The organism is Uruburuella testudinis, from assembly GCF_022870865.1.
GTDB lineage: Bacteria > Pseudomonadota > Gammaproteobacteria > Burkholderiales > Neisseriaceae > Neisseria > Neisseria testudinis.
Genome location: NZ_CP091508.1, coordinates 978,808 through 1,087,228 on the forward strand (window position 1 = coordinate 978,808; position 108,421 = coordinate 1,087,228).

Genomic DNA, 108,421 nt, shown 5'->3' on the forward strand with positions numbered 1-108,421 from the left:
GGCTTTGTGTATGCCGCTCATACGGGCGCGGCCGCCTGCTTTTTCATTGGTGCGGACGGTGTATTCCAGCTCGTCTTTGTTTTCCAGATAGCGGTCGATGCGCAACACCGTGGGCGAAACCCGCTCGTTTTCTTTGCCTGCTTCATGGTTGTTGAACAGGGTTTCTTTGCTTCCTGCCGCCACTTTCAGAAACGAGCCTTCAGCCGGTGCGGGAGCATCGGCTTTGGCAATTGAAGCGGCTTTGCTGGCGCCATCGGGCAGGGCAGGGTTTTCCAAGCCATTGGTAGGCTCGGGCTTGGGTTGTTCGGGCTCGGGCTTGGGTTGTTCGGGCTCGGGTTTGGGCTGCTCGGGTTCGGGCTTGGGTTGTTCGGGATCAGGCTTGGGCTGCTCGGGTTCGGGCTTGGGTTGTTCGGGTTCGGGCTTGGGTTGTTCGGGCTCGGGCTTGGGTTGTTCGGGTTCGGGCTTGGGTTGTTCGGGCTCGGGCTTGGGTTGTTCGGGTTTGGGTTGTTCGGGTTCGGGTGGCGGCACTAACATGGTGTTGTCGGGTGCGTTGACATTGGGTTTGCTGCCGCTGCTGCATGCGCTCAGGCAGAATGCGCCGATGATCAGCGCGGCGAGCAGGCTTTTTTTGCCGTTAAAGATTGAATGTGTTGTTTGCATCGGGTGTTTCCTTTGTTGATACGGGTTTGGTTTTCAGACGGCCTGTGTATCGTGGCGGGTTGTGGCCGGCCGTGAGCAGGTTTGCATATGCCAACGGCCGGGAGGCGCTTAAAACTTGATTTCCAAAGTGGCGGCAAAATTGCGCCCCGGGGCGGTCAGCCGTTGGATGCCGTTGCCGCCGATGGTGGTGTTGCCGGAGGTGGAAATACCGTTTACGCCGAGCTGGCGCAGTGATTCCCATTGGGTGTATTTGCGGTTGAACACGTTATACACGCCGCCGCGCAAGGTGGTGTGCTTGCCCCAGCGGTACCAGCCGCTCACATCGAGCGTGGTCCATTTTTTGCTTAATGCGGGAATGGGCGCGGTGGTCACGGTTTCTCCTTTGGCGGGGTGCCATTGGAGCCGCTTGTTTTCTTCGGCTTTTTTGGGCATTGAATGTATGACGCGGCTGCCCAAGCCCCAGTTGCCTGCGGGGGCGTCGTAGTCCAAGCCCCACACCAGGCGGGCAGGTTGCAGGGTGTCCATCATGTAATTGGTGTTGATGAAATTATCTTGATTACCATCGAGCTGCGTGTTTGTTTTGCGCGGTTTGCTGATGCTGTAGGCCAGTGTGGTGCTCAAGCCCTCGGGCAGCCAAGGGTGCAGCTCGTGCAGGTCGCCCTGAATGCGGATATCCCAGCCCCATGTGTGGGCATCTTGAATGTTGCCGTATACGGTGGCGGTGGATGTGTCGGCTTTTTTCTGCCCCAGCAGATTGCGGTAATCAGCCCGGAAGGCGCTGATGCGGGCGTTGCCCAAGCGGCCTTTGAGGGTCAGCCCCAGCTCTTGGTTGAGGGCTTGTTCGGGCTTCATGGGCTCGTCGACTTTTTTGATGTGTTTGTTTCTGTCGCCGGGGTAAATCATGGCGGAGCTGTAAAGCTCGAGTGCTGAGGGCACGCGGAAACCGCTGCCGGCCAGGTAGGCCAGCTCGATGTGCCGGTTGGGGGCGAAGGCTAAGCCGGCATTCCAAGAGGTGTTGCGGTATTTGCTGTTGCCGACGAAGCGGTTGTCGGATTGGTAGCGGTAGTAGTCGTGGCGCACACCCAGCGGCAGGGAGAAGTATTGCCCCAAGCTGATGTTGTCGCTGAGCGCCAGAAAGTAGTGTTTGCTGTCGATCGGCTCAAGCTGGTTGCTTTCGGCGATAACGGTTTGGGTGGTGCGTTTGCAACCTTGATCTTGCCAAGAACCGCCGTTTGCAACGCAGGGGTAATCGGTTTCGATACCGCGGCGCAGGTAGTTGGTTTTTGCACGGAACGTGCCTTTGCTGATGCCGGCGGCCAGTTGCAGCCGGTGGCTGCTGAAGCCCCAATCGATGTTTTTATCGATATCGATGCGCAGGCGTTTGTTGTTTTCGCGGGTGCCGGTCAGGGTGTCGGCCGACCATTGCCCATCTGCTTCCGGCACGCAGTCGCGGCTCAGGTTTTGGGCGCAGCGGCGGCGGCTGAGGGTGTTTTCCATATCCACGCTCTGGCTGTCGGCCGATACTTTGATGTTGTCGGGCGACCATTTGCCCGGCTCTGCGGCGCTGTAGCGGTATTCGATACCGAAACGGCGCTTGTGGTGGTGGTTGTCTTGAAACAGGGTGCTGAAGTTGCGGAGGCGGTCGCCTTCGGTCGATGACCTGCTGGATTGGGTGGTCGGAAACACCGGGTGGGTCATGTCTTGGGTGTTGAATTTTTGGGTGGTGTCTTCAAAAATCAGGCCGGCGTAATGTTCGTTGTTGAAATGATAGCCGCCGCGCAACAGCCATGAAGCCGAGCGGTAGTCCATCGGGTTGGGCACTTCGCGGGTGGGCCCCCACACATCTTCGGCGGCATAGGTGCTTTGGTATTGGCAAGGGCCGCCGGCGCGGGTGCAGTCTTGGGGTTTGTAGAAATAAGTGAGCGTTTGCGGCGCAGTGTCGGCGTGCGACTTGATTTCATGACCGCTGCGGTGGGTAAATTGCGCCAGGCCTTCAAAGCCGCCGGCGCGGCCGGCCACGGCCAGGCTGTTGACGCGGCGGCCGTCTTTGCTGCTGAAGCTGTTTTTATAATCCATGCCCCAGTTTTGGCCGGGCTTGATCACATCGTCGGCTTCTTTGGTGGTAAACATCACTGCGCCGCCCATGGCGCCGCTGCCGCCGGCAACCGAGTTGGCGCCTTTTTCAATCGACACTTCTTTGATGTTTTCGTATTCGATTTCATTGATGGCACCGCCGTATTCGCCTTGCTGCTGCCAGGTGCCGCCGGGGCTGAATACTTGGCCTTGCGCCATGCCGTCGACCAAAATGGCCACGCGGTTGCGGTCGACGCCGCGTATCGAGTAGCCCGATGAGGCGCCTTGGCCTTGCTCGTTGACGGCGATGCCGGGGTCGTAGCGGGTGAGGTCGCGGATGTTGTTGACTTGCTCTTTGCGGATGGTGTCGGCTGTTTTGGTGATGGTGGTAAGGTTTTCCTGCTTTTTGGCGCGCTTGCCGGTAACCTGCACTTCTTCGAGCTGGCTGCTGGCTTCGGCATTAGCGGGGGCGTCGGCCGCATAAGCTGCGGTGGCGGCCATGCTGCTCAAAGCCAATAAAATGCAGCGTGACAAATAACGCCGCTGCGTGGTAATGGTTTTCATCTACTGCTTTCCTTTGTTAAATAAACGAGTAAGAACTTTAAATTGCGTAAGAAACAATTATTATATTTAAAAACGTTTGTTTAGTAAATTGAAATTATTCTTGTTTGTATAACATGTGTATATTAATAAGCAAATCAAGTAAATAAGTTGAAACGGCACATCAGCAAGCATGCGGGTTTCAGACGGCCTGGGGTGTTTTGATCATTCGATTTACGGGTGTTTTTTTCCCTGAAAACGCATCCGCTGCGTTAAGAAGCCTCGCAAGATACCCAATCTTGCTGCGTTTTTTGCTCTTGAAAATGCATCTGCACATCGAATGTTTTGACAACCTTAAGATTAGCGGCGGTGGCGGGGCAAATTTGTATGGCGGCGGATGGGGCAGCGGTGTTTGAGCAGATGTTGGTTTAGATAAGATTTTGATATATAAGAATTTACATGAAAAGGCCGTCTGAAAGATTGCGCACTCTGCCGGCGTTTCAGACGGCCTAGGGTATTCTGACAATTCAGAATTATTCAGATTTTTTGCCTGGCATCTGCATTTCCAGGAATAAAAATCCCCTCATAAACGACACATCAGGACACCCTAGAAGACTCATGGCTGTGCCGGCCGCCTATCTGCCGGCGCTGTTGAAGCTTAATCGGCTGAAATCGTTTAAAATGGCCGTCTGAAACCACGACTGCCATTTTCTCAATGACCCCCGAATATCAGAAGCTGTTGAAAATTACCGACGTTACAGCCAAAAAACTGGCCAAGCTGCATCTCAATACGCCTTGGGAAGTGGCTCTGCATCTGCCTTTGCGCTATGAAGACGAAACCCACATCACGCCGATTGCCGATGCGCCGGTGGGTGTGCCGTGCCAGGTGGAAGGCGTGGTGCTGCATCAAGAAGTGCAATTCAAGCCGCGCAAGCAGCTGATTGTGCAAATTCAGGATGGCTCGGGCAGCGTGTTGTTTTTGCGGTTTATCCATTTTTACGCCAGCCATCAAAAGCAGATGGCAGTGGGCAAGCGCATCCGTGCGGTGGGCGAAATCAAACACGGTTTTTTCGGCGATGAAATGATTCACCCGAAAATCCGCGATGCCGAAAACAGCGGGCTGGCCGAAAGCCTCACGCCGGTTTACCCCACCGTCAACGGCCTCAACCAGCCCACGTTGCGGCGTGTGGTTCAGACGGCCTTAGAGAGTATTCCCCTGCACGACACCTTGCCCGATGAATTGTTAGGCCGTCTGAAGCTGCCGCATCTGGCCGAAAGCCTGCGCCTGCTGCACGCGCCGCCGCCCGAATACACCATCCGCCAGCTTTCAGACGGCACCCTGCCTGCATGGCAGCGTTTGAAATTCGATGAATTGCTGGCACAACAGCTATCTATGCGGCTGGCGCGGCAAAAGCGTATCGGCGGCCACGCCAAATCGTTGCACGGCACGGGCGCGTTGGCAGATAAGCTGCTGAATGCTTTGCCGTTTGCGCTCACCCGCGCACAAGGGCGCGTGTTGGCGGAAATCCGTGCCGATATGGCGCAAACGTTTCCGATGCACCGCTTGCTGCAAGGCGATGTCGGCAGCGGCAAAACCATTGTTGCCGCGCTCTCGGCACTCACCGCCATCGAAGCCGGCTATCAGGTGGCGGTGATGGCGCCCACCGAAATTCTGGCCGAACAACACTACCTCAAATTCCAGCAATGGCTGGAGCCGCTGGGCTTAAACGTGGCCTGGCTGTCGGGCAGTTTGCGCAAAAAAGCCAAAGATGCCGCCAAGGCTGCGCTTTCAGACGGCCTCACCCCCATTGCAGTGGGCACGCACGCGCTGTTTCAGGATGACGTGCAATTTCAAAATCTCGGCCTTGTGATTGTTGACGAGCAACACCGCTTCGGCGTGGCGCAACGGTTGGCCTTGAAAAACAAAGGCGAAGATGTGCACCAGCTGATGATGTCGGCCACGCCGATTCCGCGCACGCTGGCGATGAGTTTTTTTGCCGATTTGGATGTGTCGGTCATCGACGAGTTGCCGCCCAACCGCACACCGGTCAAAACGCGTTTGGTCAACAGCCTGCGCCGTGCCGAAGTGGAAGGTTTTGTGCTCAACACCTGTCGCAAAGGGCAGCAGGTTTATTGGGTGTGCCCCTTGATTGAAGAGAGCGAAACGCTGCAACTGCAAACCGCTACCGAAACGCTGGCGCAGCTTCAGACGGCCTTACCCGAGCTGGAAATCGGCCTCGTGCACGGGCGCATGAAAGCGGCCGAAAAAGCCGAAGTGATGGCCGAATTCAGCGCAGGCCGTCTGAACGTATTGGTGGCGACCACCGTGATTGAAGTGGGCGTAGACGTGCCCAATGCCAGCCTGATGGTAATCGAACATGCCGAGCGTATGGGCTTGGCGCAGCTGCACCAATTGCGCGGCCGGGTCGGTCGGGGCGCCGCCGCCAGCGCCTGTGTGTTGCTGTTTGCCGAACCCTTGAGCGAACTGGCTAAAGCACGTTTGAAAGTAATTTACGAGCACACCGACGGCTTTGAAATCGCCCGCCAGGATTTGAATATCCGCGGCCCGGGCGAATTTCTCGGCGCCCGCCAAAGCGGTGTGCCGATGCTGCGTTTTGCCAATCTGGAAGAAGACCTGCACCTGCTCGAAGCCGCCCGCGACATTGCGCCGCGCTTAATCGACGAGCGGCCGGATATTGTCGAAGCCCACCTTGGCCGCTGGCTGGCCAGCCGCGAGCAGTATCTGGGCGCGTAAGCTGCAGAGTCGGAAGCCGCCGAATCATACCCGCCCCAACCGTATTCAGACGGCCTCATCACATTCAGGCTGTCTGAAACAGCTTGAAACACAAAAGGAACCGCCGTGAAGCCCAAACGCCTGACACAACAACAGCTGAAAATCCAGCAGCAGCTCGACCGCATCTCCGCAGCGTTCAAACAAAACATGGCGGCCGGGCGGTTTGCCGAGGCCATGCACGATGCCCTCAGGGCGCACAAGCTGATTCCGCAGGCCGTTGCGCCTTTGAGCGATGCGGCAACGGCGGCGGTGAAGGGCGGCTTGTGGCAGGAGGGCGCGCAGTACGCCAAAAAGGCTTTGCAACGCAACCCCGAGCACCTCAATTCATTCGATGCGCTGGCACACGCTTACGGCGGCCTGCAAGATTGGCAAAACTGCCGCCGCTACGGCCTGCAAGCCTTGCAGTTGCGCGACCGGCAGGTGATGGCGGCGCATCCGCAACTGCCGGAGCTGCCGCCGCTTGCGCCCGCGCGTGAAGGCAAAAAGATTATTGCATTTTCACTGTTTGGCGCACAATCGGCCTATATCGAGCCAGCGGTGATGAATACCGAATTGGCGGCTGCTGTGTATCCCGGCTGGGTGTGCCGTTTTTATGTTGACGGCAGCGTGCCTGAAAATGCATTGCAGCGGCTGCGCGACAACGGGGCCGAAGTGGTGCGGGTGGCGCAAGCGTGGGAGCATTGGCCGGGCACTATGTGGCGTTTTTTGGCGATGGACGATGCCGAAGCTGAACGGGTGCTGTTTCGCGATGCCGATTCGGTAATTTCACCGCGCGAAGCCCGTGCCGTGGCCGAATGGGTGCAAAGCGGCAAACACTTTCACACCCTGCGCGACGGCGGCACCCACACCGAGCTGATATTGGCCGGGCTGTGGGGTGCGGTGGCCGGCGCCGTGCCTGATATGTGCGGCAAAATAGAGGCTTATGTGGCCGCCGGCGTATCGTCGCGCCATTTTGCCGACCAATGGTTTTTGCGTGAAAAAATATGGCCTTATGTGCGCCAAAGTTTGCAAGGCCATGACCGTATTTTTGGCTTTATGGATGCGGCGCCGTTCCCTGATACCGATCCGTTTGACTACAATCATTTTCACGTGGGCTGCGATGAAGGCAACGCCGTGTTCCGCGCTGTCGTGAATATTGCCGACGGCACCCCCGTGCGCTGGACGCTGTTCAGCAAAATCCAGCCACTGCCCAATCGGGATTACAGCTTTAATGTGCAGGCCGAACGCCGGATATGCAGCTATCACGGCGTGGTGGCGGGCGGGCAGGTGAGCGGGCAGATTCCGCGCCGTTATTCCAAAGGCTTTGCCGACGGCAACAGCCGCCTGACGGTGGATATTGTGAAGTAATGCCGGTTTGTAAAACATCGGCCGGCTGTTATCAAGGCCGTCTGCAACTGATTTCAGACGGCCTGCCTATACAGCTACAGCATGCTCAGGCGGTGACCGGGCATGATGCAGCCGCACGGCAACCGCCGCAAATAAACCCCGCCGCAGCCGATGCCTTGCAGTATAATAAACGCCAATCCAAACACCCTCTACAACATGGCCGCACCTTCCCACCGCATCAACCACGAACCCGCCTTTCTGCTCACCGCCACCCCTTGGCGCGAGAGCAGTTTGTGGTTAGAGATTTTCAGCCGCCGTTACGGGCGCGTGGCCGTGCTGGCCCGCAGCGCACGCAAACGGCAGAGCGAATTGCGCGGCGTGTTGGTGCCGTTTGTGCCGATAAGCGCATCGTGGTACGGCACGCAGGAATTGAAAACGCTGCACCGCGCCGAATGGCTGGGCGGCTGGCGGCAGCCGCAGGAGCGGGCGCTGTTCAGCGGTTTGTATGTGAACGAGCTGGTGTATAAATTAACCGCGCGCGAAGACCCGCACCCGCAGCTGTATGATGCGATGGTTGAAGTGATGCAGGCCATTGCCGTCGAGCCGAATCATGTGGCGGCCTTGCGCCGTTTCGAATGGGCGCTGCTGAGCGAATTGGGGCTGGCGCCCGATTTGCAGCAAGACGAACACGGCGTGCCGGTTGATGCAGCCGCCATGTATTGGATGCGCCCGCAAGCACAGGCATTGCGGTTTGACCAAGCTTCGGGCTTGGCGGCAACCGAAGCCGGCGGCGTTGCCGTGAGCGGCGCATGTTTGCATGAATTGCACAGCGGCGTATTCAGCAGCGGCGGCAATATGCAGCAGGCTTTGCAGCTGACGCGCATGTTGCTGGATTTTTATTTGCCAGAAGGCATCAAATCACGGCAGGTGTTGCAGCAGCTGCAAAATTTTCAGACGGCCTGAGCATATTGCCGGCATCGCGCACAGGCTGATTGGCAGCGGCAACGGCATGCAGCGCCCTCGATGGCCGTCTGAAATAACAGCCGCTGCGCTTGCCGGTTATGCTGTTTGCACCGAATACGGGCGGTGGCAGCGATGGTTGGCTGATGCCGTCTGAAAAAAGAAAGAAAGGAATTATCATGTTGTTAGGCGTGAATATCGATCATGTGGCCACTTTGCGCAATGCGCGCGGCACCACTTACCCCAGCCCGCTTGAGGCGGCGCTGGTTGCGGAAACCCACGGCGCAGATTTGATTACCCTGCACCTGCGCGAAGACCGCCGCCATATCAAAGATGCCGATGTGTTTGCGATTAAAAACGCCATCCGCACGCGCATGAATCTGGAAATGGCGCTCACGGAAGAAATGCTGGAAAACGCGCTCAAGGTGATGCCGCAAGATGTCTGCATCGTGCCGGAAAAGCGCGAAGAAGTAACGACCGAAGGCGGCTTAGACGTGTTGGCGCAGCAAGATAAAATCGCTGCTTTTACCGACACGCTCACCCAAGCCGGTATCCGCGTGTCGCTGTTTATCGATGCCGAAGAGGCGCAGATTCAGGCGGCCAAAGATGTGGGGGCGCCCGTTATCGAGCTGCACACCGGTGCCTATGCCGATGCTATAACGCCGGCGGCGCGTGCCGAACAGTTGGCGCGGATTGAAAACGGCGCTCATTTCGGCAGCGAGCTGGGTTTGGTTGTCAACGCGGGGCACGGCCTCACCATCCATAACGTAACCCCTGTTGCGCAGATCTTGGCGATTCACGAATTAAACATCGGCCATTCGCTGATCGCACAAGCCATCTTCCTCGGCCTGCCCGAAGCCGTCCGCCAGATGAAAGAAGTGATGTTTAAAGCACGCTCGCTGCCGTATTGAAATTTGTGCAGCATTAAGCATCAGACGGCCTCAATGCGATAAAAAGGCCGTCTGAAACACAACAACAGAGGAGAAATCATGATTTACGGAATCGGCACCGACATCGTTGATGTGAAGCGGATTGAAAAACTGTATAAAAAATACGGCCAAACCTTTGCCGAACGCATTCTCAGCCCGCTGGAAATGCACGACTGGCCCGGAATCGGCCGCCCGGTGAAAGTGTTGGCCAAGCGCTTTGCCGCCAAAGAAGCGTTTGCCAAGGCGCTCGGCACCGGCATCCGCGCGCCGGTGACTTTTCACGCCGTCAGCATCGGCCACAACGAATTGGGCAAGCCCGAAATCATCTGTGCGCCCGAGCTGCAAAAATGGCTCGACAAGCAAGGCATCAAACAGGTGCATCTGAGCATGAGCGATGAAGAAGATACGGTGGTGGCGTTTGTGGTGGCCGAAAAATGATGCCGTCTGAAAAACCAAACAGGGTGAGAAAACCATGAATCAAGATGCCCGCCCCTTAATTCGCGTGGTTGCCGGCGTGGTGCTCAACCACGATGGCGATTATTTGTTAAGCTCGCGCCCCGAAGGCAAGCCGTATGCCGGTTATTGGGAATTTGCCGGCGGCAAGGTCGAGCCGTTGGAAAACGAAATGGATGCGCTCAAACGCGAATTTGCCGAAGAGCTGGGCATCACCATTCACCGTGCCGTGCCGTGGCTGACCAAGATTCATGCTTACGAACATGCGCATGTGCATTTGCGCTTTTTCCGTGTGGCCGCCGATGATTGGTCGGGCCGGTTGCAGGCGAAAGAAGGGCAGCAATGGTCGTGGCAGCGGGCGGGCGATTTTACCGTGTCGCCGATGTTGCCCGCCAATGATGCCTTATTGAAAGCGCTGGCGGTGCCGACCGAGCTGTTTGGCCGTCTGAACACGGGTTTGCGCGGCGAAAACCGCATGGGTGAATACCGTGTCGTGCCGTTTGCACAAGCGGAGCCGCATCATGAAAATGTGTGGATTGATGAGAACGAATTGGCGCGGCGCGGCAAACTGCCCGAGGCGAAAAGTGTATGGGCAGTGATTGACGAGGCTGCGCAATGGCCGCGCGTGCAGGATGCCGATGTGGTGTTGTGGCGGGTGGCAGACAATACGGCAGCCGAAGCAGTGTGTGCGCTCCTGACCGAGGGCGTGTCGCTGCCGTTGGCGGTGTATGCGGATGCGGCCTTGATGCGCCGTTTTGCCGAACGTTGGCGCGCGGCAGGTGTGCATGCGCTGGTGTTGAACGATGAAACGGCGCCGGTGTGAAGGCCGTCTGAAAGATGAATATGTCACGAAACAAAAAGCTGTTGATTGCGGTATTGCTGCTGGCTTTTGCCGCGGTAAAAGTGGTGTCGCTGCTGTGGTGGCAAAATAGTCAGCCCGCACGCACGGTGTTGGACCAGGCGCAATGCAATGTGCACCAAGGCTGTGTGCTGCCCGGCGGTATGCAGTTGAAATTCAGCGATCAAGTGTATGCCAAAGCGCCGTTTGATATTGAATTGCGCGGCGTTGATGCGGCGGTGCAAGAAGTGTTTGTCAGCTTTACCATGAAAGATATGGACATGGGCTTCAACCGCTATAAATTGGTGCGCCAACCCGACGGCAGTTGGCGTGCCGCACAAATCCGCCTGCCTGTGTGCGTGCAAAACCGGCACGATTATCTGGCCGACATCCATATCGGCAAAAAAGTTTATCAGGTCGGATTTGCCGCCCGATAGCCGTTAAATTTAATGATCATACCAAAGCGGCCGATTGGCGAAATAATCATCAAGTTAAACGGCGATATCATCCAATCAGGCCGTCTGAAAGCAGAGGTTGCGGCGATATTGTTTTCAGACGGCCTGAATCGCTATACAATGCCAAAACCAAACCCATAAGGAGTATCAAACCATGATCGGTAAAAAAATCTTTGAAGAAGTGTCGGCCAAACTGAGCGAAACCATTGCCAACAGCCCGGCCAAAGATGTGGAAAAAAATGTCAAAGCCATGCTCGGCAGCGCATTTAACCGCATGGATTTGGTGACCCGCGAAGAATTCGATATCCAGCAGCAGGTGTTGATCAAAACCCGCACCAAACTGGCGGAGCTGGAAGCCCGTTTGGCCAAACTCGAAGGCCCCGAGCTTGAGGTTGTGCCGACAGATCCCGACGAAGTGGCCGAAGTGCCTGAGCAAAAAGACTAACAGGCCGTTTGCACGCGCATGTCTTTAGCCGTTATCTACAGCCGCGCCCTAAGCGGCATGCAGGCGCCGTTGGTGGAAGTGGAAGCCCACTTGGCCAACGGCCTGCCTGCGTTCAATATTGTCGGGCTGCCCGATACCGAAGTGAAGGAAAGCCGCGACCGAGTGCGGGCGGCGATTATTCAGAGCGGCTTTGATTTTCCGGCCAAAAAAATCACGGTTAACCTTGCTCCTGCCGATTTGCCGAAAGAATCGGGGCGCTTCGATTTGCCGATTGCACTGGGTGTGTTGGCGGCTTCCGGCCAGATTGCGCCCGACCAACTGGCTTTATATGAGTTTGCCGGCGAGTTGGCCTTGTCGGGCGCATTGCGCCCCGTGCGCGGTTCGTTGGCGATGGCCTGGCAGGGCATGCAGGCGGGCAGGGCGTTTGTGCTGCCTGCCGATAATGCCGAACAGGCAGCGGTGATGCAGGGGATTGCTGTGTTTGGCGCCGAAAGCCTGGGGCAGGTCGCGGCGCATCTCAACGGCATAGAGCCGTTGGCGCAAACACAGGCGGATATTGATGACAGGCCGTCTGAAAACGGAACATTGCCCGATTTGCAAGATGTTAAAGGGCAGCACACCGCCCGGCTGGCGCTGGAAATCGCCGCTGCCGGCGGCCACAGCCTCTTAATGATGGGGCCGCCGGGCACAGGGAAATCGATGCTGGCGCAACGGCTGCCTGGTATTTTACCGCCGCTGACGGAAGACGAATTGATTTCCGTGTGGGCGCTGCGCTCGCTGCTGCCGCAATACCAACAGGATTTGAGCCGCAGCCGCCCGTTCCGCTCGCCGCATCACAGCGCCAGCTCGGCGGCAATGGTGGGCGGCGGTTCTGATCCGCGCCCGGGTGAAATTTCGTTGGCACATCACGGCGTATTGTTTTTAGACGAATTGCCCGAATTCGACCGCAAAGTGCTGGAAGTGCTGCGCGAACCGCTCGAAAACGGCGAAATCCATATTTCCCGCGCCGCCCGTCAGGCCGTGTATCCGGCCAAGTTTCAATTGGTGGCGGCAATGAACCCCTGCCCGTGCGGCTATCTCGGTCATCCCGCCAAGCCTTGCCGCTGCACCCCCGAAAGCATTGCCCGTTACCGCAGTAAAATTTCCGGCCCCTTGCTCGACCGTATCGATCTGACCATTGAAGTGCCGGCCTTGTCGGCAGCAGAGCTGATACAGCAGCAGGCGGGCGAATGCAGTGCTGATGTGCTGGCACGGGTGCAGACGGCGCGAGAGGCTCAATATACACGCCAGGGCAAAGTCAATGCGGCCTTGAGTGTGACGGAACTGGATGATGTTGCCATGGTCAGTAAGGAGGCCAAACAGGCGCTGGGCGAGTTGCTGGAAAAGCTGTCGCTTTCTGCACGCAGTTTTCACCGCATTATGCGGGTGGCGCGCACTTTGGCCGATTTGGCCGGAGATGAAGCGGTCGGGCGCACGCATGTGTTACGCGCGGTAAGTTTCCGTCGCGCTTTGTAAGGGCTTTTGCCCAAAGTATGAGATGTTGCTAGAATGCACCGTTAAGATATCGGCCGTAAGGGTTAGGGTATCCTGACAATTCGATTTGCGGGTGTATTTTGCCCCTGAAAACGCATCTGCTGCGTTAAAAAGCCTCGCAAGATGTCCAATCTTGCTGCGTTTTTTGCCTGGCGTCTGCATTTCCAGGAACAAAAATCCCCTTATAAATCGAATTGTCAGGGCACTCTAGAACAGGCGGTTAACGGCATCGGCTGCGGCTTGAATAATATAGAAATAAGGTGTTTTATGAACGCAAAAAAACAATATGGTAAAGGCCTTTCGGGCTTTGTGCTGGGCTTGCTGCTGGCCACGCTGGTGATTGCCGGCGTGCTGTTTTTCCTCAACCAAAGCAATAAAAAAGCATTTAAAGAAGAAGTGCAGAAAGAATTGCCGCCGCCGCCGGAAGTTTTGGTGCCGAAAGACAGCTTGCCTGCATCTGTGCCGCAAGTGCCGGCCAGTGCCGAAGATTTTTCAGCCTCTGATGTGTTGGGCGATTTTATTTTGGAACAGCAAACCGACGAAGCTGCCAGTGCCGTAACCCCGGCCGCGCCGCCTGTGCGCCGTGAGCAACCGCGCGTAGAGCCGAAGCCTCAAGCCGCCAAGCCGGCAGCCAAGCCTGCCGAGAAAAAAGCCGAGCCGAAACCGGCTGCTAAGCCCACACCCGAGCAAATTCTGAACAGTGGCAGTATCGAAAAAGCACGTAAAGACGCGCAGGCCGAAAAAGCGCAAAGCAAACCGCAGGCATCGGTCGGCGCTGCAACTTCAGGCCGTTTGGTGGTGCAGATGGGCTCGTTCGGCGACCGTCAAAGTGCTGAAGCACACCGTGCCAAGCTGGCCATGATGGGTGTGTCTTCAAACGTCAGCGAAGCCACGGTAAACGGCAAGCCGGTTTATCGCGTGCAAAGCGGCCGCTTGAGCAAAGCCGATGCCGACCGCACCCGGAAAACTTTGCAGCAAAACGGTATCGACAGTTTTGCCCGTTCGGTGAAATAAAATATTGAGGGCGGCGCGTGATGGCATTTGAAATTCTAGGCATTGACCATGTGGTGCTGCGCATCCGCAACCGCCAACGTATGCTGGATTTTTACTGCAAGGTGTTGGGCTGTACATTGGAGCGTGAGTTAACCGATTTGGGTTTGATCCAGCTGCGGGCAGGGCGTTCGATTATTGATTTTGCCCCCATCGACAAACCGTTGGGGCAGGCCAGAAGCGGCGAGCCTCTGCCCGAACATGCCAATCTCGAGCATTTCTGCCTGCGCATCGAGCCGTTTGACGAAGCTTTGCTGACCGCCCATCTTCAGGCGCACGGCATCCGAATGGAGGAGCCTGCCGTGCGTTATGGCGGCGACGGCTTCGGGCCTTCGATTTTTATTACCGACCCGGAAGGGAACATTGTAGAATTAAAAGGCGCACCCGAGCGGCCACCGCTTGAGGCCGTCTGAAAATATGGCTTTGAAAACCAGACAAACCGCATCAATTAATGTTGTTAAAGGATAAAAATATGAAATTGAAACCTCTGCTGTTGGCCGCTGCCGTTACTTTCGGCTTGGCCGCTCAAGCTTACGCCGCGCCGGTCGAGGGGCAGGATTACACCGTATTGGCCAAACCTATTCCGCAAACACAGGCAGACAAAATCGAAGTGTTGGAATTTTTCGGTTATTTTTGCGTGCATTGCTACCATCTCGACCCGGTATTGCTGAAGCATGCCCGCAGCTTCCCGGCCGACACTTATTTGCGCACCGAACATGTGGTGTGGCAGCCGGACATGCTGGGTTTGGCTCGTGTGGCGGCAGCGGTTAACCAGTCGGGTTTGAAATACCAGGCAAATCCGGCGGTGTTTGAAGCGGTTTATGCCCAAAAAATCAATTTGGCCGATTCGGCAACATTCAAACAGTGGGCTGAAAGTCAAAAAAGCTTTGACGGTAAAAAGCTGATTGCCGCTTATGATTCGTTCAGCAATCAGGCTCAAGCCAAAAAAATGGAAGAACTGACCAACACCTATCAAATCAGCGGCACGCCCACTGTGATTGTGGGCGGCAAATATCAGGTGAAATTCACCGGCGACTGGCAGGCCGGCATGAAAACCATTGATGAGCTGGTGGCAAAAGTGCGCAGCGAACGCGGCATGAAAGCGCCGGCAGCCAAGGCGGCTTCTGCTTTGAAAAGCAAAGGCGCTTCGTTTGCCAAAACCGCCAACCAATAAACGTGTGTCAATGATTCGTATCTATTCGGAAACTAAGCCGGCAAGGTTGCAGGTTGATGCAGCCGGCTCAGTTTGATGAATGGGTGTCAGGCAGCCTGGGATATCCTTGCAGGCTGCCTGAAGCTTTTTGGCCGATGATAATGGTGGCCGTCTGAAAAATAGGATGACCGCTTAATCGCCCTTTAAGAAGATGCGGTAAAACGGCGCTATCATACGCTGCGGTCTGATGCGGTGCTGTTGCACCGACAGTTGGAGTGGATTTCAAAGCAGTAGGAAGAATAGGTGTTTATGGATATTGTGTTGTTGTTTAAAGCCCTGATTTTGGGCATTATCGAAGGGTTGACCGAATTTCTGCCGGTGTCGAGCACCGGGCATTTGATTGTATTCGGCGACTTATTGAATTTCCACAGTAAGGGCAAAGTGTTTGAAATCGCCATCCAGCTTGGTGCGGTATTGGCGGTGATTTTTGAATACCGCAGCCGTTTCACGCATGTGCTGACCCATATCGGCAAAGATCCGGCGGTTAACCGCTTTGTGGTAAACCTGATTGTGGCTTTTATTCCGGCAGCTGTGGTGGGGCTGATTTTCAGCAAGCAGATTAAAGAAGTGTTGTTTAACCCGCTGACCGTAGCCACGGCTTTGGTGTTGGGCGGATTTTTTATTTTGTGGGTGGAGCGGCGCCAAAGCACACGGCCGCCGAAAGTGATGCATGTAGACGACATGAAAATGCGAGATGCGCTGGTGGTGGGTTTGGCGCAGATTTGCGCATTGGTGCCGGGCACTTCGCGTTCGGGCAGTACCATCATGGGCGGCATGCTGTGGGGCTTGGAGCGTAAAGTTGCCACCGAGTTTTCATTTTTTCTGGCCGTGCCGGTGATGATTGCCGCCACCACTTATGATGTGCTTAAGCATTACAGCCTGTTTACCGCCGAAGATATCGGCTTGATTGCGGTGGGCTTCGTGGCTGCTTTTTTTGCCGGTTTGCTGGCGGTTAAAGCATTATTGAAATTTGTATCCAGCAAAAATTATGTGCCTTTTGCCTATTACCGCATCATTTTCGGCGGCCTGGTGCTGCTGACATGGGCTATGGGCTGGGTAGACTGGAACGCATAACCATCTTCGTTTAATACTCATTCACAACAATAATCCAATGGCGTTGATTTGCCTGTGCTTGAAGAGGACTGGTTTTGCTAGGGTGTCCTGATGTGGCCGTCTGAATATTCAGACGGCCTGTTTGGTTGTAATAACCATATTTTTGCCCAACTGATAAAACCAGTGCCAACAAGTGTTGCTGTTGCGCTGCTGATTGGCATAATGCGCTTTTTATCGGCTTGTTGCTAATATTTCCTACGCCGTAATCGGGTGGTGCATCGGAGTTTACAAGCCTTTACGAAGTGCATTTTCCGATTTTTTAGCCTAATATTCCGAAGATTGAAAAATGTGCAAAAGGATAGGCATTATGAAGTTTCACATCCCTGCCAAACCGGCATTGGGCATGCTGGCCGTGTTGTTGGCCGCCTGTTCGCCGGCAGAGCAAAAAAGCGGCACGGCTGCGGCACCGGCATCGGGCGAGGTTAAAAAAGTAGCGATTACGGCCATTGTGGAGCATCCGGCGCTGGATAATGTGCGCAAGGGGGTGCTGGAAGAATTAAAAGCACAAGGCTTTGAAGAAGGCAAAAATTTGCAGGTCGACTTTCAAACCGCACAAGGCAGCACGGCAACGGCAGGGCAGATTGCCAAAAAATTTGTCGGCGACAAGCCGGACGTGATTGTGGCGATTGCCACACCCAGCGCGCAATCGATGGTGGCCGCCACCAAGTCGATTCCGATTGTGTATGCGGCGGTTACCGACCCGGTAGCGGCCAAGCTGGTGCCGGGCTGGGAGGCTTCAAACACCAATGTAACCGGTGTATCTGACGAATTGCCGCTGGCACCGCAAATCGACTTGATGAAGAAAATTATTCCTAATCTGAAATCGATAGGCTATGTTTACAGCCCGGGCGAAGTGAATTCTGCGATTGTGTTCGATCAGCTCAAAGCGGCGTTGGCAGGTGAAAATATCCGGGTAGATGCCGCACCGGCACAACGGAGCGTGGATGTGCCGACTGCAGCGCGCAGCTTGAAAGGCAAAGCCGATGTGATTTATACCTCGTTGGATAACAATGTGGTGTCGTCATTTGAGTCGCTGTATAAAGTGGCTGTGGAAAACAAACTGCCGCTGGTGGCTTCCGATACCGGCTCGGTTGCACGCGGTGCTGTTGCGGCTTTGGGCGTGAATTATTTCGACTTGGGCCGGAAAACCGGCGACACGGTGGCGCGTATTCTGAAAGGCACACCGGCAGGCGAGATTCCCTCTGCCCGCATGGACAAGCTGGATTTGATTGTGAGCAAGAAACATGCGGCCGAGCAAGGCATCACCCTTTCCGACGAGGTGTTGCAGGAAGCTGCCGAAGTGCAGGAATAGCCGTACGCGAATCATAGCATGAGGCCGTCTGAAACCTGTGGCAACAGGGTAAGGTTTGTTTTCAGACGGCCTTTCTATTTTATTTGTTTAACCATATAGCAGAAAAGCCCGCCCATGCTGCAAGGCAGTATGATATCCATTCACCAACACAACCTGACAGCGTTGGCTCGCCGCCTTGCCGGCTATTTTTGCGAATGGGTATAAACTGGAGTTTTCTGTTATAACAAAGAAATTTTATTATGTCTGTTGAAGCTTTATTCGGTGCATTTGAAAGCGGCCTGATTTATGCCCTAGTGGCGATGGGCGTGCTGATTTCATTCCGCATTCTTGATTTTCCCGATCTGACTGCCGACGGCAGCTTTCCGCTTGGCGGTGCTGTAGCGGCAGTGTGTATTGTCGGCGGTATGAATCCGTGGCTGGCATGTGCCGCCGGTATGGCTGCGGGGGCAGCGGCCGGTGTGGTCACCGCCTGGCTGCATGTGTCGTTAGGTATTTTGCAGCTGTTGGCCAGTATTTTGGTGATGGTGGCACTTTATTCGGTCAACCTGCGCATTATGGGCGCGCCCAATCTGCCGCTGATTGGCGAGCAAACCGTGTTCAGCCCCTTTGTAGCGGCTGATTTCAGTAATCAATATTGGGTGCAGCCGCTGATTGTGTTGGGTTTTGTGTTGGCGGCAAAATTATTGTTAGACTGGTTTTTTGCGACCGAAGCCGGTTTGAGCATGCGCGCCACCGGTGCCAACAGCCGTATGGCACGGGCGCAGGGCGTGGGCACTTCCAAAATGATTATTATCGGCATGGCCATTTCCAATGCGCTGATTGCGCTGGGCGGCGCGCTGTTTGTGCAAACCCAGGGCGGGGCGGATATTTCTATCGGTGTGGGCACTATTGTTATCGGCTTGGCAGCGGTGATTATCGGTGAAACGCTGCTGCCGAGTAAGCGCATCGCGGTGGTGGTGTTGTCGGTGATTGTAGGGGCGGTGCTTTACCGCTGGTTTATCGCACTGGCCTTGGGCAGCGATACTTTGCGCGATATCGGTTTCGGCCCGCAAGATTTAAACCTGCTGACTGCCGTTCTGGTAGTGATTGCCCTGCGCATGCCCCATATCAAACGTTGGTTGAAAAGGAAACAAATATCATGATGCGCGCCGACAATCTTAAAATTACCTTCAATGCCGGCACACCGATTGAAAATCGCGCTTTGCGCGGCATGAGCCTGCAAATTGCCGATGGCGAGTTTGTTACCGTTATCGGCAGCAACGGCGCGGGTAAATCGACGTTTTTGAATGCTGTCAGCGGCGCCTTGCCGGTGGATTCGGGCAGCATCGTCATCAACGGCACCGACGTTACCCGGCTGCCGGCCCACAAGCGCGCGCACTTGGTGGCGCGTGTGTTTCAAGACCCGATGGCGGGCACCTGCGAAGCGCTCAGTATTGAAGAAAATATGGCGTTGGCTTATAAGCGCGGCCGTAAACGCCATTTGGGTTTGGCCTTAAATAAAGAAAACCGCGAGCTTTTCCGCCACAAGCTGGCCATGCTCAATTTGGGTTTGGAAAACCGCCTGACCGACCGCATGGGCTTGCTTTCAGGCGGCCAGCGCCAGGCCGTGAGCCTGCTGATGGCCAGTTTGCAGCCCAGCAAAATTTTGCTGTTGGACGAGCATACCGCCGCGCTTGATCCGAAAACCGCTGCATTTGTGATGAACCTCACCGATCAAATCGTGCATGAAAACGGCTTGACCGCCATGATGGTTACCCATTCAATGCGCCAGGCGCTCGACCACGGCAGCCGCACAGTGATGCTGCATCAGGGGCAGGTGGTGCTGGACGTGAGCGGCGACAAGCGCACCGGCATGGATGTGCCCGATTTGCTGCATATGTTTGAGCAGACGCGTGGTGAAAAAGTGGCGGATGATGCTTTGCTGCTTGACTAGGGTGTCCTGACCATTCAGAATTATTCAGATTTTTTGTGATAAAAGTGCAGATGCCAGGCAAAAAACGCAGCAAGATTGGACATCTTGCGAAGCTTTTTAACGCAGCAGATGTGCTTTTAGCACAAAAAAGATGATGATATATGAATTGTCAGGATACCCTAGGAGCCTGGCAATTCAGAATTATCAAGACACCCTGGGGCGGTTTAGCTTTCGTGCGCAAACCGCTGCGGGTCAGGTTGTTTTAACACATTGATACTTTTGCACGTTCACAGGCATTTTGCAAAAGTTTAAAATGGCTCAAAGGCCGTCTGAAACGTTCAGACGGCCTTTGATATGTTGTTTATCCATGGTTGCTTAAGCGCGCCTGCGGGCGGCCATAATTTTACCGATTTCAGCCAGTTTCTGCGGCGGTATTTTTTGTTTGCCCAAGTCAAACAGCGGCTCTTCAATGGCCAAATGCGCATCATAGCCGGCGGTGAAGCGTTTCAATATGGCGGTATCGGGCCGATAATCGGGGTGGTTGCGCAGTTTGTCGAATTCTGTTTCCACCGCCGTCCAATTTGCATGCAGGCTTTCGTGTTGGCGTAAAAGCTCGTTGATGTCTGGCTGCGCTTCGGGCGCGTATTGCAGCAGCAGCGGAAAATAATCCTGCTCTTCATCTTCATGGTGCAGCGGCGCGGCTACGTTGAAATATTGGCTGATCTGTCGGATGGTTTGCAACACAATATCGTTGCGGCCGTGTTTATTGATATAGTCGGGCAGCAGCTTCACTTGTTCGCAAAAGCGGCGCACTTTGCCGTGGCAGGCATAGAGCATATCAATCGGCTCGGCAAAGGTTACACTGCGGGTATCAAAAAGATTCATATCAAACTCCTTTTAAGCCATATGATAACGCTTTTGCGCACCGCAGGCTATCTCGGGATAGCATATTCAATTCAAAATGCCTGCCGATACCGTTTCAGACGGCTTGAGGCAAGGAGGGGCGTTTTTATACTGGTTCCGCAAATAAGCCGGCGGGGCGGGTAATATAGTGGAATGATTAAGTTGCTGTATCGATTAATAAAATCGTTTTATGGCTTCAGCTGCCGGGGTTTTCGGAATTTTCAGACGGCCATAAAAACGCCCTGCATTAAAGCAGGGCGGTGGTGTTTGTTAGAGACTCAGAAGCGGTAGCTTTGACCGTCGGCGGGCACTAAGACACGGTTTTGCAAGCCTTTTTCTTTTACATAATCGCGCAGTTGGGCACGGGAAAGGGCTGCGTGGTTAACCGCATCCATATGGGTGGTGATGATTACGGCATCGGGGGCGGCGCGGTAAGCGCGGGCCACATCGTCTTTGCCCATAATAATGGAATCATTGTCAAAGCCGTCAACCTTGGCATAACCGGTATTCAGAATAATCACATCGGGCTTGAATGTTGCCAGCGCAGCATCAACTTCAGGGCGCCAAATGGTGTCGCCAACCAAATAAACGGTTTTGTGCCCCGGGGCTTGGAACACAATGCCGGAAGCTTCGCCGAGCAAATCGGCCAGCGGCTTAACCTGATACATGGCATCGGTGCCGTGTTGGCCGCCGGTGCGGCTGATGCGCACGCCGCCGAATTCGGTATTGTCGCCATATACCCGCACATTGGTGAAACCTTGGCTGCGGATCAGTTGGGCATCGGCTTCATGTTGCGCAAAAATCGGCATGTTTTTCGGCAGCAGGCTTTGCGCGGCATCGTCCCAATGGTCGAGATGGGTGTGGGTTACAATCACGGCATCGGCTTTCATGACCTCTTCTGCCGGCATCGGCAATTCAATCAGCGGATTACGCAACTCGCTGCGGTAGGTGCCGGGAAAGCCGGGATAGGCGCCTTTTTTCGCCAGCATCGGGTCGATCAGGAAGGTTTTGCCGTTGTAATCGATTTTCAGCGTGGCGTTGCGAATCTGCTGGATTTCTACGCCTTGGGCGGCAGTGGGCGTGGAAGCGGCGGGGGTGTTGCAGGCAGCAAGGCCGGCGGCCAGCAGCAGGGCGGTGGCACTGCGGAATACAAAGTTTTTCATGGATGATTTCCGGTTGTGTGGTTGATGCTGTGTATTATGCGCTATTCACGGCTGATATAAAATCGGCCTGAAGGTCAATTATAGAAACTATCGGGCCATTGGGTTAAACTACGGTTTTGAATCTTACATACCCATTCAGAAAAGTAACCTAACGGTGTTGGCTTGTTTGAGCTCGAAGAGGGTCGGCTTTGCTAAAGCGCTGAAGCGGTCAAAACTGCATTGTTTTCGGCCCCCCGCATTATCTGCTTACTTTTGTGAAGGGCTATTATATTTGGAGTGTCGAACCATGGCTCTGCCGCTGGTTGCCCTGATTGCTTATCCCGATTTCAGCCTGTTTCATTTTTCGGTGCCGCAGATTATTTTCGGTCATGATATTTTGCCCGAGCAGCATTTGTTTGATTTGAAAACCGTGTCGCCCAACCCCGATGGCGATTTGCATTGCCGCGGCCACGGTATGCAGATTCTTGCCGATGGCACTCTGGCGTTGTTGGCGGCGGCGGATATCGTGATTGTGCCGGGCTGGCCGGATGTGGATGAAGCGCCTTCCCCCGAGCTGCTGGCGGCTTTGCAGGCTGCATACCGGCGCGGGGCATATATGGTGGGTTTGTGTTTGGGTACTTATGTATTGGCACATGCCGGTTTGCTCGACGGCCGCCGCGCCGCAACACATTGGGAGGCCGAAGCCGATTTCAGTGCGCGCTTTCCAAATGTGGCGCTGGACAATAATGCGCTGTATATCCACGACGGCCGCGTGATTACTTCGGCGGGCACGGCGGCATCGCTGGATTGCTGCCTGTATATCGTGCGCGAATTTTACGGTGTGCAAACCGCCAATAAAATCGCCCGCCGCATGGTGGTGCCGCCGCATCGTGAGGGCGGGCAGGCGCAATTTATCGAACAACCGTTGCCGCAATCCACTCAAAACGCACACATCAACCGTTTGCTGGATTTTTTGCGCACACATCTGCATCAGCCGCATTCGCTGGATGACTTGGCCGGGCGGGCAGCGATGAGCCGCCGCACCTTTACCCGCCACTTTCAGAAAGCCACCGGCCTGTCGGTGGGTGAATGGCTGTTGCAGGAGCGGCTGCGGCGCAGTTGCGAATTGCTGGAAGCCACTTCGCTGCCGGTAGAAAAAATTGCCGAAATGGCAGGCTTCAGCCATGCGGTATCGTTGCGCAAACATTTTCGCGAACGCTTTAAAGTGACGCCGAGTGCCTGGCGCCGGCAGTTTGGCGCATCATGAGCAAAGGCCGTCTGAAAGCTTATTGACAAAAGTAAGCCAACCCAGTTAGGTTACTTTTGCGAATGAGTTTTCAGACGGCCTCAAGCCGATTATCAGGTTGTTGTTATGCGCGGATATGATTGGCAGATGAAATGCAAACAGCCTACTTTTGCTTCGGGCGAAAGGCTTTGCACACCGCTTCATCGGTTTCAATAAATGCACCGCCGATTAAATCGACACAATAAGGAATGGCGCTGAACAGGCCGTGTACCTTGATTTCACCGTTGCCGTCGTACACGCCGCCCAATGTTTCGGCGATGGCTTTCGGGCGGCCGGGCAGATTGACGATAAGGCATCGGCCGCGAATGCCGGCGGTTTGGCGCGATAAAATGGCGGTGGGCACGTAATACAGGCTGATTTGGCGCATTTGTTCGCCGAAGCCGGGCATTTCTTTGTCGACCACCGCCAAGGTGGCTTCGGGGGTGACATCGCGCAGAGCGGGGCCGGTGCCGCCGGTGGTAAAAATGAGGTCGCAACCATCAGTGTCGGCCATGCGGCAGAGCGCCGCTTCAATTTGCGCTTGCTCGTCGGGAATCAGCGCTTCAGCAAAATTAATGGGATTATTCACGGCGGCCTGTAACCAGTGTTTCAGCGCCGGAATGCCTTCATCCTGATAAACGCCGCTGCTGGCGCGGTCGCTGGTAGAAATCAGGCCGATGGTAACGGTGGCAAGTGGGTTCATGAGGGCTCCTTGGGTTTCAGACGGCCTTACAAATCCACCAGCAGGCGGCGGATTTTTTCAATCGATATTTCTGCCTGACGGCTGCGGAATTCAGGCGACTGCATATGGTGGCCGTTATCGTTGCAGGCCGCCGTGCCGATAACCGCGCACAAATGCACATAGGCCATATCAAGCTCACGGGCCAGCACCGCTTCGGGCATACCGGTCATGCCGACAATGTCGACACCATCGTTGCGGTAGCGGCGCACTTCGGCCACCGTGGGCATACGCGGGCCTTGCAGGCAGCCGTATACGGCGCGGCGGTTGAGTTGAGTGCCGTGGGCGGCGGCGTGTTGCAACAGGCGCAGGCGCAGCTCGCGGTTGTAGGGCGGCGAGAAATCGGTGTAAACAACCGGTTGCGGCCGCCCTTCAAAAAAGGTGCAGTCGCGCCCCCAGGTGTAGTCGATTAAGTCGTGCGGCACCACCAGCGAGCCGAGCTCAAAATCTTCATTGACACTGGTTACCGAAGAAATCGACACGATGTTTTTTACCCCCACCGATTGCAGTGCCCAAATATTGGCACGATAGTTGATTTCATGCGGCGAGAGTGTGTGGTTGAGGCCGTGGCGGGCAAGGAACGCAATCTCATGGCTGCCCATGCAGCCCATCAGCAGCGGGCTGCTGGTCAGGCCGTAGGGCGTGCGCACGATTTGGCGGTGGACGATTTTAAGTTCGGGCAGACGGGTCAGACCGCTGCCGCCGATAACGGCAATCATGGGCTGCTTTCGTAGAGATGCGGAAAACTTATTGTAAAGGATTTGGTCGCGGCTGGGTATGCCGCACGTCAACAGGCCGTCTGAACAGACATTATTTCATTGTTGTTTGAAATAAACGGGCTGAAAATAGAAAACGTGCGTTCGGGATAAGATAGTCCGTGAGGTATGGTAAAGCTCAAATCAATGTATCATAAAGAGATATAAACGCAAGAGGGTGTGTAAGTACAGCCTATCAGCTTGATAATGGGATACTTTTAATATGAGCAAGGGGCACCGCAATCAGGTTATTTTTATATCGGGCATCAAAATCCCTTTGCTGCGTTGCCCCCAGCCTAACCCTCTCTCGTTGGGGCGGGAACGGCATGCCGCAATACCAACCGAATGCGGCCACACCAACTCAATGCTGCCGGACAAAACTTAATGTCCGACAACCCGCCAGCCCGGTGATTATCTGGTCCGTATCAAAGTGCTGCGCTGTGATGCCTGCCTGGGCGCATAAATTAACTTTGATCGGTTTTCTGCTGCCAATTGATTTGAATTGAATGAAGTCTTCTTATGGTTTTTATTTATATTAAAACAGCAGCTTGCTATCAATCGGCTACTCGTTGTTTAGAATTTTCTTATTTCGAATTCACATTAAAAAAGGCCGTCTGAACGGAAATCTGCGTTCAGACGGCCTTGCTTTAATCAAGCCTTATTTCACATGCGGGGCAATGATTTGCAGCATTTGCGCCAGCACTTTCGGGTTGGCGGCCACGATATCGCCGCTTTCCAGCCAGTTTTCATTGCCGTGCATATCGGTCACGATGCCGCCGGCTTCCTGCACCAGCAACGCACCTGCCGCAATATCCCACGGCTTGAGGTTGAATTCGAAAAAGCCGTCGAGGCGGCCGCAGGCAAGGGCACACAAATCCAGCGCAGCGGCGCCTTCGCGGCGGCCGCCGGCAGTTTTGGCAAGAAAGTCTTTCAGAATCGCCAGGTAAGTATCCATCATGCTTTGATCGACTACCGGAAAGCCGGTGCCGATCAGGCAGCGGTTGAGCTCGATGCGGTTGGATACGCGGATGCGCCGGTCGTTGAGCAGGGCGCCTTTGCCGCGCGAAGCCATATAGAGATCGTTGCGTTCGGGGGCGTAAACCAGCGCTTCCTGCAATTTGCCTTTGTGTAAAAGTGCCATCGAAACTGCATATTGCGGGTGGCCGTGCAGATAGTTGGTGGTGCCGTCGAGCGGGTCGATTACCCATTCGTATTCGGGCACGGCGGGCACATCTTGGGCGGATATTTGATGAACAGTAATGCCTTCGCGGGTTTTGTCGGCGCGGAAATAGCCGCCTTCTTCGCTGCGGACAAGGTGGTCGGGATAGCTGTAAAAGAGGGTGTCGAGAATGATGGCTTCCGATTGGCGGTCGACATCGGATACGAAATCGTTAAACGCTTTGCTGTCGATTTTGACAGTGTCGAGGCTGGCGGAGGCGCGAATCATCATATCGCCGGCTTTGCGGGCGGCTTTGAAGGCGGTGTTTAAAATCGGATTCATGGCAGGCTTTCTAATCGGGTACAATATCGGTTGCCGCTCGGCAAGCAAAACGTCAAACGGCAGAAACCGCGCATCAAAGCGCCGCGAAGTGCGGGCAGGGCGGTTTCTCATGTTAAAGAGCATTTCAGACGGCCTGTTCTTCACATTAATTGCTCAAGATGCCGTCTGAAAACATAGGCCGCATTATACGCGCATTCCGAAAATAAAACATGATGAATCATATTCCCGCCATACCCGCTTATCTCGACAATATCCATATCGTTCTGGCCCGCACCAGCCATCCGGCCAATATCGGTTCGGCCGCGCGCGCTATGAAAACCATGGGGCTTACCCGCCTGACACTGGTGGCGCCGCAATTGATTACCACACCGATGACGCCCGAGCCGCCCGCGTTTGACAGCGCCAATCCGCAAGCATTTGAATTGCCGCAAGAGAGTTTTGTGTTGGCCTCGGGCGCCGCCGATGTGCTGGAAAACGCCCGCATCACCGCCACGCTGGATGAAGCGCTGGCCGACACCACCCTCAATTGCGCACTCACCAGCCGCAAGCGCGAGCTGACTTCGCCGCTGCAAACCCCGCGCGAGCTGGTGCCCGAGCTGCTGCAAGCCGCGCAGGCCGGGCAGCAGGTGGCGCTGGTGTTCGGCAATGAAACTTTCGGCCTGAGCATCGAAGAAGTGCAAAACTGCAACCGCCTGATGACCATCAACGGTAATCCCGATTATTTTTCGCTGAACCTCTCGCAGGCGGTGCAAGTGGTGTGTTACGAATTGTTCAGCCAGATCGGCATGCCGATGACGCACCTGACACAGGAAAGCAACCCCGCCACCCACGCCCAAATCAGCGGCCTGGTCGGCCATCTCGAAAGCGTGATGGACGACATCGGCTTTTTCAACCGCCGCAACAGCGAGCGGTTGATGCGGCGCATGCAAGGCTTGTTTTCCCGCGCCAACACACAAACAGAAGATATTGATATCTTGCGCGGCTTTTTAAATACTGTGAAACGCAACCTCAAATAGATAAGGCCGTCTGAAATGAATTATGCACTTGATGCACTGTGGTGGCGGCTGACCGACCCGAATGTGCGCGATCTGGCCTCGATTTTGACCGCACCGCCGTTGTGGCACAGCGGCTGCGAATTGGGGGTGCGCGAATTGCTCGGCGAAGCAGGCTTCCGCTGCCTGCTGGCACTCGACAGCAATCCTGAACCGCTGCAACAGCATCTGGCGCAAGAAGCCCCGTTCGGCCACCGTTTGGGGCTGTATGCCGAAAGCCTGTTGGCCTTTTGGCTGAACACTGCCCCGCATGCGCAGCTGTATGCCCGCAATCTGAGCGTGCGCGACGATAACGGCCAAACCTTGGGCGCACTCGATTTCGTGGCCGGATTAAATGGGCGGCTGTATCACATTGAATTAACTTGCAAATATTACGGCGATGCTGAAGCGAGGCCGTCTGAAATGGTGGGTTTGAACCGCAGCGACCGTTTGACCGATAAAGCCGCCAAACTGCAACAGCAATTGGCGTGGTCTGCCGCACCGCAAGGGCAGACCGCTTTACAGGCCGCCGACATCAAACCCGAAAATATCACGCGCGTTTCAGTGGTGCGTGGCATCGGGTTTGCCGCAGCCGCAGCAACATGGCAGGCACAGCCGCTCAACCGCTACGGCTGGCACGGCCTGTATATCAACCACACACAACCGTGGCCGCGTTCAGACGGCCTTGATGCACGCTATTACCCGCTGCCGCCGTTGCACTTGCTCGCCCCCGCCCGCGTGCCGCCTGTTTACGCGCTGACATCAGATGCGCTGGATGAGGTGGCTTACGGCCAAGTGGCGCGGCTGGAATTGCGCCCCGACGGCTGTTGGCATGAAACCGCACGCATAATGAGGGCAAAGGCCGTCTGAAGCCGATTTAAAAAAGCCGGCCAATAAGGCGGCAGGATGAAGGCAGGAGCGGGTTGTTTTTATCAATGAGTATGAATGTTGAAAAATATATTTTATCGGCGTGTTGTGATACACTTGCGGTTTAATTTTTTATCCCCATTTTTCGGGAAATGAATGCAAAAGCGGGCATGCCGCCCGTTTTGGATTGTTAACACCAATAGAATTAAGGGCTTATAATGAGCGTAACTGTAGAAACTTTGGAAAATCTGGAACGCAAAATTGTGTTGGCGCTGCCGTGGGCGGCCATCAATGCGGAAACCGACAAGCGTTTGCAACAAACCCAACGCCGCGTAAAAATCGACGGCTTCCGCCCCGGCAAAGCGCCGCTGAAGATGGTTGAGTCTATGTATGGCGCGGGTGTGCAAAACGATGTGATGAACGAGCAGGTTCAAAAAGCCTTCTACGATGTCGCTGTCAGCGAAGATTTGAAAGTGGCCGGTATGCCGCGTTTCGAAGGCGTGGAAGAGCAAGATGATAAAGATGCTTTTAAAGTGGCCGCGATTTTCGAAGTATTCCCCGAAGTGGCTGTAGGCGATTTGGCCGCTCAGGAAATTGAAAAAGTAACCGCCGAAGTGGGCGATGCCGAAATCGACAAAACCATCGATATCCTGCGCCAACAGCGTACCCGTTTCAACCACGTTGAGCGCGAAGCGCAAAACGGCGACCGTGTGATTATCGACTTTGAAGGCAAAATCGATGATGTGCCTTTTGAAGGCGGCTCTTCTAAAAATTACCCCTTCGTATTGGGCAACGGCCAAATGCTGCCTGAATTCGAAGCCGGTGTGTTGGGCTTGAAAGAAGGTGAAAGCAAAGATGTGGAAGTGAATTTCCCGGAAGATTACCACGGTAAAGACGTGGCCGGTAAAACCGCTGTGTTCACCATCACATTAAACAACGTATCCGAAGCCGTATTGCCGGAAGTAGACGAGCAATTTGCCAAAGCTTTGGGCATTGAAGACGGCGATGTGGCCAAAATGCGCGAAGAAGTGAAGAAAAATGTGGCGCGTGAAGTATCCCGCCGCACGCAGGAGCAAACCAAAGAAGCGGTGATGGAAGCTTTGCTGAAATCTACCGAAATCCAGCTGCCCAAAGCTCTGGTGGCCGATGAAGCCGCCCGCCTGGCTGCCGAAATGAAGCAAAATTTCGTTAACCAAGGTATGGCTGATGCCGCCAATCTGGATCTGCCGGCCGATATGTTTAACGAACAGGCCGAACGCCGCGTGGCTTTGGGCTTGATTCTGGCCAAACTGGTGGAAGAAAACAAACTGGAGCCGACTGAAGAGCAAATCAAAGCGGTGGTTAGCGAATTTGCCGAAAGCTATGAAGATCCGCAAGAAGTGATCGAGTGGTATTTTGCCGACCAACAACGTTTGCAAGGCCCGACTTCTTTGGCAATTGAGGCCAATGTGGTAGATTTTGTGCTGGGCAAAGCCAAAGTCAGCGAAAAAGCTTTGTCGTTTGATGAAGTGATGGGCGCACAGGCTTAATGGCGGTTGAGGCCGTCTGAAAACAAAAGCACCTTAAGCTGCGCTTGGGTGCTTTTTTACCATTATTATGATAGGAGCGCATATGTTTCCCGAAATCGAAAACAACTATTTAGTGCCGACCGTGGTTGAACAAAGCGGCCGTGGCGAGCGCGCGTTTGATATTTATTCGCGCCTGCTGAAAGAGCGCATCATTTTCTTGGTGGGGCCGGTCAACGATCAAACAGCCAATTTGGTGGTGGCGCAATTATTGTTTTTGGAAAGTGAAAATCCCGATAAGGATATTTTCCTCTATATCAACTCACCGGGTGGCTCGGTAACGGCCGGCATGTCGATTTACGACACCATGAATTTTGTGAAGCCTGATGTGTCAACCTTGTGCCTCGGCCAGGCGGCCAGTATGGGCGCGTTTTTGCTTTCGGCGGGCACCAAAGGCAAACGTTTCGCACTGCCCAACAGCCGCATCATGATCCACCAGCCGCTCATCAGCGGCGGCTTGGGCGGCCAGGCCTCGGATATCGAAATCCATGCGCGTGAATTGTTGAAAATCAAAGAAAAGCTCAATCGTTTGCTGGCCAAACATTGCGACCGCGATTTGGCCGATTTGCAACGTGATACCGATCGCGATAATTTTATGTCTGCCGAAGAGGCGCAAGCCTACGGTTTGATTGATCAGGTATTGGAAAGCCGCGACAGCATCAAGGCATAATGGTTGCAGCATATACCCATTCATGAAAATAACCTGATTGCGCCGATTTTCTCGCCTTACGCCCTATGGTGTGCATGGTCGTTTGCTTGCCGCTTCTCCGGCTTGCTTTCCGGCCTGCTTTGATGAATGGGTATGAAATCATGGATGAAGGCCGTCTGAAACTTTTGGTTTTCAGACGGCCTTTTGGTTTCAGACGGCCTTTTGATGAGATGATAGGCTGGAAGCCTGATGCTGATTCAAAAAATCAACCGGCAAGGGCAGGGCGATGCCATCAGATAGATTTTTCGAATGAACTATAGGATATCCTGACAATTCGTTTACGGGTGCTTTCCGCTTCTGAAAACGCATCTGCTGCGTTAAAAAGCCTCGCAAAATATCCGAGCTTACTGCATTTTTTTGCAGGGTATCTGCAATTTCAGGAGCAAAAATCCCTTTATAAACGACGCATCAGGAATCTTAGTGGTGGTGACCGTGCGGGCCGTGGGCGTGACCGTGGGTAATTTCATCAGCGCTGGCTTCACGCACGCTGTCAACTGTGGCTTTAAAGCGGATTTTCATGCCGGCTAACGGGTGGTTGCCGTCTACTACGGCTTTGCCGTCGGCCACATCGGTTACGCGGTACACCAATACATCGCCGGTTTCGGGGTCGTCGGCTTCAAACATCATGCCGGCTTCAACTTCTACCGGGAACACGTTAACATCTTCGATGCGCACCAATTCAGGATCTTGCTCGCCGAAAGCATCATCGGGCGCCAGCACCACATCCACCGTTTCGCCCACTTCTTTGCCGTGCAAAGCTTCTTCTACCAGCGGGAAAATACCGTCATAACCGCCGTGCAGATAAGCAATCGGTTGTTCGGTTTTGTCGATCAGCTGATCGTTGGCATCAAACATTTCATAGTGAAGGGTAACGACAGAATTTTTTGCAATGGCCATGTAATAGGTCCTTTATTTGTGGAAATGGTGGTTTATTGTAGCATAGGCCGGCATGGCAATGCGGCTAAACTTATGGTGCGGCGGCGGCAGATTGGTAAAGAAATAATATGAATTTTTTAAGACAACGGTAGTAAATGTTGTTTTTTTGCAACTTTTGGGTTGGCAGGCTGAATGGCAGGCCGTTGAGGCGGGTAAATGTTTTTATTGTGATTTTATTTCTTAAATTTTTGAAATATTAGAATAAAATAAAAAATTCAAACAGCTTTTCAATCCGTTTCAGCAATTGAGCGTGAACTTATTATTCAAATCACATGCCTAAGCGTTATATTCTTGCTGAACTGTATACAGGTTTCGTTGCATTGGTTTAGGGCGTGCGGCATAATTGCTGACAGATTCAGTTATGAATTTCTGTGGTATATGACCGGGCTGTTTGGTGCGGTCAAATTAATTATTCTTAGTTTTGATCAAATAAGAGAAGGTATTGAAAATGAAAAAATCACTGTTTGCTGCTGCTTTGATGTCTCTGTTCCTGGCCGCTTGCGGTAACAACGCCGAGAAAGCCCAAGATGCTGCTTCTGCCGCTTCTGAAGCTGTTGTTGAAGCTGCTTCTGATGCTCAAGCTGCTGCTTCTGATGCCGTTGAAGCTGCTTCTGAAGCCAAAGCTGATGCTCAAGAAGCTGTAGCCGAAGGTTCTAAAGATGCTTCTGCTGCTGTTGCTGAAGCCGCTTCTGCTGCTACTGCTGCTGCTTCTGCCGTTGAAACTGCTACTGAAGCTGCTTCTGCTGCAAAATAATCATATTCTGCTGAATATGTGACAAAAGCAGGATACGTTAACGTATCCTGCTTTTGCTTTATACTGAGCCTCGCGCTTGAAATTTATTTGCGGCCCATTCATTCGACAAAATAACCTAACCGCATCGGCTCATTCGGGCTCCGAGGAGACCGGCTTTGCTCAAGCATGATGCGCCAAGCCGACCGGCCCCATATGTGTGCGCCGCCTTATTGGCTGACGTTTATGAATGGGTTTAGGTATCCTGACCATTCGATTGACGAATGTATTTTGCTCCTGAAAACGCATCTGCTGTGTAAAAAGCCTCACAAGATGTTCAATCTTGCTGCGTTTTTTGCCTTGCATTTGCATTTTCAGGAACAAAAATCCTCTCATAAACAACACATCAGGACACCCTAGAAGGCTTAATAACTGGAGCATACGGAAAATATGACAGGGCAGGATTTGAAGCAGGCGCTTGCGGCATTTTTGTCGGAAAGCGAAATTGTGGCAGACGGGCAGCCGTTTTTAATCGATCAGCGCCGCCGTTATACCGGTAAGGCCGATGCGGTGGTACAGCCCGACAGTGTAGAAAAAGTGCAGGCGCTGATGCGGTTTTGTTTTGAGCACGGCATCGCGGTTACGCCGCAGGGCGGCAATACCGGTTTGTGCGGTGCAGCTGTGCCTGACGGCGGGGTGTTGTTGAATCTAAGCCGGCTGAACCGTATCCGCAGCGTTGATTTGGCGGACAATGCGATAACCGTCGATGCCGGCGCAGTGCTGCAAAATGTGCAGCAGGCAGCCGCAGCCGCGGGACGTTTGTTTCCCTTGAGCCTGGCCAGTGAAGGTTCATGCCAGATCGGCGGTAATATTGCGTGTAATGCGGGCGGGTTGAATGTGTTGCGCTACGGCACGATGCGTGATTTGGTATTGGGTTTGGAAGTGGTGCTGCCCGATGGCGGGTTGATGTCGCATTTGCAGCCGTTGCATAAAAATACCACCGGTTATGATTTGCGCCATTTGTTTATCGGCAGCGAGGGCACGCTCGGCATTATTACCGGGGCAACACTGAAGCTGTTTGCGCAGCCGCAAACCACTGAAACCGCTTGGGTGGGGGTGGAAACCATCGAGCAGGCGGTTAGGTTGCTGACCTTAATGCAGGGGCGGTTTGCCGAGCGCTTGTGCAGCTTTGAGCTGGTGAGCCGTTTTGCTTTAACGCTGTCATCAGCATTCAGCCGTTTGAGCGTGCCTGTTGAGGCAGAATGGCATGTGCTGCTTGATTTGACCGATTCGGTTGCCCGCGATGATTTGGGTGAATTGCTGGCCGAGTTTTTGTTTGAGTGCGGTTTTGAAAATGCCGTGTTGGCGCAATCGGAAACGGAAAGGCTGAATTTGTGGACGTTGCGTGAAAATATTTCGGCTTCACAACGTCAGCTGGGCGCCAGTATCAAGCATGATATTGCGGTGCCGATTGCCCGGGTGGCTGAGTTTGTCGACCGCTGTGCGCCGGCATTGCAGGCGGCGTTTGCAGATATACAAATTGTGGTGTTCGGCCATTTGGGCGACGGCAGTTTACATTACAACACTTTTCTGCCGGAGGTGCTTGGTAATGAGGTGTATCAGTATGAAGATGCGGTTAATGCACTGGTGTATGAGCATGTGCTGGCTTGCGGCGGCACGATTGCTGCCGAGCACGGCATCGGGCAGGTTAAAAACCAATGGCTGCCGCGTGTGCGCAGCGAAGCGGAAATCGCCCTGATGCGGGCGGTAAAAGCCCAGCTTGATCCGCATAATATATTGAATGCAAATAAGTTGTTGCCATAAAGTGGCATAAGGGCATAAGATAAGGCCGTCTGAAAGCCATTGTGGTTTCAGACGGCCTTGGCTTTATTAAAAGCGTATATTCAGTTCCATTTTACTCCGTTGAAATAAATTTTCCAGCAGATTTTCAGACTACATTTTATTTCATGACTTAAGTCAAAATAGTAATTTTATTTCTCTAAAATGCTTACTTATCCTAAAAAATAAGTGCTATCCTACCCATACAAATTTCTTCTTCTATATTTTTTAGCTTAACCAAAACAGGAGTTTATTATGGCTACCACCGCACAAGAGCGTTCCACTGCATGGTCCGGCTTTCAGCCGGGCGATTGGGAGAACGGTGTAAACGTACGCGATTTTATTCAAAAAAATTACACCCCTTATGAAGGTAACGGCGATTTTCTGGCGCCCGCCACCGAAGCGACCACCACGTTGTGGAATAATGTGATGGAAGGCATCAAGGTTGAAAACCGTACCCATGCGCCTTATAAAATCGATTCGCAAATCGTATCCGGCATTAACAGCCACGCCGCCGGCTATATCGATAAAGATTTGGAAACCATTGTCGGCCTGCAAACCGATGAGCCGCTCAAACGTGCGATTATGCCTTACGGCGGCCTGAAAATGGTGATGGATTCCTGCAAAATCTACGAAAGCCCCTTGAATCAGGAAGTGGTTAAAGCGTTTACCGAATACCGTAAAACCCATAACCAAGGCGTGTTTGACGTTTACACCCCCGATATCCGCCGCTGCCGAAAATCCGGTGTGCTGACCGGCTTGCCCGATGCTTATGGCCGCGGTCGTATTATCGGCGACTACCGCCGCGTGGCGCTTTACGGTATCGACTTTTTGATGGCCGATAAAGTGGCGCAGTTCAATTCTTTGCAAGCCGATTTGGAAGCCGGCAAAAACTTGGAAGAAACTATTCGCCGCCGTGAAGAAATCAACGACCAACACAAAGCGCTCGGCCAAATGAAAGAAATGGCCGCCCGCTACGGTTTTGATATTTCACGCCCGGCCGCCAATGCCCGCGAAGCTGTGCAATGGACTTATTTCGGCTATCTGGCAGCAGTAAAATCGCAAAACGGCGCAGCCATGTCGTTCGGCCGTGTGGCTACTTTCCTCGATATTTATATCGAACGTGACCTGAAAGCCGGTACACTTACTGAAAGCGAAGCGCAAGAGCTGATCGACCATTTGGTGATGAAGCTGCGTATGGTGCGCTTTTTGCGTACGCCCGAATATGACGAACTGTTTTCAGGCGACCCGATTTGGGCCACCGAATCTATCGGCGGTATGGGCTTGGACGGCCGCACGCTGGTTACCAAAAACAGCTTCCGCTTCCTGCACACGCTTTACAACATGGGCCCGTCTCCCGAGCCGAACATTACTGTGTTGTGGTCTGAGCAACTGCCGGAAGGTTTCAAACACTTCTGTGCCAAAGTATCCATCGATACATCGTCTATCCAATATGAAAACGATGATTTGATGCGCCCCGATTTTGAAAGCGACGATTACGCCATTGCCTGCTGCGTGAGCCCGATGGTTGTCGGCAAACAAATGCAGTTTTTCGGCGCCCGTGCCAATCTGGCCAAAACCATGCTCTACGCTATCAACGGCGGTATTGATGAAAAATCCAAAGAGCAGGTCGGCCCGAAAACCGAGCCGATTTTAGATGAAGTGTTGGATTACGACACTGTGTTGAACCGCATGGACAATTTCATGGATTGGCTGGCAACCCAATACGTAACCGCGTTGAATATTATCCACTATATGCATGATAAATATTCATACGAAGCCGCGCTGATGGCTTTGCACGACCGTGATGTGAAACGCACCATGGCTTGCGGTATTGCCGGTTTGTCGGTGGCTGCCGACTCGCTGTCTGCCATCAAATATGCCAAAGTGCGCCCGGTGCGTGATGAAAACAACATTGCGGTAGACTTTGAAATCGAAGGCGAATATCCGCAATTCGGTAACAACGATGATCGCGTAGATGATATTGCCTGCGATTTGGTTGAGCGCTTTATGAAAAAAGTGGCCACGCATCCGATGTACCGCAATGCCATCCCCACCCAATCTGTGCTGACCATCACTTCCAACGTGGTTTACGGCAAAAAAACCGGCAATACCCCTGACGGCCGCCGTGCAGGCGCACCGTTCGGCCCGGGTGCCAACCCGATGCACGGCCGCGATGTCAACGGTGCCGTGGCTTCGTTGAGCTCTGTAGCCAAACTGCCGTTTGAGTTTGCCAAAGACGGTATTTCCTACACCTTCTCGATTGTGCCGGGCGCGCTGGGTAAAGACGAAACTTCACGCGAGAAAAATCTGGCCGGCTTGATGGACGGTTATTTCCACCACGAAGGTGGCGTAGAAGGCGGCCAGCACTTGAATGTTAACGTGCTCAACCGTGAAATGCTGATTGAAGCGATGAACGACCCCGAGCTGTATCCGCAGCTGACCATCCGCGTTTCAGGCTATGCGGTGCGGTTTAACTCCCTCACCAAAGAGCAGCAGCAAGACGTGATTACCCGCACCTTTACCGCCAGCATGTAATCCGCCGGTAACGCTGCATCACAAAATGCCGGGTAGGTTTACCCGGCATTTCTTTTCACAAAATTTTTCAGACGGCCTATGCTGTATAATAGTTCTTCTGAAAACAACACAATACGCACACAAACTATGCAAACTCATACCATTCACCCGGCCGAATCTGCCGACGGTCACCGGCATTATCACGGCAAAGGCATTGTGCATTCTATCGAAAGCTGCGGCACGGTCGACGGGCCCGGCTTACGTTTCGTGCTGTTTATGCAAGGTTGCTTGATGCGCTGCCTGTATTGCCACAACCGCGATACATGGGATATGCGCACCGAGCAAGCGCAAGTGCTTACGGTAGAGCAGGTGATGAAGCAAGTGATTTCCTACCGCCATTACCTGCGGGCAACTGGCGGAGGCGTAACCGCAACAGGGGGCGAGCCGTTACTGCAATACGAGTTTATCCGCGACTGGTTTGCCGCCTGCCATGAAAACGGCATTCATACCTGCCTCGATACCAACGGCTATGCCCTGCATTACGATGCCATTCTCGACAGCTTGATTGATCACACCGATTTGGTGATGCTCGATTTAAAACAAATCGACCCCGAAATCCATAAAGTGCTGGTCGGCATTCCCAACACCAAAACCCTGCGTTTCGCCCGTTATCTGGCCGAACGGCAACAGCCTACGCGCGTGCGCTTTGTGATTGTGCCGGGCTATACCGATGATGACCGCTCCGCACACCTGTTGGGCGAATTTATCGGCGACATGGAAAACATCGAAACCGTCGAGCTGCTGCCGTATCATGAATTAGGCGCGCACAAATGGGAATTGTGCGGCGATGAATACAAACTCAAAGGCGTACATCCGCCTCCGAAAGATACCGTGCTGCATATTAAAGAAATTTTGGAAGGCTACGGCAAAAACATCATTTATTGAGCCGGCTTGATTTTTCAGCAAGGCAACAAAATAAGGATAAGGCCGTCTGAATAATATTTTTCAGACGGCCTTATCCTTATTTCAAACAGCCAACCGGCAACGCCGCCGGATTATTTTTTGAATAGGTTATGCTATCATGCGCCCCTATTGTTAAAGGAAGCCGATATCATGGAACCCACTGTTTACCTTTATACCGACGGCGCATGCAAAGGCAACCCCGGTGCGGGCGGGTGGGGCGTGTTGATGCGTTACGGCAGCCACGAAAAAGAGCTGTATGGCGGTGAGGCCGACACCACCAATAACCGCATGGAGCTGATGGCGGTCATCGAAGGCCTGAAAGCCTTGAAACGCCGTTGCCGTGTGCAAATCTGCACCGATTCGCAATATGTGAAAAACGGTATGGAAAGCTGGATACACGGCTGGAAGAAAAACGGCTGGAAAACCGCTGCCAAAAAACCGGTTAAAAACGAAGATTTGTGGAAAGCGCTGGATGCGTTGGTGAGCGCCCATGATGTGCACTGGACATGGGTAAAAGGCCACGCCGGCCATGCAGAAAATGAAAAGGCTGATGCGCTGGCCAATAAAGGCGCGGCCCGCTTTATTTGAAATAGCCGTTTATTCGGCCGCTTCGTGCGGCTGTTCTGTTTCCGGTTGCCGCTATTTAAGAATCACGGGAAACTCTGCCGGCGGCTGATACCTTTTACAAAAGTAAGCTGACCAAGCAGCGGGCTGAAGGCTGTACAGGGCTGGGGTGTCCTGATGTATCATGTATCATCATCTTTTTTACGCTAAAAGCACATCTGCTGTATTAAAAAGCTTCGCAAGATGTCTAACTTTGCTGCGTTTTTTGCCTTACATCTGCCCTTTTATCACAAGAAATCTGAATCATTCTGAATGGTTAGAGCACCCCAGCGAAACCATTTCTGTTCAAACACCGGCGAGCCAACGCGGTTAGCTTGTTTTTATGAATGGGTATGAAATGTGAGCAGAGCTTTAATTTAAAATTAAGTTAAAAGGCCGTCTGAAAGCGTTTTCAGACGGCCTGATACATTAAAATAAGCCCTTATTGTATTTCTTTGAAAAGGTTTTTTCATGAATGATTGCCCGATTTGTCAGGCGCAAAACGAAGAAATATTGTGGCAAAATGACCGCTTGCGCGTGATTGCCGTGCATAACGAAGCCCAAGCGCCCGCATTTTGCCGGGTTATCTGGCAGGCGCATGTTGCAGAAATGACTGATTTGGCGGCAGCCGAACGTGATGAAATTATGCAGGCGGTATACCGTGTGGAAGCTGCTATGCGGCAAGTGTTCCATCCGGCCAAAATCAATTTGGCCAGCCTGGGCAATGTGGTGCCGCATCTGCATTGGCATGTGATTGCCCGCTTTGACGATGATGCTCATTTTCCCGCACCGATTTGGGCGCCTGCACAGCGGCAGGCGGCGATGATGCTGCCTGAAAACTGGCCGCAGCAAATCAAGCAGATTCTGGAAACAGAGGCCGTCTGAACAGCTGCCGAAGCCAGCTCTGGTAAGGTAAATCGAATGTGTTTTCAAGCATTTGCCGACATGGCAGGTTTGACAGAGCAACTCCATCCGCTTCATATCCGAATGGTTGGTAAACTTGCCAACCGAAATCATAAGGAAACCTATGACTTGGCAACCCTCCCGCCGCGCATTTCTGCGTACATCCGCCGCTGTTGCCGGTGCAGGCTTGTTACAGGCCTGCGGCAGCACACAGCAACCGCCTCTAACCCCCACCAAGACCCAGCCCGTGCCGCCTAAAAGAACCCAACCCGCCCGTCAGGGCGATAATGTTTTACGCGTTGTCGCCCCATCCGGCTTTGCCGATAACAGCAGCCGTGTTGAAGCCGGCCTGACCCGTTTGTATCACGCCGGTTTCACGGTAACCAATCAGCAGGCAGGTTACCGCCGCTATCAGCGTTTTGCCGGCAGCGATGCCGAACGTTTGGCTGATTTCCAAGATGTGGCCAGCGGCCGAGTGGTCACGCCGAAAGTGTTGATGGGGCTGCGCGGCGGTTATGGTGCGGTACGCCTGTTGTCGCAGATTGATTTCGCCGGCCTGGGCGCACGCATGCGCGAGCGAGGTACATTGTTTTTCGGCTTCAGCGATGTCTGCGCCATCCAACTGGCCTTGCTGGCAAAAGGCAATATGAGCAGCTTTGCCGGGCCGATGGTGTATAGCGAATTCGGCAAACCCCAGCCCAGCACTTATACCATGGATTCATTTATCAGCGGCAGCACCAATCCGCAGCATACCTTGATGGTTGCTGAGATTCAGCGGCGTGAGGTCAATGTAGAGGGCACATTGTGGGGCGGCAATCTGAGCGTGCTGGCATCGCTGGCCGGCAGCCCGTATCTGCCCGATGTGCCGGGCGGTATTTTGTTTCTCGAAGATGTGGGCGAGCAGCCTTACCGCATCGAGCGCATGTTGCAAACGCTGTATTTGGCGGGCGTGTTATCAAAGCAGCAGGCGATTATCTTCGGTGATTTCCGTATGGGCACCATCCGTGATGTGTATGACAGCAGCTATAATTTCAGCGCAGTAGTCAACACCATTCAGCGGGTGGCAAGAGTGCCGGTGCTTACCGGTTTTCCGTTCGGCCATATTACCAACAAGGCAACGTTTCCATTAGGTGCGCAAGCGCAAATCCGCAGCAGCAGCAATGGCGGGTATTCGGTCAGCTTTAGCGGCTATCCCACTTTGAATGCCGCTTCACTTTCATTAGATACTTTATTGCCGCCGCCGGTAACGTTTGATTCGTTCGGCAGCGGCTTTGGCGGCGTGGTGGAAGATACCGTGATCGAATAGAGCTGCCGTGTTTTCGAATCTTGCTGTATCGGATAGGTTCGGCAATGCTTTAATAAAACGATTAAACTGCGCATTGATTCTTTTTCAGGCCGTCTGAATGATGGATCGGTATCGGTAAATCTTTCAGACGGCCTGAAGCTTTGGCAAAACATGTTTTCAGCCTGAAAGCAGGCCGATCCTGCTTATTTCTGCCTTGCCGAAATGGCACCCCATTCACAAAAATAAGGCCTATTGGACATTTAGGATAATAGGCCTACATTCATCATTCCCCGCATTTGTCCTGCCAAATAAGGGTCATTTATTACTGCATAATTGTAGGCAGCATTCCAATCTTTGATATCCACCACAATAGCTTTTGCTGTTGCACTGCCTTGTTGAGTGGGATTGTACAGATACAAAGGCGTAATGCCGTATGAATCAACCTGCAGTTGGCCATTGTCTTTGATACTGTTCCAAGTAGATGCAGGAAGATTTTTGACACCGTCAATAATATCTTGCACACCTTGCCCGGCTCCGATGGCTTCGCCAGTTTGTTGACCTGCCAAATATTGATTGGCTTTTTCAGGGCTGTTTGGATACAGCTGTTGTGCATTTCTGAATTGCGCACGATCTCCGGCAAAGCGCCCCGAGAAGTCACCGCTATCATTATTCTCCACCGCATTCTGCCCAATCACTCCCGAAATCTGCGCATTCAACGCCGCTCCGTTATCTCCCGTTGCACCCACCAAAGCCGCAATCACGCCCGTGGTGGATTTGATTTCGTCTTTCACGCTTTCGGGTAATAGGTTGGGATTGAACTCACCCGTTTGCGGGTCGATGGCGGTTTGACCGTCGTTATACTGCTGCGACAGGTATTGTGCGGCTTTTTCAGCGGCTACGGCTGCGCTGCCGCCACTGAGTGCATTCCCGCCGTTGATGTAGGCCAGGGTTGCGCCTAAGGCGAAATGGCTGACTGCTTGGGCGATTTCGTTTTTGTCGGCGCCGTGGCCGAATTGTCGGCCGATGGCGGCGGAGGCGTAGGGGGCGAGGGTGTTGGCGGCAACCTGTATATCGGTTTGGCCGCCGAGCGCGCCGGTAATCAGGGCGGAGGCGGCATTTAATGCGCAGCTGTTGCTGTTGATTTGACTGGATTGTTAAAGAATGAGGCCGTCTGAAAAGAAGAGTTTCAGACGGCCTGAGAATTGTGCATGTGATATAGGGCATAAACCCTAGGCACGCAGTTACGTTTGCTTGTTTTAGTTATTGAGATAATAATTTATTGATGATGAAATCATTAAGATTGGATGCAATTTTAATTTTAGTTTCATGCCCTATTGCCCATATTTCCATATAGGGATGCTTATTTGTGTTCATAAAATAATTCATATCCATGCCATCACTAGAAATAGGAATAAATTTACTATCTTCCGTTCCAACTTGGTGATATTCACGTAGCCGCTTTGTTACCGTCACAACGTTTTGCCATAAAGGGGGAGTATCATTCGTGTGAATAGGCAACCCATATATTTCAATACCATTTCCAATCAAAGCCCCGAAGTTATATAGAAATTGCTTATATTCTTCAGGAAAAGAAACACCCAATTCATTTTCTGCGCTCATAACAGTATCTTCTGAAACAGCTCCAAATTTTTCACTTTGGGAATAGAATACTTGCAATAAGTTCTCAAAATCTATCATTCATATATTCCTTGTTAATTTTGAATTTTACCAGTATTCAACAATTCTTGATAACGTTGTTTCCAGTAAGTATTTGTATAGTTACTTTGACGTACAGGGTTTCCTGGACCTGGAATATGAAGAGGCCCTCCTGTTACGGTATCATATCTATTTTGTGAACGGGAAATTTCAATCATTTGTCCAGTCGTTCGTCCTACATGGTGTAAAACAACAGGCTCCCAATCACCTGAACTCCCTCTTACGAATGGGGCATTACCATTTTTCATTCGGGTAATGTTTTCTCTTGTTAGAGGAATATCAGTTCTTTGAATTACCAATTCACCTCTATGACGAGTTATCGCAGTCCATATCTGGCTATTTTTAAATGTAGTTCGTGCGCTATTAATAAATGCAAACTCATTCTCATTTAAACTACGGAAATCATGAAGAGAACTAGTATGGTTGGTTTGTTGTGAGGAATTGCTATTAATAGAATATGATTGATTAAAACGAGCAACATATTCAGCCTGACTCCTTCCTCTCGGCTGTGTTCTTAAAAATTCAGCAAATGCTCTCATTTGAGCAACTTCAGCAGAGGTAACAATTCCCCTGCCTTCGGAGTCTACATTTCTAGCTGTTGGAAATCCGTTGAAATTAGGAATAAATGAGCGGACTTGAGCAAATTGAAGATTGTACGCAGCAATGTTGAGGTCATTGCGTATTAATTGTGGCGTTCTAAACCCGCGCCCAGCCTGGTTGTTTTCAGCAGCATTCTGCCCAATCACTCCCGAAATCTGCGTATTCAACGCCGCACCGTTATCTCCCGTTGCACCCACCAAAGCCGCAATCACGCCCGTGGTGGATTTGATTTCGTCTTTCACGCTTTCGGGTAAGAGATTCGGATTGAATTCGCCCGTAACCGGGTCGATGGCAGTTTGACCGTCGTCGTATTGCCGGCTCAGATATGTTGCGGCTTTTTCGGCTGCAACCGCTGCCGATCCGCCGCTTAACGGGTCGCCGCTGTTAATATAGCTTAAGGTTGCGCCCAAGAGGAAGTGGCCGACCATTTGTGCGGCTTCGTTTTGGTTTTCTCCGTGGCCGAAGGTGTTGCCGATGGCGGCGGAGGCATAGGGAGACAGGGTGTTGGCGGCGGTTTGCAGGTTGGTTTGGCCGCCGAGTATGCCGGTGAGCAGGATGGTGCCTGCGTTCACTGCGCGGGATTTGCTGCCGCCTATGCCCCAGTTTTTGGCTTCGGTATCGGCATTGCGGTAGGCTTCGGATTCGCTGCTTAAAATGGTTTGGCGTTCGATGTCGCTCAGTTGGCTGAAAGCTTCGTAACTGCCGTCATTTTGGGCTTTCAGACGGCCTTCGTATTCCGCTTCGGCTTTAGCCCGCTCTTCGGCTGCTGCCTGTTGGCGGTTGCCGCTGAAGGTACGCGCTGCGGATACGATGTCTGCCGTTGCTTTCGCTACAATCTGCTGCTTCTCGGTAATCGCGGCCAAATCGGGCAGGGCGTTGACTGCTCTGTGGGCGCTGCTGCTGTCGCTGTTGATGCCCAATGCTTGGGTGGTGGTTTCTTGACCGCCGATATTCAGACGGCCTGCGCTGAGGGTGGCACGGGTAATGCTGCTGTCGCTGCCGCTTTCATATTGGGGCAGGGTCGGGCTGTAGCCGGGGCCTTGGCTTATGCTTTGGCCGGCTACGGCGGATGCTTGGCCGAGGGGGCTTTGTTGGAAGGCTTCGCTGCTGCTGAGCCCGCCGCCGTAGCCGCCGCTCAACCCCACATTCGTTGCTTTGTAGCTGCTGTGGTTTTGAATATCTTCAAAGGTCAGCGCGTTGGCGGTCAGCCCGTTATTCTCTTTCGCCGCGGTTGAGGCAATGGCGCCGCCTTTAAGGTGCACGCTGTCGGCGTTGATGTGGTAGCCGCCGTCGCCGGCAAACAGGCCGGATTGGGTGTGGACGGTATTGCTGCTGCCCGAGGCTTTGCTTTGGTTGAAATTGCCGGAAGCTTCCCAGGCGCTGCCGAGGGCGATTTGTATTCTGGCACCGGCGCCGCTTTGTTTGCTGGTTTGCGACAGCGTATCTTGCACGCTTTCGATATTCAGACGGCCTTTAACATCGGCATCGATGCGGTTGGCGGTCGCGGTGGCGCCTTTGAGGGCGGTATCGCCCCGGCTGTTGAGGCGGATATGGCCGGCGTTCAGCTCGGTGGGGTTGTGGCTGCCGGCATCGAGGCGCTGGCGGCCTTTGGTGGCGCCGGCTTCGGCGTAAACATAGACACCGGTTTGCGCGCCCACTGAAACACCGACACCGACCGATGCGCCGAAGCTGCTGTTTTTGCCGTCGCGGTGGCGGCTGCTGTGGCCGGATTCGAGGCTGATGTCTTTTGCCGAATCGAGGCTGAGGGTGCCGCCCGCGGTGGCGGCGGTGTGTTGCAGACGGATATTGCCCTCAGTCGATTGTAGTCTCAGATTGCCGCCGGCGCTGAGGGTGTTGCGCCGGCTGTCGGCATAGCTTTGGTTTTGGCTGGCATTGGCGGTTTTAAAGCCGACGCCGGCTTCGGCTTTGGCCAATACCGCACCCTGCTGCAAATCATCAGGGTTGGCGGCCACGCCGTTTTTAAGGGCATCGGCGGCAACTTTGGTATTGCGGGCGGCGGCATCGGTGACTTTGCCGACCGCATCGTAAAGCTGATAGCCCTGTGCGGCGGCGGCCATGCCCTGAAGGGCGCGGGTGCGGTCGCCGGCGTTGCTGTCGGCGGCATCTTCAACGGCATAGGCCAGCTCGATCAGCGGCGAAGACACTTTGGCAAAGGTGCCGATTTTAACGTCGCGCTCGGATTGGTGGCTGCTGCGGTTATAGGCCAGCACCACACAATGCTGCGGGCAGGGGGGGTCGAGGTCTTGTGCGGCGGTTCTTGGATTGTTAAGGAACGGGAGGCCGTCTGAAAGAGGTTTCAGGCGGCCTGAGAACGTGTGTGCTTCTTGCGGAATACACTCTACGCTTGGAGAAAATCAAGGGATTAAAATACTGCTGTTTTTCTCAGCACGTTCTTTCCATATCGGCCGCCATTCTTTTACTCGTTCGCGGTAAGGTTCATAAATGGGGCGGTCCGTAGGGAAATCGTCACGGATAAAGCGCTCTACATAATCAAAATCCAGCAATACGGCACGGGCGATACAGTTGCCCAGCCCTTCGTAGCCTTCAGTTGTGCGGTGGTTAGGAAACTCGCCGACAATTGGGTAGCTGCTTAAAAAGGTTGTTTCATCCGAGCTGGAGAAATAGCGGTTAACCAAATCGACACCACGTGCAAAAAAGTCAGCAACATAGGCTTTCGCATCGGGTAGGGTGTGTACCAGCTGTTGATAAATCATTACGTTATTATGGGCTTCGGGTGACAGAATCAGCATTCGGCAGGTCCATTTTGCTGGTTTGAATCCCTTAAAACTTTCTTTTCGAACTTTGTTAACCGATGTGTTATAAACCATAACGCTTGGTTCTGCAGATAAATGGAGTACCCAAGAAGGATCTATCCAAATTTCGGAATGATTTAATTCCTTATATTTGAATTTTTGCGCATGGTAATACCATCCTGGATATTGAGTAGCAATATCTTGGCAAATTTCAACAACATGAAGCCGCGCGAGATAAACCGCTTACTTCTGTGAGATATTTACCCTTAAAATCTGTTACACACAGCGCAACAAAGTTACAAATCCTGTCAAATTTCGGCAGGATTTTTTTCATTCACCCAAACATAGCACTACCATTGCTAGGTAAATCCGTGAAAGTACGGCATCATGTGTTCATTGAAAACGACACGCAGGGATTTGAAAATGGGCGCAACCAAGAGCCACAACCGCACTGCACCGGTAAGTCTGCTTGCAACCATCGCGGCCGAAGAACTTTTTATTGAAAACTTGCAAACACAAAACAGCGGCGCAGATTTCCACGAGGTATCCGTAGGGTGTGTCGCATCCGCATTAAAGGCGGCTTATGAAGCAGGCTACAAAGCTGCTCAATCGAAAAATAAATAATAAAAGGGACGCCAACGTCCCTTTTATTATGCCTACCAATTACAGATAACCAGCTCGCCGCTGGTTTTTTGCGTTTTATCGCGCCCCACACTATAGGCCAGCTCCAGCCGTTGAATCCGAAAATCTTTAAACAGCCCGCGGATGTCGGAATGGTCATTGATAGACAGCATGACCTTACCTTGTGCGGTGGCCATTACTTCGGCCAGTTGCTGATACTGCGACCAATCGAAAGCGCGGTCATAGCCTGCGGTTTGCCAATACGGCGGGTCGGCGTAGAAAAAGGTATGTGGGCGGTCGTATCGTTTGAAGCAACGTTGCCACGGCTCGTTTTCGATGTAGACACCGTTGAGCCGACGCTGGGCGGCTTTCAGACGGTCTGCAATATCTACAGCGGTGAAACCACGACCGGTTGTGGAGGTGCCGAAATGTTGGTCGGTCACTTTGCCGCCGAACGCGGTGTGCTGTAGGTAAAAGAATCTTGCTGCCCGTTGAATATCAGTCATGCTTTCGGGTGGTGTAGATTGCAGACGGGTGAATACTTCACGGCTGGTCAGCGCCCACTCGAATTGGCGCACAAACTCGTCAAAATGGTGCTGTACAATGCGGTAGAGGTTAATCAAGCCGCCGTTGAGATCGTTGAGCACCTCGGTCTTGGCCTTTTCGGGGCGCAGAAAAAACAGCGCTGCGCCACCTGCAAAAAGCTCTACGTAGCAGCAATGCTCGGGAAACATCGGAATCAGATGCTTGGCCAGGCGGCGTTTGCCGCCCATCCACGGCACCAACGGCTGCGGTTTTTGAGGTTGAGGTTTTAGTGTCATTTGCACTCCTATATATAGAGAGAAAACGGCACTCGAGGCGCTCTGGTTGGTTTTAAAACGTGGTTATCAGCTTTGCGGCAATCCGAGCCTTATAAGCGTTGGCTGCATCCACTGCGTCCTTTCGGGCTGGGATGCTCGGCATTCGTTGTTAAAGAGCTGAAACGGTTGATGGCTTTGCATCGTGGGCATTTGATTTCAAAGTTGCCCAAGCCGACAGCCAACAGTTTGGCGCAGCTTCGACACCGACACCGATTTTTGTAACTTTGTTGCATTTTTTTGTATGACTCCTGCGGTTAGTGATAAAATCCGCATCCCTCGCGAGGGAACGGTTAAAAAGGCTAACGCAGGCTGTGACTGCTGAAGCTGGCGCGGATGGGTGCTCGTAACACCGCCGCGCAGCCGTTTTATCTTGCTGCCCGCCGTTTCATACGGCGGGCTTTGCTATTGGCCGTGCGTTATCGGTGCGAGTGCCGATTGCAGTTTGGCTAAGCTGTTCGGGCTGTAGTGATGCGGGGCGGTATGGCCAAGTGCATAGGCACACCATTCACTGCAAAACCATTTATTGCGGCGGTGGCGGGTGCCGACAATCACACCCACGGCGCCGAGCCAGTCGTAACCGCGGCCGCGGGTACAACTGAAGACAAACTGTAAGCGTGTGTGGGCGGCAATGTCGCTCGGCAATGGGATTAAATCCCATTTTTCAGACGGCAGCGGCATGGTTTTACAGCGCACACCGCCGTCGCGGATAGAGCTGGAATAGCAATCCAAGAGGCCGTCTGAACGCTGTATTGAGATTTCGCAATGGCTGTACGGCCCCGCCGTCAGTAGGCGGGTGAGCCAGTCTGAAAAGCGGGCGATCAGGTCATAGGGGCGTTTGATGCTTTTGCGGCCTTTGTATAGTGCGAGATAGATTGTCGGGCGGGTCATGCTGCGGCCTCGTATGTGGCCGTCCAACCGCTGCTGTAGTCGTAATCGAGCGGCTCGGCAGCGGCAAGCATGGCGGCACGGTGGCGCTCGGCGTTGGTAAAGTCGGCCTGCTCATCGGTAAGCAACTTAATGGACAGCTCATCCAATAAAGTTTTGGTCATTTCGATAAAGCTGTTGTCCATCGTTTTCCACTGCATGCCGGGCGGCAACTCGGGCAGTGTGCGCATAAAGGTGTATTGCTGGCGGGTGGCATCATCGGTTTGAAACCACTTGCTTACGCTATCAAGATAGACACCGCCGCGCAGATTGGCATGGCGCTTGTTTTTGATGGCCTCCCAAACCGCTGCCTGCTCGGCTTCACGCTTTATATTTGCGTTGCCGGTGCTGATTTGCCAGCGGCCGTCTGCAAATGTGTGGTAATGGCTGGGGCGCGGCTCGGTTGTGTAGCCTTCGGGGTAGTTGCCGGGCTGCTCAATCAGCAGTGATTCACCCCCGGCGGTGCTGTATACCGTTTCGCCGCGGTGGTCGGGCAGGTATTGCCATGTTTCAGTGCCTACATCCCAAAATGCCAGTTTGCCGGGGCGCTCTTCAGGCGGTGTGGTGTCGATGCACATTGCCGGCAGCAGATAAACGCCGGCATCTGCTTCCATCGGGCTTAAATCGGCTTCTGCCCGGCCGGCATAGTAGCCATTTGCATCAAGTTGGCACACGGGTTTGGTGGCGGGGTATAGTGTTTCACCTGCGTTGGCGATGTCGTTTTCATTCACGGTGTTTTCCTTTGCTTACGGTTTCAGTTTTTCAGACGACCTTAAATTTTAATAACGGCCATTAATGCGATATTGCGCGGGCGGGTTTCGGCGCCGCCGTATGCTTTGATTTCGGCGGCATCCCCTGTACCTACTGCTTGCTCGGAGCCCGAGCCGCCGGCATCGCCACCGGTTAGGGAACCACTGTATGGTGGCCGCAGCATTTGATTGAAAATGCCGTTGGCGTGATTGTGACTTCGGACTTCATCAGCTTGTCGGCTTCCTAAAACGCGACTTTTATCGACACCCCTCCCATCGTCCCAGCCGCGCACAAATTCGCCGCGCAGGTCAGGCAGATTGAATGTGGTTGAGCCGTCGCCTGCGCCGTAGCGGGTGCCGATGGCGGCATATAAAGCGGCATAGGTGGTGCGCGATACTGCTGCGCCGTTGGCTTTGAGCCAGCCGGCAGGTGTGGTTGTGCCGGCGACAAAGGCAACAGTCCCGACCGGCGCAGCTCGAGCCGCTGCGTCGTAAGCAGCTTTGACGGCTTTGCTGGTTGCAAACTTGTTTGTATCGTTAAGATTGACTGCGTCGCTGCGGTCACGCCAAAGCACCACGCGTTGACCGTCATAGTGCAGCTCCCCCGCATCTTTAAGCGCCAAATATTTATTGCTGATCGGATTGTGCAAATAAATATCTGCGCTGCCCATTCCGATCACTGCCCATTCGTTTTTTGCAGAGCCTTTAAAGCGCAACCCTCCAGCAAAATCCCACCGCTGAAGTGCTGTTTTAATGCCATCAACAGTTTGATTGCCGGTAAGCTTGACCACTTGATTGTCATTGGCTTTGGCGCGATTCAGCGCAGCCACACTGATACCGGCAAAAGTGCCGTCCCCGGCCACGGATAAGGTTTGGTCGGTAAATTTATAAGTAAAACCGGCGCGGTTAGCGGGCACATCTAAAAATACCAATTGGTTGTTTATGCGATGCAGGCCGATACCGATGTTGTCGTTAAGCATTAGTGCACCATGATCGCCGAGCATGTTGATATGGCTGCGCCAGTTGTATAAAGATAAATTAGCCGCTCCGCTGATTTTGAGCTGGTTTGCAAAGGTTTTAATACCGGCGACAGTTTGATTGCCGCTGGTTTTAACGGTTTTGCCAAGCTCGGCGGTAACGGTATCCGCGTAACCGGCGTTATTACTGATTGCTGCGGCAAGCTCTTTCAATGTGTTGAGCGCAGCAGGAGCGTCATCAATCAATCCGTTGATGGCACCCGTCAGCTCGGCTTTAGTTGCCGCGTCAGTGATGCCGTAGCCCGATAATGTCGTAGCTTTATTTGCCTTTGGCGCAACGGCATCAGCAACATACGATTGATAGGCCACCGTCTCATTTTTATTAAGCGGCGGAAACCGGATATACAGGCTGCCGCCGCCGGAGGGCTTCGCAAACAAAAAATTCATACGCGGGTCACCGGCACCGGCCGGATTGACTTCAACCACCCACTTGCCGCCGTCATTTGTGGGCATCGCCAAACGCCCCCAATTATTATTGTTGATAGTGAGATAGCCGTTTAAGTCTTGGCTGCCGCTGTTGCCCAGCACATCAGTTTTATCGGCTTTTTCCTGTGCCAGTTTTTTACCCATCGCGGCGCTTAGTGCGGCCGTGAAGCTGTCGGATGTGAGCGTATTGGTCACTTCCCCTATAATGCGCCACGCTGAATAAACGCCCGCGCCGTCTGAATGGCGGATATACAACAGCTGCCAGTCATATGGGATATACAATTGAATGCCTTGATAAGCCGCCGGCATCACCAGCAGCGTGCCCGCTTTTTTGGCCGGATAGTTTAGCGCATCAGTCGCCCCGGCATTGCCGCCTTGATGCCAAACGCCGTAGCCTGCGGTGCCTTTAACATCATTGAGATTACGGCTACCGAGCGAGCCGCGCAGCTTAAACGCCTCGTCGCCGAGGCCGGCGATTAAATCGGCCAGCACTTTGCCTTGAGCCGCGGTGAGCGCTTTTGATTTGTCGGTGCTGGTGAGCGCATCGACAAGCATCACGATACCGGCCACGGTAGTGCTGGCTTTGTCGATGCTGTGGCTGTGGGTGCCGCTGATGGCCGCGTCGGTTGAGGTGGCGGTGATTTTACTGGGCTTGCCCATGCTCAACACACGGTTGGCCGACAAGTTGCCGCCACCGGTGAGACCTGCGCCAGCGGTGATGGCGGTGGCTTTGAGGGCAAATGCCTGTTCGGCAGCGGTTTTATTGCTGCCGATGCTGGCCACGGCTTTGGCCAGCTCGGTTTTAAGCCAGAGGGTGCGGCTGGCCAACTGGCGGGTTGGCTTATTGTCGATACCGTTTTCACCACCCATTACCGGGTCGGAGGTTTCCCATTGATAGATACCGGCTTCCCATGTCGCCGTTTCGCGTAAATTTGCCATTTTTATGCAGTTCCTCGATTAAATTGTCCGTTTCGTGTGGCGCGGCCGTTGTGCTGCAACGGCACGGCCAGATAGTCCAATGCAGCCAGCACACAACGCGCCGGAGCAAAAGCAGCAAGTGTCCGCCGCAATAGATAGGCTTGGTCGTTTGTAATCGGCGTTGCCAAGATGATTCGGTAATGCGCCCACCTGTCGCTGTGGCCATGCGCGTATGTGCCGTCGCGCATAATTTCGCCATCGTGGCGCTTGTTGCCCATACCCTCGATAATCTGCACTTCGCCAAACCCAAGGCGGCGGACGATTTCACGGATAGCCCACCGCGTGCCTTTATATCGGTGCAACTCGTATGCGCCTTTAATTAAGCGGCGGCGCGCGCTGTCAGACTCCGCCAGCCAGTAACCGTCTTCGCCGAGGATTGAGCGGCTTTCGGCCAGTATGGGCAGGTGCTCGGGCGCGACTAACTCGGTCAGTCTCAATATCAGTTTGTGTTTGTCTGCCAGCTGCAAGCCCAAACCGAGTTCTGCCAGCATTTTGTAGCGCCGATCACGCTCAATAACCGCTGCATAAGTCAGTTTTGCCATCAGCCGTCCTCTTGTTCAACACGGGTTGTGATGCGCACAGATGTGCATTTCGCCCATTCATACGGCTTTAACACCCGCGATGCGGGGCTGGTCAGCTTGACGTCATACACACCGGCTACTTTCAGCGCCGTCTGAATATCCAGTTGTACAATATCGCTGCCAAGCTGCTCTTGTTTGGCCGCTTCATAAGCCGCCCAAGCTTGTTCTGCGGCGGTTTTAGCGTCCAGCGCATTTGTGCCTGTGAGTAAAACCAGCTCGGCGACGAGCGTGTATTTGACTTCAGTCGGCGCTCGCACGACCACCGTATCGCAAAGCGGCCGTTTCCGCTCTGCCGACAATGCGGTTTTCACTTGCGCCAGCAACTCTTCAGACGGCATGCCGGTTTTGGTTAAAACGGTTACAGCAACCGTGCCGCCGATTTCCTCATTTTTTTCGTCTAACGCATGCCCGACATGCACAGCACAGATTGCCGGTGATACAGCGCGCGCCCAATATTCATATGCACCCACCGGGCCGGCTACGCTGTAGCTTTCCGGTGCCAACATGATACGGGCGCGATATGCGGCATCGCTTTCCGTTCCCGCGCCGCCGGACGGTACGGTAATATTTACCGCGCTGACATCGGCAGCAAATACGCCCTGCAGTGTATTGATTTGACCCACCGACCAGCCGTTGCCTGCCGGTCCGCTGGTCAGGCATACTGCTTGCAAATCCACACGCGGCCGCGCGGCCGTCAGACGGCCCGGCTCAATGGTGGCAAAGACAATTTCGCCGACGGCTACTTGTGTGCCGGTCGGAATATCGACCTCGCTACGCAGGGCTTGGCCGGTAAAACGCAACGTGCAGCGCGCGGCCGATGCCTCAAGGCGCGGAGTGTTAACATCATCTCCGCATAAGTCCAACATCAAGCCGGTCGCAAATCTAACGTGCTGCTGGCGGTAAGCCTCATTCACCTGCTGCCGGGTCAACGCCTCGCGGTAAGCATAAGTATTGATAATCAAGCGTTCGATATGTGCCGGTTGCAGCGTTTTGCCGCTGTCACTTTCATATTTGGCAATCGTCTGCGCCAAAATCACGGCCAAATCGTCATCAACAACTTTCACGTCTTCGGGCTTTAAATTGCTCAAATCCATGCCGCATTCTCCAAATTCAACGTCGTGCCGTAGATCTCGCCGGATACGTCATCAGCCACGCGCCAGCGCGCGGTCATGGTGATATGCGGTGCATGGCCGCTAAACGTCACTTCTTCAACTACCGCACGGGTTTCCCACGTCTGAATGGCCAACACGACTTCACGCACGATATTCGGCACAAACACGTCTTCCGGCGTGTCGATGTAATCAAAATGATTGCTGCCGAAATCGGGGCGGGTTACGTCCGAACCTTTGCGTGTGGACAAAATGTTATGGATACACAGATCGATGTCGTCCACGCCCTGAGCCAAGCCGTCGCCTTGCGCGAGCTGCCAATGCTTGGAAATCGGTATGGCGTATTGCATAAAAAAATCCCTGTATCACTATAGATACAGGGATTGTAGATAAGGCCGTCTGAAACTGCTTTTAATGCGGATTAAAACTACATTTTTGCTTTAGATGTTTGACCGCCGCTATCGCCGGTGTGCGTGTGATCGGGCAGGCTGATGCCTTTGGACTTGATATCGCCGCTCGCTTCAATTGCACCGTCGATTTTAGCCGCCGCCCCATTGCCGCCTTGACCGCTCAAGCCTTCGGTGTAGGTCAACAGACCGTTTACAGTCAGCGTTTTCTCAACCACCGTATCGGCATCAATCGTTACCACGCCATCGGTCTTAACCAACACATTGCCGCTTGAGCGGTCATGTTCAATTACCGTGCCATTTTTAAAGCGGCGCACCCATTTGTCTTTGCTGCTGGCCGGCGGCTTATCGGCCGTGCTGTAAATCGCGCCAATCACGCAGCCGTTTTCACCGCGAGCGTCCAGCAGGCAAATCACTTGCTCGCCTTCGTCGGGCAGGCTGTAAAACTGATTGCCACCGGCGGCAGGCGTAATCATCGGCAGCCAGTCTGTTTCCATATCCTCAAGCGCGGGGATTCTCACGCGCAGATTGTGACCGGCTTCATCCACCGCCGACACCATACCGAATTGCAGGGTTGCGGTGAAATCATGAGTTTGCGGCATCGGTTTTCTCCTCATCATCGATATACTCAATCATCTTAATCTCCAGCTCGGTGGTGTAGCCGCTGCTGCGGCGATATTCATGCCGCGCCTGTTTTACCAGATACTTTCCGGAAAACTTACCCATGTTTTTCAGGCGCACGGTTTGCCCGGCCACCAGCAGCGCATTGCCAAACAAAGTGATGTTTCCGGCGCATTGGTCGTCTTGCGCTTCGGCCAATGTGGCATCCGCACGGGCATTAAGCTGGGCTTGACTCTCTCCTTTGTTGGGGACGATTTTCAACGTGTCGCCGGTGTGGCCGCGTTTGGATTTCGGGCGCAAAGGCTTGGTTTTACGCATAGCCGACACCGTTTTTTTGGTTTTCGGGTCGTAACCGCGCATTTCCACTTGTGTCGGCACGCCTTTAATCAGGTCGCGCAGACGGATTCGCACCATGTCTTCCGGGCTTAATACCACCACGGCTTCACGCTCTTTCAGCGCGGCGTTATCGGTAAATACCAGCTTATTCCCGACAAGCTTGAAGGTGTGGCCATACTCTTTGGCCAAACGGCTCAAAAATTCGATATCGCGCTCCTGATACTGGGTCACACGCTTGATTTTGATGTCTTTCACTTGGCCGTCGGGCTGTAATTTCAGACGGCCTGCCACTTGGCGCACAATCTCGGCCAGCGTGGTATTTTCATACGGTCTGCCTTTTAAAGTGCGGCTGGCTTTGGTAATACCCGCCGACAATGCCTTCAGACTCACCGTTGACGGCGGGTGGTTGTACTCAATCTCGGCAATCTCAAAGCTGCCCAAAGCAACCAAGCCGGTGAATCGGTCGCCCAAACTTAATGCCAGCGCATCGCCTTGCTCGGGATACCAGCCACGCAGCCAGCGCCCGTCGGTGTCTTCAAGCTCCACTTGCAACTCATCAGATTGCCCCTCAAGATAATCGGTGTACACAAACGAAATCAAATAAGGGGCAATATCCCCGGTGATATCCTTGTTTTCATAGCTCAGCGTGAAATCCGGCTTAGTCACCGGATGAGTGCCACCTGCACCGCCTTGAGCGGCCAAGCCGGACAATAAACCCTTAATATCCATCTCAACCTTCCTAGCGCATCCACGGCGGTAAAACGGCCTGACTGTTTTTCGGTTTGCTTTCCAGCACCGGCACAAACACTGTCAAGCCGCTGGTAAACTCCTCGGCCAACGGCAAATGCGGGTTGGCCGCAATCAAGCCGTCAATCAGCAGCGCATTGCCGTAGTGCTTGTGGGCAATCAAATCCCAGCGGTCACCGTCTTTGGTGGTGTAGCGGATAACTGCACTCATAAATCCCTCCGCGTGGCCAAAAAGGCCGTCAAGGTCTGCGCGGCGGCCGCACCGTTGTGCAGGCTGTCGAGTGCCGAAGTTAGGCCGTCGGCAGCGGTATCCAGCCATGTACCTTCTGAGCCGCTTTCAATACCTTGCCGCAACACCGCAACACCGCTGCTCAACTGCTGTGCAGCCTGCGCTGATTGCGCGGTAAATTGTGCCGCACCGTCTAAATTACCCAATAAAGCCGTAACTTCAGGCAAGCCGTTCAGACGCCCTAATACGCCGCTGCCGATATTCAGCGCGTCTCCTGCCATATTCAATAAAGCGGCAGGGTCGTTGCGGATGTCTCTAGCTGCCTGAATCAGCGACTGCATTTCATCTATGCCGCTTTCCGCCGCGCGATAGACTTTCACACCGGCTTCAACCGCCTGCATCACATCTGCCGCTTGCGCCTGCACCGACTCGGGCAACAGCGACAACAACGGATTTTGTTTGCCGCTCATAATGGCAGGCGTGGGCAGCGGGTTGTTTGGGTCGCCGACAAATTCCGTCAGCTCGACATCCAATTCACGCGCAGCGGTGCGGCCTTTGCTGTCTTGAATCAACGTGCGCTCGGTCAGGCTTTCAATCACAAACCAGCCGACAAAGCGGCCGGAGCCATAAACCAGTGACACCGCCTGCTGTGCTTCCAAAGCCGTCAGCAAACCCTTATAAGCCGTATCGGGATTGCCCAGCATCCAATGCAGTTTTAAGCCAAAGCGCAGCGTGGTCAGGTCGTTTTCCAGCGCCTGTAAGCGCGGACGGCCTTTCAAGACTTCATGCTTGGCAAACTTGGCCGAATGCTGCGCCTCCAGGCTGGCAAAGCTTTGCAAGGTTTCAAATCTCACATCACCCAACATTGCATACATCAGTAAGCCCTCCGTTCACGGTCGGCCATCATGCGGTGAAACAGCGTTTCAAATTCGCGCAAGCCCATTTGCAAGGCCGTCTGAATTTGAGCAGGGTCGCCGCCCGGTGCATGGATGGTCGGATTGAAATGGATGATCACCGCCTGCTGCCGCGCTGCCTGCTGCTGTCCGGCCTCTGCCTGCCTCGCGGCGGCAAAGTCCGCGCTCGCATCCTGCATTCGCTTGGCCAGCGTATCGCGCAAAGCCGCCGCATAACCACCTAAACGTTCCCACAGGTCGAGTTTCGGTGCAGGTAGAAGCGCCGGCGGGGTAAATGAGGGTGTGGCCAAAGGCGGCACATCAGGCGCGGGCAATACTGATGATTGCGTGAAACGTCGCTGCACCGATTGAGCCACCCTGCTAATAGCCGCTAACGGCCTAGCCGTACCAGCATCAAGCCCGATTTGCAGACCTTCCATCATAAAGCCGCCGAAGCGCCTGAACAGACGGCTTGGCGAGTGGATATCGTTGGCTTTCTGAAATGCGCCGCCAAACCAGCCCGCCACACCCGAAAACCAGCCCTTGACCTCCTCAAACTTAGCTTTTAAGCCGTTCCACAAACCTTGAATAATCATACTGCCGAAGCCGGTGAAGGTGGCCGGCAGCGTGATGCCGAACCAGCTCAAGACTGCGGCAAAGGCCTGATAAAACAAACCCAGCGGCGACCAATTAACAATCGTAGCGGAAATATTTCCGATACCGCTGCTGAAAAATGCTTTGATATTTTCCCATGCGGTACTGAAAAAATTGCTCACTGTATTGGCAATACCGCCGACAAAGCTGCCCAAATCCTGCCATAGCAGTTTTGCCCCACCGACCACACCGTCCCAGTTGCGGTAGAGCATATAGGCAGCAGCGGCCAGCAAGCCCAACGCGATAAAAATCGGATTGGCCATCAGAAACAGACCGAGCTTGGCAAACGCACCGCCGATAATCGGAATCATGCGGGTAATACCCATACCCAAACCGCGCATAGCCAGCCAAGCCAGTTTACCCAAACCTACAAAACCCCGTACAAAGCCTTGGCCGAATGCCTTAATCAACGGCAATGCGGCACGCAAACCGCCTAAGGCAGATTTGACCAAGCCCACACTTTTAAAAATCAAACCGGTGCCGGAGCGGAACTTCAATACAGACAGCAGCCACGTTGCCGAAATTTTGTGCATCATAGCCGGAAAAAAAGAAAGAGCCGTGCGTGCAATATTCAGTGAAAACACACCTGCCAGCAAGCTGACTTTGAATAATGCCAGCCCGGCAACAAAACCCAATATGCTGCGGGTTGCAGCAGGGTTTGCACGTGCCCAGTCGGTCAGACCGGCAATCATGGGTTTGATGAAATCCAGCAAACTGTTCACAGCGGGCAACAAGGTAGAGCCGACTGTAATTGCCAGCTCGGCCATATGGTTTTTCAGGGTTTGCCAACTGGCCGCTGTAGTTTCGGCACGCGCCTGAAACTCTTTATCCATACTGCCCAAAAATTTTAGCGAGCCATCGGCATTGGTATCTTTCAAACGTTTGATAGCCGCTTCATAGGTATCCAGGCCCCCCACCAGAGCCGCCACATCATCGGCATATTCCACACCAAATAAATCTACCAAAGCACCCATCTGTTGGTCTTTGGGCAGTTTTTCCACCTGCTTCAAGAAATCCACCAAGGCTTGCTCGCCATTTTCGGCAACCGATTTTTTCAGTGTTTTGGCATCTGTGCCCATGCCTTTCAGCACTTTTTGAAATTTTGCCCCTTGCTTATCGGCAGTCATCAGCTTGGTCAGCATCCCGTTAATGGCGGTACCGGCTACCTCCGGCGTTCTGCCCAATGCAATAAAGGCATTGCCCAATGAAGCCGCCTGAAATTCAGTTAAGCCGAATTGTTTGGCCACACCGCCCACGCGCCCGAGCACATTGACAATATTCTCCGCCTTGGCCGGGCTGCTGTTAGACAGTTCATTGATGGCATCGCCAAGCTTGCCGATCTCGGCAATCGGAATCTTGTAAACATTGGCCAGTTTTGCCATCGAATCGCCGGCCTGATCGGCCGACATATCGAATGCCACACTCATTTTGGCAATCTGCTCGGTAAAACCGATAATGTCCTGTCGTGCCACCCCCAATTGGCCGCCGCTAGCGGCAATCTGCCCCAAACTGTCGGCAGACATCGGAATGGTGCGGGTGAGCTTTAAAATATCGTCCCCCATCTGCTTGACCTGTTCCGGCGTATCGAAATCCACCACTTTTTTAACATCAGCCATCGTAGATTCAAAATCTACGGCCAACTTCACCGGCACAATCGCCGTGGTGGCCAGAGATGCCGTGGCTGCAACTTGCCCCAAGAGTTCGCCGCGCTGCTGTTTCAGATGGTCGCGCTGAAGCTGCACTTTACCCAAAGCCGCCTGCTTGTTACGCAGTTTGTCGATGGTAACGCCCAATTGCACATATTCATGTTTCAGCTCGCCAACCCGCTGTTTCGACATTCTCAGCGGATTCTCCAACACACCGCCCAACAACCGCTGCCGGGCAGAGAGTTTCTGTACTTCGCTGCCCAGCGTATGCATGCTGCGGCGCAACGAAGTCAGCCCGCCAATGGCTGCACCTGCGCCAAAACCGACCTTGATGCCGATTGCCAAATCTGCCGACATGATTTACTATCCTTATAACGCTGTAAGGGGATGAAAATGAATAAATATTGGGAAATGGCTTTTAACTTTGATGCTCAAGTTTGGGCTGTGTGGTTTGCCTTGGCCGGGTTTGTTATCGGATGGCTTCATCAAGGTTGGGCAGCCGGTATCGTTTACGGCATGATTGCCCCGTTTATGCTCATCCCTATTGCATTTGTTTTTGTGCTGATGGGCGCAGTTTATGAGCTCATCCCTAAAAAGCACTCCTAAAGCCCCTTCCGATAACCCGCCTTCATCTGGCGGGTTGCTTCTTTCAGCCAGTCGTCAAACTCTTCCAACGGCAAGTCATACACATCTTGCACGCTCCAACCAAACCACCACGCCACATCCGCGCAGGCCGCCAACAGACGGCGGGGTGATTCGGCGGGGCTTACCGTTTCAGACGGCCTATTGCTCTTGCGTGGTGCGAAAGGTTTCTTGCAGCACCTTGTAATCGGCAATATCCAGCATATCCAGGTCTTCCGGCACCAAACCGGTCAGCCGTGCAAAAATCGCCAACTCCTGCTCCGAATCACCGGAGAGGTGCGATACCGCGCGAATGTCGCCGACACGGGCGCGGCGCAGCGTGACTTCGGTCAACATCTGGCCGGTAGGCAGGCGCACCGGATATTTCAAAATAACGGTCTTATTCACACCTAAGTCTTCCTGCATCTGTTTTGCATCGCTCATTTCAAATCCTTTTTTTCAAAATGCCGTGTGGGGCGGCCAAAAGAAAAACCCACCTTGATATGTTCCAGGTGAGTTTAGGGCCGGGCCGTCTGAAAGGCTTTTAAAAGGCTTTAAAGCTTAAGCGCCGATGTTTTTCCGCATCTGCGACAACACATCCTGACCGGCGACGCGCAAGGTATTGGTAAAAGCGTTGTAATAAAACAGCTCACGGCCATCGGCCACTTGGCGCACTTCATTGACTTGGAAGGTGCTAGAAAACTCTGCCTTTTCCTTCGGCTTGAAGCCGCCCAATGCGTCCTTGCCGAAGGTGCCGGTCATGGTGGTGACCATCGGCACTTCTTTTTCCAAACCGGCCGCATCGAAAGTTTGCAGATTCGAGCGAATCATTAACTGGGCAGATTTAAACGGATTACGGCTACGCGCGGCGACTTCCGGGTAAAAGCTGTTCCAGGTGACTTCCGCCTCCAAGGCCTCCATGCCGCTGGGCAGCTTGATAGTGCCGAAGAGCCCCAGGCCGGTGACTTCATCCATGGTGAACTCAATTTCAGGCGCAGTGATTTCGGCCGCTTTGCCCAGCAGGTTGTTACCGTCGATATAGACGTTTGCGTTGTAGATTGCATTTAATTTAGGCATTTACGGCTCCTTAGTTACCGCTGACCAAATTGGCCAAATATTTACGGGTCATCACCGACTTATTGCTGATGCGTTCGGCAGGCAGCTTCGGCGTGTATTCATACACAATCGGCACTTGGCCTTTACTGAATGCGTCTGCCAAATCGTAGTCGTAATCCAAATCCAGCGAGAAGCCGACAATGCTTGGCAGCGTAGACAAATAGGTGCGGACAGTTTCCAGCAGGCTGTCGAGCAAGGCATCATCAATCGGGCGGTCGATGTACTGCAGCTCGGCGCGACGGATGGATTCGTCAATCAAATCGCCGGTGCGTTGTGCTACTTCAAAATTCTTGATGTGCGAAACGGTCGGGAAACACGCCAAGCGGTTGCCCCACAGCCGATAGCCCGTGCCGTATGAATTAAATACAGTGGTAATGCCTTTTTCGTTCAGGCGGTTGGTTTCACTTTGCGGGTCGTCGGCGCGGGCAGTCAGGCCGATATCAAGGCCGGTCACGTCCCGCAATTCGCGGTTTGACTTGCTGAACCAATAACCTTGTTCCACATCGGTTTTCATGCGCAAGCCGGCGGCGTGGGTGGCCAACGATTCCACACCGAGCGTACCGATAACGTGCGGAAAAAACAGCTCGACACGGTCGCTTGATGTCTGAAAATTAATCGTACCCAATGCGCCACGGCCTTCCAACGCCTTACTCAACGTTGTTGCTTTCGGCGCGTTGATGTACGCAATGGCTTTCAGCTTATCGGCCAAGGTAATCGCAGCGGCCGCCACTTTAGCCGTTTTATCGTATTCCGGCACAATCACGATCTTGGCATCCGCACCGTAGCGGTTGTAGCCTTCGGTCAGCAATTCCAAGCCGGTACGTTTGCCGGTGGCCGCCACATAGCCGCCGATGATGTCTTCTTCGGTGACTTTGGTCGGGTCGGTGTAGGTGTAGCTGATTTTCGGTTCGGTTGGTTTGGCTTTAAACGTGATTTCGCCGCTCACCGTGTCGATGGTATAGTTTTCGCCTTCCGCCAGCGGTGAATCGCCGTCTGAAACGGTGTAGCCTGCCTGCAATGCAGGATGTTTGGTCTTAGCCGACAAGGTATCGGCATCAACCGTCAATACCTCATCGCTGACTTGCGATTTGTGTTTGGCCGGGTCGCAGACGTTGACCACATACGCTACACCGGAAGCATAGCGTGTCCAAATATTGGCGGCATCCGGCAGAGTAAACCCGGCATTCGTCAACGCGCCAAATTGGGAAAAATCTTTAATCGTCGAGCAAACGGTTAATTCATTGACCGCACCGATAGGCGCGGTGCCGACCATCGCAGTAATTGCGCCGTCAACGGTATAGACGGCATTGCTGCCGCCGTCGACACGCTGGGTTTCCGTGCCGTGGTGAAATGCTGCTGCCATTATGGGGTCTCCTTCAGTTTTAAATCGGTTGCGTGCGGTTCGGCACTTTCGCGCGGCCGCGTTCGGGTAAATAATGGGTTGGTTTTAGGCTGATAAACTTGCACTTGCTGCGTTTCAGTCTGCACCGTCAATTCGTACTGCCATGCGCCTGCGTCTTCGTTTAAAAAGCGCTCAGCCAACAAATGGCAGGGCAGGCAGTTGGGCGGCCGGAAGCCGACAATCGCCAGGCGCGTTTCGTCCAAAATCGCCAGCGTGCCTTCATCGCCGTGCAGATTGCTGCCGACAATGGTCAGCACCAACGTTATGTCACGCTGCTGGGCAATGCTGCCCAAATGCTCCAATGCCGTGAATTTGCTGCCGCCGTAGCCGACCAAAATCGCACCGACAGGGTGGATAAACTGGTATTCAGACGGCCGCTCAGGAAATGCCTCCACAACCACCCACGGGATAGCAGCCTGTAAATGCTCGACTACCGCATCAATGACCGGACGTGTCGCACTCATATCAATATCCCGTCATATCAATGCGCGAGCCGCCGCGCGTGTGATACGCCCCCTGTTCCGGCTGCGCCTGTTTGTCCAAAGTATCAACGCCGATATGGATTTTGCCGTCGCGGATGGATTCCAAGGTCTTCAAAGTCGCGTTGTAGGTCGTTTCCAGCGGCTTCGGAAAATCTGCCCGATTAATGCGGCGCGCGTGCAGGAAATGACGGGCGATGTTGATGCACAACGGCGGCAACACCGTCGGCACAGCCTTCAGCGGCAGCGGGTAGCGGCCGCGCAAGTAGCCGTCGACCAAGTCGCAGGCATAGCGGATGGCTTCGTCAACCACCGCCATATCCGGCTCGGTCGCACGCGGCTCATCGTTGGTCAATTGCACCAATTCCGGCTTACTCATGGCCTTGAGCATATTCTCGGCGTTGATGTACATTACGCGTCCGCCTTGGTTTTGCGTTGCGTTTTGGTTTTGGTTTCAGGCTCGGTTTCAGACGGCGTTTTCTCGTCTTCCTGCTGCGCGTCCAATTCTTCACCGGTGGTCAATGTCGGGGTTACATGTGCGGCCACCAGCTCGTATTGCGCCTGCTCCAGCTCAACTGCTTCGCCGATTTTGACACGAAAATCTTTGCCTGCACCGTCTTGCAAAATCAACGGCGTGTTTGCGATATAAACCTTAGCCATGATTAACCTTTCAACAATACCCGGATGGTTTCGCCCGCACCGGCCGCTGCCGTCAGGGCAGTACCGGCAATCTTGGCCGCACCGGTAACCGCGCAGCCTTGTGCATCAGCACCGACTTCCACACCGGCCGCAATTTCACCACCGGCTTCCACCACCGCAATACCGACCACGTCAACCGCTGCCGTATCGCCGTTGGCTACGTCATAGGGCGCCACGCCCAACACAGCTTCACCGGCCTTGGCCTGTGCGCCTGCAAAATTGACAAAGCGGTCTTTCACAATCTCGCCTGTCGCTGTAATGGTGGTGACCAGCACCACTTGTTTGGTTTGAGCCATATTTTTTCTCCTAGGCCGTCTGAACGTTTCAGACGGCCTTCAATCGTTAACCCACTGCGTTTTCAAACAAGAAACCGCACGCGCTGCCTACCACCGCTGCTTTGCGGATGTCGGTGTAGCGGGCATATTCCACTTTGCCGCCCACCTCTTCATAGCGGTCGACCAGCGGCATACCGCGACGGCGGAAGGTGTAGCCGAATGCCGGTTCGCCCTCGTCGTTGCCGTCTGAAACTAAATGCGGACGCACGATCAGGCTGGCAAACTTGCCCCATACGTCTTTGGTGGCTTTAGTCGGCGCCGGAGTCGATACCGCTTGGCCGACGATGATGTCGTCCAATTCGAGCAGGTTTTTCAACTGCTCAACGGTCAACAGGGTTTTGCGCTCGTTCGCCCCCAATGCGCTAATCAGCTCAGGATGGCGTTTCAGCGCCGACAATACGCCGGCACCGACCACCAACACGCTCGGGCGCACGCCGCAGGCTGCACGCACGGTTTCGCGGGCGGTTTCGATGTCCGTCAACGGATTGGAGTCGTCCGCCGACCATTGCTTGGTTGCGGTCAAATCCTTAGAGTGGCCGGATTGATAAGCCGATTTCGCTTGCAGCAAGGCGGCCGTTTCGATTTCTTGGCGTAATTGCACGCCTTTGGTTGCGCGGCGGGTTGCCTTGGCTTGTTCGTCAAACTGAGATTCCGCTTTTTCCCGGTAATCCACACCGGCAGCCAAGTCGTGTTCTTCCAACACCACCGGCAAATAATTCGGTGCATCTAAAGTAATCACATTAGAAGCAGCACCGACGGCGCGTTTGGTGTCGTATTCGACAAACGAGCCCTTACCGAATACCGGCACTTGCACGCCTTCGGTTTCGGTAAATACCTGCGGGAAAATCTTTTCAGCGATAAATTCGGCGTTTTTGTAACCCACCGCCAGATTGGTTAACACGGGGTCGATTTGACCGCGCAATTTACGCAAATGAGCGCTCATGGTTCTTCCTTTTTAAATGCGACGCCAGCGTCGCTTTTGGATTTAGGCGGCGGTGCGGCGCGCCGCTTCTTCATAGGTGATGCCTGCTTTCGCTGCCAAGGCCACCGCACGTTCGTGATGGCTCAGCGCATCAGGATTGGCCGCTTCGGCAAAATCGGCAGACAGGCCGCCGGTGGCCGCCGGTGCAGCACCTTTGGCATGGTGGCCGCTTGCCAATACTTCTGGTAAGCCGCGCAAAAATTGGCGCAACGCTTCGCCGATGGTGGTTTTATTGCTGCCTTCGCCAAAATCCACGCTGGTTTGCTCGGGGTAATCGGCAAAATCCAACACCTGAATCATCAGCGCTTTGTCAGCCGGTTTCAGACGGCCATTTTTCACCAGGCCTTCGGCAAAATCAGCGTTGGCGTTGTGCGCCGCATCGCGCAGGTCTTGCTCCTGCTCGTCTTGCAGCTTTTTCAGCTCCGCTTCCGCAGCGGCTGCTTTCTTCTCAGCAGCTTCGCGGGCGGCTTTTTCGGCTGCCAGTTGTTCTTCGGGCGACATAGGGGTCTCCTTGTTTTCATGGGTTTGAGGTTCGGTTGGGGTTGCAGGGTCGGCAAAAGCCGGGGTGTGTGATGTATCGGCAGATTTCACTGCCCATTCCAAATTTTCAATCTGCCAGCTCGGTACAGCTTTATCCGCTTCATCAATGCCGAATTTTTCAATCAAAAATTCACGCAGGCGGACAAATAAACTGGCGGTATAACCGTGCGCGGCTTCTGAAAATTCCACATACACATCGTCTTCCGCGAAATTGATGGCAGACAAGCCTTTCACCGCAGGCGGTTGTGCGCCGAGAAAACCGACATGGCGCAGATACCAAGAGCCGGGCTTCGGGTTGCTCGGGCTGTCGGGCGGGTAGAAGCTGGCCGACACTTTTTTATAGCGACCAGCCTTCACCAAATCGACAAAATCATCATCCATTTGCGAGAAATCGGCCGACAACACACCATTGTCAGCACGGAGTGAGCGCACCCAGCCAAAAGCAGGGGCATTGTCGGTAGGGTGGCCAATCACAATCGGCGCTTCATGCGAGGCAGTGTTATAAGCAGCAGCCGCTTGCGCCACATCATCCGCGGTGATGGAAACCAAACGGCCATGATGGTCGCGGCGCGTGCCTGCTTTGAAAATCTGAAACGGCATAAAAAAAGCCTCATCAATCGTTGATGAAGCCAGTTTGCCTTGAGGCCGTCTGAAAGTCTTTTAAAACACTTTAATAAATTTGCCCTAAAATCGCGTTTTAAGCTGCTTTGAGTGTTGGGGTAGGCAAACCCCCGACCGCGCCGCAAAACGCCGTAAAAAAGCGGTCAGGACAAAACCTGACCGCATTCCCAAACCTGCCGCTCAACCGGCAAACAAATCCTGCTGGTTTTTCGCCCGCGCAATCGCCATGGCCTCGCGCACAATCGTATAAATCTGCTGCATACTCAAATCATATTCCTGCGCCAGCGCCGCATGGTTGCGGCCGTCAAACTTTTGCCAAATTTCCGCATCGCGCGCCGAGAGTATACCCGCCTGATTCTTGGGGATATACAAAAGCTGGCCGCCCCAATGCTTGCTGATATGCTGCGACACCTGCTTGGCCGCCACCTTGGCGGTTTGCCGGTCAACAGTTGATACCGACACCAAACACGCCACCAGCTGCTCTTCCAAATCCACGATTAATTCCGCCGCCCGATTGTCTGCCATGATATTGCTCCTTCAAACTAAGCCGTTGTTTACCCTAAAGGCGCACCCGATTGCGCCATTTTTTCAAGTGTTCAATAATTTTCGATGCATTGTCAATCCCCAGCCAGCCCTGATAAGCAATTCCCGTGTGCCGCTGCACAAATTTCGCCAGTGCGCGCTCACTCGGGTCGCGTACCGCCCCCAGCCGGTGCAACTCCAGCCACAGGCTGCGTATCATTGCCACCTGCGCATTGTTGTCATGCACCGGAATATCCGCTTGACCACCCGCCGCCTGCGCCTTGGTGGTAACCACAAAGCCGCGCGCTTTGAGCCGGCGCAGCACTGTTTCCAACTCATCCACGCTTAATTTGGTGCTGCTGGTCTTGCCGCATGAAGCATTGGCCAGCAGGGCGCGGTAGTCACCGTCGGCCAACATCAATTGGCCTTTGGCCACATGGATTAATTTAATCAAACGGCGTTTCTTTGCTGCCCGTGTTTCTTTCATTTTGTGCTCCGAGTAAAAAGGCCGTCTGAATCAGACGGCCTCTGTGGGTGATTAGCCGTTGACGGCGGTTTTCAGGTTGGCGCCGGGCTTGAATTTCGGCGCTTTGTGCGCCGCAATCGTCAGTGGCTCGCCGGTCTGCGGGTTGCGGCCTTGCCGCTCCGGTTTGTCGGCCACTGAAAAGGTGCCGAAGCCCTGCAACACCACATCACCGCCTGCGGCCAGCGCATCGGTTACCGCCGCTTCAAAGCCTTTCAGCACACGCTCGACGGTGGATTTGCTCTCACCGCTTTGTGTGGCGACAGACTGGATTAATTCTGCTTTATTCATGGTCTTACTCCTGATTTCAAAGCGGCAAACCGTGCCGCGCGGGTTAATTTTGCACACCAAATAATTATTGCTACACCTTCGCGATATCCAAACTGACCAGCTGATAGTCGCCGGCATCATCGCGCTTATAAACCCGTACAAACTGCTTGCTGGTATGCACCTGCAGGCTGTCGCTCAGGGCTTCCATGGCGCGTTGCCATTTCTCGTCTTTGATTGCCAAGCGGCGCAGGCCGAGTACGCGGGCGGTGGAAATATTGCCTTCTTTGTCGACCTGAAACGCGGCGTTAATCAGCGTTTTCAGCTCAGTGCGGCTGCCTTCCGTCCATTCATTGATACACTCGTCAATCAGGGCTTTGGCGGCCAGCAAACCTTCGTCAAATACCAGCGTGTCTTGCATAGACAGGTTAACGCGGTATTGGCCGTCGAAGCTGTGCAGGGTCACGTTGCCTTTCTTGCCGCCCACTGCCACATCGTAGCGGTCGGCGGAGAGCTGCACGAAAGCGGCAATATCGGCCATCGAATCCGCTTTAAACGCCGTCATCTGTTGCTGCACCGTATGCGCCTTGCCGACGATTTCCATCACCAGCTCGTCGCGCATCAGGTCGATTTCCTTGATGTTGGCCAAAGGCACAAGGTTGCCCTTGGCGTCTTGGCGGTATTGGGTTAAATCAGTCATTTTCACTTTCCTTTTTCTGTTGTTTCATTGCATAAATCTGTTTGCATTCATCCACTGTTCGGTGGGGTTGGCCGTGTATCCAATCTCGGTTCATACACGGCGCGGTTTTCAATTCGGCCAGCTTCTGCTTTAAGGTGGTCAGCTGCTGGCGGCCATGCTCGGTGGGGCGGTGTTTTTTCTCCAGTTTCGGCACCATCTTGACAGGCGCGGCCGGCAGCGCGTCGGTTAAATCTTTAGGATTCGGCCACTCGCCCGCTGTAGCAGCGATGGTTTCAAAGGCCGTCTGAATCCGCGCTACATCGCGCTCGGGCTGCCAGTCGTGCCGTTTCAAAATGTTGAACCACAGTACCGCCACCGCTTTTAAATCCGCTGCAGCCGGACGGCCTTTCAAATTGAGCGCAGCCAACATTACAAATCCTTGTGCGATGGCCTGTTTCAGCCAATTAAGGTTCCGTTCCATCTGCCCACTCCATCAAACCCCTTGCACCGCTGCGCAGTTTGGTCTGCACCGCTTGAACCGGCTGCTGCGGCAACGTGGCCGAAACCGGGCTGCTACTTTTATCGGGTGACCAAAATGTCAGCGTTTCCAATAAAAAGCCGTGGGTGGTCAGCGGCAGCCGGTTCAGCTTGCCCGCATCCCGCGCCGCCAATACCTGCTCAAACGCCCACAACCAAGCCTCACGCGGGGCGGGGTAGCTCTGCCGGTTGCGGCTGATTTGCCCTGCCTGCATCAGCGGCCGCAGCCCGCCCAGCAGCTTGGCCACACGCGCAAAAGTCAAATCCTTTTCAGACGGCCTGAACAGCCCCAAATACTTCAAACAGCCTCGCACCAGCTCATCCGAGATGCCGCTCAACTCCACCAACACCGCCCGGGCTTCATCGTGGCCGATTAAGGCATCCAAGCTCATAGATGCGCCGCAGGCCGGGCATTTAACTTTCATCGTCTTCCTCCAGCGCCACCAATTGCCGATGATTTTGACCCCGGTTGCGCTTCATATAATTGGGTGTTTTGTAATAAAGGAGACTTCTAACGGTTATCCCCAATTTTTTGGCAAGTTGAAAGGCAGTGCCTGTGCCGATTAGCTCATCGCCCTTATAAAGCGCGTAGACTTTTGCTTTCATCTCATACCGCCTTTCTCAAATCTTTCTGACTCAAACAACGCAAGGCCGTCTGAACCACCTCTTCAACACCCATCTGCTTGCTGTGTGCCACCAGCGTCAGCAGCAAAACACCGTTGGTGCCGCTCAATTCACACACCAGATGCCCCGACTGATGACGGCTCACGCCGGCTCTAATGCGGCTGTAATCCCGTTCAACCCGCATCACACACCGCCTTTTTTTCTCATCTGCTTCAGCCGCAAAGCGAGCCGCTTCTCCCGCTTACGCTCCGCCGCCGTGGGGATTTCCACCGCCTGATACGTCACCAATACCTTTGAGCGTATCAGCCCTTGCTGCTCCAGCCTTGCAAGCTTGCGCTGCACCTCCGCCAGCGGCAGGCGCAAGACATCGGCCAGATATTCCGCCGAGCAAGGCGTGGCCGCCAATTGCATCATTCGTCCGCTCATGGCTGCACCTCCGCATCAGCGCGCATCAATTCTTCATCCGGCATTCCCGCCCACGGGTCGGTATCCGTGGGCAGCGGCAGCGGCTGCACAACAGCCGTCTGAAGCTTAGCCGCGGCGGCCGGGCGCTGATCAACCGCAGGCACCACCCAACTCAAGGCCAGCGCCGCCGGAATGCATACCAGCAAACGCACCAAAAACAGTTTTGCCATGCCCATCTCACACCCCCCGCACGGCATCGCCGTCCACTTTATCGAAGCCCAATTCAGCCGCCATATTCATCGCCGCGCTCACCAGATTATTCACCGCCAGCGGATACAGCAGGCTGTTGAGTTCCGTGCCTTTGGCCGTACGGCTCTTGACGGTCAGCCGCTCGGCCACCGCATCAATCGCGCTCTCGTCCATCACTTTGGCCAAGTCGCCGCCGGCGCGTTCGAATTTGTGTTTCAGGTAGCCCGCCAGCTTGCCGTCGGTCAATGGCAAGAGCGTTACCACTTCGCAACGCTGCACCACTTCGCGCACCGCCGGGTTGTTTTCCGAGAGCTTTTGCGCCAGCTCGGTTTGGCCGATTAACACAATCCCCAGCAGGCGTTCAAAGCCCGATTTCAATTCAAAAAAGCGCTTCAGGTGTTTCAGCGTGGGAATCGGCAGGCCGTGGGCTTCTTCGATTACTAAAACATGGCGGTTGCCCGCTTTAGCCGATTCCTGCAAGGCGCGGTGGATTTGGGCAAAACGTGCTTCGGGGCTGCGTTTTGGCGATACATTCGGCGCAACCGCTGCCAAAATCGCTTCGGCAATATGCACCGCCTTCAGCGTTTTGCCTTTCTGGTCGTTGTCTTCCATCGCCAGCACATACGGCTCGATCATGATAATTTGACGGCCTTCTCGGTTGATGCGGTCTTGCAGGTCTTCGCGCAAAGTCGATTTGCCCGCGCCGCTTTCGCCGACCACCGCCACAAAACCACCGTGGCAGGCCGTCTGAAACATCGCCTCGCGCACATAACGCACATCCGGTGTCATATACACATCGTCGGCAGATTGGATTTCGTCGTTAAACGGGTCTTTAACCATGCCGAAGTGCTGCTTGGCGGCTTGTGTCAGGGTTGCTTTTCGTAATAACATCTCTTTGTCCTCGCTTTCATTAGGGTGGGCAGGTGCGGCTTCCGGCTCGTTTCTCAGGCCAGCGGGAATATCCGCACCATTCGTTTCAAAATACTGTTTCAACTTCTCGCGCAATTCGTTTGCGCCTTTTTTCGGCCATTGTCCGTGGTTGACCACCGCCACCAGCATGGGCTTGCTGCAACCGATTTCGGCAGCGGCGGTTGCGTAGGATTTGCCGATTTTCTGAAAATCCTGCTTCATCGTTCATAATCCCGAATGGCTTGATGAAATTCGTTTAACGCTGCGATGGCATCGGCATCCAAGAAGCTGTCGCCATAGTTAACCTTGGGTAGAAACCGTCTGGATAACGTACCGGCTGCTGTGGCGGCTTTGACGAGCTTCTCGTATTCTTCACGTTCGATTTCAATGGTTTCTTTCATTTTGTTCTCCTTCCAAATGCGACGACGTCGTCGCATTTGGCCTAAGCGGTTTTGTGTAATTTCAGACGGCCTGCCGTTTTCAGTTGGTTAAATACCGCTTCCAATTGGCTGGCGGCCACGCCGTCCGGATATTGTTTGGTGATTAAGGCGACTGCCTGCTTCCAATCACCGCCTGCGGCTTCGATACGCGGCTTCAGCAGCTTGGCCATTTCCACCTTGCTCAACACCTGCTCGGCCACTTCCATGCGGTTGTAGTCCATCTGTTGGCCGCTGCGCTCAATATAGAGCGTGTTGCGCGCGGCCAGCGTGTCTTCCTGATGCTTGTAGGGGTCAAGTTCGCCGCCGAAGGGGACTGCCTTGCCTTTGCGCTTGGCTGCCGCCTGTTCCAGCGTTTCCGCGTCCATCGCCAGTTTGTCGAGTTCTTTCGCGTGCTGCTGCGATTCCGTATGGCTCGGGGCTTTGTACTCTTCGCCAATCACCGCCGCGTCTGCGCGGAAACCCATCTCGTCAAACACCACCTGCGGCACGGCCACCCATGTTTCATGGCCGTCTGCATCAAACGTTGCCACGCGTGCGCCGTCGGTTTCCCAAGGATTTTTGGCCACCAGCAGTTTCTGACCGACCAACACGCCCTTGATGTCCTTCACGCTGTACACGCGGCCGCCGAAGCGAATTTCCAAATCGGGCGACACTTTCGCTTCTTTCGGTGCGCTCACCGCCAGCTCGCGGCAGTAATCGGCAGGCGGCGGCAGTATCAGCTGCTCGGCCTTGATTTTGTTCCACGCCTGATAGCGGGTCATACCGTGGCGGCTGTGGATTTGCGTGCCGTTGTAGTAGCGCATCCAGCGTTCCGCCAAGCCGTTGAGCTGGTCGATGTCGTTTACTTCGGTAAAGCGCAGGCCGCTTTCAAAGGCCGTCTCGACAATATCGTTGGCTTTTTCCACCTGCCCTTTGGCACGCGGATTGCCCGGCCTATTAATCTGCACATGCACGTCCAGCGATTTGCACAGATTTTTAAATGCCGCCGAGGTATTCGCGCTGCCGGGATCAAGCATCACCATGCGCGGTACGCCGCGAAACGGGTCTTTCAAGGTATCCTGCTTGGCCTGCATCATGTAGATAAAGAAATCGCACAAGTTCGCGCTGGTCTCGCCGCCGAAGTAGTAGCGCACCGCAATCGTGCCGCTGGCATGGTCGGTGCCGGTGTATCGCCACACGCGGTCTTGCTCGATTTTCACCACGTTTTTCGGCTTGTTCTTGTAAAACTCTTCCTCTTTCATCACCCGCAGCCCCGTGTCTTTGCCGTGTCGCGGCAGGTAATAGAGCACACACAAACTCGGGTCGATTTGCCAACAATGGTTCGGATGTTCCGATTTCATGCGGCTGACGGGGTCGGGCTGCAACAGCTGGTCGGGGTGCAACTTGTATTCACGCAGAGCGCGGATAATGGTGGATTCCGATAAGGGCAACACTTCGCCCGTTTCCTCATCAATTCGCGCCGCTTCGATTTTGCCGTTGGCACGGAGCATTTCCACCGCCTGCCGCACCGCCATCAGCCGCTTGCCGTTGCGCCGCATGGCCTCCATCAACACCGCCGAAATCAGCTTGGCTTCATCAAGGCTCAATTCCGACTTGCCCGCATCGCTTCGGCGTTTGCGCCCGGGCTTGACCGCCACCGCTTCCAGCTTGCGGTAGAGCGTGGCCAAACTCATGCCCAATTCCGCCGCCTGCTGCTTCAGGTAGGCGCTGCGCTCACCGCGCCCCATGCTTTCCGCCTGCCTGTCCACCGCCTGCAGGCGTTCGATTAATGCCGGATTCATTTCAATCCTCCGCGTTGTCCGCACCTTCAAGCCATTCCGGCACTTTGTCTGTCGGGGCTTCGGTCGGCAGCGCATAGGTTTCGCGCAACGTTTCGCAGTCCAAAATAATCTGGTTCAGCGTGCCGACCATCTTGGCGCGGTGGTCAAACCCATGTGCTTCGCCATGCGCCAGCATCTGTTGAAAAAGGTCTTTCAGCCGGCTGACATCCGAGCGGATACCTACTTCAAGGCTGGATAAGCGCATGGTCAGTTCGCTGCCCACGTCTTCCGCTTGCGGCTCTTTCACACCCGTCTGTTTCTTGGCCAGCTTTTCCGCCAGCTCGTCGACCTTTTTATTCTTGTCGGCGATAACTTTGTCTTTCGCTTCCGCCGTTTCGCGGCTCTCGCGCAAGGCCACACGCAGCTCTTTCACCGTCATGCGGTCAACATCATCCAGTGTGTTGCCGTTGATTTCGCCGCCTTCGGCCAGCTCCAGCAAGGTGTCATCATCTTCCACCAGCAATTCCAGCAGCTTCGACTTACCCAATTTCATCAACTGCGGCTGAGCCTGTTTCATCTTCGGGTCGATAAAACGCAGCGTGGCGTTCATCAAGCGTTGCGATTCGCGGCGGCCTAAACCAAATTCCTGCTCGGCAATTTCAGCAAAGCGGCCATGCGGCGTATGCTCTTTGATGATGATGAGTGCGCGACCCAGCTCAAACATACCTTCCATCGTTTGGCGCACCGCAAAGCGACCACGCTCAATCCAAACCGCTTCGTTATAAGCTTCACCGCCCGAATACTTCTCCATAACAGCCATGCTGTGCAGAGCCAATTCGTTTGCCGTTGCGCCAACGGTGTGTCCCAATACTTCTGTTGCCATTTTTTCTCTCCATCAAATGCGACGACGTCGTCGCATTTAGCCAATTCGTTGTTCCAATTCTTTCAAACGTGTCGTCAATCGTTCCTGCTGCTGACGGAAACGTTCCGCAATCTGCAAAGTCTTCACGCTGTAGGCAAAATTGCCGTTATCCAGTTTGACCACCAAGCCTTCAGCAATCAGATCGTCCAAATCGCGGGTCACATACGCCGGCGAAACACCGAGGCCGTCTGAAATTTCTTTGTTGCTGATACCGATAATCGGGTGAGCTTCCAAAGCCTTAAACACCTTCAGCAGCCGTGTACCTTTCTCACTCATTATTTCAGCCCCAGTTTGACGGCAATTTCATGCCCCTTGCCGTAATTGCCTTTACGCTGTCCGCCCACGACAAGATACACATCGCGCGGCTTAAAGCCGTTCTCTCTTGCCCACTGCGCCAGCGTTTGGCCGTTTTTAGCAAAATTTTCTTTTAGTTTTTCAACAGTTATAGCCATAGATAGCCCCTTTCTACTGTGATAAAATAGTGAACTATTTATGCACCAGAGATTTACTAGTGCATTCCCAATGCGTGAATTATGAGATTTTAAAATCTCTTTTGCAAGGATTATTTTGTGATTTCTAAATCTCTTTTTGGTAATCGTTTGAAAGAAAAAAGAAAGTTTTTAGGTTTAACCCAAGCACAAGCTGCTGAAAAAGCAGGTATTGAGCGCGAAACATGGGGAAAATACGAACGAGGCGTATTTATGCCTAGTGGAGATGTATTGCTCTCTTTTTTGAATATGGGAATAGATGTAAGCAGCTTGTTTGCTGCCGAAAAGGAAATTAGGCCGTCTGAAAATTCCGAAATTAGTAAGGAAGAATCAGAGTTATTAGGTTATTACCGCGAAGCCAGCGATTTAGGACGGGCTGTCATTTTGAGTGCCGCGCGCGGAGCAGAGAAAAAAGCCGCATCTTCGACTGATAAAGTGAGTAACGGATAAATAATATGAGTACGGTGTTGACGCCTGAATTAATGGAAAAATTAGAACGGTTAAGAAGCCTTGAAATTGAGGCACAAGAACTACGAGCAGAGCTGCAACCTTGGTTAGATAATGCTTGCAAACAATATCTTGTTGCATGGCTTGAGAATCAAATGGAAAAAGGTCAGGACATTTCCATTTTGGAGTTAAAAAGTAATTTGTCAGATTTAGCTTATCATTCGGCAATGAATGACAATGTCGCGTTGTGGCATCAGATAAGTGAGGTGAAAAAATTGCTTGCTATTTATGAAACCAATCGGAAAACATAAAAAAATACCGTCTGAAAAATTCAGACGGCCTAAAAGCTGCAAGGTATTCCGGCTTTCGGGAAGCTCCGATACTCGGCAGCCGCTGCAAAAAAATCAAAGTCCTTTTTTCAAGGATTTCAAGGCAATATCCAGCAGCCATTTTTCCGCGCCCGGCTGCAACCGTCCGCTGCCGTTGATAGGCAGATAAGGACGCTCAGGAGTTTTGCTACCGGGATGTTGTACTGAGCGTGAATAGGCTGAATCGCCGTTTTGGGTATAAAAGGCCAGCACTTTTTTATTACGTGGTCTAATTTCATGAGGTGCAGTTTGGCCGCCTAAATGGTGAATCGCTGCATAGGGTTTGTTGCTGCCGATTCTGGCGAAGTTGAAGTTGCTGCCAACTTGGGTGGAAATACTGGCGGCAAGTTGGCCTTTAGAAAAGACTGGCTAAAATCACGCGGCCTGTTTGCCAAAGACCTCAATTGCGTAGTCGCACGCGGCGACAGCATGGAGCCGACCATCAACAGCAAAGACACGCTATTGGTAGATACCAGCAAAAACAACCCGCGCGACGGCCAGATTTATGTGATACGCAGCAGCGATGTACTGTGGGTCAAACGTATCCAACGCCAAATCGACGGCTCGCTCTCGCTGATTTCCGACAATCCAACTTATGCGCCTATGCAGCTTAACCTCGACGACCACCCCGATATTCAGGTCATCGGCCAAGTGGTCCAAATCTCAAAAGACCTGACATAACAAAGGAAGACAAGATGAAAACACTCACTTTATTAATCGCCGCTGCTTTTGCTTTGTCTGCGTGTGGCGGCCAAGCTGAAGCAACTGCCGAGCAAGCAACCACACAGGCTTCAGCAGCTCAAGCTGCCGAGCCGGTAGCAACCTTAAATCTTGATTGGGATACCTTCCGCAACAGGGTGGATGAAGATTTTGAATCAGCCGGTTTCGGTTTTGCCAAAATCCCGGCCAGCATGAAACCCGAAGGCGATGCCAATGCCGCCCGATTGACAGTCATGCTGCCAATCAATGACAACTTGGTCGGCAATATCGCCTCCGACCCGGCCACCGGCAAATTGACCAGCATTACCGCCACCGTAGGTGCAAACGAGGATGCCGCCGAAAACCTGAAAAACTTCAGCGCGGCAGCTTTAATGCTGAGTGCAGCAGCAGGCGATGACGGCAACAAAACCGTCGGCGGCAAAATCCTCAAAATGGCCGGAGATGCTGTCAATGAATTTGCCAAGCAAACCGAAAAAGACAGTACCGCCAGCGTGAATAAAAACTTTGTTGAAAACGGCGTGAAATATGGCATTTTCGTCAGCGGCAGCATGCCGGTGATGATGTTTGCAGAGCCAGCGGAAAACAAATAAACCGATAAGAGTAAGGCCGTCTAAAAGGATTTCAGACGGCTTGATTGAAACAGAAAGGGAAATAATGACTGAAACAGCGAGTTATTCTTTTGAGGGTTTAACAATTGAAAAAATTATTACCCATCGTATTTATCCAAAAAATGAAAATAGGGAACGGGTCGAGCCCAAAATCAGTACACAGTTAATTACTTTGTCTGTTATAGCAAGAAGAACATTGGAAAGCAGGCTAACTAAAGCTTTGGGTAATAAATCTCATGGTATTGAAATGTCAATTGCCAATACGGCTGAAAATAGTTTTTTTCAGATAGCGGCAGCCATGCAACTCAAAGATGAAGCGGAGTTTATTGGAGATTCTGCAAAATTTGCCCACATGCTGACCGATGCACAGCTGAATACGAATGCACCGGGTGGTATTTTGTTGGTGTTAAAAGGCAGAGTTGGAGATACCGGCAAACCGTTTGTGTGCGTGATTAAGGCTGAGCCTCAAGATGGATTCAGAACCAAAGAAGAGGATGACTTTATCACGATTGAATTCTTAGAGGAATTATTGCTGACCGATTCAGCAAGACTATTCAAAATAGGTTTTTTAGTAGCCGAAACAGTAAGGTCGCAGGAGCAAATACAATCTGGGAATTATCGGGCTTTTTTGTATGATCATCTGATGACACAAACGGAAACCAGACCAGCCGCTTCCTATTTCTACCAAGTTTTCTTGGGCATGAGTATAGCTGCTTCTTCGCGTAAGCTGACGCAGAATTTTTTTGAATGGACACGCAATTTTATCGACAATTCTGATTTAAGTGATGAGGCAAAGTTAGATACACATGAAGCATTGCGTGTTACATTAAAAAGTGCGGAAGCAACCATCAGCGTTAATGATTTTGCTCAAAATTATTTACCCGAAGACAAGCAAAAAGCTTATACAGAATTTATGATAGCTAAGGATTTTCCTCAAAATGCTGTAAGTAAGGATATTGAATATATTAAAACTCGTTTACGCAAACGGAGGTCTTACGGATTTAGTAACGGTGTAGTTATCTTGACTCCTCCCGAGCATACTCAAGACTATATGGAAATTGCGCCAACGGAAGATGGGGAATATACTGTTGTCACAATTAAAGGACAGTTACAACAACAAAAATGAGTGATATTGATGATTTCAAAAGCTATTTAGAAAGCCACCAAGCGGCATTTGCCGCTTGGGGTAGATTTGTGGCTGAAGAAATTCAAAATCAATTATCCAATGTCATTTCTCCTGTTCCGGTTGCCAATTTTCTAAAAATTGAAGCAAAGCCTAGAGTCAAAGAGATTTCTTCAGCTCTGGCCAAGATTGGCCGAAAAAATTACACTTCACCTCAAACCCAAATGACTGACTTGGTCGGCGTACGTTTTGTGGTATTGCTTGCGGAACATATTCAAATAGTTTGTGAAATCATTGAATCCTCATCTCAGTGGAATGCTAAAGTTTCGAAAGATTTTGCAGATGAAATTCAGCAAAATCCCAAAGCATTTGACTATCAATCCAAACATTACGAGATTCGTCCTAAACAAGCATTCATTACACCCGAAAATGTCAGCATCCCTGCTGATTTGTGCTGTGAAGTTCAGGTGCGTTCTTTACTCCAACATGCTTATGCAGAGCTGGTTCATGACAATATATACAAGCCAGACGGCAATGTTCCAAAGAAAGCAGAGCGCGAAGTCGCGAAGAGCATGGCTTTGATGGAAACTACAGATGACTTATTTAGTCGTACTCTGGCAATTTTGAAAGAAGCAAATCAACCACAAGAAGAACTTCTTCCCCAATTATCACAGCTTTATCAAGAGGAAATAGGGCTTGTTCCTGAAGTTGATAAAAAAACCAATATGATTTTTCTAGAAACATTTCAATCCAGCATTGACCCTTCAAATATTCTTGCTAATATCCGGTCACTTTTGAATGAGAAGAAATATCTTGCTAATCGGATAAAAGAAAATGCTGAAGAAATGTATTTTTTCAGTCAGCCAGCAGCTTTGTTGGTTTATTGGCTGATTGAGAAAGTTGGTGCAGATGAAGTATGGAAAAAATGGCCTTTACCTGCATACAGCAAAAACCTGAAATTAATTTGTACTGATCTGGATAAGCAACCATCCCATGAACACTTTTAACCCGCATTAAAAGCCGTTTCAGACGGCCTTACCTAAAATCCCTGTAACCAATTTCGTGTTACAGGGATTTTTCTATGTCAACCGACAAATTCACCCAATTCATCGAGCGCGTCCTTTCCCACGAAGGCGGCTATGTCAACCACCCGAAAGACCCGGGCGGCGAGACCAACTGGGGCGTAACCCGCCGCACCGCTCAGGCAAACGGCTACACCGGCTCAATGCGTGCCATGACCCGCGCGCAGGCTATTGAGATTTACCGCAAAGCATTTTGGGAGCGTTATCAGGCCGACAAGATGCCCGAGGCAGTGGCGTTTCAATTTTTCGACGCGTGTATCAACCACGGCTACGGCAATGCGGCGCGTATGCTGCAACGCGCGGCAGGCGTGCCGGACGACGGCGTGATTGGTACGGTGTCATTGGCCGCCATCAATAAACTGCCGGAAAACGATTTGCTGCTGCGCTTTAATGCCGAGCGTTTGGTGTTTTATACCAAGCTGGGTACGTTTACCAGCTTCGGCAAAGGCTGGGTGCGTCGAGTGGCACAAAACCTGATTCACGCGGCTGCCGACAATTAAGGGGCAGCCATGAAGACAACTTTATTTGGCTTATTGATGGCGGCAACGGCAAACACTTGGCCGTCTGACATCAAAATCACACGCGCTTCGGTTGGCCAAGTCCGCCAACACCCGAGCCAGAAACACTGCAAATCGGGCGTGGCCGCTGTCAAACGCGCGGCACGAAAGAAGAAAGGCCGTCTGAAAAAATGATGAAATTTCTGAAATGGCTCTCCGGCCTGATTACCAACCCCGCCAGCGGCCAAATCTCCCACACCAAGCTGTGGGCAAACGTGGCCGCTGCTGCGATGACGGTTAAATTTACCCTGCATCCCGAAGCCCCCGAATGGCTGTGGTGGGCATATGGCGGCATGGTCGGCGGCTATGCGCTGATCAAGCGCGGTATTGCCGCTGTGCCGCAAGTGGTCGAAATCAATAAGCGCGAGGCCGCCGATGAATAAAGATTTGGCGGCAGCCGTGCTTAAGCTGTTGTACCCCTTGGCCTTAATGTTGATGGTGGCCGCTTTGGCCTACCGCTCCGGCATTCAGACGGCCTCCAAGCAAGCCGCTGCTGAAAAAGCCGGCATCATCGCCACTTATCAGGCCGCTGCATTAAGTGCCGAGCAGCAATACAGCACCGCGCTGGCCGAGGCTGCCGCAGAAAAGCAGAAGTGGTTTGACTTTGCCCAAGCCCAATCGGCCAAACTGGCCAAAGCCGTGCAGGCGATTGATGCCGAGCAAGGCCGTCTGAAACAGGAGATTCCCGATGCGATTAAACGCGATGAAAATGCCGGTGATTGCCGCAGCGGCTTGGGGGCTGACAGCCTGCGCCTCTACAACCGTGCCCACGGCTACGCCGATTAAAACGATTACGGTGGCCGAAATGCCGCCTGCCCCCTACGAGCTGCTGGCCAAACACGAGCGCCCCGAGCGCCCGGCCGGCGGCTCACCCCAACAATTGTTAGACCACGCTGTCACCTATGGCGGCTACACGCAAAAGCTGGAAACGCAAGTGCACGGCTGGCAAGCGTGGTATGAAAAAGGCCGTCTGAAACATGAATGATTTTGCCGATAAAGCCGCTGAAGCCGAAGCGCTGTTCCGCGAAGAAGCATTAAGCAAGCACTGCCTGTCTGAAAGCCATCTGAGCTACAGCCATTGTGAAGATTGCGGCGAGCTGATTCCCGAAGCGCGTCGTCTGGCCGTGAAAGGCTGTACCCGTTGTATTGTTTGCCAAGAATATGAAGAGAAAGGCTGGCCTTGAAATGCCCGAAAAAACATTTTTCAGTATCGAATTATGGCAATTGGTCGGCTTTTTATTGAGTTTTCTCGGCGTGTGTTGGGGCTTCGGCAAAATGCTGTTGTCGCAGTTTCAAGCGCAGTTGAGCGACCGCCACAAACAGCAGGAACGCTTGAGCAATAAAGTTGAAATATTGGAAAACCAGCTCGCCGAATTCAACGCCACGCTGCCGCTCAACTATGTTTTGCGCGAAGACTATATCCGCAATCAAGTGATTCTCGAAGCCAAGATGGACAACGTGATCGAGAAGCTGACCGAAATCTACAAAATGGAGAGCACCCGCAAATGATCAGTATGGAATTAGTGGCCAAAAGCCGCCGCGAAGGCATGCGCTGGAACATCATCAACACACTCAACCTCGCCCGTCCGCACACCACCGCCGAAACCTTTCTGCTGGATGTGATGAATGCAATTTATCCGCAAACCACCGCGCTTGAGTTGCGCCAGCAGCTCGACTATCTGGCCGACCGCAAACTGGTCGACATCAACAAACAACCGCACGGGCTTTGGTTTGCCGATTTAACCAGCTTGGGCGTGGATATTGCCGAATACACCGTCGCCTGCCGCCCCGGCATTGCGCGGCCTGAAAAAGTGTGGAGCTGATATGGCACCCCGTTCCAGCATTGATTTATTGCCTGAAAACGTCCGCCACGCGCTGGAGCGCAAGCTGACCGAATCGGGTTTTTCCAACTACCGCGCTCTGGCTGATTGGTTGCAGAGCCAAGGCTTCCAAATCAGCCGCTCGGCGGTGCACCGCTACGGCCAAAAAGTCGAGCGGCGCTTCGCCTCAATCAAAGCCAGCACCGAAGCCGCCCGCCTGATTGCCGAAGGTGCGAGCGATGAAGGCGATACCCGCAGCGAAGCCTTGATGGCGATGCTGCAAACCGAATTATTTGATGCCTTGGTGCAAATCGGCGAAATGGACAATGAAGAGCTAAACGCGCTCGACCGTTTCGGCGTGATGGCCGAAGGTGCCAAAAAAATCAGCGGCCTGATTTCCGCCAGCACGCGCCTGAAAGAGTATCAGGCGAAGGTCAAGGCCAAAGTGCAGGCTGCTGCGGAAGATGTGGCCAAACAGGCCAAGAAAGGCGGCCTGTCTGAAGAATCGGTTGAAGCCATCCGCAAACATATTTTGGGGATTGCATCATGAGGCCGTCTGAAACCCGAATTTCGAGCGAAGACCGCACACCGGCGGTCTTGCTGCCGTATCAGCAGGCGTGGTGTGCCGACCAGTCGCCCGTGAAGCTGTGCGAAAAGTCGCGCCGTATCGGTTTGAGCTGGGGTGAAGCCGCCGACACCGCCTTACTGGCCGCATCGGCCAAAGGTATGGACGCGTGGTATATCGGCTATAACAAAGACATGGCCTTAGAGTTTATCCGCGACTGCGCAGGTTGGGCAAAACATTACCAACTCGCGGCGGGCGAGATTGAAGAGACTGAAGAAGTGTTTGTCGAAGGCGACGACCGCCAGTCGGTTTTGGCGTTTGTTATCCGCTTTGCCTCGGGCTGGCGCATTACCGCCTTATCCAGCCGACCTTCCAACCTGCGCGGTAAGCAAGGCCGCGTGATTATCGACGAAGCCGCATTCCATGAGCAGCTCGGCGAGTTGCTCAAAGCAGCAATGGCTTTGCTGATGTGGGGCGGTCAGGTACACATCATCTCCACACACGACGGCGTGGACAACCCGTTTAACGAGTTGATTAACGACGTGCGGGCAGGCAAAAAGCCGTATTCCGTCCACCGCATCACCTTCGACGAAGCAGTAGAACAGGGGCTGTACCGCCGTATCTGCCTGCGTTTGGGCAAAGAGTGGACACCGGAGGGCGAAGCGGCATGGTGTAAAGAAATTCGTGATTTTTATGGCGAAGATGCCAGCGAAGAGCTGGACTGCATCCCTAAAAACGGCGGCGGCAAATGGCTCAACCGTGCGCTGATTGAAAGCCGCATGAGTCCGTATACGCCCGTTATCCGCTACGACCAAACCGATGCCTTCGGCCTGCTGCCCGAACCGCGCCGCGCCCGTGAAGTGGCCGATTGGATTGAAGAAACTCTGCAGCCGCTGCTCGACGGCTTGGATAAAACCCGCGTTTCCTTTGTCGGCGAAGACTTCGCCCGAAGCGGCGACCGCACCGTGATCGTACCGCTGCTGCAAAGCAAAGACCTGATTTTGAAACCGCCGTTTATCTTGGAACTCGGCAATATGCCGTTTGCCCAGCAGGAACAAATTATGCAGCACCTGTTGGCCAAGCTGCCCAACCTGCGCGGCGCGGCATTGGACGCACGCGGCAACGGCCAATCGCTGGCCGAAGCCATGCGCGACGCGTTCGGCGCGGAAGTCGTGGAAGCCGTGATGCTGTCTGAAAACTGGTACCGCAGCCACACCGCACCGTTTAAGGCCGCGCTGGAAGACGGCACGCTGGACGGTCTGCCCCGAGACGAAGACATCCTGAACGACCTGCGTGCGTTCGAATTGGTTCGCGGCGTACCGCGTATCCCCGATTCCCGCACCAAAGGCGCGGACGGCAGAAAACGCCACGGCGACGCGGCTATTGCCTTGGTGTTGGCGCATTACGCCAGCCGCGAACTGAATGCCGGGCCGGTGCGTGTGGCCAGCCGCAAAGTGCGCCGCAGCAGCCGCATGACCCGAGGTTATTAAATATGGGATTTATCCGTTGCCTGCTGGGCATCCACCATTTTGACATCGTAGAAAAACAGCGTGTCTTTCCAAACGAAACCGACAGCCGGGCGCTTTATTCTATTTTTGTACAGCGCTGCCGCTGCTGCGGCAAAATCCGCCAAACCCGAATTGGTACAGGCCGTCTGAAAGCATAACCATGAGAAAACCCCACTTCAAACTCAAAACCAATCACGGCAACCTCACATTCAAGCCCGAAGATTTGAGCGGCCATATCGCCGTTTCCCGCCAGTTTCTAGGTGGTTTCGGTGGTTGGCTGCCTAATCCCGACCCGATTCTGCGCAAGATGGGCAAGCAAATCCACGTTTACCGCGAGCTGTTGCGTGATGAGCTGGTCGGCAGCTTCGTGCGTCGTCGTAAAGCCGCCGTCGCGCGACTCGACTGGAAACTGAGTGGCGATGATGTCGAGGAGCGCGTATTGGGTTTTGTCGAAAATTGGCTGGTTGCTGATGTCGATGTGTACAAGCTCTGCAAAGACATTATGAATGCCGCTTTTTTCGGCTATCAGCCCATCGAAATCATCTGGCAAAAAGGCAGTCAATGGTTGCCGTCTGAAATTGTGGCTAAGCCGCAAGAATGGTTTGGCTTCAATGATGAGCGCGAGTTGATTTTCACCGAAAACGGCTTGAGCCAAGAGTCGCTGCCGCCTTATAAATTCCTGTGTCCGCGCCACGAAGATGATTATTTAAATCCTTACGGACTGGGCGATTTGGGCTTGGTGTTTTGGCTGGTAACCTTCAAACGCGGCGGCATGAAGTTTTGGGTCAGCTTCACCGAAAAATACGGCGCGCCGTGGTTGATTGGCAAAGAGCCTCGTTCCAATACCCACAGCGACACCGAAAAGCTGCTTGACGCATTGGAAGCCTTAATCAGCAACTCAGTCGGCACCATTCCGAATGATTCCAGCGTCGAAATCCACGAAGCCAGCGGCAAATCATCATCGGTGGATGCCTTCGATAAGCTGCTGAAAGAGTGTAAATCCGGCATCAACATCGCCTTGCTTGGCCAAGACCAAACCACCGATAAAGAAACCAACCACGCCAGCGCAAGCGCAGGCTTGGAGATTGCCGACGACATCCGCGATAGCGACCGCCGGATTGTCGAAGCGGCGTTTAATGAGTTAATCGAATGGGTAGTATCGCTGAATTTCGGTGATGTGGCTTGCCCGAAATTGGAGCTGTTTGAAAACGAGGAATCAGGCACAAAAGAGCGTGCCGAACGCGATAATATGCTGTCCGGTGCAGGCGTAAAATTCACGCCCCAATACTGGAAACGCACCTATGGCTTGGAAGACGGCGATATTGTTGAAGAACATGCCACGGCCATTGACCCGGCAGCCGCTGATTTTGCCGAAGGCTGGGATGGAGCGGAAACCGACGCAGGCTTGATTTTAGACACACTTGCACCGAATACAGGCCGTCTGAACCAGCAAGGCCGGGATTTGACTGCTATATTGGTGCAGGATTTGCAGCGCGGCAATACTGAAGACAACATTCTCGACCGCTTGGCCGAACATTTTCCGAATATGGATGACACCGCGTTGCAAAACGAACTGGCGCGCGTGATTTTCCTGTCGGGTTTGGTTGGTCGCATTGAAGCGGCGCAGGAGATGAGCTGATGAATCCGGAAGACATCAAGGCAATTTTCGGCTTAGAGCCAGAAGCAGCGGTCGAATACCTGAAGCAAAAAGGCGTAACCGTTTCGTGGGATTGGCAAGACATGCTGGACGATGCACATGCAACTGCGTTTACCGTGGCCAAAACCGCAGGCATGGACGTGGCCAACGATATTTATCGCGCCGTCGTCAAAGCTGCCGAAACCGGCCAAACGCTGGAGCAGTTTCAGAAAACACTGACACCGGTATTGCAAAGCAAAGGCTGGTGGGGGCGCACCGAAGCCGCTAATCCGGACACAGGCGAGCCGCAAAATGTCCAACTCGGCAGCCCGCATCGCCTGAAAACCATCTATCTGACCAATATGCAGTCGGCCTACATGGCCGGGCGGTATGCCGAGATGATAGATTCGGTCGACACGCATCCATATTGGCAATACGTCGCCATCAACGACAGCCGCACCCGCGACAGCCACCGCAGAATGCACGGCCGCGTGTATGCTGCCGCCGACCCGGTTTGGCAGACCATGTATCCGCCGCTGGATTTCCGCTGCCGCTGCCGCGTTCGCCCCTTGTCACGTGCCGCAGGCGAAAGTCGTGCCTTGCCCAGCCCGACGCTCGAAACGCAAACCATCGACATCGGCAGCAACGAATACACCGGCGAAGCCCGCTATGCCCAACGCACCGGTTTACGTATTGACGGAAAGTTTGTCGCCCCGAGCGCAGGCTTCAACGCCAACCAAGGCCAAACCATGCTCTCACGCATGGCTTCCGTGGCGGTGCAGAAAGCACAGACTGTCCACCCAGACATCGCCCGTGTGGCCTTAAAAACCATGATGGGCAATGCCAAATTCAAAGCAGCCCTATCTACCACCGATTTAGCATGGGTGCAGCAAATCCTGAAAGGCTGACGATGATTGAAATCAATCTGGATACAAAATCACTAGACCGCAGCTTGAGCCAGCTGTTGATAAACCTCGGTAATTCACGAAAAATGATGAGAGCTATCGCCACTGAGATGAGTTCGATTACAGAAGAAAACTTCGAAAGCGAAAGTTGGGGCAGTGACAAATGGAAACAAAGCAAACGCGCTGCGGATGGCGGTAAGACCCTGCAACTGACCGGCCAACTTGCCGCCAGCATTTCCACCCAAGTCGGCAACGATTTCGCACGAATCGGCAGCAACAAACCCTATGCCGCCATCCACCATCTCGGCGGTCAAGCCGGGCGCGACAAAAAAGTCACTATCCCGGCCAGACCATATCTTCCCATCAACGGCAGCGGCGCCTTGCAAAGCGGAGCCGACAAACGTATACTCGACATCGCCATCGAATCACTCAAAGCTGGCCTCTAAAAAAAACAAAAATGGGAAAAATCTGCCCGTTTATTTTCATTACACCCTGTGTAATGCTGTTTCAAAAAACCAATTCCACCAAAACCCATCTCAGCCCGATTCATCCCATTTATCTCACAGAGTCTATATATTTATCTCAATGGGTTTCAACAACATCAGTTTGATTCATTTCATTCTCCTTACTGTTTAGGTTCAATGATATAAATTTGACGGGGTACTTTCCCTTCTGATAAGCCAGCACGATCAGCTTTTTGTCCCACACTTATAGCCCGACCTTCTGTCGCCGCCCGATAGTTAATTTCTTGTGAGCGCATCAATCTACGGTCATTTACGCCTGTTTTCATTTCCAGTCCGGCAAAACCGTTGCCATCCAGCTGAATAGTTTTACAGGTTGGCCGGTACGGATATCACGGGCGGTAAAACCCTCAGGAACGGGAACGCTGGCATTGGCGCGACCTTGGATAACCTGGAGCGCTGAGCAGCACCCGGGCTTTAAATGCTGACATTGGTGGTAACCCTTAGATTTTGATTCTCAAAGTGGATATTCGTATGGTTTATCGCACTTTCATGCGTATTACGGGAGGTTTGAGCAACATTTTCATGCGAGTAAGGACTTTTGACTTTAATTTGCCGCCCGTCTTTCAAAATCAAATAGTTGCTCGTAGGCACACCTTTGGTGTTTAGACGTTGTAATACGGGCAGGCCGTCGTTGTATTGTCCGGTTAGTTTGAAGGTGCCGCCGGTTTTGGCGCGGATGGTTTGGGTGGCACTATCAAAAATATAGCCGTCGGGCCAGGTAACAGGCCTGCCTTCCGCAGTCATCAAGCGGCCGGGTGCACGGCTGTTGCTGTTGATTTGATTGGATTGTTAAAGAATGAGGCTGTCTGAAAAGAAGGGTTCAGGCGGCCTGAGAACGCGTGCGTGCTCGGGGTACACACCCTACGCACGCATGCACGCAAGCTACGCTGTTATATCAGAACATTTATTATAAGCTGAATTTTCATCAAAAAAGATAAAGGTTAAGCTACCATGAGGGTTTGATGTAGGGTCATAAATAGTAAATAATAAAATTGTATTTCCTTTGCAATAATAATTATTCAAATCGATAATCCTGTATCCCATACTTTGAATTTTTTGATTAAAGCTATTTCTTTTTTCTTCGGAGCTAAAAGGCATTTTTATTTGGTTGGTATTATGACGATTTCTAAAGCCTAAAAACTTGATATTAAAGTTCCCATTCCATTTAATTAGCTCTTTTGCATCTGCAATCATCGTATTTTTTATATTGCCTTTATATTGCCATGTAGTATCTAAATTTTGATTCCAAGTAAAAAATAGATAACCGATAGTAAATAAAAATATAAAAGATAAGATGCTTTTTATTAATTTAATTTTCATATTACTCTCAATGTTGCTGTTCAGAATTTAACCAATCTTCAATTGTTTGACTTTTACCAATGCCTAAATTTCCATTACCAATACTTGGAGGAAAGCTGAGTCCATATTCAAAAGAAGTGCCTCCAGATGGTGTAAAAGTCCCGCCTACACATACAACGTTGATACAACCAGTTGTAGAGGCAGAGTTACCTGCTAAAAAATCTTTTTGTAATTCTTTAGCATTTTTTGGAGTTGTTCCAGATATATAACCCCTAGTAACTGAAATACTAGGAGAAGGGCTTGTGGTTGCTCCTACAGTAACATAAGGTGTCCAACTCTCTGATGGTTTTGTTATGCTTACAACTCCATGGCTCCATGCTGCGGAAATAGTTGTATAGTCAGCACCTTGCTTCGGAAGATCATTATCGTAAAATTTAATTGCTGTACCAATTCTATCACGGCCACCAATTAATGATTTTGATGTTGAAAAAGAGTAACCAGATTGGTTTACTAATTCTTGAGGGTACTTTTTGAATAGTGTCTCGAATTCTTTCCATTTATTGTCGTATGTATTAGTCATATTGCGTAGCGCGGAAATTCGTGTAGATTCGCAAGAATTAAAGGCACTACCAGATAGACCATTACACATATTGTTAAATTTACGGATACGAGTAAGAGATAAATTACCCAATTCACTTTCTTTAATACATGAATTTTGATTTCCTTTAGAGCAATCAATTACAGCTTTTAGTCGTTCGAGCTCTTCTTCTGCGCTCAAATAATTATTCTCAACCGCATTCTGCGCCACCACACCGCCAATCTGCGCATTCACTCCGGAATCACCGCCTACGCCGCCTACAAACGCGCCGACTGCTGCGCTGAGGTTGCGGATGTTTTCTTTCTGAGCTTCGCTGAGGCTATCGGGATGGTTGGCGGCATCTTCGCCATAGAGGCCGATGGTGATGGCTTTGGCAGCAACTTCCGCACCTGCACCCGCAGCGGCACCTGTGCCGAAATCGCCGCCGTTGCCCGCGGCTACAATGCCTGCCAGCAGGGCATGGCTTAACAGTTGTGCCGTTTCATTCGGGTTGCTGCCGTTTTGGCCGAAGGTTTGGCCGATGGTTTCGGCGGCGTAGGGGGCGAGGGCGTTGGTGGCCGTCTGAAGGCCGCTCTGCCCGCCGAGGGCGCCGGTGACAACGGTGGAAACGGCATTGAGCGCGCGGGCTTTGCTGCCGCCGATGCCCCAATCTTTAGCGGATTGTTGAGCCTGATTGTATTGTTGTACGGCGGCTTCGATTTGAGCGGCATCGTTGTGTTTGATGGCCGTCTGAAAGAGAGCTTCAGGCGGTAGAGAACACGTGTATTCCTTACGAAATACATCCTATGCACGTTTGCTTTCTATGTGGCAAGCTAATAAAAGTCTTCCCTAGTAAATTTTCTCCCAGTAGGAATTGCGTATTGTTTATCTAAATAAATAGTATTTTCATCACCGTGCAAAAGAATGGAATATCCAAAAAGCATATTATTTTCTTCGCTGATACCCAGCACAACCCCCAATTTTCCTTTTATGCCTCCAGGATATTGTTTGCTAACCATTATTTCTGAATAGAAATTAATTTTTTCTAAATTCATTTATGCGTAATCTTTCCATCAAGTGATACATTTAGATGTGAGCCATCTCGCGTTGCCCATCCTAATTTAGATTTTCCTGTTTTTGAAAGTTGTACGTCCCATTCAAAAGCTTGATTCGAAGTTCTAGACGGGCCTTTTGTCCATTCATTACCAAATTTATCAATATAACCATTGTTAGGACCCCGTGGAAGGGGAGTGTTGGGATTATACCCTTCAGGCGGAATATAACGTATTTTACCTTCAGTTGGTAATGAAACATATTTTAGTCTTGACTTAATTGTCCATTGCTGAGCAGAGCTCACTGTACCAACTGGATTAAATACAGGCTCATCAATATAAGTTAATTTGGTTTCTTTATTCGCTATTTTATGTGCTTGGATCTGAGTACTAAAACTCTTCACCCCACCATAAACCGCAGCCGCAAGCGGAAGCCCTTTATTTACTGCAAAATCAGCTACTTTTCCTGTGCCCGACAATTGGCTTTCATGTGCTGCAATATCACGGTTATTTATTTCCTGTGCTAAGCCTTGAGCGGCAAGTATATTGCGCCCATTTTCAGTAAACAGTAAAAATAAACCATTATCTGTAGTGGCAACAGCAGAACGATTGATATCTCTTAAACCGTCCAATGTTTTCAGATGGCATTCATCTCCTTGATTGTTACATTTTGCCAATTCAGCTTGACGATTGCGTTCACCTTTTTGACGGTATTTATTGAGAACAGCCTGTTTTTGCTGTTCGGTTTCGGCTTGATTCAATTCGGCAATCATTTGTTTGATATCGGTGAATCCTAAGCCGTTATTCTCAACAGCATTTTGACCGATAACACCGGCAAGCTGGGTATTGAATGTGCTGTTTCCCGCTATGCCGCCAAATATTGAACCAATGGCAGCGCTGAGTGAACGAAGCTTTTCTTTTTCACTTTCAGATAGAAGGTTGGGGTTGAATTCACCTGTTGTTGGGTCAATGGCAGTTTGACCGTCGTTATATTGTGCGGCTAATGATTGCACGGCGGCTTCTGAAGCTATAGCAGCACTGCCGCCGGAAAGTGGATTCGCATTATTAAGATAGGCAAGTGTTGCACCTAGAATGCCGTGTAGTGCATATTGTGCAGCTTCGTTTTTATTTTCACCATGGCCGAATGTGTTGCCAATGCCTGCTGCGGCATAAGGCGCTAAAGCATTAGCGGTTGCTTGAACCTCAGTTTGACCACGCAGCACACCTGTGAGTGCGGCGGTTACTGCATTAAGTGCTCGTGCTTTACTACCGCCATTGCCCCAATCTTGGGCCAATTGTGTTGACTGTGCATATTCTGGGTTGGCGAGCAATAACGCAGCCTGTTTGTCTGCTTCATTCATTGCCTGATAAAGAACCCAGGCATCAGAATCATAAGTTTGCAATTCTTGTTCTGCTTGTGTTCTGAGTTCTGCCTGTTTTTGCTGAGCTTTTTGTGCCATATTGCCGCTGAACGTGCGTACGGCTGAGGTAATGTCGGCGGTGGCGGATGCTGCGGCCTGCTGGTTGCGCAGAATCTGTTGGATATCGGGCAGCTCGGCGAGTTTCTGATGGGCGGTTTCGGTGTCGCTGTGGATGCCCAATGCTTGGGTGGTGGTTTCTTGACCGCCGATATTCAGACGGCCTGCGCTTAAAGTAGCACGGGTAATGCTGCTGTCGCTGCCGCTGTCATATTGGGGCAGGGTCGGGCTGTAGCCGGGGCCTTGGCTTATGCTTTGGCCGGCTACGGCGGATGCTTGGCCGAGGGGGCTTTGTTGGAAGGCTTCGCTGCTGCTGAGGCTGCCGCCGTAGCCGCCGCTGAGGGAAACGCCGGAGGCGTTATAGCTGCTGTGGTTTTGAATGTCTTCAAAGGTCAGCGCGTTGGCGGTCAGCCCGTTATTCTCTTTCGCCGCGGTTGAGGCAATGGCGCCGCCTTTGAGGTGCACGCTGTCGGCGTTGATGTGATAACCGCCGTCGCCGGCAAACAGGCCGGATTGGGTGTGGACGGTATTGCTGCTGCCCGAGGCTTTGCTTTGGTTGAAATTGCCGGAAGCTTCCCAGGCGCTGCCGAGGGCGATTTGTATTCTGGCACCGGCGCCGCTTTGTTTGCTGGTTTGCGACAGCGTATCTTGCACGCTTTCGATATTCAGACGGCCTTTAACATCGGCATCGATGCGGTTGGCGGTGACGGTGGCGCCGCGTAAAGTGGTGTCGCCTTGGCCGGCCAATAGGATTTTATCGGCTGCGAGCTCGGTGGGGTTGTGGCCGTCGGCATCGAGGCGCTGGCGGCCTTTGGTGGCGCCGGCTTCGGCGTAAACATAGACACCGGTTTGCGCGCCCACTGAAACACCGACACCGACGGAGGCGCCGAAGCTGCTGTTTTTGCCGTCGCGGTGGCGGCTGCTGTGGCCGGATTCGAGGCTGATGTTTTGAGCCGAATCGAGGCTGAGGGTGCCGCCTGCGGTGGCGGCGGTGTGTTGCAGACGGATATCGCCCCCGGTCGATTGCAGAGTGAGGTTGCCGCCGGCGCTGAGGGTGTTGCGCCGGCTGTCGGCATAGCTTTGGTTTTGGCTGGCATTGGCGGTTTTAAAGCCGACGCCGGCTTCGGCTTTGGCCAATACCGCACCCTGCTGCAAATCATCAGGGTTGACGGCCACGCCGTTTTTAAGGGCATCGGCGGCAACTTTGGTATTGCGGGCGGCGGCATCGGTGACTTTGCCGACCGCATCGTAAAGCTGATAGCCCTGTGCGGCGGCAGCCATGCCCTGAAGGGCGCGGGTGCGGTCGCCGGCGTTGCTGTCGGCGGCATCTTCAACGGCATAGGCCAGCTCGATCAGCGGTGAGGAGACTTTGGCAAAGGTGCCGATTTTAACGTCGCGCTCGGATTGATGGCTGCTGCCGCGGTTGTAATCGTCGAGAATATTGATATTGTTAGCGGTGATGTTGATGTCTTTGGCCGCCGCCACGTCGGCGACTTGTTGAGTATAGCCGGCACCGGCCTGCATATTGACGTTGCCGCCAAGACTGCCGACTTGTGATTTGACTTGCTCGACTTGGCTGCTGTGGCTGTCTTGACGGTTTTTCATCCAACCGCTGAAATATTCGGTGTCGGAGATTTGCGCCGAGCCGATGCCGCTGCCCACTTGGGTTTCACTGAGGGATTGGCGGTTTTGGCCGGACAGGATATTGATGTTGCCGGCCGCATTGAGGTTGAGATTGTTTTGGGCAACGATGGTGCTGCCGATCACATCAATATCGCGCCCGCTTTGCAGCGCCGCCGCCCCGCCGACGGAAAGGCTGCTGCCGGTGAGGTGGTTCAACGCGCCTTCACCTTGGCCGCGCTCGTTGAAACTGCCCAGCGGCATCAGGTGGTCGCGGTTGTCGATGCTCAAACCGCTGCGGCGGCTTTGGGCGCTTTGGTTTTGGTCGTCGGCAGCAAAGCCGAGACGGATGCTGTCGCGGGCGGAGAGCAGCGCATCGCCCTCAGCGCTGATTTGCGCGCCTTCGCTGCGGATGCCGCCTTCGGTGGCGATAATGTTCAGGTGTTGACCCGCCGCTAATTCGCTCACCACCGCTTGGGTGCGGCTGTTGTTTTGTGCGGCAGATGATTTGCTGCGCCCGCCGCCGACCACCAGCGGCGTTATCGCCGCCTGGCCGGCTTTGAAGGCCGCCAGATCGCGGGCAAACCAAGTGCCCACGGCGCTGCCGCTGTTTTGGCTGCCGGCCGTGGATTGGTCGTAAGCGGTTTTGGCGGCGGCAATGGGGTTGTAGGTGACCCCGATGCTGAGGCCGCTCTGTTTGCTTTGCTGCTCGCTGCGGCTGCTGTCGGTGATATACGCCGCATCAAGGTTGACTGCGCGGCCTTGCAGGTTCAAATCGCCGCCGGCATTCAGACGGCCTGCGCTGATGTTGAGCGCCTCGCCGGCCAGAAGGGTGGTGGTGCCTGTGCTGCTGCCGATTTGGCTGAGGGTGAGGCTTTCGCTTGTGCCGTCTTGTTGCAGGCTGTGGCGGGATTTGCTGTAGCCGACGGCGGCAACGCCGTTTGCAAGCGAGGCGGTGAGGCCCGAGCGCTTACGCTCGTGAAACTCATGATCCGAATACGCATTCTCAGCCGCGGTGATGTTGACATCATTGCCGGCCGTCAACACCGTGAGGCCGTCTGAAACCGCATGGCTGCCGCGCACATTCACATCCTGCCCGGCACGAACCACCACTTCCTTGCCCTCGATGCTGCTGCCGACCGCTTCATCGTGTTGGCGGCGGTATTGGTCGAGCGAGGTTGTTTTAGAAACCATGCTGCGCGATTCGTTGTACAGCGAGTCGTCTAAATCCAGCGTTTGACGGCCTTCGCTGATGTCGACATTGCGGCCGGAGAGGGTGGTGCGGCCGCCGTCGCTGGCAATGCTGCCTTGGCGGATGGTCAAATCATCTTTGGCCGAAATCAGAATATCGCCCGCCGCACCGATAACGGTGCCGGCTTCCGAAGTTTGGGCAACGTGGCGGTGGTTGCGGTCGGAGAGTTCACCCTGTTTGCTGTGGGATGAAAGCTTGGCGGTGCCTAAATCGATACGGCCGTCTGAAATGATTTGCGTTTGGCCGTTGGCGGCTTCGTTACGCAGATTGGCGGCGACGAAATCGATGCTTTCGTTGGCTTTCAGGCTTAAGCGGCCGTCTGAAGCGTTGTTGACATACAAAGCGGCGACGCGGTCGATTTGGGTTTGGCCGTTGCGCTCATCGCCGCCGGTGGCGGTGGTGGAGGCGATGCGGATGCGGTCGGCTTCGACGGCGAGGAGGGTGTCGGCGTAATAATTAAAAAGGCCGTCTGAAAGGTTTTAAAAAAACGGATTTCAGACGGCCTTGTTAGTTTTATAAAGTTTGCAGATGTGCGCACGGTTACGCCGCTTGGGGCGGCTAACCTTACCTACGACTTGTTACAAATTTGGATGATAATCTTCAAACTCCCAGGAGAAAAATTTTAATAAATTTGATAAAGATAAATCCCAAGTCTCTTTTGAAGAGTATAGCAAGATTTTGTTGATTTCATTTTTGATGATTACATGATTAAATTCTTCCATTACTAACGCATTTGACCAAAAAAAACCTTCTTTTCTGCAATTATGTGCAATCCATTTAGGAGAACAAACACAGACTGAAAATATTGATGATCCCTGCTCACCTTCTATACCAATATCTAAATCTATCCATTGGTGAAAGTTATCTGCAATTTCAGGGGTAAATTCTTCAAAATTCTCATTATATAGGTTTATATTTCTTAAAGTTAATTTAATCATTTTATATTTAGATGTCCGTTAGTTAAAGTTTTTCCATCAGTACTTCTAATAATAAAATTAGCTTGTACCCCTGTTGGATTAAATGATTTTGGAGTATAGATTTTTGTGGTAGGAGGGCGATACAGCCTTGTACCATCCGCACTTAATAAACACCCTTTGCAAGAAGGACTATTAACTGGTTTAGCTCCATCACCAACCCAAATTTTTCCTAATTTATCGGCTTCTTGGCGGGTTGCTGAGCCAATGCCAAAATTGATTTCACCTCTTCTATTTGGCCGCATAGCTTTCCAATCATTTAAAGCACTTTTGCTAATCTTGAACAGCAATATTTTTTAAGTTTTGTTCATTTAATTCATTAATTAACTTAGGATAGGTAGCCGCATTAGCTGTTCCTCCTGATGTAATGCGCACAGTTACTGGTGTAGCTGGCTTAGGTCTTGGTACTGAAATTCCCACTTTACCCACACTCAGCGTATTCACCGCCAGTTACACATAATTGGCAGCTTGTTCAGACAGGCCGAGCTGTTTCAAACCCTGGACAGTAATCGTAGGTTTTTGTTCGCTGGCTTTTTTTCCGAAATTGCTCAAACCGGTAATCAGATGGTCGCTTGATGAAGCAAGGCCAACTGCTGCCGCACCAACGTCTGCGTACCGTGCAACGTGATTTGCATGAACAATTGAGCCAAATTCCATTCTTGGCTACTCAAGCCACATTCAATCAAGATGAGGCATGATATCGGCCAAGCAGATGTAGAGGCAATTATCGCCGAAGTATTCCGAAGTTCAGGGGTAAAGCTGACGGCGGATGATCCAATTATCGCTGTATTGCTGATACAGGAAGCCCGGTTGGAAGCTTTGTTTAAAGAACAGCGTATCAATATCGAACAAGGCTTGGCAGAGTATGTGGCAGAAATTGACGAATCGCAGAAAGCTACGGTGAAGGCGGCGGAAGGGCTGAAAACATATCGGGAGCAGATTCTGACGGAGCTTCTGGCCAAAAACGACGAGAATCTTAAGGAAAGCGAAGGCCGTATTTATGCGGCCATACAGCCGAAGATTGCAGCTCAGAATAAGGCTTTGGCAGATGAAATTGCAGCCAAGATGAACCGTTCTTGGCTGGTGGCCGCGCTGCTTGGATTTTGTACTTTGTTGGTGCTGAAATTTGTGTAGGAGGCACTGTGCTGACAGAAGAAAAGAAGGCGGTTGCCACGGTAAAAGTTAATTCGTCGTTTGCTCTGGCAGAAGAGCAATTTCCGCATTACCGGCTGGTTCCGCTTGATACGGACAGACAAGGTTATCTCTGCCTGCTTTTCTATATCAGCTCGGCAAGTTTCCTGGTGCTGGAGCCGCGTATCAAACGGTATGCGGCGATCAGGAAGGGCTTTGCTGTTGGAAAACGCAGCATATCCCGATTTTGAAGTGGGGAGAAGCTCATGTAAATGACGTTTAATGCGGTGGAGGCTGCGGATTACTGTAAATGCCATCCTGAAACAATTAGAGAACATATCAGAGAAGGCCGTCTGAAAGCATCGAAGCCCGGTCGTGCCTATTGTATTACATTGTCTGCACTTGACGCTTTTCTAAAGGATTTGGCAAATAACCAATTGCAGACTTCACTCAAAAGCAGGAGTGAAGAAAAATGCCTATATATAAACGAAAAAATGGCATGTGGTATGTTGATATCACAACACCGAGTGGCCGGCGAATTAGACAAACCATTGGCACTAAAAACGAGCAAGAAGCACAAAGGCTCTACCACAAACTGAAGTATGAATTGTGGTCAGAGCAGCATTTTGACGAGAAACCGGAAAAATTATGGGAAGAAGCTGCCATACGGTGGATTGATGAAATGCAGGCAAAAAAGAGTATTGCCAATGATTTGTGCAGATTGCGACAGCTCCCTGAGCTGCGTGGTCATTATCTAAATCACCTAAGCCGTGAATTTATTATGGCTGTGGTGGCCGCAAAACCATGCTCAGACAGCACCAAAAACCGTTATCTGGCATTAATTCGGGCAATACTCAATAAGGCTATTAAAGAGTGGGGCTGGTTGGATAAAGCCTCTTATCTGAAGCTGTATCGTGAACCGAAAAGGCGCATCCGTTGGCCGACAAAGCAAGAAGCTGAAAAGTTGATTGCCTCATTGCCGCCACATGGCCGACATGGTTGTTTTTAGTCTGGCAACAGGCTTAAGGCAACGTAATGTTTTGGATTTGGAATGGCAGCAAGTGGATTTGTCAGCTCGCACGGCTTGGATACATGCTTCAGAAAGTAAGTCTGGCAGGGTAATTGGTGTTGCTTTGAACAGTACGGCAGTTACAGTTTTGAGTAAACAGATGGGGAAACATCCCCGTTTCGTTTTCACTCAGCCGTCTGGTCGTAAAGCTTTGAGCATTAGTGCGCGGATTTGGAAAAATGCTTTGCAAAAGGTTGAAATCACTGATTTCCGATGGCACGACTTACGCCATACGTGGGCAAGCTGGCTGATTCAGGCAGGTGTTCCATTGCCTGCCTTACAAGAGATGGGCGGTTGGGAGAGCGTAGAGATGGTACGTCGCTACGCTCATTTGTCCACTAAGCATTTACAGAGCCATGCCGATTTATTGGACAAGATGGAACTTGCTCATGGCACAAATTTGACACACTTGGATAACGGAAAGGAGGTAAATAATACCCAAGTTGTTGATTTATCTGGTGGGTCCGGTGGGTTTCGAACCCACGACCAAGGGATTATGAGTCCCCTGCTCTAACCCCTGAGCTACAGACCCGGATAACAGCAAAGGCGGCTATTGTAACACAAACTGCGCGCTATTCAAGGCTGCGGCCAAACAATCCGCTATTCAATCCGCCGCAGCAATTATTTAAGGCAGCTGCGCTATAGCCATTCAATCAACAATCTGATCGTATAGGGTCAGCGTGATCTGAAGTAGGTGGTTTTTCAGGGCAAAAGTGCCAAACCAAACAGCCTCACACTCTTTATCCTGTTTTTGACTTGTGGTCTGATACGCATTCACAAAAGTAATTGAACAAGGCGGCGAGTCGAAGACAGTACACACGAACGGGGCTGGTTGATTTGGTGCTTCAGCACCTTAATGAAACCGGTTCTCTTCGAGATTAGGCGAACCAATGTTGTTAGGTTATTTTTGTGAATGGGTATTATCAGTTGATTGCTTGGAATAGGGGGAAATGCTTTGATGTAATCAGGCATTGGAAAAGGCCGTCTGAAAATTCAGACGGCCTGATATCTGCTTGGAATTTCAGTGCTTTCGGGTAACTGTTGATGACTGAAATGCCTGAAGTCAGCCAAAAAATTGAGCAAGAAGATAGCCGATGAAAACCAAAATAACGATTAATATCAGAATAATCATTAAACTTACCAGAGCGTTGCTGCCATGAAACCATGTCTGCCAAGCTGAACGGGCGCCGATTTCCTCACGCAGTTCTTGTTCCAATTTTTCGCGGATTTTTTTACGCAGGCGTTTTTCTTCTTCTTGCTTTTCTTTTAATAATTTGTGCGCAATTTCATGTTGTTTTCTGTGTTCGAAAGCAACTTTTTCCTGCCATTCTATCCGTTTTCTTTGAATTAAGGCTTCAGACGAGGAGTCGAAATGCAGATGGCAAATCGGGCATTCTTTGCTCTCCGGATCTTCAATAATGGTGTAGCATACCGGGCATTGCGGCACGGGTTCGGGCAATGCAGGTTTTTCCTGTTCGGTATCAATTACGGGGGCGAGCTCGAGCGAGCGGCGGGTAATAACATCGAGCCCGAGATAGTTGAAATAGTGCTGGGCATTTTCGCGCTCTGCATGAGTGCAACGCTCGGCAATAATTGCTTGCGGGTGATCCCGCAATGCTTGAATCAAATCTTCGGCTTCTTGTTGAGGAAGATTATCGCGGATGCAGGCGTCTATCCGTGTTCTGTCTATACCGGGCGGGTAGGAAACATAGACATCGTAAAAATTTTGTTGCGTGCTCATTGCTCTTCCGTATAAAAGCGCACCTTGGAATGAGTAGAAACAGTGTTATATCTATTCAAAAAATAAGCTGAGAAGATGGCGGGCTGAAAGAACCGGTACGGCGAAGTGGGCCAGCGCAGTCAGGTTATTTTTGAATAAGTATCACATTCCATTTATACTGTATTTTATGCTATGCGTAATAGATATTTGGCTGTTGGGTTTTAGTTTTTAAGGATATCCCAGCAGATATTGTTTGTCAGGAAACCATATATAAAAGGTAGTTAATTTAGGATTAACGGTATAAACTGTTTAATTCAATGTAAAAAATTTTAATGCGAGAAATGTATGTTTGCAATCAAGAAAGCCGGCTGCGATAACCTAAGATTGAGCATTATCAAATGATGGGATTCAAACACAAAATTACCGGCCGTCTGAATATTTCAGACGGCCGGTAATTTTGTGTTGAATCATTTCATTATTAAACAGAGAAAGACGAACCGCACCCGCAGGTAGTAGCAGCGTTAGGATTGCGGATCACAAATTGAGAACCTTGCAGGCTTTCTGTGTAATCAATCTCGGCGCCGATCAGATATTGATAGCTCATCGGGTCAACTAAAAAGGTTAATCCGGATTTTTCAATTTCAAAATCGTCGTCATTTTTGATTTCGTCAAAGGTAAAACCGTATTGGAAGCCTGAGCAGCCGCCACCGTTTACAAAAACGCGCAATTTCAAATCGGGGTTGTTTTCTTCTGCAATTAAATCTGCCACTTTGGTGCAGCAGCTGTCTGTGAAGATAATCGGGCTTTCGTCTGACATGATGTGATTCCTTTTATATGAATATATGCGTTTATTGTCGCGCAAATGTTTCTGTTAGGCAAGGTTGGGGCAGGCGAGTTATTTATCAATGGCTGCGGCAGCTTGTGGTTTTATCATGAAATGCCAACAAGATAAATGGGCTGGAAATGTGCATTAATCAGGCCAAGAGCAAAACTTTCCGGCTGGTTTCAACTGAATTTTCCGATGCAGCGGTAAGCCGGATTGTTGTGAAAAATGATGTAAACGGGTTTTTAAATGTTACGCCCAAACCACTCCACCCGGCCGATAATGGCCACATCATCAGTAGCCTGATTAAGATTTATTTCAAAAGTAGGGTAGGCTTCGTTGGCCGAAATCACATTAACAATACCACCGGGCATCAATTGCAGCCTTTTTACCAGCAGGTTTTCATTAAGCCGCAATACATATAAACCGTCGCGGGGCGTGGTATCGCCGTGGTTGATCAGAATAGAGTCGCCATCATTCAGCACCCCTTCCATTGAATCGCCTTTAACAGAAATCACAGAAAGGTTTTTGGTGTCGCGGGTAATATAATTTTCAACCCAATAGCGGCGGAAGGCCATGGTGAACACCGGCTTTTCATCGCCCACCAATTGCCCATGCCCAGCGGCTGCCTGGATATCATAGCGGGGCACGAAGATAAATTCGCCGGTGTCTACAGGATTGCCTAAGGTGTCGTAGGCTGTTTGAGTCTGTATATTTGAGCCGGGAAAAGGCTCTCCTTCGCCGGTGAGCAGCCAATCAAGGTTGCAGCCTTTTAATTGTTTGATTTTTTTTAAAGTTTCTGCTTTGGGTAACCCACCTTCATTCCAAATGCGGCTAAACCCGGCAATCGTCATATCGATGTCCGCGGCTATCTTAGCTTGCTTGGCTTCTTCTTTCCACAGATAAACCAGCCGGTCTTTAAATGTGCTCATTATATTTCCTTATTAAAAGTGTATTTTTTTATATGCTGCTGGCAGTTTTTGATATTTTACTTTAGTTTTTAGAATAAAGTAAGAAAAATTTTAACTTTACTAAGAAAAAAGATTGCTTATTTATTTTTTTCTTAGTAATATGCTGGAAAGCTTAGGTTATATTTTGTTTTTGAGGTTTTATTTAGGAAAAATACTCAGTCTGCATATGAGCGCAACTTTGGTATGGTTATTGTTGAAAATATCTAAATAAAACTTTATTTTAAATTTAAAAAATTTTATTTTTGCGAAAGGTGCTGGATAGATGGATATGAATAAGTTCAAAAAATTGATGCTGGCTTTGGCGCTCAGTGTGATTTTGGTGATGTTTCCGTTCAGTGGTTCGGAGGCTCAGTCTGCTGAAACACCGTTATCAGAATGGAATTGTGAGAAACTGCAGATGTTGCCTGTTCACCATATGGATTCAAAGCAACGTATGTTTTCAGGCCAATGTGATGCCGCAGAAGCAGGGCGGGCTTGGGAGCAATCTTATGGTGCTTTGGATGATGGCGGATTGGCCGCGGGTGTGGTGTATGAATAGCATCTGAATATTGCTGAGAATGGAAAAAATCCATTGTAAAACAAGGGATTTTTTGTTGTATTTTGGCGGAGAGGAAGGGATTCGAACCCTCGATACGCTATTCACGTATACACGCTTTCCAGGCGTGCGACTTCAACCACTCATCCACCTCTCCAAGTGTGATGTTTTGCAGCGATTTGTAAAGGGCGGATTATACGGTGGATTGATGTGGTGTGCAATACTAGGGTGTCCGGACAATTCGATTTACGGGTGTATTTTGCCCTGAAAACGCATCTGCTGCGTTAAAAAGCCTCGCAAGATGCCCAATCTTGCTGCGTTTTTTGCCTGGCATCTGCATTTTCAGGAACAAAAATCCCCTCATAAACAAATTGTCAGGGCATCCTAAGGGTGTCCTGACAATTCATGTATCATCTTTTTAACACAGCAGATGCGTTTTCGGGAGCAAAAAAATCAGCCATAAATCAAATTGCCCAGGGTCTCTATTAAACACCCATTTACAAAAATAACCTAATCAACATTGGTTTGCCGGTGCTCGAAGAGGGCTGGTTTTGCTAAGGCGTTGAAGTGCCGAGTCAATTGGCTCTGTGTATGTACTGTTTTGTCAGTTTGCTTTTGTGAATGGGTATCAAAAGGCCGTCTGAAGCCAGATGGTTTTCAGACGGCTTGATATTTTAGATTTATGAGATAATAAAAAATCCAGCTAATGATTAGCTGGTTTGATATATTGGTGCCCAGGAGAAGACTCGAACTTCCACACCCGTGAGGATACTAGCACCTGAAGCTAGCGCGTCTACCAATTCCGCCACCTGGGCTTTCAGATTGTGTCATTAAAACTTCACTTTGTATCAGTATAACCATTCAAGCAGTTGGTGCCCAGGAGAAGACTCGAACTTCCACACCCGTGAGGATACTAGCACCTGAAGCTAGCGCGTCTACCAATTCCGCCACCTGGGCTTTGCTTTAATTGCTACTTTACGTTAAAGTGTTGTCTTAACGAAGATGTGCATTATATATTCAAATGAAAGATTGTCAATCATCGAAATGAAAAAAAACACTAAGTCATTAAGTCTACGCCAAAAAGACCCTTTTTTAAGCCGCGAACAACAGCGTTATGAAAATCCGTTGCCCAGCCGGGAATGGGTGATTGAATTGCTCGATAAAGAGGGGGTGCCGCTCAAAATTACTACGCTGGCGCAAAAATTATCGATTACCGACGAGGAATACGAATTTTTTGAACGGCGTATTAAGGCGATGGCGCGTGACGGGCAGGTGCTGATTAACCGGCGCGGTGCGGTGTGTGTGGCCGATAAGTTGGCTTTGGTAAAATGCCGTGTCGAAGCTCATAAAGACGGCTTCGGCTTCGCTGTGCCGTTGACGCCCACCGGAGAGGGTGATTTTGTATTGTATGAACGGCAGATGCGCGGTGTAATGCATGGTGATATTGTGACCGTGCGCCCGGCGGGTGTCGACCGCCGCGGGCGCCGGGAGGGGCAGGTGCTGGATATTGTCGAGCGGGCGCAAACGCAGGTGGTCGGGCGCTTTTATGTTGAGCGCGGCATTGCTATTCTTGAGCCGGAAGATAAGCGGCTGAATCAAAGTATTATGTTGGATCCTGCAAGCTTGCCGTCATTCAAACCCGAGCCGGGGCAGGTGGTGGTGGGGGAAATCGAAAGCTATCCCGACGGGCACCGTCCGGCTGTGGCCAAACTGATAGAGGTATTGGGCGATTATGCGGACAGCGGTATGGAAATTGAAATTGCTGTGCGCAAGCATCATTTACCGCATGTGTTCAGTCAGGCATGTTTGAAAGCGGCGGCTGATATTCCTGATGAAGTGCGCCCGGCGGATTATCAAGGCCGTGTAGATTTGCGTGATTTGCCGTTGATGACTATTGATGGTGAAACTGCGCGTGATTTTGATGATGCGGTGTATGCTGAAAAAGTCGGCCGAAATTACCGCCTGATTGTGGCGATTGCGGATGTGAGCCATTATGTGCGGCCGGGTGATGCTATCGATATGGATGCAGTAGAGCGCACAACCAGTGTTTATTTTCCCCGCCGCGTGATTCCGATGCTTCCGGAAAAGCTTTCCAACGGCATTTGTTCGCTCAACCCTGATGTTGAGCGGCTGTGTATGGTATGCGATATGGTGGTGACTTATGCCGGCAATATTAAGGAATATAAATTTTATCCGGCTGTGATGCGTTCGCATGCACGCCTTACTTATACGCAAGTGTGGGATTGGATTGAGGGTGGGGGCGATTATCCGCATAAAGCGCAAATCGAGCCCTTGTATAAGCTGTTTCAAATTTTACAGAAAAAACGCCAACAGCGCGGTGCGATGGAGTTTGAGAGCACAGAAACGCAGATGTTGTTTGACGATAACAGCAAAATCGAGCGCATTGTGCCGGTGGTGCGTAATGATGCCCACAAACTGATTGAAGAGTGTATGCTGGCGGCCAATGTGTGTGCTGCTGAATTTTTGTTGAAAAACAAACATACGGCTTTGTTCCGCAACCACTTGGGGCCGACGCCTGAAAAACTGGCCACTTTACGCGAGCAGCTCGGCCTGTTGGGCTTGCACTTGGGCGGCGGTGATAAGCCAACCCCTAAAGATTATGCAGATTTGGCCGAAAAAATCAAAGATCGTCCTGATCGGGAGTTGTTACAGGTGATGTTGTTGCGTTCCATGCAGCAAGCCGTGTATGAGCCGAATAACGAAGGCCATTTCGGCTTAGCTTATGAGGCTTATGCCCACTTTACTTCGCCGATACGCCGTTATCCTGATTTAACGGTGCATCGTGCGATTAAAGCAGTGTTGCGGGGGGAAAAATATGCGCCTAAATCATGGCAGGCGTTGGGTGTTTCCTGTTCGTTTAATGAACGTCGTGCTGATGATGCCAGCCGTGATGTAGAAAATTGGCTGAAAACCTATTATATGCGCGATAAGGTAGGCGAAGTGTTTAACGGCCGAGTGTCCGGCATGGCTAACTTCGGCATTTTTGTTACCCTGAATGATATCCACATCGAAGGCATGGTGCATATCAGCGATTTGGGTGAAGATTATTTCAACTTCCGCCCTGAAATCATGGCCATGGAAGGTGAGCGCAGTGGCGTGCGTTTCAATATGGGTGATGAAGTAGTGGTGAGGGTGGCGCGCGCCGATTTGGATACCAGTAAGATCGACCTGACTTTAATCAGTGGCGGCGGTGCCGGTAAAAAACGCGGTAACAAAGCGGCTGCGGGCAAACCAACCGCTTCGCCAAAAACGCCAAAGGCTAAAACAGCCAAAGTGCCGAAGCAATCTGAAGCATCATCGGTTGCGGTTCAGACGGCTCGGCCTGAAGCGGGTAAGTCAAAACAAAGCGGCCAACAAGCCAAATCTTTGAAAATGGTAGACGGAAAAATTACTTTTGTCCGGCGGGATGACCATGCGCCTGCTGCCAAGCGGAGTGAAACCGGCAAGGCAAAAAGTAAGCCCGGCAACGCTTCGCCGCGCAAACGCAGCCGTAAGAATAAATAGGGTGCATAAGTATCAGGCGGTGGATGGTTGCGGTGTTTTTTGTTTTTGAAAATACATCTGCGTTAGGTTTTTGGTCAAGCATATGATTTTACTTAATTTATAATGTTGCCTGCATTGCTTGTTAAGACAAAATCTTATTAATAAAAATCTTATTAATAAATAGTGGTTGGTATAAACAAAGGCCGTCTGAAAAAATTCAGACGGCCTTTGTTTTTATAATCAATATCTCAGTATTTCGCGTTGATCAATCGGCCGTTTTGATACACTTGTTGCTGCATCAGATTGCCGTTATAGGCGTATGTGGTCAGGGTGCCGTTATCGGGATGCGCGCGGAAACGCATCAATTGGTTGCGTGAAAGCGTGTAGGGATCGGTGCGTTTGCGGTTGTTGTCGCTGTAAAAATCTTGCACGATGTATTCGTTGTCGCGTTTGTTGAGCAATTGGCGGTGGAAACCACCTCTCGCTACAGTGTTCTGCGTGTTGCCTTGGGCATCGAAGTAGGTCACGATTTGCTCTTCGATAACATTAATGCCGCTGTCGTTAGTGGTGCCGGCGCGGGTTTTGTCGAGCCCGACGGGGATATTGATGGATGTGCCCAAGCCTACGTGGCGGCCGATGCTGGTGCCCATGCCGAGCCCGACCGACATCCCCGGAGTTCCTACTGTGCAGGCTGAAAGAATGGCCGCGAAAGCGGCTGCAAGCGCCATCTGCTTCATTGGAGTGCTTTCAGAAAAATATTGGTGCTTAAGTATAGCGTATTTAGGGGCTGATGGTGTTATGGTAGGTAAATACAGGCAATCCGCGGTATTGCCGCCATTAAAAAAAGCGCTTTGGCCGGGAAGTGCTTTTCTAATGGCCGTGCCTTATCTCATGCCGGTTATCAGGGTGTCGGTGTGTGAGAACTTGATTTCTTTGACAAAGCTGAATTCGATGGGGCGGTTGTTTTGGGTAACCGGCTGCATGGTTTGGCGCTGCATCCATTCGACTGCGAGGCGGTCGGTGTGGGGTGAGCCGCTGCTTCGTATAATGTGCACATTACGGGTGCGGCCATCAGTATCTAAGGTAAGCCGCATGGCAACATTGCCGCTAATCGGGGTATGGGCTTCAGAGGCTTTTTGGTAAAACAGAATGTCGTTTGCCAAAGCGGTTTGTGCGCCGGTTAATAGGGTGAAAGCCAGGCAGGTTGAGCAGAGTTTTTGAATATTCATGAGGTTATCCTGAACGTAATATGAATGATATTGTTGTCTTGGTTAAAATAATGTTGTGTTTTGCGGCCTGTTTATGATTGACCGGGCGATAGCATCGGGCAAAAGGGTTCGTTACATTGCCTTGAAAACGAAGTTTCTGCCAAGCTTGAGTACCCCTGGCCTTGCTCTGCATTCCGCCGACAATCAAATGCTTTTGCTGTTATGTTCCCCATCAATAAAATATGAACAGACTTGGAAACCGACATGTGGATTTTGCCCATTTTTAGGGATTTCAGCAATATTTAAAGTGTCAAAAATATTGTGATTTTCGGAAGTTTTTAAAGATAAACGGTATTTTGGCATGCTGGTAATTTTGTGAAAAACCAACGCAATATGCTGAAAGCCGTGATTGATGCGGGGTATGAAAGCCAAGACATAAAAAATTGATTTGGTTTAACGGCTTAAATGGAATGGCATGTTTTTCCGAGTGATAAAATATTGATATAAAAATGATTGGCCTTAAATTGTAAAGGCCATTGGTCGGTATATTGCCGTTTTTTGTGTTGTTTCTGCGCAACTTTACCTATTGTTGAAAAGGGCAGACCGCACGTTGGTAGCCGGCTGTTGTTATTCAGTGTTTCAGGCAGATAAAAAATCATTTGATATGAATAATCTTGCTTGATGGTTTTGGCGGGATGGTTTTATCTGAATACAGCGCTGACGGCGGGATATGGTGTAGAATCCCATTTGTTTTTCAGACGGCCTCTGAAGCAATATGGTAAAGGCGTTGAAATATTGATACTGATTAAAAAAAACAAGCTGATATATCAGGCCGTCTGAAAATATCGGCATTTGGCCGGGGCGTTGTGGTTATTTGATTGGCGGGTGTATTTTGCTCCTGAAAACGTATCTGCAACGTTTTTGTCCGGTATCTGTGTTTCCGGGAACAATAATGTTCTCATAAACGGATGACTCGGAAGCGCGAAGCAATAAGCATATGAATGTTAAGGAAAAACAATGAGCGTGCTGAAATTTACCAAAATGCATGGTTTAGGCAATGATTTTATGGTGGTCGACGGCATCAATCAGCAGTTCGACCCCCGGCAGGCGCCGCTTACCCGATGGGCGGACCGGCATACCGGTGTGGGCTTCGATCAATTATTGTTGGTGGAAAAAGCTGCTTCCGATGCGGTGGATTTCCGCTATCGTATTTTCAATGCCGACGGCAGCGAAGTGGAGCAATGCGGCAACGGTGCCCGTTGTTTTGTGCGCTTTGTGCTGGATAAGGGGTTGACTGAAAAGCGGGAAATCGTTGTGGAGACCGCCCGCGGCATTATTGTGCCGCGCCTGACCGACGACGGATTGGTAACAGTTAATATGGGCAAACCACATTTTTTGCCTCATGAGATTCCGTTTGTGCCGGCGGCAGGTGAAGATGACGATGCGTTAACACATACCGTATTGATGGGGTTGGAATCTGTGCAGGTCAGCTGTGTCAATATGGGCAATCCGCATGCTGTGATTTTGGTCGCGGATACGCAAACCGCTCCGGTGGCAAAGTGGGGTGAAGTCATTGAATCGCATGAGCAATTTCCTGAGCGGGTGAATGTGGGCTTTATGCAGATAGTCAATAAACAAAGCATCCGCCTGCGTGTGTATGAGCGCGGTACCGGCGAAACCCAAGCTTGCGGCACGGGTGCTTGCGCGGCTGTAGTGGCAGGTGTCCGCCTCGGCTTGTTGGAAGCGGGTGCACCGGTGCAGGTAGCGTTGCCGGGCGGATGTTTGTCGATTGTGTGGCGGGAAGGTGAAGATGTGATGATGACAGGCCCTGCCGAAACCGTATTTGAAGGTGAGTTACAATATTAATGGAAAAACAACGCGTTTTAGATTTTTTGAATGCCAATCCGAGCTTTTTGGCCGAGCATGCTGATGCGCTCGGTTTGCGTTTGCGTGATGACAAAGTGCGCTCGTTTGCGCAGGCACAATTGGCGGCCTCACAGTTGAAAATCGATAAAATGGCCGGCCAGCTGGAAATCATGCTGGCGGATTCTGAAGCCAACCGCATAACCATGCAACGCTTATTGGCTTTAGACGTGCAATTGCTGCGCGCCAATACCGTGGGGCAGGTGGTGCAGGCTTTGTATCAGACGCTGCAACATGATTTCGGCCTGCATCAGTTTAAGTTGCTGCTGATTGCCGAACCGCGTAACAAGGCGCGTATTCCCGGTGAAATAAAGATAGACGGCGGTAAGGTTCGGGCGACTGTTGCGGCGTTGGAAAAGCCTTTGCTCGGCACTAAAATCAGTGCGGAAATGCGTGCGCTGCTGCCTGCCGGCAGCGGTGTGCCGGAAAGTTTTTTACAACTGCCCGTGCCGGTGGGCGGTGCAACCGGCGCGGTGTTGCTGGCTGCCGATACGGATGTTAACCGGTTTGCTGCTGATTTGCCGACTGAATGGATCGAACGGATGGCCGAAGCGTTGGGTGCGGCTTTGTCGCGCATTATGGGCTATCGTTGATGTGGTCGGATACCAGTTTTTGGTTTGTGGCCGTTTATATCGGCGTATTTGTGATTGCGGCCTATAAAGCAGGCGAATTTCAATGGTTATGGGGCAGTATTTTACTGTGGCTGGGTTTCGGCATCGCCGGTGCGCGGCTATTGCCGGGCATATGGGGCATCACGCATTGGATCCCGCTTTATCTGCCGCACTTCTATATCACGTTGGCCAGCCTGTTTTTCTTTACCAATCATTGGCAAAAGCTGCCGCAGGGTGCCCGGCATACGGGGCAGGGTAATGTGTTTCTCAGTTTGTTTGCGGTCAGCGGGCTGCAAATGACCTTAGTGTTTGCGCTGTTACTGTTACTGGTGTGGTATCGCTTTCCTGCCGGCATTACTCCTTATGTATTGCCGGCATTGCTGCAAATGTATGTTTTTAAACCGGTATATTGGATGATGGCTCAAGCAGTTATGATGGGGCTGTTTTACCTGCACCGCAGCCATATCATGAAAGAACCTGCCAATCGTTTCAGCAGGCGCCAGCTGCAGATGGGCTGGCTGTTGGCGCTGTTTTTTCAGGCGGCCTGGGTGGTTAAGGCTTTATTGGAAATACGTTATTGAAATAAATGTGAAAATGATTGATTTATAAAATATTATTTAATATCAATGATTTGTATTTTTATGTGATTTGCCCGGTTTACACGATGACTGAAAATTCCGGCCACGGCGGTTGCAGAAATTCCGCATACAACCAAAAGTTATAAAGAAGGAAACATTAAGTATTTGGTTTTTAGGCGGCCCGCGGTTACCATGCAGGCTGAGTTGATTTGTTTAATCAGGAGCTTCGAATTATGAATATTGCGCACAGCATCACCGATTTAATCGGCAATACCCCTTTAGTAGAACTGAACCGCCTTACCGAAGGCTTGGAAGCACGCGTAGTGGCTAAACTGGAATTTTTCAATCCGGGCAGCAGCGTGAAAGACCGTATTGCCGCATCTATGATTGAAGCTGCTGAAAAAGCAGGGAAAATCAATAAAGACACCGTTATCGTAGAAGCCACCAGCGGTAACACCGGTATCGGTTTGGCGATGGTGTGTGCTGCCCGCGGCTATAAACTGGCCATTACCATGCCGGAAAGCATGAGCAAAGAGCGCCGCATGCTGTTGCGCGCATTCGGTGCCGAATTGATTCTGACACCGGCGGCAGAAGGCATGGGTGGGGCAATTGCCAAAGCGCAGGCATTGGTTGACGAACATCCCGATACTTACTTTATGCCGCGTCAGTTTGATAACGAAGCCAATCCGCAAGTGCATCGGGAAACCACCGCAGAAGAAATTTGGCGCGATACCGATGGCGAAGTGGATATTTTTGTGGCAGGCGTGGGTACCGGCGGCACGGTAACCGGTGTGGGCGAAGTGTTGAAAGCCAAAAAACCGGGTGTGGAAATTGTTGCCATCGAGCCGGAGGCTTCGCCGGTGTTGAGCGGCGGTGAAAAAGGCCCGCATCCGATTCAGGGTATCGGTGCCGGATTTGTGCCCACCGTATTGAATACCGAGATTTACGACAGCATTATCCAAGTGCCGAATGAAGCTGCGTTCAGCACCGCCCGTGCGATTGCTGAAAAAGAAGGCATTTTGGTGGGCATTTCTTCCGGTGCTGCCGTTTGGAGCGCCTTGGAATTGGCGAAAAAACCTGAAAACAAAGGCAAATTGATTGTGGTGCTGATCCCGTCTTACGGCGAACGTTACCTTTCTACGCCGTTGTTTGCCGATTTGGTATAAGCATCCGTTGAACCATCAACAGGCCGTGTGTTTTCAGACGGCCTGTTGTAATTTGTGATTAGGGCATGGCCGCCTGAAACCAAGGATGCCATTATAGCCGTTAAGCTGATACCCATTGAAAAAGCAGGCAAGCAAGGCGGTGAACTGTCGGCAGCACATA

127 protein-coding genes, 4 tRNA genes and 2 pseudogenes (1 of these 133 cut by a window edge) are annotated in these 108,421 nt (G+C 52.2%); 63 read left to right on the plus strand and 70 right to left on the minus strand.

From position 1 onward, the window contains the following. Together LVJ83_RS04410 and LVJ83_RS04415 are read right to left on the minus strand one after the other, a co-directional pair. Positions 1 to 660 carry the start of a transferrin-binding protein-like solute binding protein gene (locus tag LVJ83_RS04410; RefSeq protein WP_244786694.1) on the minus strand. 744 nt of this gene lie to the left of the window's left edge, so the window shows 660 of its 1,404 coding nt (coding positions 1-660); the start codon lies at positions 658 to 660; its stop codon lies off the left edge, out of view. A 108-nt stretch (positions 661 to 768) separates the two neighbouring features. Continuing rightward, positions 769 to 3,297 carry a TonB-dependent hemoglobin/transferrin/lactoferrin family receptor gene (locus LVJ83_RS04415; RefSeq protein WP_244786696.1) on the minus strand — a complete coding sequence of 843 codons (2,529 nt, stop codon included), beginning with the start codon at positions 3,295 to 3,297 and terminating at the stop codon, positions 769 to 771. A gap of 691 nt (positions 3,298 to 3,988) precedes the next feature. On the opposite strand from LVJ83_RS04415, the gene recG reads away from it, so the two are divergent. The 16 genes from recG (at position 3,989) to LVJ83_RS04495 (ending at position 19,627) form a co-directional block, all read left to right on the plus strand. Then, on the plus strand, positions 3,989 to 6,028 hold the full coding sequence (gene recG, locus LVJ83_RS04420; protein WP_244786698.1) for an ATP-dependent DNA helicase RecG: 2,040 nt from the start codon (positions 3,989 to 3,991) through the stop codon (positions 6,026 to 6,028). A 105-nt stretch (positions 6,029 to 6,133) separates the two neighbouring features. After that, positions 6,134 to 7,414 (plus strand): tetratricopeptide repeat protein, encoded by a 1,281-nt coding sequence (locus tag LVJ83_RS04425; RefSeq protein ID WP_244786700.1) that lies wholly within the window; start codon positions 6,134 to 6,136, stop codon positions 7,412 to 7,414. 195 nt (positions 7,415 to 7,609) lie between these two features. Further along, positions 7,610 to 8,356 carry a DNA repair protein RecO gene (gene recO / locus LVJ83_RS04430; RefSeq protein WP_244786702.1) on the plus strand — a complete coding sequence of 249 codons (747 nt, stop codon included), beginning with the start codon at positions 7,610 to 7,612 and terminating at the stop codon, positions 8,354 to 8,356. 176 nt (positions 8,357 to 8,532) lie between these two features. Continuing rightward, positions 8,533 to 9,264 carry a pyridoxine 5'-phosphate synthase gene (gene pdxJ, locus LVJ83_RS04435; protein WP_244786704.1) on the plus strand — a complete coding sequence of 244 codons (732 nt, stop codon included), beginning with the start codon at positions 8,533 to 8,535 and terminating at the stop codon, positions 9,262 to 9,264. A 78-nt stretch (positions 9,265 to 9,342) separates the two neighbouring features. Continuing rightward, entirely contained in the window at positions 9,343 to 9,720 is a 378-nt protein-coding gene (gene acpS / locus LVJ83_RS04440; RefSeq protein WP_244786706.1) for a holo-ACP synthase, read from the plus strand. A 34-nt stretch (positions 9,721 to 9,754) separates the two neighbouring features. Further along, a complete protein-coding gene (locus LVJ83_RS04445; RefSeq protein WP_244786708.1) occupies positions 9,755 to 10,558 on the plus strand; it encodes an NUDIX domain-containing protein in 804 nt (267 codons plus the stop codon). A gap of 20 nt (positions 10,559 to 10,578) precedes the next feature. Next, positions 10,579 to 11,010, plus strand: a complete 432-nt coding sequence (locus LVJ83_RS04450) for a hypothetical protein (RefSeq protein ID WP_244786710.1) — start codon at positions 10,579 to 10,581, stop codon at positions 11,008 to 11,010. Positions 11,011 to 11,182: 172 nt separating this feature from the next. After that, the gene (locus LVJ83_RS04455) at positions 11,183 to 11,473 is read left to right on the plus strand and encodes an accessory factor UbiK family protein (RefSeq protein WP_244786713.1); all 291 of its coding nucleotides are present in this window, start codon (positions 11,183 to 11,185) and stop codon (positions 11,471 to 11,473) included. A gap of 18 nt (positions 11,474 to 11,491) precedes the next feature. Then, entirely contained in the window at positions 11,492 to 12,988 is a 1,497-nt protein-coding gene (locus tag LVJ83_RS04460; RefSeq protein WP_244786715.1) for a YifB family Mg chelatase-like AAA ATPase, read from the plus strand. Positions 12,989 to 13,273: 285 nt separating this feature from the next. Further along, a complete protein-coding gene (locus LVJ83_RS04465) occupies positions 13,274 to 14,020 on the plus strand; it encodes an SPOR domain-containing protein (RefSeq protein ID WP_244786717.1) in 747 nt (248 codons plus the stop codon). Positions 14,021 to 14,040: 20 nt separating this feature from the next. Further along, positions 14,041 to 14,469, plus strand: coding sequence for a VOC family protein (locus tag LVJ83_RS04470; protein ID WP_244786719.1), 429 nt, complete (start codon positions 14,041 to 14,043; stop codon positions 14,467 to 14,469). A gap of 59 nt (positions 14,470 to 14,528) precedes the next feature. Continuing rightward, a complete protein-coding gene (locus LVJ83_RS04475; RefSeq protein ID WP_244786722.1) occupies positions 14,529 to 15,230 on the plus strand; it encodes a thiol:disulfide interchange protein DsbA/DsbL in 702 nt (233 codons plus the stop codon). A gap of 288 nt (positions 15,231 to 15,518) precedes the next feature. Further along, positions 15,519 to 16,343: an undecaprenyl-diphosphate phosphatase gene (locus LVJ83_RS04480; RefSeq protein WP_244787648.1), complete on the plus strand. Its 825-nt coding sequence runs from the start codon at positions 15,519 to 15,521 to the stop codon at positions 16,341 to 16,343. A 346-nt stretch (positions 16,344 to 16,689) separates the two neighbouring features. Next, positions 16,690 to 17,694, plus strand: coding sequence for an ABC transporter substrate-binding protein (locus LVJ83_RS04485; protein WP_244786724.1), 1,005 nt, complete (start codon positions 16,690 to 16,692; stop codon positions 17,692 to 17,694). A 239-nt stretch (positions 17,695 to 17,933) separates the two neighbouring features. Then, positions 17,934 to 18,836 (plus strand): ABC transporter permease, encoded by a 903-nt coding sequence (locus LVJ83_RS04490; RefSeq protein ID WP_244786725.1) that lies wholly within the window; start codon positions 17,934 to 17,936, stop codon positions 18,834 to 18,836. Further along, on the plus strand, positions 18,833 to 19,627 hold the full coding sequence (locus LVJ83_RS04495) for an ABC transporter ATP-binding protein (protein WP_244786727.1): 795 nt from the start codon (positions 18,833 to 18,835) through the stop codon (positions 19,625 to 19,627). Before LVJ83_RS04490 ends, LVJ83_RS04495 begins: the two co-directional genes overlap by 4 nt. A gap of 354 nt (positions 19,628 to 19,981) precedes the next feature. Here LVJ83_RS04495 and LVJ83_RS04500 read toward each other — a convergent pair whose 3' ends face one another. After that, positions 19,982 to 20,491, minus strand: coding sequence for a hemerythrin domain-containing protein (locus LVJ83_RS04500; RefSeq protein ID WP_244786729.1), 510 nt, complete (start codon positions 20,489 to 20,491; stop codon positions 19,982 to 19,984). A 296-nt stretch (positions 20,492 to 20,787) separates the two neighbouring features. Continuing rightward, the gene (locus tag LVJ83_RS04505; protein WP_244786731.1) at positions 20,788 to 21,672 is read right to left on the minus strand and encodes an MBL fold metallo-hydrolase; all 885 of its coding nucleotides are present in this window, start codon (positions 21,670 to 21,672) and stop codon (positions 20,788 to 20,790) included. 286 nt (positions 21,673 to 21,958) lie between these two features. Here LVJ83_RS04505 and LVJ83_RS04510 point away from each other — a divergent pair, with 286 nt between their 5' ends. Further along, on the plus strand, positions 21,959 to 22,918 hold the full coding sequence (locus tag LVJ83_RS04510; RefSeq protein ID WP_244786733.1) for a GlxA family transcriptional regulator: 960 nt from the start codon (positions 21,959 to 21,961) through the stop codon (positions 22,916 to 22,918). Positions 22,919 to 23,060: 142 nt separating this feature from the next. Here LVJ83_RS04510 and mog read toward each other — a convergent pair whose 3' ends face one another. From mog to LVJ83_RS04525, 3 genes are all read right to left on the minus strand, one after another. Then, entirely contained in the window at positions 23,061 to 23,639 is a 579-nt protein-coding gene (gene mog, locus LVJ83_RS04515) for a molybdopterin adenylyltransferase (protein ID WP_244786735.1), read from the minus strand. Positions 23,640 to 23,665: 26 nt separating this feature from the next. After that, positions 23,666 to 24,394 carry an S-methyl-5'-thioinosine phosphorylase gene (locus LVJ83_RS04520; protein ID WP_244786737.1) on the minus strand — a complete coding sequence of 243 codons (729 nt, stop codon included), beginning with the start codon at positions 24,392 to 24,394 and terminating at the stop codon, positions 23,666 to 23,668. A 694-nt stretch (positions 24,395 to 25,088) separates the two neighbouring features. Beyond that, the gene (locus tag LVJ83_RS04525) at positions 25,089 to 25,931 is read right to left on the minus strand and encodes an inositol monophosphatase family protein (protein ID WP_244786739.1); all 843 of its coding nucleotides are present in this window, start codon (positions 25,929 to 25,931) and stop codon (positions 25,089 to 25,091) included. Between the two features lie 212 nt (positions 25,932 to 26,143). Here LVJ83_RS04525 and LVJ83_RS04530 point away from each other — a divergent pair, with 212 nt between their 5' ends. The 4 genes from LVJ83_RS04530 to clpP all read left to right on the plus strand — a co-directional run bounded on the left by LVJ83_RS04530 (position 26,144) and on the right by clpP (position 30,064). Then, positions 26,144 to 26,947 carry an RNA methyltransferase gene (locus LVJ83_RS04530; RefSeq protein ID WP_425316026.1) on the plus strand — a complete coding sequence of 268 codons (804 nt, stop codon included), beginning with the start codon at positions 26,144 to 26,146 and terminating at the stop codon, positions 26,945 to 26,947. Positions 26,948 to 26,962: 15 nt separating this feature from the next. After that, a complete protein-coding gene (locus LVJ83_RS04535; RefSeq protein WP_244786743.1) occupies positions 26,963 to 27,832 on the plus strand; it encodes a DUF1853 family protein in 870 nt (289 codons plus the stop codon). A gap of 215 nt (positions 27,833 to 28,047) precedes the next feature. Next, a complete protein-coding gene (gene tig, locus LVJ83_RS04540; RefSeq protein WP_244786745.1) occupies positions 28,048 to 29,358 on the plus strand; it encodes a trigger factor in 1,311 nt (436 codons plus the stop codon). An 82-nt stretch (positions 29,359 to 29,440) separates the two neighbouring features. Further along, positions 29,441 to 30,064: an ATP-dependent Clp endopeptidase proteolytic subunit ClpP gene (gene clpP, locus LVJ83_RS04545; protein ID WP_244786747.1), complete on the plus strand. Its 624-nt coding sequence runs from the start codon at positions 29,441 to 29,443 to the stop codon at positions 30,062 to 30,064. 456 nt (positions 30,065 to 30,520) lie between these two features. Here clpP and LVJ83_RS04550 read toward each other — a convergent pair whose 3' ends face one another. Beyond that, on the minus strand, positions 30,521 to 31,000 hold the full coding sequence (locus tag LVJ83_RS04550) for an FKBP-type peptidyl-prolyl cis-trans isomerase (RefSeq protein ID WP_244786749.1): 480 nt from the start codon (positions 30,998 to 31,000) through the stop codon (positions 30,521 to 30,523). 487 nt (positions 31,001 to 31,487) lie between these two features. On the opposite strand from LVJ83_RS04550, the gene LVJ83_RS04555 reads away from it, so the two are divergent. Continuing rightward, complete coding sequence (locus LVJ83_RS04555) at positions 31,488 to 31,793, plus strand: hypothetical protein (RefSeq protein WP_244787650.1); 306 nt, start codon at positions 31,488 to 31,490, stop codon at positions 31,791 to 31,793. 159 nt (positions 31,794 to 31,952) lie between these two features. Here LVJ83_RS04555 and LVJ83_RS04560 read toward each other — a convergent pair whose 3' ends face one another. After that, on the minus strand, positions 31,953 to 32,165 hold the full coding sequence (locus LVJ83_RS04560) for a hypothetical protein (RefSeq protein WP_244786751.1): 213 nt from the start codon (positions 32,163 to 32,165) through the stop codon (positions 31,953 to 31,955). 54 nt (positions 32,166 to 32,219) lie between these two features. On the opposite strand from LVJ83_RS04560, the gene LVJ83_RS04565 reads away from it, so the two are divergent. From LVJ83_RS04565 to LVJ83_RS04590, 6 genes are all read left to right on the plus strand, one after another. Further along, positions 32,220 to 33,593, plus strand: a complete 1,374-nt coding sequence (locus LVJ83_RS04565) for an FAD-binding oxidoreductase (protein WP_244786753.1) — start codon at positions 32,220 to 32,222, stop codon at positions 33,591 to 33,593. A gap of 270 nt (positions 33,594 to 33,863) precedes the next feature. Continuing rightward, entirely contained in the window at positions 33,864 to 36,146 is a 2,283-nt protein-coding gene (gene pflB, locus LVJ83_RS04570; protein ID WP_244786755.1) for a formate C-acetyltransferase, read from the plus strand. Positions 36,147 to 36,272: 126 nt separating this feature from the next. Beyond that, positions 36,273 to 37,070, plus strand: coding sequence for a pyruvate formate lyase 1-activating protein (pflA, locus tag LVJ83_RS04575; protein ID WP_244786757.1), 798 nt, complete (start codon positions 36,273 to 36,275; stop codon positions 37,068 to 37,070). 168 nt (positions 37,071 to 37,238) lie between these two features. Next, positions 37,239 to 37,676: a ribonuclease HI gene (gene rnhA, locus LVJ83_RS04580; protein WP_244786759.1), complete on the plus strand. Its 438-nt coding sequence runs from the start codon at positions 37,239 to 37,241 to the stop codon at positions 37,674 to 37,676. Between the two features lie 486 nt (positions 37,677 to 38,162). Beyond that, the gene (locus LVJ83_RS04585) at positions 38,163 to 38,576 is read left to right on the plus strand and encodes an HIT family protein (RefSeq protein WP_244786761.1); all 414 of its coding nucleotides are present in this window, start codon (positions 38,163 to 38,165) and stop codon (positions 38,574 to 38,576) included. A 142-nt stretch (positions 38,577 to 38,718) separates the two neighbouring features. Continuing rightward, on the plus strand, positions 38,719 to 39,900 hold the full coding sequence (locus tag LVJ83_RS04590) for an LD-carboxypeptidase (protein WP_244786763.1): 1,182 nt from the start codon (positions 38,719 to 38,721) through the stop codon (positions 39,898 to 39,900). Positions 39,901 to 40,139: 239 nt separating this feature from the next. On the opposite strand, the gene LVJ83_RS04595 is transcribed toward LVJ83_RS04590, so the two are convergent. Continuing rightward, positions 40,140 to 40,670, minus strand: a complete 531-nt coding sequence (locus tag LVJ83_RS04595; RefSeq protein WP_244786765.1) for a hypothetical protein — start codon at positions 40,668 to 40,670, stop codon at positions 40,140 to 40,142. Positions 40,671 to 40,844: 174 nt separating this feature from the next. On the opposite strand from LVJ83_RS04595, the gene LVJ83_RS04600 reads away from it, so the two are divergent. After that, positions 40,845 to 41,000, plus strand: coding sequence for a hypothetical protein (locus LVJ83_RS04600; protein WP_244786767.1), 156 nt, complete (start codon positions 40,845 to 40,847; stop codon positions 40,998 to 41,000). Between the two features lie 139 nt (positions 41,001 to 41,139). Here the strand turns inward: LVJ83_RS04600 and LVJ83_RS04605 are convergent, their stop codons facing one another. The 3 genes from LVJ83_RS04605 to LVJ83_RS04615 all read right to left on the minus strand — a co-directional run bounded on the left by LVJ83_RS04605 (position 41,140) and on the right by LVJ83_RS04615 (position 44,966). Continuing rightward, positions 41,140 to 41,577: an SMI1/KNR4 family protein gene (locus LVJ83_RS04605; RefSeq protein WP_244786769.1), complete on the minus strand. Its 438-nt coding sequence runs from the start codon at positions 41,575 to 41,577 to the stop codon at positions 41,140 to 41,142. Positions 41,578 to 41,591: 14 nt separating this feature from the next. Next, the gene (locus tag LVJ83_RS04610) at positions 41,592 to 44,426 is read right to left on the minus strand and encodes a hemagglutinin repeat-containing protein (RefSeq protein ID WP_244786771.1); all 2,835 of its coding nucleotides are present in this window, start codon (positions 44,424 to 44,426) and stop codon (positions 41,592 to 41,594) included. A gap of 144 nt (positions 44,427 to 44,570) precedes the next feature. Continuing rightward, complete coding sequence (locus LVJ83_RS04615) at positions 44,571 to 44,966, minus strand: hypothetical protein (protein ID WP_244786773.1); 396 nt, start codon at positions 44,964 to 44,966, stop codon at positions 44,571 to 44,573. Between the two features lie 426 nt (positions 44,967 to 45,392). Here LVJ83_RS04615 and LVJ83_RS04620 point away from each other — a divergent pair, with 426 nt between their 5' ends. Further along, positions 45,393 to 45,593, plus strand: a complete 201-nt coding sequence (locus tag LVJ83_RS04620; RefSeq protein WP_244786775.1) for a DUF6900 domain-containing protein — start codon at positions 45,393 to 45,395, stop codon at positions 45,591 to 45,593. Between the two features lie 32 nt (positions 45,594 to 45,625). Here LVJ83_RS04620 and LVJ83_RS04625 read toward each other — a convergent pair whose 3' ends face one another. The 13 genes from LVJ83_RS04625 to LVJ83_RS04685 all read right to left on the minus strand — a co-directional run bounded on the left by LVJ83_RS04625 (position 45,626) and on the right by LVJ83_RS04685 (position 58,144). After that, positions 45,626 to 46,411: a DNA adenine methylase gene (locus LVJ83_RS04625; RefSeq protein WP_244786777.1), complete on the minus strand. Its 786-nt coding sequence runs from the start codon at positions 46,409 to 46,411 to the stop codon at positions 45,626 to 45,628. A gap of 89 nt (positions 46,412 to 46,500) precedes the next feature. Beyond that, positions 46,501 to 46,683, minus strand: a complete 183-nt coding sequence (locus LVJ83_RS04630) for a Com family DNA-binding transcriptional regulator (protein ID WP_244786779.1) — start codon at positions 46,681 to 46,683, stop codon at positions 46,501 to 46,503. 169 nt (positions 46,684 to 46,852) lie between these two features. Further along, the gene (locus LVJ83_RS04635) at positions 46,853 to 47,338 is read right to left on the minus strand and encodes a hypothetical protein (protein ID WP_244786781.1); all 486 of its coding nucleotides are present in this window, start codon (positions 47,336 to 47,338) and stop codon (positions 46,853 to 46,855) included. Beyond that, complete coding sequence (locus LVJ83_RS04640) at positions 47,335 to 48,105, minus strand: DUF4376 domain-containing protein (RefSeq protein WP_244786783.1); 771 nt, start codon at positions 48,103 to 48,105, stop codon at positions 47,335 to 47,337. Before LVJ83_RS04640 ends, LVJ83_RS04635 begins: the two co-directional genes overlap by 4 nt. A gap of 41 nt (positions 48,106 to 48,146) precedes the next feature. After that, positions 48,147 to 50,525 (minus strand): tail fiber protein, encoded by a 2,379-nt coding sequence (locus LVJ83_RS04645; RefSeq protein ID WP_244786785.1) that lies wholly within the window; start codon positions 50,523 to 50,525, stop codon positions 48,147 to 48,149. Positions 50,526 to 50,527: 2 nt separating this feature from the next. After that, the gene (locus LVJ83_RS04650; protein WP_244786787.1) at positions 50,528 to 51,106 is read right to left on the minus strand and encodes a phage tail protein; all 579 of its coding nucleotides are present in this window, start codon (positions 51,104 to 51,106) and stop codon (positions 50,528 to 50,530) included. Beyond that, the gene (locus LVJ83_RS04655; protein WP_244786789.1) at positions 51,106 to 52,239 is read right to left on the minus strand and encodes a baseplate assembly protein; all 1,134 of its coding nucleotides are present in this window, start codon (positions 52,237 to 52,239) and stop codon (positions 51,106 to 51,108) included. The genes LVJ83_RS04650 and LVJ83_RS04655 overlap by 1 nt, the downstream gene beginning before the upstream one ends. Beyond that, positions 52,230 to 52,604, minus strand: a complete 375-nt coding sequence (locus LVJ83_RS04660; RefSeq protein ID WP_244786791.1) for a GPW/gp25 family protein — start codon at positions 52,602 to 52,604, stop codon at positions 52,230 to 52,232. The genes LVJ83_RS04655 and LVJ83_RS04660 overlap by 10 nt, the downstream gene beginning before the upstream one ends. A gap of 77 nt (positions 52,605 to 52,681) precedes the next feature. After that, a complete protein-coding gene (locus LVJ83_RS04665) occupies positions 52,682 to 53,263 on the minus strand; it encodes a phage baseplate assembly protein V (RefSeq protein ID WP_244786793.1) in 582 nt (193 codons plus the stop codon). Continuing rightward, a complete protein-coding gene (locus LVJ83_RS04670) occupies positions 53,247 to 54,347 on the minus strand; it encodes a phage late control D family protein (protein ID WP_244786795.1) in 1,101 nt (366 codons plus the stop codon). The genes LVJ83_RS04665 and LVJ83_RS04670 overlap by 17 nt, the downstream gene beginning before the upstream one ends. Before the next feature lie 10 nt (positions 54,348 to 54,357). Further along, positions 54,358 to 54,576: a tail protein X gene (locus LVJ83_RS04675; RefSeq protein ID WP_244786797.1), complete on the minus strand. Its 219-nt coding sequence runs from the start codon at positions 54,574 to 54,576 to the stop codon at positions 54,358 to 54,360. Further along, complete coding sequence (locus LVJ83_RS04680; protein WP_244786799.1) at positions 54,573 to 55,469, minus strand: phage tail protein; 897 nt, start codon at positions 55,467 to 55,469, stop codon at positions 54,573 to 54,575. Before LVJ83_RS04680 ends, LVJ83_RS04675 begins: the two co-directional genes overlap by 4 nt. Further along, positions 55,469 to 58,144 carry a phage tail tape measure protein gene (locus LVJ83_RS04685; RefSeq protein WP_244786801.1) on the minus strand — a complete coding sequence of 892 codons (2,676 nt, stop codon included), beginning with the start codon at positions 58,142 to 58,144 and terminating at the stop codon, positions 55,469 to 55,471. The genes LVJ83_RS04680 and LVJ83_RS04685 overlap by 1 nt, the downstream gene beginning before the upstream one ends. Positions 58,145 to 58,180: 36 nt before the next feature. Between LVJ83_RS04685 and LVJ83_RS04690 the strand changes: the two genes are divergently transcribed. Beyond that, the gene (locus LVJ83_RS04690; protein WP_244786803.1) at positions 58,181 to 58,393 is read left to right on the plus strand and encodes a hypothetical protein; all 213 of its coding nucleotides are present in this window, start codon (positions 58,181 to 58,183) and stop codon (positions 58,391 to 58,393) included. Here the strand turns inward: LVJ83_RS04690 and LVJ83_RS04695 are convergent. The 26 genes from LVJ83_RS04695 to LVJ83_RS04820 all read right to left on the minus strand — a co-directional run bounded on the left by LVJ83_RS04695 (position 58,390) and on the right by LVJ83_RS04820 (position 72,871). Next, complete coding sequence (locus LVJ83_RS04695; RefSeq protein WP_244786805.1) at positions 58,390 to 58,509, minus strand: GpE family phage tail protein; 120 nt, start codon at positions 58,507 to 58,509, stop codon at positions 58,390 to 58,392. The two genes, LVJ83_RS04690 and LVJ83_RS04695, sit on opposite strands and share 4 nt — an antisense overlap. Positions 58,510 to 58,570: 61 nt before the next feature. Further along, positions 58,571 to 58,852, minus strand: a complete 282-nt coding sequence (locus LVJ83_RS04700) for a phage tail assembly protein (protein WP_244786807.1) — start codon at positions 58,850 to 58,852, stop codon at positions 58,571 to 58,573. 117 nt (positions 58,853 to 58,969) lie between these two features. After that, positions 58,970 to 59,485 carry a phage major tail tube protein gene (locus LVJ83_RS04705; protein ID WP_244786809.1) on the minus strand — a complete coding sequence of 172 codons (516 nt, stop codon included), beginning with the start codon at positions 59,483 to 59,485 and terminating at the stop codon, positions 58,970 to 58,972. 10 nt (positions 59,486 to 59,495) lie between these two features. Then, positions 59,496 to 60,887, minus strand: a complete 1,392-nt coding sequence (locus tag LVJ83_RS04710; protein WP_244786811.1) for a phage tail sheath family protein — start codon at positions 60,885 to 60,887, stop codon at positions 59,496 to 59,498. Beyond that, positions 60,887 to 61,390 carry a Gp37 family protein gene (locus LVJ83_RS04715; RefSeq protein ID WP_244786813.1) on the minus strand — a complete coding sequence of 168 codons (504 nt, stop codon included), beginning with the start codon at positions 61,388 to 61,390 and terminating at the stop codon, positions 60,887 to 60,889. Before LVJ83_RS04715 ends, LVJ83_RS04710 begins: the two co-directional genes overlap by 1 nt. 1 nt (position 61,391) lies before the next feature. Further along, the gene (locus LVJ83_RS04720; RefSeq protein WP_280515225.1) at positions 61,392 to 61,817 is read right to left on the minus strand and encodes a gp436 family protein; all 426 of its coding nucleotides are present in this window, start codon (positions 61,815 to 61,817) and stop codon (positions 61,392 to 61,394) included. Continuing rightward, positions 61,817 to 62,065 carry a hypothetical protein gene (locus tag LVJ83_RS04725; protein WP_244786817.1) on the minus strand — a complete coding sequence of 83 codons (249 nt, stop codon included), beginning with the start codon at positions 62,063 to 62,065 and terminating at the stop codon, positions 61,817 to 61,819. Before LVJ83_RS04725 ends, LVJ83_RS04720 begins: the two co-directional genes overlap by 1 nt. A gap of 2 nt (positions 62,066 to 62,067) precedes the next feature. Then, positions 62,068 to 62,400 (minus strand): capsid cement protein, encoded by a 333-nt coding sequence (locus tag LVJ83_RS04730; protein ID WP_244786819.1) that lies wholly within the window; start codon positions 62,398 to 62,400, stop codon positions 62,068 to 62,070. Positions 62,401 to 62,446: 46 nt separating this feature from the next. Then, the gene (locus LVJ83_RS04735) at positions 62,447 to 63,382 is read right to left on the minus strand and encodes a major capsid protein (RefSeq protein ID WP_244786821.1); all 936 of its coding nucleotides are present in this window, start codon (positions 63,380 to 63,382) and stop codon (positions 62,447 to 62,449) included. Positions 63,383 to 63,424: 42 nt separating this feature from the next. Beyond that, on the minus strand, positions 63,425 to 64,561 hold the full coding sequence (locus LVJ83_RS04740; protein ID WP_244786823.1) for a 2-oxoacid:acceptor oxidoreductase: 1,137 nt from the start codon (positions 64,559 to 64,561) through the stop codon (positions 63,425 to 63,427). Positions 64,562 to 64,762: 201 nt separating this feature from the next. Next, positions 64,763 to 65,107, minus strand: coding sequence for a Mor transcription activator family protein (locus LVJ83_RS04745; protein WP_244786825.1), 345 nt, complete (start codon positions 65,105 to 65,107; stop codon positions 64,763 to 64,765). A gap of 34 nt (positions 65,108 to 65,141) precedes the next feature. Continuing rightward, on the minus strand, positions 65,142 to 65,591 hold the full coding sequence (locus LVJ83_RS04750; RefSeq protein WP_244786826.1) for a gp16 family protein: 450 nt from the start codon (positions 65,589 to 65,591) through the stop codon (positions 65,142 to 65,144). A gap of 51 nt (positions 65,592 to 65,642) precedes the next feature. Further along, entirely contained in the window at positions 65,643 to 65,918 is a 276-nt protein-coding gene (locus LVJ83_RS04755) for an HU family DNA-binding protein (RefSeq protein WP_244786828.1), read from the minus strand. A 70-nt stretch (positions 65,919 to 65,988) separates the two neighbouring features. Further along, entirely contained in the window at positions 65,989 to 66,594 is a 606-nt protein-coding gene (locus tag LVJ83_RS04760) for a DUF3164 family protein (protein ID WP_244786830.1), read from the minus strand. Further along, positions 66,587 to 67,054, minus strand: a complete 468-nt coding sequence (locus tag LVJ83_RS04765) for a hypothetical protein (RefSeq protein ID WP_244786832.1) — start codon at positions 67,052 to 67,054, stop codon at positions 66,587 to 66,589. Before LVJ83_RS04765 ends, LVJ83_RS04760 begins: the two co-directional genes overlap by 8 nt. Next, complete coding sequence (locus LVJ83_RS04770) at positions 67,038 to 67,535, minus strand: hypothetical protein (RefSeq protein ID WP_244786834.1); 498 nt, start codon at positions 67,533 to 67,535, stop codon at positions 67,038 to 67,040. The genes LVJ83_RS04765 and LVJ83_RS04770 overlap by 17 nt, the downstream gene beginning before the upstream one ends. Beyond that, complete coding sequence (locus LVJ83_RS04775) at positions 67,525 to 67,716, minus strand: hypothetical protein (RefSeq protein ID WP_244786836.1); 192 nt, start codon at positions 67,714 to 67,716, stop codon at positions 67,525 to 67,527. Before LVJ83_RS04775 ends, LVJ83_RS04770 begins: the two co-directional genes overlap by 11 nt. A 1-nt stretch (position 67,717) precedes the next feature. Next, entirely contained in the window at positions 67,718 to 67,918 is a 201-nt protein-coding gene (locus LVJ83_RS04780) for a hypothetical protein (protein ID WP_244786838.1), read from the minus strand. After that, on the minus strand, positions 67,918 to 68,160 hold the full coding sequence (locus LVJ83_RS04785; protein ID WP_244786840.1) for a hypothetical protein: 243 nt from the start codon (positions 68,158 to 68,160) through the stop codon (positions 67,918 to 67,920). Before LVJ83_RS04785 ends, LVJ83_RS04780 begins: the two co-directional genes overlap by 1 nt. After that, positions 68,157 to 68,369 (minus strand): hypothetical protein, encoded by a 213-nt coding sequence (locus LVJ83_RS04790; protein WP_244786842.1) that lies wholly within the window; start codon positions 68,367 to 68,369, stop codon positions 68,157 to 68,159. Before LVJ83_RS04790 ends, LVJ83_RS04785 begins: the two co-directional genes overlap by 4 nt. Positions 68,370 to 68,376: 7 nt before the next feature. After that, positions 68,377 to 69,519 (minus strand): ExeA family protein, encoded by a 1,143-nt coding sequence (locus LVJ83_RS04795; RefSeq protein ID WP_244786844.1) that lies wholly within the window; start codon positions 69,517 to 69,519, stop codon positions 68,377 to 68,379. Continuing rightward, a complete protein-coding gene (locus LVJ83_RS04800; protein WP_244786846.1) occupies positions 69,516 to 69,698 on the minus strand; it encodes a hypothetical protein in 183 nt (60 codons plus the stop codon). Before LVJ83_RS04800 ends, LVJ83_RS04795 begins: the two co-directional genes overlap by 4 nt. Positions 69,699 to 69,739: 41 nt before the next feature. Beyond that, complete coding sequence (locus LVJ83_RS04805; RefSeq protein WP_244786848.1) at positions 69,740 to 71,518, minus strand: transposase; 1,779 nt, start codon at positions 71,516 to 71,518, stop codon at positions 69,740 to 69,742. Between the two features lies 1 nt (position 71,519). Then, positions 71,520 to 72,380 carry a hypothetical protein gene (locus LVJ83_RS04810; protein ID WP_244786850.1) on the minus strand — a complete coding sequence of 287 codons (861 nt, stop codon included), beginning with the start codon at positions 72,378 to 72,380 and terminating at the stop codon, positions 71,520 to 71,522. A gap of 36 nt (positions 72,381 to 72,416) precedes the next feature. Next, entirely contained in the window at positions 72,417 to 72,695 is a 279-nt protein-coding gene (locus LVJ83_RS04815) for a winged helix-turn-helix domain-containing protein (RefSeq protein ID WP_244786852.1), read from the minus strand. Beyond that, positions 72,695 to 72,871: a DNA-binding protein gene (locus LVJ83_RS04820; protein ID WP_244786854.1), complete on the minus strand. Its 177-nt coding sequence runs from the start codon at positions 72,869 to 72,871 to the stop codon at positions 72,695 to 72,697. The genes LVJ83_RS04815 and LVJ83_RS04820 overlap by 1 nt, the downstream gene beginning before the upstream one ends. 117 nt (positions 72,872 to 72,988) lie before the next feature. Here LVJ83_RS04820 and LVJ83_RS04825 point away from each other — a divergent pair, with 117 nt between their 5' ends. Both LVJ83_RS04825 and LVJ83_RS04830 read left to right on the plus strand, forming a co-directional pair. Continuing rightward, positions 72,989 to 73,357, plus strand: coding sequence for a helix-turn-helix domain-containing protein (locus LVJ83_RS04825; protein WP_244786856.1), 369 nt, complete (start codon positions 72,989 to 72,991; stop codon positions 73,355 to 73,357). A gap of 5 nt (positions 73,358 to 73,362) precedes the next feature. After that, complete coding sequence (locus LVJ83_RS04830) at positions 73,363 to 73,665, plus strand: hypothetical protein (protein ID WP_244786858.1); 303 nt, start codon at positions 73,363 to 73,365, stop codon at positions 73,663 to 73,665. A 93-nt stretch (positions 73,666 to 73,758) separates the two neighbouring features. Here LVJ83_RS04830 and LVJ83_RS04835 read toward each other — a convergent pair. After that, positions 73,759 to 74,076, minus strand: a pseudogene (locus LVJ83_RS04835) (phage virion morphogenesis family protein); the annotation flags it as partial. On the opposite strand from LVJ83_RS04835, the gene LVJ83_RS04840 reads away from it, so the two are divergent. From LVJ83_RS04840 to LVJ83_RS04925, 18 genes are all read left to right on the plus strand, one after another. Then, positions 73,984 to 74,403: a S24 family peptidase gene (locus LVJ83_RS04840; RefSeq protein ID WP_425316020.1), complete on the plus strand. Its 420-nt coding sequence runs from the start codon at positions 73,984 to 73,986 to the stop codon at positions 74,401 to 74,403. The pseudogene LVJ83_RS04835 and the gene LVJ83_RS04840 sit on opposite strands and share 93 nt — an antisense overlap. Before the next feature lie 14 nt (positions 74,404 to 74,417). Further along, on the plus strand, positions 74,418 to 75,032 hold the full coding sequence (locus LVJ83_RS04845; protein ID WP_244786862.1) for a hypothetical protein: 615 nt from the start codon (positions 74,418 to 74,420) through the stop codon (positions 75,030 to 75,032). A gap of 40 nt (positions 75,033 to 75,072) precedes the next feature. After that, complete coding sequence (locus tag LVJ83_RS04850; RefSeq protein ID WP_244786864.1) at positions 75,073 to 76,176, plus strand: nucleoid-associated protein; 1,104 nt, start codon at positions 75,073 to 75,075, stop codon at positions 76,174 to 76,176. Next, positions 76,173 to 77,180, plus strand: a complete 1,008-nt coding sequence (locus tag LVJ83_RS04855; protein WP_244786866.1) for a GTP pyrophosphokinase — start codon at positions 76,173 to 76,175, stop codon at positions 77,178 to 77,180. The genes LVJ83_RS04850 and LVJ83_RS04855 overlap by 4 nt, the downstream gene beginning before the upstream one ends. 74 nt (positions 77,181 to 77,254) lie before the next feature. Then, positions 77,255 to 77,755, plus strand: coding sequence for a glycoside hydrolase family 108 protein (locus LVJ83_RS04860; RefSeq protein WP_244786868.1), 501 nt, complete (start codon positions 77,255 to 77,257; stop codon positions 77,753 to 77,755). 9 nt (positions 77,756 to 77,764) lie between these two features. Further along, positions 77,765 to 77,947: a hypothetical protein gene (locus tag LVJ83_RS04865; protein WP_244786870.1), complete on the plus strand. Its 183-nt coding sequence runs from the start codon at positions 77,765 to 77,767 to the stop codon at positions 77,945 to 77,947. After that, positions 77,947 to 78,195 (plus strand): hypothetical protein, encoded by a 249-nt coding sequence (locus LVJ83_RS04870; protein WP_244787654.1) that lies wholly within the window; start codon positions 77,947 to 77,949, stop codon positions 78,193 to 78,195. Before LVJ83_RS04865 ends, LVJ83_RS04870 begins: the two co-directional genes overlap by 1 nt. After that, the gene (locus LVJ83_RS04875; protein ID WP_244786872.1) at positions 78,188 to 78,598 is read left to right on the plus strand and encodes a hypothetical protein; all 411 of its coding nucleotides are present in this window, start codon (positions 78,188 to 78,190) and stop codon (positions 78,596 to 78,598) included. Before LVJ83_RS04870 ends, LVJ83_RS04875 begins: the two co-directional genes overlap by 8 nt. A 19-nt stretch (positions 78,599 to 78,617) precedes the next feature. Next, positions 78,618 to 78,797: a hypothetical protein gene (locus tag LVJ83_RS04880; protein ID WP_244786874.1), complete on the plus strand. Its 180-nt coding sequence runs from the start codon at positions 78,618 to 78,620 to the stop codon at positions 78,795 to 78,797. After that, positions 78,790 to 78,996, plus strand: a complete 207-nt coding sequence (locus tag LVJ83_RS04885) for a TraR/DksA C4-type zinc finger protein (RefSeq protein ID WP_244786876.1) — start codon at positions 78,790 to 78,792, stop codon at positions 78,994 to 78,996. The genes LVJ83_RS04880 and LVJ83_RS04885 overlap by 8 nt, the downstream gene beginning before the upstream one ends. Position 78,997: 1 nt before the next feature. Next, positions 78,998 to 79,321 carry a hypothetical protein gene (locus LVJ83_RS04890; RefSeq protein WP_244786878.1) on the plus strand — a complete coding sequence of 108 codons (324 nt, stop codon included), beginning with the start codon at positions 78,998 to 79,000 and terminating at the stop codon, positions 79,319 to 79,321. Beyond that, positions 79,318 to 79,635, plus strand: coding sequence for a hypothetical protein (locus LVJ83_RS04895; protein WP_244786880.1), 318 nt, complete (start codon positions 79,318 to 79,320; stop codon positions 79,633 to 79,635). The genes LVJ83_RS04890 and LVJ83_RS04895 overlap by 4 nt, the downstream gene beginning before the upstream one ends. A gap of 1 nt (position 79,636) precedes the next feature. Continuing rightward, on the plus strand, positions 79,637 to 80,182 hold the full coding sequence (locus tag LVJ83_RS04900) for a DUF3486 family protein (protein WP_244786881.1): 546 nt from the start codon (positions 79,637 to 79,639) through the stop codon (positions 80,180 to 80,182). Further along, complete coding sequence (locus tag LVJ83_RS04905; protein WP_244786884.1) at positions 80,179 to 81,687, plus strand: terminase large subunit domain-containing protein; 1,509 nt, start codon at positions 80,179 to 80,181, stop codon at positions 81,685 to 81,687. Before LVJ83_RS04900 ends, LVJ83_RS04905 begins: the two co-directional genes overlap by 4 nt. Before the next feature lie 2 nt (positions 81,688 to 81,689). Continuing rightward, positions 81,690 to 81,863, plus strand: coding sequence for a hypothetical protein (locus LVJ83_RS04910; protein ID WP_244786886.1), 174 nt, complete (start codon positions 81,690 to 81,692; stop codon positions 81,861 to 81,863). A 2-nt stretch (positions 81,864 to 81,865) separates the two neighbouring features. After that, a complete protein-coding gene (locus LVJ83_RS04915) occupies positions 81,866 to 83,344 on the plus strand; it encodes a DUF935 domain-containing protein (RefSeq protein WP_244786888.1) in 1,479 nt (492 codons plus the stop codon). Further along, positions 83,344 to 84,249, plus strand: coding sequence for a phage head morphogenesis protein (locus LVJ83_RS04920; RefSeq protein WP_244786890.1), 906 nt, complete (start codon positions 83,344 to 83,346; stop codon positions 84,247 to 84,249). The genes LVJ83_RS04915 and LVJ83_RS04920 overlap by 1 nt, the downstream gene beginning before the upstream one ends. 2 nt (positions 84,250 to 84,251) lie before the next feature. Then, on the plus strand, positions 84,252 to 84,692 hold the full coding sequence (locus LVJ83_RS04925; RefSeq protein WP_244786892.1) for a phage virion morphogenesis protein: 441 nt from the start codon (positions 84,252 to 84,254) through the stop codon (positions 84,690 to 84,692). A 492-nt stretch (positions 84,693 to 85,184) separates the two neighbouring features. Here the strand turns inward: LVJ83_RS04925 and LVJ83_RS04930 are convergent, their stop codons facing one another. The 3 genes from LVJ83_RS04930 to LVJ83_RS04940 form a co-directional block, all read right to left on the minus strand. Further along, the gene (locus LVJ83_RS04930) at positions 85,185 to 85,514 is read right to left on the minus strand and encodes a hypothetical protein (RefSeq protein ID WP_244786894.1); all 330 of its coding nucleotides are present in this window, start codon (positions 85,512 to 85,514) and stop codon (positions 85,185 to 85,187) included. Positions 85,515 to 85,652: 138 nt separating this feature from the next. Then, positions 85,653 to 86,090 carry a hypothetical protein gene (locus LVJ83_RS04935; RefSeq protein ID WP_244786896.1) on the minus strand — a complete coding sequence of 146 codons (438 nt, stop codon included), beginning with the start codon at positions 86,088 to 86,090 and terminating at the stop codon, positions 85,653 to 85,655. Positions 86,091 to 86,097: 7 nt separating this feature from the next. Further along, positions 86,098 to 87,033, minus strand: coding sequence for a VENN motif pre-toxin domain-containing protein (locus LVJ83_RS04940; protein ID WP_342345084.1), 936 nt, complete (start codon positions 87,031 to 87,033; stop codon positions 86,098 to 86,100). Between LVJ83_RS04940 and LVJ83_RS04945 the strand changes: the two genes are divergently transcribed. Both LVJ83_RS04945 and LVJ83_RS04950 read left to right on the plus strand, forming a co-directional pair. Then, a complete protein-coding gene (locus LVJ83_RS04945; RefSeq protein ID WP_244786899.1) occupies positions 86,995 to 87,135 on the plus strand; it encodes a hypothetical protein in 141 nt (46 codons plus the stop codon). The genes LVJ83_RS04940 and LVJ83_RS04945 overlap by 39 nt on opposite strands. 3 nt (positions 87,136 to 87,138) lie before the next feature. After that, complete coding sequence (locus LVJ83_RS04950) at positions 87,139 to 87,420, plus strand: hypothetical protein (RefSeq protein ID WP_244786900.1); 282 nt, start codon at positions 87,139 to 87,141, stop codon at positions 87,418 to 87,420. Between the two features lie 59 nt (positions 87,421 to 87,479). Here the strand turns inward: LVJ83_RS04950 and LVJ83_RS04955 are convergent, their stop codons facing one another. The 5 genes from LVJ83_RS04955 to LVJ83_RS04975 form a co-directional block, all read right to left on the minus strand. Next, positions 87,480 to 87,701 (minus strand): Imm31 family immunity protein, encoded by a 222-nt coding sequence (locus LVJ83_RS04955; RefSeq protein WP_244786901.1) that lies wholly within the window; start codon positions 87,699 to 87,701, stop codon positions 87,480 to 87,482. After that, entirely contained in the window at positions 87,698 to 92,389 is a 4,692-nt protein-coding gene (locus tag LVJ83_RS04960; protein ID WP_244786902.1) for a hemagglutinin repeat-containing protein, read from the minus strand. The genes LVJ83_RS04955 and LVJ83_RS04960 overlap by 4 nt, the downstream gene beginning before the upstream one ends. 237 nt (positions 92,390 to 92,626) lie before the next feature. Then, complete coding sequence (locus LVJ83_RS04965; protein ID WP_244786903.1) at positions 92,627 to 92,986, minus strand: immunity 8 family protein; 360 nt, start codon at positions 92,984 to 92,986, stop codon at positions 92,627 to 92,629. After that, on the minus strand, positions 92,983 to 93,312 hold the full coding sequence (locus LVJ83_RS04970) for a hypothetical protein (protein WP_244786904.1): 330 nt from the start codon (positions 93,310 to 93,312) through the stop codon (positions 92,983 to 92,985). The genes LVJ83_RS04965 and LVJ83_RS04970 overlap by 4 nt, the downstream gene beginning before the upstream one ends. 160 nt (positions 93,313 to 93,472) lie before the next feature. Continuing rightward, positions 93,473 to 93,679 (minus strand): hypothetical protein, encoded by a 207-nt coding sequence (locus LVJ83_RS04975; RefSeq protein WP_244786905.1) that lies wholly within the window; start codon positions 93,677 to 93,679, stop codon positions 93,473 to 93,475. A 30-nt stretch (positions 93,680 to 93,709) separates the two neighbouring features. Between LVJ83_RS04975 and LVJ83_RS04980 the strand changes: the two genes are divergently transcribed. The 4 genes and pseudogenes from LVJ83_RS04980 to LVJ83_RS13640 all read left to right on the plus strand — a co-directional run. Then, complete coding sequence (locus tag LVJ83_RS04980) at positions 93,710 to 94,156, plus strand: hypothetical protein (RefSeq protein ID WP_244786906.1); 447 nt, start codon at positions 93,710 to 93,712, stop codon at positions 94,154 to 94,156. Between the two features lie 8 nt (positions 94,157 to 94,164). Next, positions 94,165 to 94,404 carry a lipopolysaccharide heptosyltransferase gene (locus LVJ83_RS04985; RefSeq protein WP_244786907.1) on the plus strand — a complete coding sequence of 80 codons (240 nt, stop codon included), beginning with the start codon at positions 94,165 to 94,167 and terminating at the stop codon, positions 94,402 to 94,404. A gap of 21 nt (positions 94,405 to 94,425) precedes the next feature. Next, positions 94,426 to 94,752 carry a helix-turn-helix domain-containing protein gene (locus LVJ83_RS13635; RefSeq protein WP_425316021.1) on the plus strand — a complete coding sequence of 109 codons (327 nt, stop codon included), beginning with the start codon at positions 94,426 to 94,428 and terminating at the stop codon, positions 94,750 to 94,752. Continuing rightward, positions 94,653 to 95,604, plus strand: a pseudogene (locus tag LVJ83_RS13640) (tyrosine-type recombinase/integrase); the annotation flags it as partial. The gene LVJ83_RS13635 and the pseudogene LVJ83_RS13640, both read left to right, overlap by 100 nt. A 74-nt stretch (positions 95,605 to 95,678) precedes the next feature. Here the strand turns inward: LVJ83_RS13640 and LVJ83_RS05005 are convergent. The 4 genes from LVJ83_RS05005 to LVJ83_RS05020 all read right to left on the minus strand — a co-directional run bounded on the left by LVJ83_RS05005 (position 95,679) and on the right by LVJ83_RS05020 (position 98,697). Further along, positions 95,679 to 95,754 (minus strand) — tRNA-Ile (locus LVJ83_RS05005). 531 nt (positions 95,755 to 96,285) lie between these two features. After that, complete coding sequence (locus LVJ83_RS05010; RefSeq protein ID WP_244786908.1) at positions 96,286 to 96,963, minus strand: hypothetical protein; 678 nt, start codon at positions 96,961 to 96,963, stop codon at positions 96,286 to 96,288. A 457-nt stretch (positions 96,964 to 97,420) separates the two neighbouring features. Then, positions 97,421 to 97,759, minus strand: coding sequence for an iron-sulfur cluster insertion protein ErpA (erpA, locus tag LVJ83_RS05015; RefSeq protein ID WP_244786909.1), 339 nt, complete (start codon positions 97,757 to 97,759; stop codon positions 97,421 to 97,423). Positions 97,760 to 98,010: 251 nt separating this feature from the next. Beyond that, the gene (locus tag LVJ83_RS05020; protein ID WP_244786910.1) at positions 98,011 to 98,697 is read right to left on the minus strand and encodes a S24 family peptidase; all 687 of its coding nucleotides are present in this window, start codon (positions 98,695 to 98,697) and stop codon (positions 98,011 to 98,013) included. Positions 98,698 to 98,998: 301 nt separating this feature from the next. Between LVJ83_RS05020 and LVJ83_RS05025 the strand changes: the two genes are divergently transcribed. Next, positions 98,999 to 99,274: a hypothetical protein gene (locus LVJ83_RS05025; RefSeq protein ID WP_244786911.1), complete on the plus strand. Its 276-nt coding sequence runs from the start codon at positions 98,999 to 99,001 to the stop codon at positions 99,272 to 99,274. Positions 99,275 to 99,337: 63 nt separating this feature from the next. Here the strand turns inward: LVJ83_RS05025 and LVJ83_RS05030 are convergent. From LVJ83_RS05030 to LVJ83_RS05040, 3 genes are all read right to left on the minus strand, one after another. Continuing rightward, positions 99,338 to 99,428: transfer RNA gene (locus LVJ83_RS05030), tRNA-Ser, on the minus strand. Positions 99,429 to 99,999: 571 nt separating this feature from the next. Further along, positions 100,000 to 100,086, minus strand: a tRNA-Leu gene (locus tag LVJ83_RS05035). A 55-nt stretch (positions 100,087 to 100,141) separates the two neighbouring features. Continuing rightward, positions 100,142 to 100,228: transfer RNA gene (locus LVJ83_RS05040), tRNA-Leu, on the minus strand. Positions 100,229 to 100,315: 87 nt separating this feature from the next. Here LVJ83_RS05040 and rnr point away from each other — a divergent pair. Beyond that, complete coding sequence (gene rnr / locus LVJ83_RS05045) at positions 100,316 to 102,796, plus strand: ribonuclease R (RefSeq protein WP_244786912.1); 2,481 nt, start codon at positions 100,316 to 100,318, stop codon at positions 102,794 to 102,796. Between the two features lie 227 nt (positions 102,797 to 103,023). On the opposite strand, the gene LVJ83_RS05050 is transcribed toward rnr, so the two are convergent. Together LVJ83_RS05050 and LVJ83_RS05055 are read right to left on the minus strand one after the other, a co-directional pair. After that, a complete protein-coding gene (locus LVJ83_RS05050; protein WP_244786914.1) occupies positions 103,024 to 103,512 on the minus strand; it encodes a NemA protein in 489 nt (162 codons plus the stop codon). Between the two features lie 147 nt (positions 103,513 to 103,659). Beyond that, positions 103,660 to 104,004 (minus strand): energy transducer TonB, encoded by a 345-nt coding sequence (locus tag LVJ83_RS05055; RefSeq protein WP_244786917.1) that lies wholly within the window; start codon positions 104,002 to 104,004, stop codon positions 103,660 to 103,662. Positions 104,005 to 105,000: 996 nt separating this feature from the next. On the opposite strand from LVJ83_RS05055, the gene dapF reads away from it, so the two are divergent. The 4 genes from dapF (at position 105,001) to cysK (ending at position 108,261) form a co-directional block, all read left to right on the plus strand. Then, complete coding sequence (gene dapF, locus LVJ83_RS05060; RefSeq protein WP_244786919.1) at positions 105,001 to 105,849, plus strand: diaminopimelate epimerase; 849 nt, start codon at positions 105,001 to 105,003, stop codon at positions 105,847 to 105,849. After that, positions 105,849 to 106,499, plus strand: a complete 651-nt coding sequence (locus LVJ83_RS05065) for a DUF484 family protein (protein WP_244786921.1) — start codon at positions 105,849 to 105,851, stop codon at positions 106,497 to 106,499. The genes dapF and LVJ83_RS05065 overlap by 1 nt, the downstream gene beginning before the upstream one ends. After that, the gene (locus LVJ83_RS05070; protein WP_244786923.1) at positions 106,499 to 107,098 is read left to right on the plus strand and encodes a hypothetical protein; all 600 of its coding nucleotides are present in this window, start codon (positions 106,499 to 106,501) and stop codon (positions 107,096 to 107,098) included. The genes LVJ83_RS05065 and LVJ83_RS05070 overlap by 1 nt, the downstream gene beginning before the upstream one ends. 230 nt (positions 107,099 to 107,328) lie before the next feature. After that, positions 107,329 to 108,261: a cysteine synthase A gene (gene cysK, locus LVJ83_RS05075; protein ID WP_244786925.1), complete on the plus strand. Its 933-nt coding sequence runs from the start codon at positions 107,329 to 107,331 to the stop codon at positions 108,259 to 108,261. The last annotated feature ends 160 nt before the right edge of the window (positions 108,262 to 108,421 follow it).

Coding starts and splice junctions, on each gene's coding strand:
- LVJ83_RS04415 (WP_244786696.1), bottom strand. CDS start 3,297: ATGAAAACCATTACCACGCAGCGGCGTTATTTGTCACGCTGCATTTTA.
- recG (WP_244786698.1), top strand. CDS start 3,989: ATGACCCCCGAATATCAGAAGCTGTTGAAAATTACCGACGTTACAGCC.
- recO (WP_244786702.1), top strand. CDS start 7,610: ATGGCCGCACCTTCCCACCGCATCAACCACGAACCCGCCTTTCTGCTC.
- pdxJ (WP_244786704.1), top strand. CDS start 8,533: ATGTTGTTAGGCGTGAATATCGATCATGTGGCCACTTTGCGCAATGCG.
- acpS (WP_244786706.1), top strand. CDS start 9,343: ATGATTTACGGAATCGGCACCGACATCGTTGATGTGAAGCGGATTGAA.
- LVJ83_RS04445 (WP_244786708.1), top strand. CDS start 9,755: ATGAATCAAGATGCCCGCCCCTTAATTCGCGTGGTTGCCGGCGTGGTG.
- LVJ83_RS04450 (WP_244786710.1), top strand. CDS start 10,579: ATGTCACGAAACAAAAAGCTGTTGATTGCGGTATTGCTGCTGGCTTTT.
- LVJ83_RS04455 (WP_244786713.1), top strand. CDS start 11,183: ATGATCGGTAAAAAAATCTTTGAAGAAGTGTCGGCCAAACTGAGCGAA.
- LVJ83_RS04460 (WP_244786715.1), top strand. CDS start 11,492: ATGTCTTTAGCCGTTATCTACAGCCGCGCCCTAAGCGGCATGCAGGCG.
- LVJ83_RS04465 (WP_244786717.1), top strand. CDS start 13,274: ATGAACGCAAAAAAACAATATGGTAAAGGCCTTTCGGGCTTTGTGCTG.
- LVJ83_RS04470 (WP_244786719.1), top strand. CDS start 14,041: ATGGCATTTGAAATTCTAGGCATTGACCATGTGGTGCTGCGCATCCGC.
- LVJ83_RS04475 (WP_244786722.1), top strand. CDS start 14,529: ATGAAATTGAAACCTCTGCTGTTGGCCGCTGCCGTTACTTTCGGCTTG.
- LVJ83_RS04480 (WP_244787648.1), top strand. CDS start 15,519: ATGGATATTGTGTTGTTGTTTAAAGCCCTGATTTTGGGCATTATCGAA.
- LVJ83_RS04485 (WP_244786724.1), top strand. CDS start 16,690: ATGAAGTTTCACATCCCTGCCAAACCGGCATTGGGCATGCTGGCCGTG.
- LVJ83_RS04490 (WP_244786725.1), top strand. CDS start 17,934: ATGTCTGTTGAAGCTTTATTCGGTGCATTTGAAAGCGGCCTGATTTAT.
- LVJ83_RS04495 (WP_244786727.1), top strand. CDS start 18,833: ATGATGCGCGCCGACAATCTTAAAATTACCTTCAATGCCGGCACACCG.
- LVJ83_RS04500 (WP_244786729.1), bottom strand. CDS start 20,491: ATGAATCTTTTTGATACCCGCAGTGTAACCTTTGCCGAGCCGATTGAT.
- LVJ83_RS04505 (WP_244786731.1), bottom strand. CDS start 21,672: ATGAAAAACTTTGTATTCCGCAGTGCCACCGCCCTGCTGCTGGCCGCC.
- LVJ83_RS04510 (WP_244786733.1), top strand. CDS start 21,959: ATGGCTCTGCCGCTGGTTGCCCTGATTGCTTATCCCGATTTCAGCCTG.
- mog (WP_244786735.1), bottom strand. CDS start 23,639: ATGAACCCACTTGCCACCGTTACCATCGGCCTGATTTCTACCAGCGAC.
- LVJ83_RS04520 (WP_244786737.1), bottom strand. CDS start 24,394: ATGATTGCCGTTATCGGCGGCAGCGGTCTGACCCGTCTGCCCGAACTT.
- LVJ83_RS04525 (WP_244786739.1), bottom strand. CDS start 25,931: ATGAATCCGATTTTAAACACCGCCTTCAAAGCCGCCCGCAAAGCCGGC.
- LVJ83_RS04530 (WP_425316026.1), top strand. CDS start 26,144: ATGAATCATATTCCCGCCATACCCGCTTATCTCGACAATATCCATATC.
- LVJ83_RS04535 (WP_244786743.1), top strand. CDS start 26,963: ATGAATTATGCACTTGATGCACTGTGGTGGCGGCTGACCGACCCGAAT.
- tig (WP_244786745.1), top strand. CDS start 28,048: ATGAGCGTAACTGTAGAAACTTTGGAAAATCTGGAACGCAAAATTGTG.
- clpP (WP_244786747.1), top strand. CDS start 29,441: ATGTTTCCCGAAATCGAAAACAACTATTTAGTGCCGACCGTGGTTGAA.
- LVJ83_RS04550 (WP_244786749.1), bottom strand. CDS start 31,000: ATGGCCATTGCAAAAAATTCTGTCGTTACCCTTCACTATGAAATGTTT.
- LVJ83_RS04555 (WP_244787650.1), top strand. CDS start 31,488: ATGAAAAAATCACTGTTTGCTGCTGCTTTGATGTCTCTGTTCCTGGCC.
- LVJ83_RS04560 (WP_244786751.1), bottom strand. CDS start 32,165: ATGAGAGGATTTTTGTTCCTGAAAATGCAAATGCAAGGCAAAAAACGC.
- LVJ83_RS04565 (WP_244786753.1), top strand. CDS start 32,220: ATGACAGGGCAGGATTTGAAGCAGGCGCTTGCGGCATTTTTGTCGGAA.
- pflB (WP_244786755.1), top strand. CDS start 33,864: ATGGCTACCACCGCACAAGAGCGTTCCACTGCATGGTCCGGCTTTCAG.
- pflA (WP_244786757.1), top strand. CDS start 36,273: ATGCAAACTCATACCATTCACCCGGCCGAATCTGCCGACGGTCACCGG.
- rnhA (WP_244786759.1), top strand. CDS start 37,239: ATGGAACCCACTGTTTACCTTTATACCGACGGCGCATGCAAAGGCAAC.
- LVJ83_RS04585 (WP_244786761.1), top strand. CDS start 38,163: ATGAATGATTGCCCGATTTGTCAGGCGCAAAACGAAGAAATATTGTGG.
- LVJ83_RS04590 (WP_244786763.1), top strand. CDS start 38,719: ATGACTTGGCAACCCTCCCGCCGCGCATTTCTGCGTACATCCGCCGCT.
- LVJ83_RS04600 (WP_244786767.1), top strand. CDS start 40,845: ATGGCTGACTGCTTGGGCGATTTCGTTTTTGTCGGCGCCGTGGCCGAA.
- LVJ83_RS04605 (WP_244786769.1), bottom strand. CDS start 41,577: ATGATAGATTTTGAGAACTTATTGCAAGTATTCTATTCCCAAAGTGAA.
- LVJ83_RS04615 (WP_244786773.1), bottom strand. CDS start 44,966: ATGCTGATTCTGTCACCCGAAGCCCATAATAACGTAATGATTTATCAA.
- LVJ83_RS04620 (WP_244786775.1), top strand. CDS start 45,393: ATGGGCGCAACCAAGAGCCACAACCGCACTGCACCGGTAAGTCTGCTT.
- LVJ83_RS04625 (WP_244786777.1), bottom strand. CDS start 46,411: ATGACACTAAAACCTCAACCTCAAAAACCGCAGCCGTTGGTGCCGTGG.
- LVJ83_RS04630 (WP_244786779.1), bottom strand. CDS start 46,683: ATGCAACAAAGTTACAAAAATCGGTGTCGGTGTCGAAGCTGCGCCAAA.
- LVJ83_RS04635 (WP_244786781.1), bottom strand. CDS start 47,338: ATGACCCGCCCGACAATCTATCTCGCACTATACAAAGGCCGCAAAAGC.
- LVJ83_RS04645 (WP_244786785.1), bottom strand. CDS start 50,525: ATGGCAAATTTACGCGAAACGGCGACATGGGAAGCCGGTATCTATCAA.
- LVJ83_RS04650 (WP_244786787.1), bottom strand. CDS start 51,106: ATGGCAAAACTGACTTATGCAGCGGTTATTGAGCGTGATCGGCGCTAC.
- LVJ83_RS04655 (WP_244786789.1), bottom strand. CDS start 52,239: ATGGATTTGAGCAATTTAAAGCCCGAAGACGTGAAAGTTGTTGATGAC.
- LVJ83_RS04660 (WP_244786791.1), bottom strand. CDS start 52,604: ATGCAATACGCCATACCGATTTCCAAGCATTGGCAGCTCGCGCAAGGC.
- LVJ83_RS04665 (WP_244786793.1), bottom strand. CDS start 53,263: ATGCCGCAAACTCATGATTTCACCGCAACCCTGCAATTCGGTATGGTG.
- LVJ83_RS04670 (WP_244786795.1), bottom strand. CDS start 54,347: ATGGATATTAAGGGTTTATTGTCCGGCTTGGCCGCTCAAGGCGGTGCA.
- LVJ83_RS04675 (WP_244786797.1), bottom strand. CDS start 54,576: ATGAGTGCAGTTATCCGCTACACCACCAAAGACGGTGACCGCTGGGAT.
- LVJ83_RS04680 (WP_244786799.1), bottom strand. CDS start 55,469: ATGTATGCAATGTTGGGTGATGTGAGATTTGAAACCTTGCAAAGCTTT.
- LVJ83_RS04685 (WP_244786801.1), bottom strand. CDS start 58,144: ATGTCGGCAGATTTGGCAATCGGCATCAAGGTCGGTTTTGGCGCAGGT.
- LVJ83_RS04690 (WP_244786803.1), top strand. CDS start 58,181: ATGAATAAATATTGGGAAATGGCTTTTAACTTTGATGCTCAAGTTTGG.
- LVJ83_RS04700 (WP_244786807.1), bottom strand. CDS start 58,852: ATGAGCGATGCAAAACAGATGCAGGAAGACTTAGGTGTGAATAAGACC.
- LVJ83_RS04705 (WP_244786809.1), bottom strand. CDS start 59,485: ATGCCTAAATTAAATGCAATCTACAACGCAAACGTCTATATCGACGGT.
- LVJ83_RS04710 (WP_244786811.1), bottom strand. CDS start 60,887: ATGGCAGCAGCATTTCACCACGGCACGGAAACCCAGCGTGTCGACGGC.
- LVJ83_RS04715 (WP_244786813.1), bottom strand. CDS start 61,390: ATGAGTGCGACACGTCCGGTCATTGATGCGGTAGTCGAGCATTTACAG.
- LVJ83_RS04720 (WP_280515225.1), bottom strand. CDS start 61,817: ATGTACATCAACGCCGAGAATATGCTCAAGGCCATGAGTAAGCCGGAA.
- LVJ83_RS04725 (WP_244786817.1), bottom strand. CDS start 62,065: ATGGCTAAGGTTTATATCGCAAACACGCCGTTGATTTTGCAAGACGGT.
- LVJ83_RS04730 (WP_244786819.1), bottom strand. CDS start 62,400: ATGGCTCAAACCAAACAAGTGGTGCTGGTCACCACCATTACAGCGACA.
- LVJ83_RS04735 (WP_244786821.1), bottom strand. CDS start 63,382: ATGAGCGCTCATTTGCGTAAATTGCGCGGTCAAATCGACCCCGTGTTA.
- LVJ83_RS04740 (WP_244786823.1), bottom strand. CDS start 64,561: ATGCCGTTTCAGATTTTCAAAGCAGGCACGCGCCGCGACCATCATGGC.
- LVJ83_RS04745 (WP_244786825.1), bottom strand. CDS start 65,107: ATGGCAGACAATCGGGCGGCGGAATTAATCGTGGATTTGGAAGAGCAG.
- LVJ83_RS04750 (WP_244786826.1), bottom strand. CDS start 65,591: ATGAAAGAAACACGGGCAGCAAAGAAACGCCGTTTGATTAAATTAATC.
- LVJ83_RS04755 (WP_244786828.1), bottom strand. CDS start 65,918: ATGAATAAAGCAGAATTAATCCAGTCTGTCGCCACACAAAGCGGTGAG.
- LVJ83_RS04760 (WP_244786830.1), bottom strand. CDS start 66,594: ATGACTGATTTAACCCAATACCGCCAAGACGCCAAGGGCAACCTTGTG.
- LVJ83_RS04765 (WP_244786832.1), bottom strand. CDS start 67,054: ATGGAACGGAACCTTAATTGGCTGAAACAGGCCATCGCACAAGGATTT.
- LVJ83_RS04770 (WP_244786834.1), bottom strand. CDS start 67,535: ATGAAAGTTAAATGCCCGGCCTGCGGCGCATCTATGAGCTTGGATGCC.
- LVJ83_RS04775 (WP_244786836.1), bottom strand. CDS start 67,716: ATGAAAGCAAAAGTCTACGCGCTTTATAAGGGCGATGAGCTAATCGGC.
- LVJ83_RS04780 (WP_244786838.1), bottom strand. CDS start 67,918: ATGCGGGTTGAACGGGATTACAGCCGCATTAGAGCCGGCGTGAGCCGT.
- LVJ83_RS04785 (WP_244786840.1), bottom strand. CDS start 68,160: ATGAGCGGACGAATGATGCAATTGGCGGCCACGCCTTGCTCGGCGGAA.
- LVJ83_RS04790 (WP_244786842.1), bottom strand. CDS start 68,369: ATGGCAAAACTGTTTTTGGTGCGTTTGCTGGTATGCATTCCGGCGGCG.
- LVJ83_RS04795 (WP_244786844.1), bottom strand. CDS start 69,519: ATGAAGCAGGATTTTCAGAAAATCGGCAAATCCTACGCAACCGCCGCT.
- LVJ83_RS04800 (WP_244786846.1), bottom strand. CDS start 69,698: ATGAAAGAAACCATTGAAATCGAACGTGAAGAATACGAGAAGCTCGTC.
- LVJ83_RS04805 (WP_244786848.1), bottom strand. CDS start 71,518: ATGAATCCGGCATTAATCGAACGCCTGCAGGCGGTGGACAGGCAGGCG.
- LVJ83_RS04810 (WP_244786850.1), bottom strand. CDS start 72,380: ATGGCAACAGAAGTATTGGGACACACCGTTGGCGCAACGGCAAACGAA.
- LVJ83_RS04815 (WP_244786852.1), bottom strand. CDS start 72,695: ATGAGTGAGAAAGGTACACGGCTGCTGAAGGTGTTTAAGGCTTTGGAA.
- LVJ83_RS04820 (WP_244786854.1), bottom strand. CDS start 72,871: ATGGCTATAACTGTTGAAAAACTAAAAGAAAATTTTGCTAAAAACGGC.
- LVJ83_RS04830 (WP_244786858.1), top strand. CDS start 73,363: ATGAGTACGGTGTTGACGCCTGAATTAATGGAAAAATTAGAACGGTTA.
- LVJ83_RS04840 (WP_425316020.1), top strand. CDS start 73,984: ATGGTGAATCGCTGCATAGGGTTTGTTGCTGCCGATTCTGGCGAAGTT.
- LVJ83_RS04845 (WP_244786862.1), top strand. CDS start 74,418: ATGAAAACACTCACTTTATTAATCGCCGCTGCTTTTGCTTTGTCTGCG.
- LVJ83_RS04855 (WP_244786866.1), top strand. CDS start 76,173: ATGAGTGATATTGATGATTTCAAAAGCTATTTAGAAAGCCACCAAGCG.
- LVJ83_RS04860 (WP_244786868.1), top strand. CDS start 77,255: ATGTCAACCGACAAATTCACCCAATTCATCGAGCGCGTCCTTTCCCAC.
- LVJ83_RS04865 (WP_244786870.1), top strand. CDS start 77,765: ATGAAGACAACTTTATTTGGCTTATTGATGGCGGCAACGGCAAACACT.
- LVJ83_RS04870 (WP_244787654.1), top strand. CDS start 77,947: ATGAAATTTCTGAAATGGCTCTCCGGCCTGATTACCAACCCCGCCAGC.
- LVJ83_RS04875 (WP_244786872.1), top strand. CDS start 78,188: ATGAATAAAGATTTGGCGGCAGCCGTGCTTAAGCTGTTGTACCCCTTG.
- LVJ83_RS04880 (WP_244786874.1), top strand. CDS start 78,618: ATGCCGCCTGCCCCCTACGAGCTGCTGGCCAAACACGAGCGCCCCGAG.
- LVJ83_RS04885 (WP_244786876.1), top strand. CDS start 78,790: ATGAATGATTTTGCCGATAAAGCCGCTGAAGCCGAAGCGCTGTTCCGC.
- LVJ83_RS04890 (WP_244786878.1), top strand. CDS start 78,998: ATGCCCGAAAAAACATTTTTCAGTATCGAATTATGGCAATTGGTCGGC.
- LVJ83_RS04895 (WP_244786880.1), top strand. CDS start 79,318: ATGATCAGTATGGAATTAGTGGCCAAAAGCCGCCGCGAAGGCATGCGC.
- LVJ83_RS04900 (WP_244786881.1), top strand. CDS start 79,637: ATGGCACCCCGTTCCAGCATTGATTTATTGCCTGAAAACGTCCGCCAC.
- LVJ83_RS04905 (WP_244786884.1), top strand. CDS start 80,179: ATGAGGCCGTCTGAAACCCGAATTTCGAGCGAAGACCGCACACCGGCG.
- LVJ83_RS04910 (WP_244786886.1), top strand. CDS start 81,690: ATGGGATTTATCCGTTGCCTGCTGGGCATCCACCATTTTGACATCGTA.
- LVJ83_RS04915 (WP_244786888.1), top strand. CDS start 81,866: ATGAGAAAACCCCACTTCAAACTCAAAACCAATCACGGCAACCTCACA.
- LVJ83_RS04920 (WP_244786890.1), top strand. CDS start 83,344: ATGAATCCGGAAGACATCAAGGCAATTTTCGGCTTAGAGCCAGAAGCA.
- LVJ83_RS04925 (WP_244786892.1), top strand. CDS start 84,252: ATGATTGAAATCAATCTGGATACAAAATCACTAGACCGCAGCTTGAGC.
- LVJ83_RS04930 (WP_244786894.1), bottom strand. CDS start 85,514: ATGACTGCGGAAGGCAGGCCTGTTACCTGGCCCGACGGCTATATTTTT.
- LVJ83_RS04935 (WP_244786896.1), bottom strand. CDS start 86,090: ATGAAAATTAAATTAATAAAAAGCATCTTATCTTTTATATTTTTATTT.
- LVJ83_RS04945 (WP_244786899.1), top strand. CDS start 86,995: ATGGTTGGCGGCATCTTCGCCATAGAGGCCGATGGTGATGGCTTTGGC.
- LVJ83_RS04955 (WP_244786901.1), bottom strand. CDS start 87,701: ATGAATTTAGAAAAAATTAATTTCTATTCAGAAATAATGGTTAGCAAA.
- LVJ83_RS04965 (WP_244786903.1), bottom strand. CDS start 92,986: ATGATTAAATTAACTTTAAGAAATATAAACCTATATAATGAGAATTTT.
- LVJ83_RS04975 (WP_244786905.1), bottom strand. CDS start 93,679: ATGGAATTTGGCTCAATTGTTCATGCAAATCACGTTGCACGGTACGCA.
- LVJ83_RS04980 (WP_244786906.1), top strand. CDS start 93,710: ATGAGGCATGATATCGGCCAAGCAGATGTAGAGGCAATTATCGCCGAA.
- LVJ83_RS13635 (WP_425316021.1), top strand. CDS start 94,426: ATGACGTTTAATGCGGTGGAGGCTGCGGATTACTGTAAATGCCATCCT.
- LVJ83_RS05010 (WP_244786908.1), bottom strand. CDS start 96,963: ATGAGCACGCAACAAAATTTTTACGATGTCTATGTTTCCTACCCGCCC.
- erpA (WP_244786909.1), bottom strand. CDS start 97,759: ATGTCAGACGAAAGCCCGATTATCTTCACAGACAGCTGCTGCACCAAA.
- LVJ83_RS05020 (WP_244786910.1), bottom strand. CDS start 98,697: ATGAGCACATTTAAAGACCGGCTGGTTTATCTGTGGAAAGAAGAAGCC.
- LVJ83_RS05025 (WP_244786911.1), top strand. CDS start 98,999: ATGGATATGAATAAGTTCAAAAAATTGATGCTGGCTTTGGCGCTCAGT.
- rnr (WP_244786912.1), top strand. CDS start 100,316: ATGAAAAAAAACACTAAGTCATTAAGTCTACGCCAAAAAGACCCTTTT.
- LVJ83_RS05050 (WP_244786914.1), bottom strand. CDS start 103,512: ATGAAGCAGATGGCGCTTGCAGCCGCTTTCGCGGCCATTCTTTCAGCC.
- LVJ83_RS05055 (WP_244786917.1), bottom strand. CDS start 104,004: ATGAATATTCAAAAACTCTGCTCAACCTGCCTGGCTTTCACCCTATTA.
- dapF (WP_244786919.1), top strand. CDS start 105,001: ATGAGCGTGCTGAAATTTACCAAAATGCATGGTTTAGGCAATGATTTT.
- LVJ83_RS05065 (WP_244786921.1), top strand. CDS start 105,849: ATGGAAAAACAACGCGTTTTAGATTTTTTGAATGCCAATCCGAGCTTT.
- LVJ83_RS05070 (WP_244786923.1), top strand. CDS start 106,499: ATGTGGTCGGATACCAGTTTTTGGTTTGTGGCCGTTTATATCGGCGTA.
- cysK (WP_244786925.1), top strand. CDS start 107,329: ATGAATATTGCGCACAGCATCACCGATTTAATCGGCAATACCCCTTTA.